The organism is Marinicella sediminis, from assembly GCF_002000055.1.
GTDB lineage: Bacteria > Pseudomonadota > Gammaproteobacteria > Xanthomonadales > Marinicellaceae > Marinicella > Marinicella sediminis.
This window is the reverse complement of sequence record NZ_MVBD01000006.1, coordinates 1-115,343: the sequence shown is the minus strand read 5'-3', so window position 1 is coordinate 115,343 and position 115,343 is coordinate 1. Positions and strand designations below refer to the sequence as shown.

Genomic DNA, 115,343 nt, shown 5'->3' with positions numbered 1-115,343 from the left:
TCAGCGTGAAACGACCTTTTGAACAAAGTGCCTGCCATGGGGCTGGCATCAGCGACTTCGACCAGGTCTATACGAATATCTTCGGAGTTGGTAAACATGGATTGTGTTAGAAAAAAGTTAAAAAACAGGTTGAGGTATTATGCCTTTTTCAGTATATAATGAAAAGCACAAGGACGGTTGTGACTTGCATTCGCAGGGTGAGAAAATAAAAAAGAGGAGACCCGCAGTTTTTTGTTTGTCACAGCCCATGACATTGAGCTTCGAGTGATTGAAGCGATCGTCATCATAATTATAATAAAAAAGCATGGTGCGCCTTGGTTTCACAAGGCTGCATTCCCTCATGACAATCAGGTCAGATTCTAAAAGAGGGTGGAGTTACAGAAATCAGAGAGTTAAAAAGCGTTAGGGGAGGAATTTCTGTAACTCCAAAGCTTGCCACATTTTACGTCTTTGTCAGATGAATCAATGTGTGATGCAATAACTATACTACTAAGTCTTACGTACGTCAATTACTAAATAAATAATCTTCAGTGCGTATTGATATATTAACCAGGCCAGACAGGGTAAGAATGTGCCATAAGTCCCTTTGTAAGCCGGGTATTCATATGAACAGACCTCTGGTTAACGAAATCCTTACAAAAAAAGTCAACAGGCCGCTCAGTCGTTGTATTGGATGCAGACATTTTTGGCTTCGGTAAAAAACCGCATGGCCTCCAATCCGCCTTCCCGACCAGAGCCTGAAGCTTTCATTCCTCCAAACGGAGTTCGTAAATCCCGCAGCAACCAACAATTGATCCACACAATACCGGTGTTGATTTGCTGAGCGAGGCGGTGACAGCGGTTGATGTCACGACTCCACAGACTGCAGGCCAGTCCATAGTCGGAATCATTGGCCATCAGCAAGGCTTCATCATCGTTGTCAAAGGCCTGAACTGTACATACCGGCCCAAATATTTCCTCCTGGTTGGTACGGCATTGGTTACTCAGTCCGGCGATGATGGTGGGAGCCACGAAATAGCCATCGGCACAACGACCTTCCAGTCTGATTTGTTTTCCACCGGTCAACACGGTTCCGCCTTCCTGCCTGGCCAGATCGATGTAACCCAGCACTTTTCTCATGTGGTCTTCTGAGACCAGAGCGCCAAATTGAGTTTGTGGGTCCAGTGGATCGCCGATTTTCAGTTGTTTGACCTGTTCGGTCAGGGCGTCTACAAAACGGTCGTAGATTGAACGTTCAATGTATATGCGTGATCCACACAGGCAAATTTGCCCCTGGTTGGCAAAAGCAGACCTGGCCACTTGTTCTACTGTACGGTCAAAGTCACAGTCGGCAAACACCAGTGTTGGATTTTTGCCGCCCAGTTCAAGAGACAGTTTTTTGTGCTGATGGGCCGTGGCTTGTTTGATCAGGGTGCCGGTGGCTGAGCCGCCGGTGAAACTGATCGCCTTGATGGCAGGGTGAGTGGTCAGGGGACCGCCGATGGCCGGCCCGGACCCATGTAAGATGTTCAGTACCCCCGCTGGCAAGCCAGCTTCGATACACAACCTGGAAAATAACCAGGCAGTCATGGGGGTGATTTCTGAAGGTTTTGCGATTACGGTGTTACCCATGGCCAGTGCCGGGGCTATTTTCCAAGTGAACAGGTACAACGGCAGGTTCCAGGGAGAAATACAAGCCACCACGCCCAACGGGTCACGTAAGGTGAAGTTGATGGCACGGTTTTCCATACCATGTGATTCACTGCTGAATTGGGTCAGGCCCTGGGCAAAAAATCGGATGTTGGCGGCTGCTCGGTAAATATCCACATTTCGTGCCAGGGTGACCGGCTTGCCGTTGTCTCTGGCTTCGGCCTCTGCTAACTGGTCATGGTTGGCTTCAATTAAATCGGCCAGGCGGATCAGGCACTGGCTTTTGTGTTCACCAGGCATTTGGGCCCAGCCAGGAAAAGCCGCCTGAGCAGCGTCTATGGCTGTTTGTAAGTCAGCTGCTCCTGATTCAGGGGTGCGGGCATAGACCTGTCCGGTGGCAGGCTCATAAGTATCCAGGTACTCACCATCTGCCGGTGGGAGCAATTCACCATTGATGTAATTGTGTATGACAATCAGAGACATGCTGTGCGGCCGCCATCAACCGGTATGTTGGTGCCATTTACATATGCTGCAGCTGGTGATGCCAGAAAACCGACCACATTGGCAAATTCTTCAGGCGTTCCAAAGCGGCGCATGGGTATGATTGATTTCTCATGCTCAATGACTGCCTCTACAGGAGTCCCGGTTTTTTTCGCCTTGTTGTCAAAAATCGTTGATAAGCGATTGGTTTCTGTGGCACCAGGCAATACATTGTTGACCGTGATGTTGTATTGTCCCAGCTCATTGGCCAGTGTTTTGGCCCAACTGGCGACCGCACCACGAATGGTATTGGAAACGCCCAGATTGGGTAATGGTTGTTTGACTGACGTTGAGATGACATTGATGATGCGCCCGTAAGCGGCCCGTTGCATCGCCGGAATCACAGCCTGAGCCAGAACCTGGTTGCAGATCAGGTGTTGATTGAAAGCAGCCTGAAAGCCTTCCGGTTCAGCGTCTTTGGCCAGCCCCGGCGGCGGTCCGCCGGTGTTGTTCACCAGGATGTTGACTTCAGGGTATATTTTGAGGTGTTGTTCAACTGCTGATTTCAGCCCATCAGGTGCGGAAAAATCAGCCACAATGACCCGATGATTTTGCGCCGCCTGCACAGACAGGGTAGCAACCAATTCATTGAGTTTTGCCGCATTGCGGGCAAGCAGCACCACCTCGGCGCCTTGTTCTGCCAATTGTCTGGCAATCGCCAGACCCATACCCTGGGTTGATCCACAGACCCAGGCAGTTTTACCGGTGAGATCCAGTTGCATTAGTTTGCCTCCTTGATGGCTTTGATTAATAATTGCCGGGCCAGAACTGCTTCTTCATGGGTGGGAAACTTAAACTTCAAAAGATCACCAACCAGGCGGACATTGAACTGTTTGCCTTCTTCGTGATCGGCGGTGAAAACGGCGCTGACAAAAACCACTTTATCAAGTACCAGAGTGTAGCCTTTTAAATCATATATTTTCATGCAGTTTAATGACCCGGAAAGAGTGATTATCTTACAGGTAATAAGGGTCATCAGTCACCTGCAGTCAGTAAATCAGACAAAAAAAACGCCAGGTCGGGCCTGGCGTAAATCATTTAGAGAGACATGAAATGTAGGTTTAAGACTGGGTGGCTTCTCCGTTGGCTTTCTCTTTGTCATCGTCATAATCCCATGACTTAAAGGGAAACGGTTTTTGTTCTGTCTGAAAGGCCACATAGTGAATGATGTCGGACAAATAGCTGCCCAACTCACCATTGAAGGCTTTGAGGTTTTTGTTGAGGTTGCCGGTGATCAGCAGGAAGCCAAATTGCACCAGTACGACCACACAAAATACCCACAATGAAACCCAGCCGATCAAAGCAAAAAGAATGGTGACCAAAATTCTGGTCAGCACATCATTGGTGATCCTGGAGGATTTCTCTTTGTTCTGGGTTGTTTGTTCGCCGGTGGTGTTTTCTTCAACTTCACCTGCTATGACCGGATCTTTGTTGTCTTGTTCTGACATGGTTAGTTTCCTCAGTGATTTCGCTTATTAATTACTATAAACAAGACCAGCGAAAATCAACAGTGCCAGAGGTAACGGCGCGGTCAGCTCAGCGGGCTTGTTTCTTCAAACTGGCCAACATTGAGCCGCTGACTATAAAGGCCATGCCAATGTAGCCCAACCAATGAATGTTTTCACTGCTGAGTAAATGAGGGAACAACCAGGCAAACAGGTTGATGAACAGCAGGGTGGTGACTGGTGTCAGTGCCAGAACCATACCAACCCGTGATGCATTCCAATGATTCATGGCTTCGGCGAAAGCCCCGTAAGCCACCACGGTGTTGATGCAGGCATAGGCGATGGCAACCCATTGAGTAGAACTGATGGCCTCATGTTGACCAAAATCAGCAAAAAACAACAAACTCAGTGATGCAAAACAATATATGAACAACAGAATCGCCTGAGATGACAGCACCGTGGCCAGCTTTTTCTGGATCAGGGCATAAATGGCCCAGGTCAGGGCTGCAGTGAACATGACCCAGATGCCCAGGGTGTAATCACTGGCGATGATTTGTTGAATCTGGTCACGAAAGAACAGCCCCAGGCCAATGATGATTGAAATCACCCCCAATTGCTGTTGCCGGGTGAACGTCTCTTTGAAGAGCACAACACCTCCCAGGGTCATCAGCAAGGGAGCGAGCTGGATGAAAACCTGCGCATTGGCCGGAGAGGTCAGTTCCAGGCCAATCAGATAGAACACATAGTTGCCGATCAGCATGAGAGCTGCCAGGGAGAGCCATAGCCATTGCTGTAAGGTCAGGTTCTGATACGCCCTCAATTTGTCCCTGGTATACAGAATCAGTAAGGTAACCAAAGCAGCGACCAGAAAACGAAACCAGGTCAGGGTCATGGCATCAGTGGCCTGAAGGCCGATTTTCAATGAAATCGGTAAAGTGCTCCAGAACAACACTGTGATCAGTGACAGTATCAGGCCTTTTTTCCAGTTTTCATGGGTCATATTCGTATACCTGCATTGCAATGGGTTTCAAAAGGCGTATTAGACTTGATTTTCTGTTGGGTTGAAATGCTTGTGTGAGAAAATTTTATTATATACACAGGCCCATGCTGCGCAGCCCGGATTGATTCAGCTTTTATTCAGTGATCGGGCTGTAGTATAGTGATTCAGTGAATCAAAGCCCAATATCATGAAAAAACTGTTGCCATTTATCACCCTGTTCCTCACTTCGTGTGCGGTCCATCAACACCGCTATGATGCCGAACAGGACGTTTATTACCAAAGCGATTATTATGCCTATGATGGTTACGATCCATACTATGGATACGGGTCAGCAGAATACAGTTCAGCTGGTGATGGGGTGTATTACAGTAATTACAATTATTACCCCGACCGCTGGGGGGTGACATACAGCAATGTTTATTACAGCCCTTACAGGTATCCGAGGGTTGGGTTTTATTACTCATCCGGAGGTCACTGCGGACATTCATACTGGGACAATTGGTGTGGCTACAGTTACCGGCCTTCTGCTTACTATGCGACCTCCTGGTGGCCGTCATGGGGTTTTGGCCTGAGTTATTACAGTTACTATGATAACTACTGGTGGTACAACCACTGGAGAAACCGTAACTACGTGCATTACCGTGCTGACAGGCATGGCTATAACAATGCCCGAAATGAGGTTTTGCGGTTACAGCGAAACAACCGATATGACCGCTACAACAAGCGATCCCAGAGTGAGGGCAGTTATCGCAGAAATAACAACCGGGGTATGGTTGACCGCAGCAGAAACTCAGGTAACCGGGGTGTACAAAGAAGCCGGTCAGTCAACCGGGGGGTGCAAAGCAGCCGCTCGGCTAACCGTGATCGTTCGACCAACAACAGACAACGCCAACAGGAGGCTTCACTCCGGCAAGGGGAACGCAGTCTGCGATACCAACGTGAACCAACTGTGGTCAGACGACCCAATGCGACCCGCTCAACGGCACAAAATCAAATCATGCAGCGCCAATCTACCCAGCGTCAAAACAGTGTACAGCAATCGGTCAGAAATCAGTACAATCAGACAGCCCGGAATAACCGCACTCAGACCAGTTCAAACCGCAGTTCAGACCGGCCAGCCAGAGCAGCCGTTCGGGGTCAGGCCCGGGTTAAGCCGATGGCCAGCCAATCACCGGTATACCAACCCAATACCCGTGCCCGTTCATCACAGAACCAGTTGCAAAACAGCAGACAAACTTCGCCCTCGGTGCAACGCAGTCCCACGGTTCAACGCAGTCAGGCCCGGCCAAATCGGTCAGCAACGGCCAGAACCCAGCCCGCCCGCTCTGTCAGCACGGTTAAGACTGTCAAACCGGCGAAATCTCGTTCCAGTAAACCAGCCGTGAACAATGACCGTAATGAACGAACATCAAGACCGGCGAACAGAACAGTCAAACAGGGTAAAAGAGAACGCCAAAGATAGCTTTAACGAGTTGGCTGTACCGCAAAATGCCCGGCCAGTCCGGGCATTTTGAGTGGTGAGGCCGACAAAAAGACCCCTTTGATGTAGAATGTCAGCGTTTTTAACAACCGGGACACCATCAAATCATGAAAAACATACTCACTTTTTGTGGCTTATTCATGTTGACTGCTTGTCAGCAAAATACCACCAAACCCACTTCGCAAGGACCCACTGCGGCTGATGCCAAAGCCTTTCTGGATAAAGTTGAACAGACTTACCTCAAAGAAGGTGAATATGCGGCGCGGATTGCCTGGGTGCAGGCTAACTTCATCACCGACGACACCGTCTGGCTTGGAGCCAAGAGCATTGAAAAAATGGGCGCCTTATCAGTTAAGTTTGCCAACGAAGCCAAACAGTTTGATCAGTTGTCATTGTCAGATGACATGCGCCGTCGGCTTAACATCATCAAAGGTGGCCTGACTCTGGCGGCACCTGATGATGTTGAAAAAAATGCTGAGCTGGCTCAAATCCAGGCCAAACTGGAAGCCATGTATGGAGCCGGAAAATATTGTGTGGATGGTGCCTGTCAGTCTCTGGGGCAACTGTCCAGAACCATTGCTGAATCACGTGATCATGAACAATTGCTGGAAGCCTGGCAGGGCTGGCGAACCGTTTCGCCACAAATGAGGGATCAGTATCAACGCATGGTTGAATTGGCCAACGAAGGCGCCCGTGAACTGGGTTTTGCCGATACCGGTGCCATGTGGCGTGCTGGCTATGACATGCCAGCCAGTGAATTTCCTGTAGAGTTGGATCGTTTGTGGACGCAAGTCAAACCACTGTATGATTCTTTACAATGTCATGTCAGAACCAAACTCTCAGAGCATTATGGTGAAGAAATCATGGGTGATGATGGCATGATCCCAGCGCATCTGTTGGGCAACATGTGGGCTCAGGACTGGACAGCGGTCTATGACCTGGTCAAACCTGAAAGTGCCGGTTCCACCATTGATGTGACAGCCCTGTTGGCAAAACACGATTACGATGCACAAAAGATGGTCAAAACCGCAGAAGGTTTTTTCACCTCATTGGGTCTGGATCCATTGCCGGAGACTTTTTGGCAGCGTTCTTTGTTTACCAAGCCAGAAGACCGTGATGTCGTCTGTCACGCCAGTGCATGGAACATTGACAATGAAGAAGACATCCGCATCAAGATGTGTATCAAGGAAGATTATGAAGATTTTGTTACCATCCATCATGAACTGGGGCATAACTTTTATCAACGGGCTTACAAAGACAAAAGTATCCTTTATCGCAATGGTGCCAATGATGGTTTCCATGAGGCCATAGGTGACACGGTGGCCTTGTCAATCACCCCGAAGTACCTGAAGGACATTGGTTTGATTGATGCCATTCCTGCATCATCAAACGATTTGGGCATGCTGATGCAAAAAGCCCTGGAAAAAATCGCATTTGTGCCCTTTGGTCTGATGATTGACCAATGGCGTTGGAAAGTCTTTAATGGTGAGATTTCACCGGCTGAATACAATGCTGGCTGGTGGCAGTTACGCAATCAGTACCAGGGTGTGAAAGCACCGGTTGAACGGACCGAAGCGGATTTTGATCCAGGTGCCAAATACCACATTCCGGGTAACACACCTTACACCCGGTATTTCCTGGCTCACATCCTGCAGTTTCAGTTTCACCGTGAATTGTGTGAGGCCGCTGGCTTTGAAGGTGACCTGCACCGGTGTTCCATTTACAACAATCAGGCAGCCGGTGAAAAGCTGATCAAAGTACTGGAAATGGGCGCCGAAAAACCCTGGCAGGATGCCATGGAAGTGATCGCCAATTCTCGTGATATGGATGCCACTGCAGTACTGGATTACTTTGCTCCACTGAAGACCTGGTTGGATGAGCAAAACCAGGGACGGGCGTGTGGCTGGTAATCGAGCTGCAATGACGTTTATGAAAAGCCGGTTCTGAGAACTGGCTTTTTTTATGGGGAAATATTCAACAATTGTGAAATCACCGGCCGTTTGCTGGTGCTTTACTCTGGTGCTTGGTATGCTCAGGAGTTCTTTAACAACACAGGAGTACATCATGAGTGTAGCCAAAGTCACAGAAATCATTGCAGGATCCAAAAAGAGTTTTGAAAAAGCCATTGAAAACGGTGTCAGCCGGGCGTCGAAAACCCTGAACAACGTCACTGGTGCCTGGGTGGAAAGCCAGAAAGTAGTGGTTGAAAATGGTGAAATCACCGAATATCGAGTGGTGATGAAAGTCACATTTGTACTCGAAGGCTGAGTCAATCAGGCCTGACAAGAAGTTGGTTTTTGCAGACTTAATGCCGAACAGCCGGCATAGACTGCACAACGAGCCTTGTTTCATGTCAGGCTGTTTTATCCAGCGGGAATTGAATTTTTCTGCTGCTCACATGTCTCATTCAACATGCGTTATTTGATGTTATGGGTCATTTCAGTTTGTGGGGTATCACCGGTTTACAGTCAATCTTTGGTATCAGCTGCCAAAGAACGGTTGAATCATGTGGTCATTTATGATGGTTCTTACCAGCAACTTGACTATCCGATGGGAGATGTGGCTGACAGCAGGGGGGTATGTACTGATGTCATCATCAGGGCCTACCGACAGCTGGGCATAGACCTGCAACAGCGGGTTCATGAGGACATGCAGCAACATTTCTCCAGTTACCCGGATCATTGGGGTTTGAGTCAGCCAGACAGCAACATTGATCACCGCCGGGTACCCAATTTGGAAGTGTTTTTTGCCCGGTTTGGTCAGACACTACCGGTCACCCAGTCTGCCGGTGATTATCAGCCTGGCGATCTGGTGACCTGGCGACTCAGTGGCTCGGGAAGGCCGCATATTGGAGTGGTCAGTGATCTGATTTCAACATCTGGTAATCCGCTGATTATCCACAACATTGGCTGGGGGCCACAACAGAATGACATGTTGTTTGATCACCCCATCAGCGGCCATTACCGTTATCATCAGGCCATTCAGCATTAAACCTGAGGTCAACCTTCATTTTTTAGGGGTCTTTGTTTTTCTCTGAACATCCTTCACAGTGCCATCATATTTCTGCTTAATTAAGTTGAATACTGCGGTCGGCGTTATTTATAATCAAACGGTGTGTTAACATAAATTTAATATTGCAATAGTCTACTAACTGTGGTGTACTAAATATGGCGTAGATTGTTAAAGCCATCTACTTTATGCATATACACTTTAAAAATTATAATCAAAAGAGGTGTTAGTTTGAAAAACGACAATGAAAAAAACTGGAAACCAAATCCGCTGAGTAAGGCGGTTGCGTTGGCACTGGCGGTGACTTCCGTTAATGTACAGGCGCAGGAAGGTTCCGACGATGATGAAGATGTGGTGGACAGCGGCAAAATCGTTGTGACCGGCACCCGGATTCGGCGGGATGAAATGAACGACACGGTGCCACTTGAAGTGATCGTTGCTGATGATGCCATCGATCGGGGTCTGACCACGGTCGGACAACTGCTTCAGGAAAGCACCCTGGCATCGGGATCAGCTCAAATCAACTCGGCCATTTCCACGGCTTTTGTGACCAATGGTGGTCAGGGTGCAGAAACGCTGTCTTTGCGTGGCCTGGGTGCCAACAGAACCCTGGTGCTGCTCAATGGCAGACGGGCCGGCCCGGCCGGTACCCGTGGTGGCGTATCTTCTTTTGACTTCAATACCATTCCGCTGTCTGGTGTCGAACGGGTTGAAATCCTCAAAGACGGTGCGTCGTCTTTATACGGTTCTGACGCGGTCGCCGGGGTGGTTAATATCATCACCAAAGAAGGTGATGGCGGAACCATTGAAGGGTTTACTTCACAACCTGCTGATTCAGGAGGCGAGCGTTCAAGAATCAGTGCCACCTGGGGAAAAACTTATTCCAAAGGCAGTGTGCGAATCACCGCCGATTACGACAAGCAATCTGAATTGGCACGGGGTGACCGGGATTTCTATGCCTGTGGTGAGCGATATTACTTTGAGGCTGACTCTAATAACCGCAACACTTTGATTGATCCAAGAACGGGTCAACCGCATTGTAATGATCTTCCCTGGGGCCATGTCTGGCTGTATGATTATGGCGGCGGGAACTTCACTGGCAACCTGGCACAGTTTGACTACGACAATGATCTTGGTCAGTACATTGACCCGATTGGCCCGGCGGTGGATCCGGCAGACATCTCCGCACCACCTGGCTGGTTCCTGGTTAATGGGGGTTCACCGGTTTTGAATGCTGATCATCCATTCGAAGATTTGCAAAGTTTTGTACCGGAATCCAGTCGAGCCACCATTCTGGCCACTGGTAACTATGAATTCAGCGACCGCGTTGAAGGCTATGCTGAAGTACTGGTTAACCGACGCAAAACCACCACCAATGGCTACCGTCAATTCTGGACCTATATTTACAACGAAAATTTCAATTTTGTCGACGGTGTCACCCCTGGTGGCGGCAGTTCGTTATCCGCTGGCTGGACCGGTGCACAGTGGTTGAGCCCAACGGCCATCACTGATCACAACGGCAGTCAGATAGATGTGGATTACACCCGGTTTGTGGCTGGTTTAAAAGGCACCTTTGGTGAAGCAGATCGTTGGTATTGGGATGTGTCGTTACAACATTCTGAAAGTGATGGTGACTATGCGGTTGACATCATTTATAACGACGCGATTCAGGACCAGTGGTTTGCCTATGGTTCCTGTGCAGGTCAGACCACATCGGTAAACGGTGTTCCGTGTCAGGATGTTCCCTGGCTGGATCCGCAATTCCTGGCGGGTAACATTTCACAGGCTGACAGGGAATACCTGTTTGGTGTGGATGTGGGTAACACCCAGTTTGAACAAACCACCATAGAAGGTGTGATTACCGGTGATTTGTTTGAAGTTCCCGGTGGTTGGTCAGCCGGTGCATTTGGCTTCCAGTATCAGAAAGATTCGATTTTGGATACCCCGGGTCCTCAAACCTTGGCTGCCAACAGTTGGGGCTTGTCATCCGCAGGTATCACCAAAGGTGCAATCGAGTCCTATGCTGTGTTTGGTGAGATTGATATGCCACTGTTGGCAGACCTGCCAGCAGTTGAAGAGTTGAACCTGACTTTATCAGCTCGCTATACTGATGTACCTGATGCGGGCTCAGACACCACTTACAAAGCTGGATTGGCTTGGAAAATTGGTGGTGGCTTTACCGTTCGGGGTTCGTTCGGTACTTCATTCAGAGCTCCTGCTTTGTTTGAACTGTTTTTGGCAGATCAGACCGCATTTCCCGGACAACGTGCGGTTGATCCATGTATCCGCATTGAAGACAACCTTGAAGATGGAAACATCAGTCAGCTCCAGTATGACAACTGTATTGCAGATGGCTTTGCCACTGACTACGCGGGTGGGGCGATTTCAGCCACATCAATCACTGGTGGTGGATTTGGTATTCTCGAGTCGGAAACCTCAGAGTCCAATGTCTGGGGTGTTGTATGGCGTCCGGAAAACATTGATTTGAGTATTTCGTTCGATTATTTTGATTACAAGATCGAAGATGAGGTCACTCAGCTGGGAGCGGCAACCATTGTTCGTGGGTGTTATAACTCCACCGCTTTCCCAGTTGATCCATTGTGTGCACAGTTTGACCGTGATCCACTTGACGGTCGGATCACAAACATTCGCGACAGTTTCATCAACATCGCCACTCAGGACAATTCAGGTTATGACTTAAGGATTGATTATTCGAGAGAAGTCCCTTGGGGAACCTTGAATATTTCGACTGAACACACCTATCAGAAAGAATCATCACGGGTGTTGCTTGAAGGATCACCTGCGGTTGATTTTAATGGTACGGTAGGTGAGCCTAAACACACCGGTAATTTGCTGGTTAAATTTGATCGCAATGATTGGTATGTGTCGTGGTTTACCCGGTTCGTAGGTCGTGGAGACAACAGCACGTTAGCCGGCGTTTCTGAAGAGCTGACTTTCAACGGTATTCCAAGTCGACGAATTGTTCGGGCTCCAGGGATTGCTTATCACACCCTTTCCTATGGTTATAGACATGCGGAAAGTGGTTGGTCTGGTGTCATTGGTGTCAGAAACCTGACCGACAAAGAGCCACCGAGACTCTCCAGAGGTGGTGGAACCCGGGCGGGTAATTCAGCGTTCTACAGTCAATATGACTCATATGGCAGAACTTATTTCGTAAACCTGAAATACGACTTTTGATCAGTTTCAGAATGGTGAAAAAAAGCCGGCGAAAGCCGGCTTTTTTATTTCCACAGCATCGAACAAGTTAGGTACAATCAGAATAACCCGTAAAACAAGACACCATGCCCAGAATCATCGCCAAAGCCGATAACCTCAATGAAATCAATCAACAATTCACACAACAACCGCTGAAGCAGCCGGTTTTTCTCAACTCGGTCCCCAAATGTGGGACCCACTTGATTCGTAACATCTTCCGCATGTTTGTTCCTGTACAGCAACAGTATCATGAGATGTTTATTCAGATACCGGTGTTGCATCAACACCTCAGGGCATTCGACAAAAAGCAGCCCAAGCTCAGTTGGGGCCACCTGTTGTTTTCAGATGAATCAGCATATGCCATGCATCAGGTAAAACAAATCGTCGTGGTTCGTGATCCCTACGATTGGGTGTTGGCACGGGCACGGTTTTTTCTTTCCGATTCATTTGAAGGTGACCTGGGTCATTTAAAAGGGCCGGAGTTCAGCGTTGAGCAAATCCTCAACATGATGATTTTTGGCATCTACCAGAAAGCCCCGACCATGGCAGAAATTTTCACCCACAACGCCGTGGCCTGGTTGGGTACCGGAGCACGATTGGTAAAATTTGAAGACCTGGTTCATCACGTCAAAAACCTGGATCAACCAGCTGCAAAAAGGTTCTTTTCTGAGATACTGACAGATGCGGGCATTGCTGAATTACCGGATGATTGGCAACAGCGAATTGCGGCTGGTGCTGACCGCAAACAAAGTGGCACAGCCAGAGAAAACCTGTATGGTAAACCCGTCGAGTTGCCCAAAGAATTGCCGGACGTCCAAAAGCAATTGGTGGATTATGCCGTACCTGGACTGCGTAAATTGCTGGGATATGTTTGAATCATGGAACAAGCAGTGAGAACAATATTGATTGTTGGTGGCGGTTCAGCCGGTTGGATGGCTGCTGCTTATCTTCATCAGGCATTGAATGTTCCAGGATTACCACCGAGGGCAGCTATCACCGTGGTTGAATCTCCGGATATCCCGCGCATCTCTGTGGGTGAGGCGACCATCCCTTCAATGCGCCATTTGCTGTCAGTAATTGGTGTTGATGAACTGGATTTTATGCGGGCCACCGATGCCACTTTCAAACAATCGATTAAATATGTGAACTGGGAGCACCTGGATAACAGTTATTATCACCATCCCTTTGGACGAACACGACGTCAGCCGTTGGATTTTGCCGGCGTGCAGTGGCTGTCCAGTGACCGCAAAATTCCATTCATGGAAACGTGTTCAGAACAACCAGTGATTTGTGAAATGGGGAAAGCGCCATTGATGATGGGGCCCTGGGACATGGGCGCGCCTTTGACATACGCCTATCACATGAATGCTCAGAAATTTGCCGATTACCTGCGGGATTTCATCGTCCCCAAAGGGGTCAGGCACATCTATGCCAATGTCACAGACATCAGCCAACGAGACAATGGTTGGATAGCAGCAGTAAACACCGATCAACAACAGCAGCTGACGGCTGATTTATACATCGATTGCACTGGTTTTCGGGCCAAGTTGATTGAGCAGACCATGGGTGTGGGTTTTGAAGACTGTTCTCAGTGGTTATTGTGTGACCGCGCGGTGGCCATGCATGCCCCCTATAAGCATCACTACCCCGGGATGGTCAGGCCATATACCACCGCAACGGCCCTTTCCAATGGCTGGGTATGGGACATTCCCATGCAATCACAGCGTTCCATGGGCTATGTGCATTCAAGTGACTTCATCAGTGAAGCGGATGCCATCAAAGAATTACAGGCTTATCAGGGCCCAGGCTGCGAAGAGCTTCCGGTGCGGACCGTGCATTTTAAAGTGGGTCGACGGCAGGCCAACTGGCAAGGTAACTGTGTGGCCATTGGCTTGTCAGGTGGTTTCATCGAACCACTGGAATCGACCGGACTTTACCTCAGCGACTTGGGTGCGGTGATGCTGGCCGAATACTTCCCCAACCACGATGACCACATGGAAGCCATGGCATTCAGATACAACCGCATTTTGAGCAACCGTTTCTATGAGGTGCTGGATTTCATCAACATGCACTATTGTCTGAGCAAACGCACCGACACGGCCTTCTGGCGGGAAGTACAGAAGCCTGAGCGAATCAATGACCGCTTACAGGCAAAGTTGGCCTATTGGGCCAAAAAGCCACCGAGCATGTCTGATTTTGAAGATCAATTGCTGCCCGGACAGGCGCTGCAATCCATGGCTGATAACCCCTTTATGCAAGACCAGAGGGTACCGGTGGATACCGCAGCTTTGTGGAATCATGAAAGTTATGAATGCATCTTGTATGGCATGCATTTTGACAGTGAAGGGTATCGCCAAAGATTCGGTCAGAATCGTCCACCCTTACAGGTACACCCCTACATCCTCCAGCGCCTGCAACAGGCCCATGGCAAATTACCATTACATCACCAATGGCTACAACATCATGTGGGTATGGGACAGTACACAACGGCGGCACAACCCAAAGGGTGGTTGGCGTGAAACGGTTGGTGATAGTTGGTGGAGGATCTTCTGGCTGGACTGCCGCGGCCTACCTCAATGGCGCCCTGAACGACAAAGGCAACAACCCCAGGGTAGAGATATCCCTGATTGAATCGCCAGACATCCCTCGCATTTCGGTGGGTGAGGCTACGGTGCTGTCCATCCGCCATACCCTGGCGGTGATCGGCATTGATGAAATGGAATTGTTAAAAGCCACTGATGGGTCATTTAAACAAGCGATTAAGTACGCCAATTGGGTGAAAAATGACAACTCCCACTACTACCACCCGTTCAATCGCCTCGCACCCAAACCAATGGATCACCTGGCCCAGCAATGGCTGGCCAGTGACCGCAGTATTTCTTTTGTTGACAGCTGTTCTGCACAGGCGAAAATTTGCGAATTGGGCCTGGCTCCCAAATCGCTGGATGGTGGCCTCACCCCAGGAGGTCAGTTCAGCGCAGCTTTTCACATGAATGCGCAAAAATTCGCCGACTACCTGCGTGACTTTTCTGTGGCCCGTGGCGTTCAACACATTCAGGCCAATGTGGAAGGTGTCATCATGCAGGACAATGGCCACATCAATGCCGTTCAAACAGATCGTGCCGGCGATAGAGAAGCAGACCTGTTCATTGATTGTACCGGCTTCAGAGCCATGCTGATTGAACAGCAAATGGGCGTGGGCTGGGAAGATTTTTCTCAGTACCTGTTGTGCAACCGGGCGATCGCCATGCATGTGCCCTATGATCGGTTTTATCCAGGTATGGTTCGGCCTTATACCACCGCCACCGCCTTGTCCAACGGCTGGGTGTGGGACATCCCAATGTTGCATCAGCGGTCCATTGGTTATGTGCATGCCAGTGATTACATTACTGAAGAACAGGCAGAGCAGGAATTGCGCGCTTATCAGGGGCCAGGCACAGATGATTTGCCAGCCAGAACCATTCATTTCAAAGTCGGTCGCCGCCACCAGCACTGGAAAGGCAACTGCATTGCCTTGGGTCTGGCTGGTGGTTTTATTGAACCGCTTGAATCCACTGGTCTGTACCTCAGCGATTTGGGTGCAGTGATGCTGGCAGAGCATTTTCCTTGGCATGAGGACCACATGGCAGACATGGCTTTTCGTTACAACCGGATCTTATCCAACCGGTACTATGAGGTGTTGGATTTTATCAATATGCACTATTGCCTGACTCAGCGCAATGACACCGCTTTTTGGAGGGAGGTGCAAAAAGACCAACGGATCAATCCCAGATTGAAAGCCAAGCTGGATTTCTGGACCATGAAACCACCCAGCGCCTCAGACTTTGAAGATCAGTTGATGCCGGGCTTCTCACAGGCTCATTTTCCAGCCGGTAAAACCGGCGGAGACACCCGGCCAGCGGTGGATGATGCCGGTATCTGGAATCATCATAATTACATGTTTGTGATGTATTCTATGGGTTTTGAAAACAGATCAAAGGTGTTTCGTTATAACAACCCGACAGCAGCTACTTTGCATCCGGTGGTCCGGCAACGCCTGCAGATGGCGCAAAACCGTTTTCCAAGTCATGCAGATTGGCTGAAAGCCAAGTTGGACATGCCTGATTATCCGCCTGCTCAACCGCCTGCTGGTTGGACCTGATCATCGGTCAGCTAATTTTTCAATGCCTTTGAGGTAAGATTTGACTGCATTGATGTTGGTGGTGTTCTGGTATTTACTGATCAATGACTGCAGGAGCTTTTTAGATTGCTCCTGACGCTTGTTCTGGTAATAAATTTTGGCCACCAGAAAAAAATGATCCACGATGGCCTGATGTTCCATCGGATACCTGTGATCAAAACCCCGGCATAATTTCAGGGTTTCATTGAATCGGTTATTTTCAAAAGCAAAGCGAATCAGTGCATTGATTGGCTCGGGATCAAGGGGTTTGATGTGGTGCCCGTCATCTATGTATGACAATGCCAACTCCAGTGCCGCCTTCATTTGACGGTTGTCAACCATCTGACTGAGCCGTTCTTCCGGCCGCAGACGTTGTTGTTTGGTCAACGCCTGCTGAGCCTGTGCCAGGTAATTGTGCAGGTCTTTGCGCGATCCTTCGGTTTCCAGTTCTTCAACGATGGCGATTACTTCTGGGTATTTTTTATGTTTCAACAGCTCTTTGATGCGATCCTTGATGGGATCGATGTGGCCGCTGGTATCAGGTTTAACATGGATGGTGTCAATGGTCTCCTGACCCAACTCATCGGCATGCCGGTACATCACATAGCCGATGACCAAAAATGAAAAAATAAGTAAAAAGTACAGCAGCCAGGCCAGTAACACATCTCCCACCAGGCCTGGTAAGGCACCTCCCAGATAGTAGCGAATCAACAAATTGAGAGCAGAACAACCCACAAAAAATAGCAACAACGCGACATATTCTGCACCAATGCGAGTCATGACTAAAAACAGGTTAGCCGGATTGAATGATGCCAAGACACTTTGGGTTTGACTGAGGACCATTAAATAGGCCGGGGTGACCAGCACCGAACAGATCAACAGTGACAAACCAATGGGTGGATCATAACGATACACGAACAGATAGATTAAAATCTGTAACACGCCCATGGCAACGGCCTTGAAACCAATTTTATCGTCGATGTCGAAGGTTTGTTTGTCCTGATAACTCAGGTGGCCGGAGGCCACCGTATGTAACACTTCGAAGGCCAGTTTGTATGATGTCAGAAACAACAAGGCACTGATGATCAGGTTGATGATTAAGGAGGGTATGATCAATAAAATGTTGGCCAGCGCCAGCAAAGTGATTTGAAAATACAGCTGGTCTTTCTGCATGTAGCGAAAGAAATAACCCATGTTTTTCCAAAAAGGAGGCAACTCGTCGCTCATCAGCAATCCTTGAGTAAAACACCGATTCTACCCGATCTAACAATTCGTTTCAAAAACCCTGATGGACAATAAAAGGCCGCATAAAAGGGAATGATCTTGGGACTTCATTCACTTTTGTTCCTGACAAAAGTGAATGCCGACTCTACGGATGGAGGAGTTAGGGTCTCGTCTGGAACAGAGACCGGGGCCTCGGTGATCATGTGGTGTGATCAAGCGCCCGACGCTCTAATTCGCGATCGCTCACGGCTTATCGATCATTCCATTATGGCTTCTTGACTTCGTCAAACCGCCATATCTGTATGATCTGCCTAACCGATTCGGCGGGTCGAGCTGGTCATCAGCTCTCCGCGGCCTGCTGATTGGATTTAAATCAAGGATGATCATTCAGGCTGCCGGTGTTTAAGGTTTGCAGTTAGCACAAGCCGTTTTTCTTGAAATGACATGCCTCATTCAACAGCACAATACCGCTTATTGATTGGTTGGTATGTGGTTATTCTGCTGAGCTTGGTCCAGTTCGAGGCGGATTTTTTGTTGTTGCTCCAGCAAGCGAAGGCGTTCAGAATTGAGCTGTTTTTGTTGCGTACGAATGGCCTGTTCTCTGGCTTTAAGGCGGGCTTCAGTTGCCCTGATTCGGTGTCTTTCGTTGATCAGTTGTCGTTCTTCTGCTGTCACCAGGGGTTGCGCATGAGTTTGGATGGCCTGTCGCTGTTCAATGACCTGGCGCAGTTGGGACTGTTCCAGGGTGCGCAGAGCCTTGCGCTGTTGTGTCAGTTGCAGACGCTGTTCATGTCTTGCCTGGTCGGTCCGTCGCTGTTCTGCCCGTACACGGTGTTGAGCTTCACGTCGTTGTTGTTCATGCCGCTGAACTCTGTTGCCGATCTGAGGCGCTCGTGGGGTAGCGGGATGGTTGCCCTCAACCGGAGGTTTTGGCTGAATCCGGATCGCATCCGGTGCGTGGATCCTTGCCGGAGCAACAGGCATGTCGGGATGGATGACAGGTGGTGCACCGGGTGCCGGTGCGGCCTGCGGTTCAGCAATGGCTACTGGTGGATTTGGGTATTTAGCAGCCTCGTCAGGCGAATGGGCCTGGGTGAGTTGGGTGAAGCCGGTCAGGGCCATCAGGGTGGCCACCGTGGCGGTGATCATCAATTGTTTGTTGTGGTTCATGAGAAAACTCCTGGTTGGTGGATTGAGGATGGATTGCAGCCGGTGATACATGGCGCTGTGTTCTGCCATCATCACTGCGTTGAGTATTTGCTGCTGTGAGGCCTGATGAAAGTGTAATAAGGTTTCGGCATAGGCACTGGGTTTGATGGATTGTTGAAGCACCAGCTCATCGCAAGCCGTTTCAAAACCATTGATCAATTGACGTTTGACCCACCACAAGAAGGGGTTAAACCAACAGATCATCGTGGTCAGTTCAGCCAGGGTCATCCACAGCCAGTCACCGCGCTTGATGTGGGCCATTTCATGCAGCAAAACCATGCGGCGGGTTGCCGGGTTGCTGATGTTGTCAGGCAGCAGAATGACTGGCCTGATGAAACCCCAGGTACAAGGCGATGGCAGATGCCTGGTGGTTCTGAGCACCGGGCTTTGTCGCAGGTTGAGCTGCTGGCGGCATGCAACAACCAATTCAGACCAGCCCGGATCGGTTATTTTTGTGGCCTGGTTGGTGATGATCCATAAATGAAAAAACCTTTTCAGCCACACAATGACCAGGACCACAGCAACCAATAACCACAATGTCATCAGCCAGTTCCCGTAAAAGCCATTGTGGCTGTCCGAAAATGGCGTTGATGTAAATAACTCGGCGGTTTGTTCCGTCACAGGCACCCATTGTGAGGGTGCTTGCTCTGATGGCAGCCAGGGTAATTGGATCATGGCCATTTGAGGGCTCAGGAAGGGTATCATGGTCATAGAGATCAGCCCAGTTCGCCAAATCATCAATCGATGCCTTGCGCTCAGAGGTTGTTGACTGGCCCAGCGCATCAATCCGGCAATCACCAGCATTTGTAACAGCAACCAACTCATGGAAAGTATAAACTGACTCATCATGCTCCCCGATTTTTGGCGGCTTCAATTTGTTGCATGATGTCATCCAGTTCCTGTGTCGTGAGCCCCTCTTTTTCCAGGCCTAATAAAGCCGTGACCGCTGCTGCCGGAGAGTCATTAAAAAAAGTTCGGGTGAGGTTCTTTAAGGCACTTTGCTGCGCCTGGTTGGGGTCCATCACGGCCTGATAGACATATTTGGCACCAGCCTGGTGGTGACTCAGGATGTTTTTTTTGACCAGTCGGCTGAGCATGGCCCGCACGGCTGAATAGCTGGGAGGGTCAGGTAGCTGGTCCAGCACTTGTTGAGCGGACACCTGCTGTTCAGCGAAAACAATGTCCATGATTTGTCGTTCACGGCGGCTCAGTTGTTGATAGGGTTCTGTATAATTCATGGTGCTCATTTTGTAGCAGTGTGCTAATAATGTAGCACCATGGAAAGAAAAGGCAAGCTTTTTTTAAGATATTTTAACCATTCAATGCATCGGTCCAGTCAGCAATGAGGTCATCAATGTGTTCAATACCCACTGAAATCCGCAGCAGGTTATCCGGGGTTAAACTGGCATCGCCTTCGACTGATTTCCGGTGTTCTATAAGGCTTTCCACACCACCCAGCGAAGTCGCCGCAGTGAACAGTTTCAGTCGTCCGGTCAGCGCCATCGAAGAGGCTTTGTCAGCATACTGTACGGACATCATGGCACCAAAACCATGTGTCATTTGTGCCGCCGCAATGGCATGCTGAGGGTGACTGGTTAAACCAGGATAGTGCACCGCATCAATGGCCGGATGCTGATCCAGAAAACCAGCCAGTTGACTGGCATTTGTGGTTTGTTGCATCAGCCTCAGTTTGAGGGTTTTGATGCCTCGGGTAATCAGCCAACAATCAAAGGGTGATGGTACTGCACCACTGAGTTTTTGAATGTGCTTGAGTCGGGTGGTCAGTTCTTCAGGTGCCTTTGGATTCAGTACCAGTGCGCCACTGAGGCAATCCGAATGACCACCAAAATACTTGGTTGTCGAGTACATCACGGCGTCGGCACCCAATGCCAATGGTTGTTGTAACACCGGCGTGCACCAGGTGTTGTCAACCACACACAGGGCATTGTGTTGGTGAGCCAATTGGGTGACGGTTCGGATGTCTGAGACTTTGAGCAGGGGGTTGGATGGGGATTCGAGCCAGATTAACCGGGTCTGTTCATTGATGGCAGACCGGACCGCATTGAGATCGGTCATGTCAACCAGGCTGTGGGTCAGTCCCCACCGTTCAAACACCTCCTTTGCCGCAGCGTGGACAGAATAATAGGCATCGTCAGGCAGGATTACATGATCGCCACATTGCAGGGTTTGCAGCATGGCGCTGATGGCAGCCATTCCAGAGGCAAAAGCAAAAGCCCGTGATCCACCTTCCAGCTCGGCGAGGGCCTGTTCAAGCAATTGACGGTTGGGGTTGTCATCGCGGGTGTAAATAAAACCACTTTGATAACTGCCGTCGGTCTCCCGTTTAAAAGTGGTGGAAGGGTAAATGGCATTGGCCACCGAACCGGTCTGGTCCTCATGGGGTTCGGTGGCTTGAATGGCCCGTGTTTCAAAGTGTGTTTTTGTGGTCATGTTGATGATCTGAGGTGCATTGCTGCAATATTGTAGATGACCCTGCTGAATAAGGGAATGACACTGGCCGGCAAACTTTACCAGTCACAGCTCCTGGTTATACAATGAAGCTTGAGCGCTATGAGATCTGGTCATGAACCTTGATAAACTGAAACAAGCCGAAGCACAATTCTTACAACTGTATCCGCAAGGATTTGCTGATCCTGGATTGCTGGCGATTGGAAAAAAGCACCGCATGCCACAAATGATAGAGCAGTGTCAGGCTTTGTTTGACAAACAGGCGTTTAATAAACCACACAGTATTGTGGAAGAGATGATCAGGATGGTCAGCCGGTCATCGATGGTTTCTATGTTTGAAAAGCCTAAATTCAAGGATTTTGTCAAGTCCTTGCCGGGTACTGATGTGGACCGTCTGAGTGAGGCTTTTTATGAACAGTTGTATGGTGACCAGCACCGTGGATTCGAGGATCTGTTGAACCTGTTGATGACACAAAAGCTGGCCAAGTGGTCATTGATGACGATATTACCCAATTACGTATGGCCTCATCGTGAAGTGTTTGTTAAACCCACCACAGCCAAAGGAGTGATTCATTGGTTTGAGCTGCAAGACTTGGTGTACAAGCCACGGCCCAGCTGGGATTTTTATCAACGTTACAGAGCAAATATCATGGACATGAAGCAGCAGGTGGTACCTTCTCTGGCTGGAAGCAATGCGGCTTTTTCTGGTTTTTTAATGATGAGCTTACCTGCAAATTAGGGGGCCATCTCTGCCACCAGACCACAAGACCAACACAAGGCAAATTGACCCTCATTGGTTTCACCACAGCCTGGGCATCGCCAGTCCTCAGCAACGGCTAATTGTTTTTCATCGGCTTTGCGGCTGGCACGCAGTGGTTTGAGTAAGTCCATGGCCCGGTTCACATCACTGTCACGATGGACCCATAGTTCCGGCCAGGTTTCCAGGAAGGGAACTTCGCCGGCGACGTTGCCGGAAAATTCGTTTTTAATGAAACAAGGGATGTCTGCATCTTCCAGTAGATTCCTGGCTTGCATCACCCAAGAGAACATTTCGTCGACAAATACTTTTTGCATATTTTCAGTTTACCACCAGACCCGTCTGAGGTTGGTCAATGATGGCCATTAATTCAGCCCGGTATGTTCTGGAAACGGGCACTTTTTTTCCGTTGACCAATACCAGCGTACAGGGATCTTTAGATAAGTCGGTGAGCTTTTCTATGCACAGGGTGTTGATGATGTATGAGCGGTGAACCCGGATGAATTGCTGAGGGTTCAATTCGTCCATGATGGTTTTCATGGTGCCGCGCATAGGCAGCACCTCATCACGGGTATGCAGGTAAATGTAGTTGCCGCCTGATTCGATGCTGATGATTTCAGCCAGGGCCACCCAGCGGGTGCCCTTTTTATGGGTGACCTTCAGTCGCACCGGTGGATCAGATGACTGTTGTGTCTGGATCCGAATCCAGTATTTCCAGCCAGTGTAAATCAATACAAAAGTGAAATAGGTCAATACATCTTTGCGGTATTCATAAACCAGTTCTGTGGCCCAGTCACCAAAATCATAAGTGCCATCGGTTAATTGATAAATCGCTTTTCGGATGAGAACCATCAGCACCACGTGAGATACGGAAAACACCACACTGGCGGTCGCATGTATGAGCAGGTGCCGGGGCCAACGCTGGTGGAAAAACAAGGGCCAACGGACAGTGACCTGTATGACCAAAGCGTACAAGGCAAAGATCACCACAAAACTGCTGTATTCCCAGACGTAGGGCTCCCAGGCTTTGTAGGTAATTTGATTGCGTGATAAATCAGCGGTGGTGGTCAGGCTGTTGTTCAGCGCCAACAAGGCGCCAAGCACAAACAACACAACCCATAAAGACCACGGGGAACGGGAAAACCGGTTCACCAAAACAAACCTCTTTGGCGTTCGTCCCGGAATTCATGGGATTGATCCCAGAGCCCTTTGTTTCGGGGTTTGCTCAACATATCATTGATGATTTGAGGATGATTCATGGCAGACGATTTGACAGTGACAGAGCGCAGGTACGACCTGGATTGGTTGCGAATTCTGGTATTTGGGTTGTTGATTTTCTATCATGCAGGCATGCTATATGTGGCGGACTGGGGCTTTCATTATAAATCAGAACACCGGTCAGAATGGCTGCAAAACCTGATGATCCTGGTCAATCAATGGCGCCTGCCACTGTTGTTTCTGATTTCCGGTATTGCCATGCGTATTTTGGTCAGCAAAGTCAGTCTCGGACGCTTTGTCGCACTGCGTACGGTGCGACTGTGGGTGCCATTGTTATTTGGTATCTGGGTGGTGGTGCCGCCACAGCTTTATGTAGAGATGCTGTCAAAGGGTGATTTGCCCTCAATCTCTTACCATCAGTTTTATCAGGCCTTTTTCGATTTGTCACACCCTTACTTTACCGAATACCAATCGGGTATCTTCCCACATGTGGATGTTAATCACCTGTGGTACATCCGAGAACTGTGGTATTTTTCCATGTATTTACTCGGTGGTTACCTGGTTTTGCGTTGGTTGAAACTGTGGCCATGGATGGAACGGCCGTTTGCCACCTGGGGATTGTGGCCGTTGACTTTGGGGCTGGTGGCAGGCATGAGTGTGTTACACCTGGGCTTGTTTCCGGATGATGGAGAAGGGATCAGAAAAGCCCGGGGTTTTGCTTTTTTGTGTTGTGGCTTTCTGATTGGCTGGCACCGACAGTTCTGGCAACAGGTGGCGGCAAACCGGAGCCGCCTGCTGATTCTGGCTGTGGTCAGTTATGCGGTACTGATCGGCTATTATCATAGGTATTTTCAGGGCCGCACCGAATCACCAGGGCAACTGATGGAGGTGTTGGAGACAGGTTTGGTCTACCTGAACCGCTGGTTGTGGCTGCTGGTCATTCTGGGCTATGCCCGGGCTTGTTTGAATCACAATCACCGCTGGTTGCCTTACCTGAACGAAGCGGTATATCCCTGGTACATTTTGCACCAAACATTGATCATTGTGCTGGCCTGGTGGTTGGCACCCCAACAGTGGGGCCCGGTGTTGGAGCCCATTTGGGTCATTGTGCTGACGTTTGCCGGGTGTTTCGCTGGTTATGAAATCATTCGTCGCTTTGCGGTGCTGCGACTGTTGTTTGGTCTGAAAATTGAACGCGCGCCGGTAAAAATCAAAGACCGTTAAGGGCCAGGATTCCGGTTTTGAGTTTTTGATAGTCATGACCAAACAATCGCTGAAAAGGAATACGGGTGACCCATTGCAGTCGTTGACTGGCAATTCTCAACGTTTCAATCACCTGGGGGTCATGATCGCTGAGAAAACCCTGAATGCAGCGATGTAAAAAAGCCTGGTCATTGATGAAAAAGCGAGCGGTGGAATTGATCAGCAGCAACAGATCGCGGGCCTGGGCATCAGCCAGACTCATGACAGCCAGTGGGTCATCTTCAAAGTCAATAAAGACAATGCGGTCCTGCTGTTGATCCAGCAGGATGTTTCTGATGAATGCCTGGCTCAGGTATTGCTGGTTGTGATGAATTCTGCGCAAGGCCACCAGGATTCGTTTGAAGAGGTATTGGCGCTGACATTGAATGGTGTCGGCAGATTTTAAGATGTTCACAATGGAGTCTCCGGCATGACGAATCAACAACCAGTCATCACTGCTGGAGATCACTTCGGGAACCAGTGCACCAGACTGTGTAAGCTGTTCGATGCGGTTGATCTCCATGGCAATGGCGGCTTTCCCACCTGGCTGAGGGACGGCTTTCAATAAAGACAGGCGCATGATCCAGCTGAAAAAATTCAAGGCATGGTAACGGAACTCGCCTCGCGGTGGCGCTGATTTTTTTAACCAGAATGTACCTTGTGGGGTATCAAGTTGTGCAATCCTTGTGTTTGAGTTCATCGCTTGTTGCCATTGTTCCCGGGCAATTCCGGTGGAAGCGAATAAGTCATTCAATGTTTGTGATTCCATGTCCATATTTTAACTTGATCTCTGATCAATCAGCAAATCAAGGTCCAGATGCCTTTTGAGAGATCCCCCGCCCGTGTGCTTCAGTTTGGTATTGAATCAGCTATAATAACCTGACAGTAACCCGTCATGGCGTGACGCTGTCGTGTTCAGGCCACTTCTGGCTGGTGATAATGGCTGCACTTGATAAACAACGGAGACCGATGATTTTACGCAAACTCAGATTACAAAAAGGTTGGTCACAGGAACAACTGGCAGAAATTTCAGGGCTGAGTGTACGCACCATACAACGCATTGAGCGAGGTGCACAGCCCAGCCTTGATTCTGCCAACGCCCTGGCCGCTGTATTTCAGGTGGAAGTAAATACTTTTATTACCACAACCGGAGAAACACAAATGACATCCACTGAAAGTGACAAACCAGTCAAAGACTCAACGCCCAACCAGCCAACAGTCTCAAAAGCAGAAAAAGAAGCCATTAATTACGTCAAAGGCATCAAAGAATTCTACGGGCATCTTTTTATGTTCGTGGTTTTCATGGTGGCCTTCCTGGTCACCGGAAAGTTCGCACATCCACAGCTGGGTTGGCTTATTTTGGGCTGGGTGGCCGGCCTGATCATTCATGGCCTGGTGGCTTTTGAGGTCTTTGGCTCATTTGGTACCCAATGGGAAAAGAAACAAATCGAAAAAAAGCTCGGCCGTAAACTATAATAATACTTCACAACAGCCAGGTCAGGTTGACCTGGCTGGGTAGCGCTGATGATCAGCCCGACCCGCCGACTTGGCTGGAGAGCGCAAGCGAATCAGAGAGTCGAGCGCTTGAAACCCAACATGATTGCCGGGGCCACATTCACTTTTGTCAGGAATAACAGTGAATGAAGTCCCAAGATCATTGCTTCATGACCATGAGGACCCGACAGTGACTGCAGACACAATCGCAACAATACAAACTTTTCTGGGCTGGAATCTGGTGATTCATTTCGGCCTGCTACTGATCACCCTGGCCTTTCTGACCCTGGGCAGGCACTGGGTGGTGAGGTTACATCAACAGTTCTTTGCTTTGTCAAAAGACCAGTTGCTCAGAACTTATTTTAATTTCATTGCCGCCTACAAAATCCTGATTTTGATTTTTGTTGCGGTGCCTTACCTGGTGATCCGTTTTCTGCTGTGAGCCAGGCCGATCAGCCATTTGGCCATTTTCAACCACAGCCACACATCCAGCGTAAAGTTGACTGGTGTCAGCGCATGCCCAACAACTGGTTGGGTAAGCAGCTGGCCCAATGGTTAAGAAAACAGGTCATCAATGGCAGTGAACTGCCCCTGGATCTGGCCATTGGTGAGGTGCGCATGCGCTGTCACCTGACCGACAATGTCTCAGAGCGGGGGTTTGTGTTTATGCCCTGGCGCTGGGATGCCATTGAGCGACAGGTGATGACGGAGGCCCTGCCGGCTGAAGGCGTGTTTGTTGACATCGGGGCCAATGTGGGTATTTATTCTGCCCAGGCCATCACTGGTCTGAACCGTCTGGGCACGGTGCTGGCAATTGAGGCCAACCCCCGGTTAACCAACCGCCTGAATTTCAACTTGCAGGCCACCCGCGATCATCGCAAAGAAAAACCCCGTATCGAAGTCATCAACACCGGCATCAGCGATGTGTCTGGTGAATTCACCTTGTATTTGGATGATGACAACCTCGGTGCCAGTTCATTGTTGGAAAAAGAGTCAGGTTCATCACAGATCCAGGTACCATGTCAGCCCTTGCTGGAGGTCATTGACCAACAGAAATTGTCGCGCATCGATGTCATTAAATGCGACATTGAAGGGGCCGAGGACCGCGCCCTGATTCCTTTTTTGATGGATGCCCCTCACCACTTGCTGCCACATTGTTTCATTTTTGAAAACAACCAACAGTTGTGGGAAGGTGAGTTGCTGGAAGTGCTCAAGCAACGCAGTTACCTGGAAACCCATCGTACCCGGATGAACTTCATCTACCAACTGCGCCAGCCGATTCATTTCAATGCCAGGGAAAAGCATGTCAAACGAGGGGTTCCGGTGATTTCTTGATGAACGTTTTCAGCGCAATTCATTTGAACAATCGGGATACATCTACAGCGGTTTATTGTGACAGCTGGCATTCAACACCACGATCACTGATGGTTCTGTGCGTTTGATATGAACTTAATAACCAGGCTCATCAATACAGTTTTTAAAAGTAACCCTTCATATTCCTCTTACCTGGCGGCCAGATATTGCAGACAGTCCAGGAAATTTCACGACAAGTCTCATGATGAACTCAGTGATCAGCTTGAAGAATTGAATAATTGTCTTGGACAATTGGAAAATCAGGCCAGTCTTCTGGTTGAATCCGCTACCAAGTCACAATTGAGAAATCTTTGGATGGACGGCCAGGCGATGGCTTTGGCTTGTCAGGCCCTTTATGAGAATCTGAAGGAAAAAAACCTGCCGGATCAGACGTTACGGGCAGCCAGGCTTTGGGCCAAAACCAGTGGTTGTTTTAACGGGCATTATCTTCACCTCAGTGGCACGGCATTGATGGCTTTTGCACTGAGCAGTGAACACAGCAGCCGAAACCAGGCAGAAAAAATCTATGAACACTTAATTACAGCGACAGAAAAAGTATTCAAACACATTCAAAGACAGGCGTTCCGACCAATTGAGGAAGACCTGATCATCACTGAGAATTGTCAAAAGGCACTCAAAGGGTTGCAAAGATTATCGCCAGAAAAATTTGTGAAATACGCTGAACTGAACGAGAAAGTCATCGTGGTTATGTCTAAAGAAAAAGACCCGGGCTGGATTGAAGGGCCTGCAAATGTCTCAGTTCAGCGCAATGGAAGAGTCAGGTGCCCCCGTTGTCAATTTAATTTTATTCATCGGTCAGTTAACCAACCATGTCCATCTTGTGGTTTACAAGTGATTGCCGATAAATAAGCTCAATGAAGTTAACATGCATTGAAACATTAAACTTCAATAGACTGTAGTGGGTCAGGGGATCTTCACTCAGGACTTGATTTTCAATGGCAGGCCTTTATCATCAGCGGGTTTTCTGGCCCTGAGGTAGACCAATTCATAAGTGGCGGGAAACAAACCGTCTTCGCTGCGGAATTCGGCATAGTTCTGGGTCAGTTGCTTGATCACTTTGGCTGACATCAGGCCTTTGTGGCGGTTGTGATCTACATTGTGTGCGCCGATGTTTTTCAGGTCGCGCATCACATCAACCACATTGGCATAGGTCATGGTGATGAATTCTGAGTCGGCGATCACGTCCTCAAAACCCAGGCGCATTGCCAGATCAGCGATCTGAGCAGCTGGCACGAATTGATTGACGTGGGGTTTGTCATCGATGCCGGCCCAGGCGTGTTTCAGTTCATGCAGGGTGTGTTCACCCATGGTGGTCAGGTGCACAATACCGCCGGGCTTCAGCGCTCGTTTGATTTCCTGCAGTACAGTTGATTCGTCACACCATTGCATCATCAGGTTAGAAAACACCAGATCGCAGCTTTGCGCGTGTACGTCGATCGCGTGGGCATCGGTGACCCGCGTGGTGACTTGCGGATGCTCGGGGACTTTGGCAACCATGGAAGGGGCAAAATCAGCAGCGATGAGTTGGCTTTCAGGGTACATGCGAAGCAATTCAGGCACCGCCCACCCGGTACCGCAACCCAGATCAAGGATCTGTCCCGGAGCGGTTTTCAGATCATCGCCCAGGCGTTCAAGCAAACGCAGCAATGATTCTTTTTGCAACACCGCATGTTGTTCGTACTGATCGGCGGCCTGGTCAAATGAAGCCTGAATCAAATGATGTTCTAAACTCATGAATAATCCTGTCGGTTGGTTTGTTGACCGGGATTGATAAACGCCAGTATCAGCTCGGTCAGTTCGTTGGCCTGGCGGATGAACGGGGCGTGTCCGGAGCCGCGTAACAGTTGGTACTGGCCGCCACACAATTGGGCAGCCTGCTCCATGGCCTGAGGCAATACCAAGCGGTCACGCCGTCCGCTGATCCATAATGAGGGTGTTTGCAGGTTTTTCAATTGCCCCGACAGATCAACCTGTTCCAGCAACTGTAACCCTGCGGACAAGGCCTGTGGGTTGGGCAGTGGTCGTTCAAAGACTTTTTGTTTCAGTGTACGCAATTGTCCCCGTTCATCATCCACACCCATGACTTCCAGTGCCAGGAAGGTTTGTATGGTTTGTTTGACATCTTGTTGTAGATTGTTGGCAAACTGTTGCAAAACCTTGACAGCCGTTCCATGGGGCCAGTGATCACGGGCCACGAAGCAGGGTGTGGCACACAACATGATCAGTGACTGCACCTGCGTGGGTTGTTTTAATGCCAGGTTCAAAGCCAGCATGCCACCCATGGACCAACCCAGCCAGATGCCGGAAGGAATTTCACTGGCCTCTTCAGCCAGTGCATCAAGGTCCAGATTCAACGGCTCCTCATGATTCAGCCCATGACCAGGCAGGTCGATCAGGTTAACCTGAAAATGATTGGCCAGTTGAACTGACCAGTCATCAAACAGATGGGCATTCATGCCCCAGCCATGGAGCACATTCAGCACTGGTCCCTGGCCTCTGGTCGCAGCAATTTTCATCCGACAATTTCATCAACAAAATAAACAAGGGCTGTATTATACAAAAGCCGATGGGTTATCATGGCTGTAACTCAAGAAAATTATATCGCCACTGATTAACCAGAGCCTCATTGGTGGAAAGCAAGGAAAACCCACTTATGTGTGTTTTCTCCGGTTGCTTTTGAGGTTTATGGCATCAGTTATTCTCAACCCACTGAAAAAAGCAACACACCATGAATAAATCCCTCACACCATGGCTGCTGATCATTCTGGCGCTGATGAGTGGTTGTGCCGATGAAGAATTGTCCGGCCAGGCATACATGAACACCCATACCCATATGCTGAAGCTCTTTTGTGAGCAGCGCTCAGCCTGCCTTGACCGTCTGGAGCAACAAGCCGTTGAGTGCCGGCATCTGCTGGATGGGTTTGATTCACCGCAGATGACTGACCAGGAAATTGTGGTTTCCGGGGGTCAGTACATGATGTGCATCATGGAAAAAATGGATGCCCCGTTCATGGCTCGCTTCAATCAGGCGTTTCCCGTGCAGCAGAGGGAAGTCAAAATCACCAGACCTGGCCGGGACATGAACCAACCAGGGGTGCTGTATGTGGTGGAGAAACAGGGGCAGATATATATCCAGGATCAAATTGTGGCTGAAAAAGACATCCGGCAATACATCTTCGATCATCAACTGACAGTGCGTTATGAAAAGGTGGCATTGGTATTCACCGGCGAGCCGGATGCGGGTCTGATGATCGGTGTGGGTGATCAACTAAAAAAAGCGGGTTTCAGTCAGGTTTCTTTGGTGGTTCAGTAAAGCAACTCACATCCATGGCCTGAGTCAGGCTTTGATTGATTCATTGCATGTGTCTGATCAGAAAGGCCCTGGCCTGTGTCCAAAGCCGGTTGATGGTTCGGGGCGAAGTGTCCAGTGCCATGGCCACCTGATCAATGGTCAGACCTGAAAAGTAGCGTAATTTGACCACATCCGACATCAGCGTATCCTGTTGTTCCAGTGTGGTGAGGGCCCGGTCAAGGGCCAGAATGTCCTCATCCTGCCCTGGATTGGGTGTCAATTCGATGAGGTGACTGTGGGGGGCATTGGCGCCGCGTTTCAAGCTGGCTTTGCTGCGGGCAGATTCTATCAGAATGCGGCGCATGGACTCGGCCACCGCAGCAAAAAAATGTCGCCTGGATTGCCAGCTGAGGTCAGGTTGGTTGACCAGTCTGAGGTAAGCTTCATGAACCAATGCGGTTGGGGTCAGGGTGTGATCGGGTCGTTCCTGGCTCATTTTGTGTTGTGCCATGCGTCGCAACTCCACATAAATCAGGCTGAGCAGCTGATCGTGTTTGTCTTTGTCATTGAGGTCATTGCGGGTCAACAGCGCTGTGACCTGTGAGCGGGTTTCTTCCAGGGCATCCATAATATGTATTGTACCGCAGCCAGATTAAAAATCTGTGCGATAATCGATATCAATGAAAGACAACACAGGTTCAAAAGATCAGCAAAACAGTCAATGGCAACTGTTGTGGTCACTGTTTGACCAGGCCATATCCGGTTCTGCAGAACAACAAATCAGCCTCCTGGCTCAAGTGCGGGTGCAGCACCCGGATTGTTACCAGGAATTGTCTGCCATGCTGACTGCCCACAACAGCGATCATCCCTTGCTGGACGAACCTGACCAACTGACCAACTGGCACCAAGATTTGACAATTCCGGACCACATTGGTGGTTATGAAATCATCGGTCCTTTGGGCAGCGGTGGTGCTGGTGATGTGTTCAAAGCCCGTCAGAACAATGACGGCTTTGAACACACGGTGGCCATCAAACTGGCTCCAGTCGGACGTTATTCCAGCTGGGTACTGGACAGTTTCAATAATGAACTGAACATGTTGCTCAGCCTCAACCACCCCAACATCGAACGGCTCTATGAAGGTGGTGTTTCAGCTGACAACATTCCTTACCTGGTGGTGGAATACATCGATGGGGAACACCTGAATGTGCATTGTGATCAGCATCAGCTCAAACTCAGAGCGCGCATCAGTTTGTTTATACAAGTTTGTGATGCGGTGGCCACGTTACACCAGTCATTGATCATTCACCGTGACATCAAAATGTCCAACATCATGGTTGATCAACAAGGTACGGCCAAATTGCTGGATTTTGGCTTGGCTAAATTCACTGACATCGGTGGCCGGGACGAGTCGGCGGAGATGACCCTTTCGGGTTGGATGATGACCTTGGCTTATGCCAGTCCTGAGCAAGTCAAAGGAGAACTCATCACCACGGCCAGTGATGTGTATGCGCTTGGGGTTGTGTTGCATGCATTGTTGTGCGGGCAGTTACCCCACCAGATCAAAGCTCATGACCTGGCTGATGCCGCCAAACAAATCACCGAAGTCATTCCTCCTCCGCCAAGTGAACACATCACCGATGCATCATCAGTGAGTCAAGTTGAACCCAATCTGCGGGGTAAACTGAAAGGAGAGCTGGATGCCATCGTCAGTAAAGCGTTGCAAAAGGATCCGCTCAGGCGGTATTCATCGGCACAACAACTGGCTGAAGATCTGCAGCGGTATTTACACCATCAACCGGTCCTTGCCAGTCCTGATTCGGTTTGGTACCGGATGAAAAAATTTACTCAGCGGCATGCCATCGGGGTGGCTTCAACCAGCTTGTTTGTGATGGCATTGGTGTTGTTATCGGTGTTGTTGTTTAACCGCTCGGTGGAGTTGGAACAGTCGCTGCTGGCCACTCAACAGGAAAAACAGCGGGTCAGACAAGTCACAGATTTTCTGATTGATGTGTTCAAAACATCTGACCCATTGCTCTCCCAAACAGAAGTGGTTGATGTCAAAACCCTGCTGGATCATGCCAGTGAACAATTGGCCAGCCAGTTTACTGACCAACCGGCCACCAGAGCCAAGTTGTACGAGACCCTGGGTTCGGTGTATTTGAACATGAGTGATGTACAGCAGGCTGAGTTGTTGTTGCAGGAAGCAAACAGAATCAATACCGAACGATCGCCACAGGACCGGCTGGAGGCTTTGCTGATTGAGGCTCAGTTGTTACAGAGCAAAGGTGACATCAAACCGGCACTCGCATTGTTGGATCTTTTTAACCAACAGCAAGGAACGCTGAACCTGCCCATTGCGTTGGTCATGAAAATGGCTTTGCTTCAGGGTCAGTTATTGTCGCAAATTGGTGATCCAACAGCAGCGATCCAGGTCATCAATGAGGCCAAGGCACGTCTTGCAAGTGCTGAACCAATGGCTGATGAATACAGAATCAGGCAATTGGAAGCCGACATGAACCACTTGTTGGGCAGTGTGTATTGGAAATTGGGTGATTGGCCACAGGTAAAAAAACACTATCAGGCCAGTTACCAGAGTCATGTGCAACGCCTGGGGAATGCCCATCACCTGACCCTCAGAAGTTTGTCAGCCCTTGGCGTGCTGGATTATGCCCGTGGCCGGTTCAGCGAAGCCCTGGATAAATTGAATGAAGTACTCAAACAAAGACAACAGCAATTGGGTGACAACCATTACCTGACGGCTGAAGCCCATAACCGTGTAGGGGCCGCTTTTTATGAATTGGGACAACTGGCTGATGCCGAAGCCCATTATCAGGCAGCTGTGCAGGGTTTGCAGGACAGCGGGCTTGGTCAATCGATCAAGTTAACCCGGGTGTTGAATAACCTGGGATTGATTAAGCGCCAGCAAAAACAATATCAGGCGGCTGCAGCATTGTTTTCCCGGGCCCTGGTCATTCAGACTGAATTGTTGGGCGAAACCCACCCTGATCTGGCTGCCATGGTCAATAATCTGGGGTTAACAGCCTATGATCAGAACCTGTTGCCAGAAGCACTCGAGTGGTTTCAAAAATCATATGATCTGCAATTTCAGGCCAATGGTCATCAGCACGTCAACATTGCTTTTTCGATGACCAACATTGCACGGATGTATGTGATGATGGGACAAGCTGATCAGGTCGACAACTGGTTGGATGATGCATTGGCTTTGCGGGCAGAAAAACTGGGTACCGATAACCTGATGTACGCCGCCACCTTGATGGCCAAAGCTGAGTGGGCCTGGGCCATTAAAGATTGGGCCTTGGCCAGCCAGCTGGCTGATCAGGCGTTGACAATCAGGTCAGCACAACTGGCTGATGATGATTGGCGTATGGCAGTTGTCAGGCATTTACGAAACAGCCTGGCTGCCCGGCAGGGTGATGCTCAATATGATCGGTTGCTGGCATGTGATTTACAACTGATTCAACAACAATTTGGTGTCACACATCCGATGGTACGTTCTGCCCGGGAACGCTCACCAGGGGTCGGTGTTGAGCTTTGCGCAAAGGACTAAAAGCGCAATGACAGACAGCTGAGTCCGCCATCTAGTTTGCGAAATTCTGAAACATCAACCGACAATACCTGATAGCCCGCAGATTCAATCATTGCCTGAGTTCGTGGATAGCCTGCCGGCATGATAACCCGGTCATTGACCCAGATACAGTTGGCGGCATAAGCTTCTTCTTCTGCCACTGCCAGTCGATGAAAGGATTGAAAAGCGGGTTCATTTAAAAATTCGCCACAGACCAGCACAGTGTTGTTTTCCAGGTAGCTGACGCCGGTTTTCAGGTGCAGCATGTCTTTCATTTGAATGGTTGATCCACTCAGGCCCCAGGACTCAAGAATTTGGATCAGCTGATTTGCACCAGCCGGATTGGTCCGCTCAGACAGGCCGATGTAATAATGAGAGTCTACCATCATCACATCACCACCATCCAGGGTGCCAGGAGCATGAATGTCAGTGGTCTGCAGTGGCACTTCCTTCAGTGCCTGAGAAATGGCCTCGCACTCACCTGTTCGGCTGGCTGCGCCCGGTCGTGTGATGATCGCGCCAGCCGGGGTAATGATGGCCGGATCTTCAACAAAGCACCCGTCAGGATATGTCTCATCAGCAGACAGCACGGTGACCGAAAGTCCGCATAGCTCAAGTGCTTTGATGTATTGCTTGTGTTGTTCTCTGGCCAGCTGAATATCGGGCAAGCCCAGATTGGCTTCGGTGATACCGTTGATCAGGGATTCACTGGGTTGTTTGACGATGGCCTGGCTGAACATTTGCGTTTGATTGAATGAAAGCGGACATTGTTGTCTGTCTGGCTTTCAATTACAATCACAGAGTAGCCAAAAGGGGTTCTGATGACCCGGGAACAGACATGTCAAATCACCTGAAAATTAACTACCTGGAAATTCCTGCACATGACCTGGAAGCGGTTAAAAGCTTTTTCACCCAAGTGTTTGACTGGCAGTTTACTGATTACGGTCCTGATTATTGTGCCTTTGCAGACTCAGCTGGAATCGATGGTGGTTTTTACCGCAGCAGTCAAACCAGCACGGTTGATCAAGGCAGTGTGTTGATTGTGTTCTACAGTGAAGACCTGTCCGCAACACAGGATTTGATCGTGTCGGCCGGTGGGAAGATCCATCAGCAGATGTTCAGTTTCCCCGGAGGACAGCGGTTCCATTTTCTGGATCCCTGTGGGAATGAATTCGCCGTGTGGTCTGAATGAATGCTTTTATCAATCAGGCCCTGAAAGGTCAGCATGTGAGGCTGGAACCATTGCAGGAAAGCCATTTGCCTGGTTTGAAAATGGCCGTTGAAGACGGTCAGTTGTGGCAATTGATGGTCACCAGTGTTCCACATCCTGATCAACTCAGTGGGTTTTTCCAACAAGCCGGTAAAGAACAACAGGCAGGTGTCAGCAGGGTGTATTCAACGATTGAACAGGCCACTGGTCAGGTGATCGGTTCAACCCGGTTTTTAAACACCAACTGGTCCCATGGACGCACTGAAATTGGCTTTACATTTATTGCTCAAAGCCACCAACGCACAGCGATCAATACCGAGGCCAAATACCTGATGCTGGGTCACGCATTTGAAGACCTGGGTTTCAAGCGGGTGGCGTTTCGCACCGATCACCTGAACCAACGCTCAAGAAGAGCCATTGAACGCCTGGGGGCCAAGTACGAGGGTTTGTTGCGCAATCACATGGTGATGGCCGATGGGCGTGTGCGGGATACCGTGGTTTACAGCATCATTGCCCATGAATGGCCGGGCATCAAAAGTTTCCTCGAAGAGCGGCTGCGGTGATGAAATTCAGACAGGCCAGGAAACAAGATTTGCCGGTGTTGATCAATATGCTGGCTGATGACCCTTTGGGGGCACAAAGGGAAGATTCCACTTTGCCACTCAGTCAGGATTACTTCACTGCCTTTGCCCACATTGAGCAGGACCCTAACAATGAGTTGGTGGTGGTTGAGCAAGCTGGTGAACTGATTGGCATGCTGCAACTCACTTTTATTCCTTACCTGACCTACCGAGGATCATGGCGATGTTTGATAGAAGGCGTGCGGGTTAAGCGTGATCACCGTGGCCAGGGTGTCGGACAACAATTGTTTCGGTGGGCCATTGAACGGGCGCGGGCGCGGGGTTGTCAATTGGTTCAGCTGACCTCTGACAAACAGCGCCCCGAGGCCATCCGGTTTTATGAAAACCTGGGGTTCATTGCCAGCCATGAAGGCTTTAAACTGAAGTTTTAACCTGGCTCATAGCACCTGTTTCATGGCTGTCAATAGATCGGCCTGATGGCTTGGATCCAGGTGATTGATCACCCCTTGTCGATCTGCTACCGAACGGTTTTGGTTTAATTTGAATTGGCCTTCAATTGAGCTGACTTTGATGCGAATGCCCACAATACCATGCAGCATGCGTTCATCGTAAGAGGCTGTCCATGGTGTCGCCTGAGATTGTTCAAATTGAACGGTGAGTTGGTCAACCAACTGTTTCAGCGAATCACAGTCATGAAATACTTCACCCTGACCGTACAGGTGGACTGCCTGGTAGTTCCAGGTGGGCACACCTTCACTGACATACCAACTGGGAGAAATGTATCCGTGGGCACCCTGCAGTGTCACCAGTAATTCCTGACCTTCCAGGTCCTGATGTTGTGGATTGCGCTTACCCAAATGGCCGGTCAACAGTCCTTTGCCGGGGTCATATAAAAACGGCATGTGGCTGCAACACAGGCGGCCCTGATGAATTGAAGTCAGCTGGCCAAAAGCATGGGTTTTGATGAACCGGTCGATAACGCTTGAGTCTTTAATGGCAAAATGAGGTGGCACATGCATGGCTGATCCTGATATTGAATGGTCCAGATATTGTATGCAAATGTCAAATACCTGAAAACCCCCGTGGCAGATGTGGTATTTTAATTCAGAGCGCAATTCAATCTGAGTTGGGTCAACAAATAAAAAGAGGAGAGGTATTGTGAATTTAGAAGCATTGTTAATTACACTGATTGTGGGTGCCATTGCCGGCTGGTTGGCAGGACTGATCATGAAAGGTTCTGGCTATGGTCTGGTGGCCAACATTGTGATCGGCATCGTTGGGGCCTTTGTGGGCAGCTATGTGCTGGGCTTACTGGGTGTTTCAATAGGCAGTGGTCTGATTGGTTCCATCATCATGGCAACCATTGGCGCTGTGGTGTTGCTGTTGGTGATCGGGGTAATCCGCAAAGCCACCAAGTAGTCAGGTGGATCCTAAGAAAAAACCGGCTTCAGGCCGGTTTTTTTTGCAATGCTTAACTCAGTTTAGGCAGTTTCTGTTTCACCAGCCGCTCGGCCCGCTCAAAATTGACCTCACTGGCTGATTCAATGCCTTCGGCCAGGGTGTCGAGGATTTTGTATTGAATCTTGCCCCTTGCAAAGGCCTGGGCATAAGGGATCAAATGGAACATGACCATTGAATAGCGTGGAATGAAGTAATCCGGCAGGCGGTTTTCCAGTTCAAAAGCGATGGCTTTTTTCAGGTGGAATTTGGGGTCATTCACTGTTGAGCGCATTTCCACATAGTTTTCCAAAGCCATGTCTGCGATGGCATTGCTGTTGTCCATGCGGCTGCTCACAAAGGCTGGCATGGCCTGATCCCAGTCATCATTGAAGGCATCCAGGGCTTGTTCCATGGCCACGCAATCCTCAAAACCAGCGTTCATACCCTGCCCGTGAAACGGCACGATGGCATGGGCCGCATCGCCAGTCAGAACGGCTTTTTGATATTGCCAGTCTGCACAGCGAATGGTGCCTAAATATCCGGTAGGGTTGTTGAAGTAATCAGCCTCCAGATCAGGTATCAGGGGTTTGGCATCGGCAAAATAGGTGTCAAACAAGTCATGCAGCGAGGGCAAATCATTGACCGCTGCAAAACTGACAGGTCCCTCGTTGGGCATGAACAATGTCAGGGTAAAGGTGGCGTCCGGATTAGGCAGGCCAATCATCATGTAATCGCCACGAGGCCAAATGTGCAAGGCTTCTTTTTCCAGCTGAAAATCACCAGTCGGACCAGCAGGAATGGTCAGTTCTTTGTAGGAATGATCCAGAATATCAGCGGTGAATTCCGTTTCATTCAGGGCTTTCATAGAGGCCCTTACCTGACTGCCGCCACCATCGGCGCCGATCAGGTAATCGTATCCAATGGTATGGGTTTGGTTATTGATTTTGTCATGCACCTGACATTCATTGAGTTTGAAATCAATGTCCAGACATTCGTGCTTGAAGTAAAAAGTCACCTGCCCGGTGGCCTCGGCAGCATCCCTCAGCAAGCTCACCAGCCCAGCCCGGGACACTGAATAAATGACTTCTTCGGGTTTTTGTCCGTAGCTTTGAAATTTCAATTCGCCCTGCTCATTGTGCAGCATGCGGCCCTGCATGGGGATCAACAGTTTGTTGACTTCATCCATCAGACCCAGTTTGTCCAGGGCATCAATGCCGCGGTTGGCCAGTGCCAGGTTGATCGATCGCCCTGCAGAAATCGCTTCTTTGCGGATGTCCGGTAATTGTTCATACACCGAAACACGGTATCCGCGGCGGGCCAGGAAGATGGCATGCATGGAACCCACCAGGCCGGCGCCCATGATGACGATGTGTTGTGTGTTGTTGTTCATAAGGCAGCCTCCAGTATATCAACAAACCGAAGACAGTCGGTGAAGCTGTTGTACAGGGGCACTGGGGCCACCCGGATGACATTGGGTTCTCGCCAGTCACAAGTCACACCAGCAGCTTCAATGGCTTCAAATACCTGTTGGCCGGATTTGTCATCCGATCGCACACAGATGGAGAGTTGGCAGCCACTGAGTGATTCATCCGGGGTGATGATGTCGATGTGCTTACCGAGTCGATTGTTCAGCAAAAATCGCAAATATGCAGTTAATTGCTTTGATTTGTTGCGAAGTGGGCCAATTCCGCCAGCCAGTTTAAAGGTGTCCAAAGAAGCCCTGATGGCTGCCAGAGACAGGATGGGTGGATTGGACAATTGCCAGCCTTCGGCAGATTGAATGGGAATGAAGTGATTTTCCATCTTAAAGCGGGTGGCTTTGTCATGGCCCCACCAGCCGGCAAAACGCGGCAGGTCCGGATCGTCGTGGTGTTTTTCATGAACAAAACAACCCGCCACCGATCCTGGCCCGGAATTGAGGTATTTGTACGTACACCATGCGGCGAAATCCACGCCCCATTCATGCAGCTGCATTTCGATGTTACCGGTGGCATGAGCCAGATCAAAGCCAACAGTGATGTCATGATGCTGCGCAGCGTCACAGATGGCCTGCATATCAAACACCTGTCCGGTGTAATATTGCACTCCTGGCAACATGATCAGGGCGAGCTCATCAGCGTGATCATCGATGGTCGCCAGGATGTCCTCCAGGCGCAGGCATTCCTCACCTGCCCTCGGTTTGAGCAAGACCATGGCTTCATTCGGATCATGGCCATGAAAGCGAACCTGAGACTCCACCGCATAATGGTCAGATGGAAAGGCATGATCTTCGATCAGCACCTTAAAGCGCTTTGCAGTGGGCCGGTAAAAGCTGACCATCAAAAAATGCAGGTTGGCAGTCAGTGAGTTCATGCATACCACTTCAGTCGGTTTGGCACCAACCAGTCTGGCGGATTCTTCGGTCAGAAATTCGTGATATGGCATCCAGGGAAATTCGCAGTCAAAATGACCTTTCACACCCAGGGTTTGCCACTTGTGCAGTTCATCATTCAGGTACTGACTGGTCAGTTTAGGCTGCAGGCCCAATGAGTTTCCGCACAGATAAATCTCAGGCTCTCCGCTGCCTTTAATGGTCGGTATATGAAAGGCATCACGCAGGTGCGCCAGCGGATCCTGTTGGTCCAGATTCCTGGCAAAAGCCGGGCTGTCTTCAAAGTTCATGAGTTCATGGAGGCGACAAAAAACAAGATTATAAAGCAAGCCATCGAAAAATGCCGTCAGGCTAAGACTTAAAATGGCAAACATTCGCTGCTCACAAAGTGAATTCGGTTTAATTGGTGAGTGAGACCTGAGTTCAACTGCTGGTTGAGCAGGGCGGCCCGGTCTTCCGTGTCTGTTCCAGAAAAAAGCAGCAGACAAGGCACTGTGATGCCGAGCGAGTGGAACGAGTCGAGGGATCTCCCGTAGTTTTGGAGACGGCTCCACCCTCTGACGTTCGGTCGGAATGGCACACTGATTTCTTGAAGGTCATCCGAAGTTTTAGGCAGGTTTATTCCTTCGACAACCACCTGTCTATCACTGTCCTTACCAGCGATGGCATTCATCAGCGTTCCCCTGGGCAACAGCCTCAGGCAAAGATCAACCGGTTGTTCCAGAAAGCAACAGCCCTGGCCCATCCGTTGGTTGAACGACCCTGTGGTTGGCTATTCTTCTTTGGCGGCTTTGGCTTTGTTCTTGCGTTTGAATTTCGGCCACCAGTGATCAGCTTGAAATCCTTGAAACAGGGTTTTGATCCAACTAAGCAGCGCAAAACTGACCCAGATTGACCACAACAGAATCAACAGTTTATACCACCACAGATGCAGACTGAATACCCCGATGTCCGGTATCAGTTGTTGACCCTGATCCAGGTACCAGTGCAATTGATAGGCCGATGAGCGGGCTCCGGCCACGCCCATGTCAGGATAGGACAGCAGTCCATAGGCCACCACGCCAATCAAAACCCCCAAAGCCAGCACAGAGAACAGCAGGGCGAACCATTGCAGGAGGATGTTTTTACCCCGGGTGGTAAAACCGGCAAATTGCTGCTTCCAGCCAATGAAGTACAACCATCCGGCGACCAGCACAAAAGCCGGCCAGGAAAAAGTGCCGAAAGCACAACCCAGCACCAGCCACTGCCAGGTTTTCAGTGGCGAATACTTCATGCGGCTGAAAAACACCGCCAGGATGATAAACACCAGTAGTTCGCCCCAATACAAGAAGGCCGGACCAACGCCCTCTGAACGGCCAAACAGCACCCAGCGGTCGCGCGGGATCTTGATGGTCTGGTTGAGGTTACTGTAGGCATCGGCCAATCTGATCTCAGGGGTCTGATACATCATAGACAGTGACTGATTGACATGCCATTCAATGTTGACGGAGTGTGCGCCGGGTAAATAGCTCACGGTGACCACTCCATTTTCGTTGGCCAGATTGGATTCCACGCCATCAAAAGTCACCGACTTAACCATGGCTTGTGGATCGAGGTTGACCGCAAATTGCCCACCCTGCGTGGCCCGGTAAGTGATCTTGGTGGTGGCTTTGGTGGTTCTTTTGCCCACGGTATAAGTGGTGTCTACCGCATCGACTGACAACACCGCCCCGGCCACGGCAGCTGGTCTGCTGACACTCACATTCAACTGTTCACCCGGCCTGGGCAGGTAGATATGAACAAAATAATCATCGGTGTCCTGCAGCACCGATTCTTCGGCCACCAGGGGTATGCCAGATAATTCAATGTGCCATTGCGGTGAGGCCATCAGCCGCCACTCTTCCAGATAGTGTTCGTTGTTTGCAGCGGTCAGTGTCAGTTCACTGACTCGTTCAAGGCGTGAAGACCACAGCAGGCTGTTGTCATCTGGAGTCAGGTTGACCAACACCTCACCAACATCATTGATGTTCAGTTTTTCTATCGGAAACTCATGTTCCATCAAGGGCACACGCAAACTTAACACCCCGTCTTCAGGAGCCACCCGTTCTACGTCGTTATGAACAGACCATTGGTCATCAAACCAGATACTGCGGGTGAGTTTGACAAAAGGCTTGATGTCGGTGGCCTGAGCGGCGCCTTCATCATGGTTTTCAGATTGATTGGTGGCCAGCAGTTGCAGTGTATCACTGCTCATCTGTAAGCCATCCATGCCGGCAAACTGCCAGTCATCCGATCGGGTGGTCAAAACCCCGGGTTTCATTGGGAATGTCAATTCAATGGTGTTTCGGTTGGCCAGCCGGCCGCTCAGGCTGACTTGATGGATGCCTTTTTTCAGGGCGATCCATTGGTTGCCTTTGTGCTGAATCCGGCCGCGGATCAGCTGGTCATCAATCGCCACCACTGTCAATTGCCAGTCTTTGGATTGTGGAATGGGTACTGCCACATCGGCCAGTGCATGCCAGGTCAGCACCAGTTCCAATTGCTGGCCGGAGGCATTGACCTCTGCGTGTTCAATCATGGCACATTCACCCTGACACTCAGGGGGGTCAAACAACCGGTCCTGCAACTGTTTGAGCAGTTCGTCAGGAGGAAAGGTGTTGGCCTGAGCAAGTGGTGCCAGACCGAGCACCAGCAACCAGACCAGACCCGCAGTCAGGGCACGGTTTTTTCCGGCAAACAAATGCTTCATGTGGCTGGCGATGCTCCACAACCACCAGATGCTGGCGAAGATCAGTGACAACCGCCAGATGACCCGCATCCAGGGTGACAACACCACCAGCTGATAACTCTGGTCGGCGGTGATGGGTCCATCCCAGTTCAGTTCCACGGCATTGTGCTGCCATTGTGGGGTACCTTTACCAGCCTGAATCAAGGCATCGGTCTGATAGCGGTTCAAAATGTCAGCACGTTTGATCCGCGAACCGGTCACGGTGATTTTACCCTGCTCCATGACATCTTCATCCTGCATCACATTCTGTACGTTATAGGTTTGCGAATATACTTTGTTGAGACTGGGGGCTCTGGTTTTGGATTGAGGGGCAAAGCCACTGACAGAATAACGGTCCTGCTCCAATTGTGGATGCATGGACAACCTGGCCTGCTGGATCAGTTGGGGAATCAGCCAGAGTACCAGGGTGGCCAGACTGACCACTGCATAAGTCTGAAACAGACGCAGCCAACGACCTTTGGGAATCCAGGCCACCAGTGCCAGCGCCAGGATCAGGTTTCCCCAGGCGTACACCGGCATATTGAACTCATGGTAACCTAACAGCAGGGTGAGCAAAGCCATCAATGCTGACTTCAGGCCAATGATTTTAAAACTCAGCACCGTCAATAGCATGATGATGAAAATGTCCCACAGTTGCCACTGATCCAGCCAGACGTTGCGGCTTTTGTCGACATTCCACGCCGCCAGCGCCAGGTGACCATGGGGCAGATACAAGCGGGTGGATACTGACTCAAAGCTGATGTCCCAGCCGTTGATCTGATTAAGTATTTGCTCACCGGTTTCACCATCGATGACCAAACCAACGGCGGGTTTACGCAATTCAACCCCTTGCTGACCACTCTCTGAGCGGGTGATCAGCAGGCTCTCATCATCGCTTTTGGCGCTCAACAACTGTAAGCCCTCCTGTGCATTGAGGCGCCAGCTGCCAAATTTTTCTCCAGTGATCTGGTCTTTGGTCCGGTAGCTCCCACCATTGAACGATAACCAGGCTTCGCGGCTCAGATGGAGTTGTTCATTTTGGTTGAGGGTGCCTCTTTTTTGCTCGCTGATGTGCATCACATCACCTTGGTTCAGCAGGTAATTCGGCACCTCTTCCCAGCGGGAAAAGGTTTGTTCGGGGTTTACTGGAGCCACCCCTTCAATCTGGGTCAAGCGGATGTTTTTGTTGTCCTGATAAGCCCAGATTTCCTGTTTTGGCCAGGCATCACCAGTGGCCACAAAGCTCAACTGATCTGGCCAGCCCAGGATGTTCATGCCAACCAGGATTTCACCGTAACCGGGTTTAAGTTGAGCCCACAAATCACCATTGGGGTCCACCCAGGCGTTGTAATCACCGCCCACCCGGGTGATTTGATAAGCATCGGTCAGAATGCGGCCCAGGTTTTCATCCCGGGCAACCCCGGAAACCTGCAGGTCGATGGCCACAAACACGGTCATCGGATGACCGTCAATGATCAGCCGGTTGACCTCTATGTCCAGGCTGTTGGCTTCCACCTGTTGTTCATCAATGGTTTCCCCCAGCCACAAAGCCTGGCCTTCCAGTACCGGAAAGCGCACCGGCTGATCATCCAGGGTGAGTTGTATATCAGCCACCGCTGCAGGGATGGTGATTGATTCAGGTCTGGATTGCCAGCGAAAGACCCCGTTGAGTTGATGGCGACCTGCCTGCAGGTACACCCGGGGTAAACTGTGGTGCTGTTGTACCACCGCTGGTTGTTGATTGATGGTCACTTCCTGAGGCCAGGAACCGGGGTTACCCGGCAGGGAGACCCAACCGGGTTGCATGACTTCCCAGGTGATGGCAAAGCTGGCGCTGGATTGCTGCACCTCGAGTGCCAGTTGATGGGGCCAGGCACACAGGTGGTTAGCCGGGTTCCCGGCAGATGTGGAGGCATAGAACGGACATTCCCTGAATTGTTGATTGTGACTGACCCATTCCTGCCATTCTGCCAGGGCTTCCGGAATTTCTCTGGCCATCAATTGACCTGAGAAAGCCAAGTATAAAAACATCATCCACCAGTTTCGCATCATCCACCTGTCTTATTGTTGTTATCCCAACAACCATCATCCTCTGAGCTCCAGACAAAGTCAAATCCTCCAGGCTGCTTATGTGATGGATACCTGAGCGAGCAGTCAAATTCCACTTAATCACCCAACAGGCCCATGGCAGACATTCAGATATCTACAATGAGACTTGTGTTCCTGCCATAAGAAGTTAAAATACACCCTACGCGCCCATAGCTCAGCTGGATAGAGTAACTGGCTTCGAACCAGTTGGTCGGGAGTTCGAATCTCTCTGGGCGCGCCAAACAATAAAAAACCACCACTCGCGGTGGTTTTTTTCGTTTCTCATGTCATGAGCATGATCACTCCCTCGGCCCGGCTGTAATGTCAGCAGCATTTATGGATGCGGCGTAATGATAAAACTGCAGTTTTTATTTATAGGTAAATAGAGTAAAAGACGCCAATAGTTGAAACATTTCTTATTTGACAATGTAATTATATTTATATACTATATAGATAGTACGATGTTGTTAGTTTTAATTGAATAGGAATGTATAATGAATAAATTAAAATCTTTGTTTTCGTGTTTTTGTCTTCTTATGGTCACCAGTTCGGCTTTTGCCAATCCTACTTATACAGTATATTGTAATTACTCAGATGGAACATCATGGCATGGAAGCTCCAACAACCTTGGAACCGCTATGGGAATGGTTCATCATTGCAAAACTTCTGGCGGTACATTTACATCATTTATAACGCCTATTCATTGATTAGGTGGTTCACTTAAAAATATATTCTTGAAAACCAGTAACTAATCAAAGTTATTCATTAAGAACTGTTAGAACGGAGCGAATAGGAATGACCTTGGGACTTCATTCACTTTTGTTCTTGACAAAAGTGAATGCCGACTCTACGGATGGAGGAGTTAGGGTCTCGTCTGGAACAGAGACCGAGGCCTCGGCGATCATGTCGTGTGATCAAGCGTTCGACGCTCTGATTCGCTATCGCTCACGGCTTATCGATCATTCCATTATGGCTTCTTGACTTCGTCAAACCGCCATATATGCATGATCTGCCTAACCAAGTCGGCGGGTCGAGCTGATCATCAGCTCTCCAATGGCCAGACCTGATAGCACAATTAAATCCCATCAACTTCTACATTGACATTTACTGAATAAGCCCATTGTTTATTGGACCCAGAAAGCTCTTTCGTGTGACGATCCATGATGCCCTCAATTTAGCCCCAAGGTATTCTGGTAACTTGTTAGATTAGTTGTTTGAAAGAAAATTGCACAGAAGTTATTTCCTGGTTATTGGCACCCTCGGCATTAATAGGAAATAAACCGTGTACTACCAAGAAATCAAGCAAAAAGACGTCAATCTATAATTTATAGATATATGATGCATATATATCAATTACATAATCACATTTGATTGTCGCCCTCTGAGCGCGCCAAACAATAAAAAACCACCACTCGCGGTGGTTTTTTTGTTTCTGCACAGATCGCAGTGCCACACAGTTTTGTCAGGTATTTCATCCGTTCAATTCCCCATTGAAATTCCGGTGGATGAATAAATGACCCAAGATCTTTTGTCTTCAATGTATTTGATGCTGATTGATTCCTAACCGGTAGGAAAATATAGACATTGATTTCAGATTAGTTCTATTTCACTGACACTGTGATAAGAAGATAATGGGCCCCATGTCGCTGACTTAACACGGAAGTACCGATGAAAGACCCTTAGGAACGAGGTTCGATCGGTGGCCAACTAAACAATGAGAAATCAAATGATGACTGAACATAAACAAGTGAAAGCACTCATCCAGACTGCCCATTACCTGCAAAGACCGGACGTTGAAATATTAGACAAGATCCAGCAAATCAAAGATGAGATTGTGAAAATTTCACACCAGGCAGAACCGGATTTAAAACTGCACCGATTCCTGATGAACCAGCTTAACCGGGTACAGAAAGAGCTTTCTGAGTTCAGGAAGTCCAATGGATTTGGGCGTGGTGGGTTTGAAGGAAAAATACAGTAGTTTCTGGCATCAAAAAAGAATGTCCTGGGTTGAAGAAAACCAACGGAGACTGGTTTTTTAAACTTGTCCTGAATCAATAACTGAACAGGTTAATTTCTATGCAGACCAGTGCCCCAATTGCCGGATTCCTGTGAGACTCACTTGAATGGCACTGAATACGTTGAAATGCAGTCATGATAAGGATCCTGCTGGCATCAGCAAATGAACAACATGATTGAGTAATAATGACTGACACCTCTCAATGACGCCCTTTGGGTGTACCAAACAACGAAAACCACCCTGGCGGTGGTTTTTTTGTTGCCGCGCAGAACAGTCAGTTCATCACTGCTTCTGAATAAAAGAAGGCGCAGCTTTGAGCGCCGTTGGCACAATTGGGCGCCTGGTTGTAAGGATCCGGGGTGGTGATGTAGTTGATGTAATATGACTGTGTCGGATCGAGGATGCAGAAGTTAAAAGGAGAGCCTGCATCGCTTGGGCGGGTTGAAAAGAACAAGGTACTGTTGTTGGTGACATTGAACACGCATTCAGCGGTTTGACTGAAGTCTCCCGGGCACGTACTGACCGAAATCGTGCCAGCTTCAATGGGATCATAGTTGGTGGGTGCGGTCACCAGGGTGATGCGGCGACGGGTATCAGGCTGATCAAAGCTGAATTCGCTCAAGGTCAGGAATGTGCTGATGGCAATGTTGGCCTCAAAGGTGACATTGGTTGAATTGCCGAACTCAACCCCATCATTGTAATTTGCATATACCCCGTCAACCCTGGCCAGTCCGGGCGGGTAGACTTCGGTGGTACAAAATCCAGGTGCCGTTACTGTGATGTCGACCTGATGCAGATCAAATTGTCCTGAGGAATCGATACACATGAGGGTAAATGTGGTATTGCTTTCAATGGCGGCCAAATTGACTTGATGTTGTCCGTCTGTGGCGGTTAACGGGCCTTGCCATTCCTGATTGCCATCCAGGGCATCACAGGTGCTGGCGCCACTGACTTGATAAGTCAGGGTCAGGGGACTGTCAGAGGCCACTTCACATGAATCGGTGCCACAGGGACCGCGAAAAAAACCGATCAATTCCGGGTGCTCAAATTCCAGAGATGCTTCGCTGCTGAACATTTGGACCCTGATTTGGTTTTGATCATTCATTTCATAGTTCAGGGTGCCAGCTTGGGCGGCGGTGAAGAAGAGGCTGATGATGAGGCTGATTGTTTTCATTCGAATGCCGTCCTGAATATCAAATCATCCGGGTGGATAAAAGGGGTTCCTGAGGCACAAAAGATGTCATCATCCAGGGTGTCTATCTGAAAGTAAGTGATGCCTCCACGGGTGTAAAATAACTGATTGCTGCCTGATCCCAATTTAAATGATTCTGCGTTGACCAGCAGGGCGGGTAATCCTGTGGTGATGGGCAACAGTGACAATCGTTCACATGCACCGAGGTTGACCAGTCCGTCCACTTCATGGCTGTCTGCATCAACTGTCAAGGTGAAATCGTCAGGAAGGGGGTAGACAAAGTCATCAATCACCAACAGATGAGGCTGGCCGCATCCCAGGGGGTTGCTGATCACCACATTTTCCAGGTTACCATCCTTGAAAGCGGTGAAGGTCAATTCGCAATCTGCTTCACTGTATACCATGGGCAGGTTCAATTGCAGGGTATCGGTGGTTTGTCCGTTGTCTTTGAGGTCGAAGTCCCATTGGGCCTGTGCATGACCATAAAGGCAAAACAGCAGAAGGCAGGCAATGTGTCTGAAGGTGAACATGAATGTTTAGCAGTCTCTGAATAGTCAGAAATACTGTACCTGTAAGCGGGTTAAATCGTTGTTAAAGTGACAGGATATTACATTCAGCACAGGCATTTTGTGACCCGTTTCACTGTGTTCACACCCTCAAATACTCAGGAATTCTGAATGCCTGTGATGGCGTATGTTGGACACAACAGAAGGGTCAATGATGGGTATATTGATCATCTGATTGCAACAAGCGAGGCAAGGGCATGTTTCACCTTTTTCATGTTGAATTCAGATAAATATCAGGAAATTTTCAGGTTTTTAATGATCCTGCTCAGTATGATGGGCATACACATATATGCACATATTTATTATGCGCACGCAACAAAAAGGGAGAAGGACATGCATTACAAAATACAGGACTGTTTAATCAACACCCACAACCGTACATTGAACAAAAACGGGAACATCATCCCGCTGACGCCGAAATTATTCAGGCTGTTGATGTTGTTCATTGAATCAGGTGATCAGTTGGTCAGTAAAAGCAGCATCAGGAAACACGTCTGGCAGGGACAACTGGTTTGTGAAACCACCTTGTATAAAACCGTGCAGCGACTGAGGGTTTTGTTGGGGGATGATGGTGAGGGGCAAACGGTGATCCGTACCATTCATGGAGAAGGGTACATGATGTTAACCAGATACCGCAAAGCCGGGTGGTGGTTTCAATTGTATCAAAAGTGGCTGACCAGACAAGCAAGTTCAGCCCCGATCTGAGAGAAGGAGGCTGAGCTTGTGTTGCGGTTAAACCCTGTTTTCAGGGAAATTCAGGCATGCGGCCATCACCGCCACCAAGTCGGAAAGCGCCGTTGTTCAGGTGAGCGCTGACGGCACCTACTGACATCTCAACCATGACTCCGTCGAGCATCACCATGATGCGATCCCAGGGGTTGTGGTTGCGATTAAGTTCTTCAAGGAACCACCACAATTCGAAGTCGTGTTCATCGTCATCGCAATTGCCCCAGTCCCTACAGTCATCCACTGGATCATCCGGATTTTCCGATCCATCGCTGACCAGCTCGGTGGAGCTTTGAGCAGGGTCATAATCTCTCCAGGTCATGGTTACTGCAGTGTCACTGATGACATGAAAGCTTTTCAACGAGGCAAACCCACGGAAATAGAGAAAACCATTGGAAATGTTTTGGTCTGTCCACACGCCCACGCCATAGCGGTTTTTTAATTGCAGGAATCCATTGGATATGCCCATCAGGTCTTTGAAGGGTTTGAAGCCATTTGAGATCGCCAGTTGGGCTTTGGGAAACACCACCAGTTGACCATCAATGGCTGCCAGCAGGTTGTTCGGATCATACACGTCCAGTCCGGCATTTAAGTTTATTTTCGGTTTTCCAGCCAATTTGAGCGATGACTTGAAAATCGGGATTTTTCCCGATTGGTGATGTTCCATACCTGATTTAAGTTCACCCAGGTCTACCAGTTGTAGTTGTGCATGCAACTGGCAACTGATGGCCAGTAGCAGGATGATGATGGTTTTTTGAATGTTCATGTCTTTACTCCTTAATAATGAATGTTATTGACCCTGCTCTGTGGCAGGTCGCATTCAATGTATGAAGACATGGGAGTTGGTTGCCAGCGACAAATGGTGACATGTGCTGACAAGGCCTGAACACAGTCTGACATTGTTCAGACTGTGTTTAATTTTCAGAAAACGAAGGTTAATGCCAGGCTTTTATTTTTTCTTTTTGGGCATGTACAGATCGGTGATGGTGCCTTCGAAGGCCTCGGCACTCATGGCCACCGATTCAGCCAGTGTAGGATGCGGGTGGATGGTCAGGCCGATGTCAGCGGCTTCGCAGCCCATTTCAATGGCCAGACACAATTCACTGATCAGTTCGCCGGCGTTGGTGCCGACGATGCCGGCTCCCAGCAAGCGATCAGTTTCCGGATCAAACAACAGCTTGGTGAACCCTTCGGTGCGGTCATTGCCGATTGCCCGGCCACTGGCGGCCCAGGGGAATTTACCCACTTCATAAGCGATGCCTTTTTCTTTGGCTTCCAGTTCAGTCAGGCCAACCCAGGCCACTTCGGGATCGGTATATGCCACAGATGGAATCACCAGGGCATCGAAAAAGACTTTCATACCATGAGCGACTTCGGCGGCGACTTTGGCTTCATGGGTGGCTTTGTGGGCCAGCATGGGTTGTCCAACAATGTCTCCAATGGCGAAGATGTGCGGCACATTGGTGCGCATCTGTTTATCGACGGGAATGAAACCCCGGTCGGTCACTTCCACGCCGGCTTGATCAGCGTCAATTAACTTGCCATTGGGAACCCTGCCAACAGCCACCAGTACACGATCATAAATGACCTTTTCTTGTCCATCGAATTCTACTTCAAGGCCATCGGTACCTGCCACACAGGCGGTTACTTTGGATTTGAGCTTGATCTCTTTGTATTGTTTTTTGATGTGTTGCATCAATGGTCTGACCAGGTCTTTGTCAGCACCCGGAATGATTTGATCCATCATTTCCACAATGGTGATTTCAGTGCCCAGTGCCGAATAAACGGCCGCCATTTCCAGGCCAATGATGCCGCCACCAATGATCAGCATCGAAGCTGGAATTTCCTTCATTTCCAGGGCATCGGTCGAATCCATCAACCGGTCATCATCCCAGGGCATGCCTGGTAGTTTAAAGACCTGAGAACCTGCAGCGATGATGCACTGTTTGAAAGTAAGTTCTTCACCATTGATCGATACACTGTGCGGACCAGTGAATCGGGCTTCTCCGGTTTTGCGGCTGACTTTGCGTTGTTTGGCCATTTGTCCAAGGCCACCGGTGAGTTTTTGGACCACGGAATTTTTAAAACCCAACAGTTTTTCCCGGTCAATCTCAGGTTTCCCAAAGGTCACCCCATGACTGGCCATTTGTTCGGTTTCCCGGATAATGGCAGCGGTGTGCAGCAAGGCTTTGGAGGGAATACAACCCACATTCAGGCACACCCCGCCCAAGGATTCATAGCGCTCGACCAGGGTCACATCCATACCCAGATCTGCGGCTCTGAATGCCGCGGTGTAGCCGCCTGGACCCGCGCCGAGAACCAACAGCTCAGTGTCATAATCAGTGGCTTTGTCGGCAGTTTGTGCCGGTTTTTCAGCCGCTGTTGGCTGGGTTTTGGCGGGTTCTTTTTTGGCAGGTTCCTCTTTGGCTGGAGCTTCAGCTTGTTCCTCGGCTTCCATGGTACCGATGACTTGCCCAATGGATACATTGTCGCCTTCTTTGACAGACAGTGATTTGATCACTCCAGCGTACGGGCTGGGTATTTCCATGGTGGCTTTGTCACTTTCCAGGGTGATCAGTGATTGGTCTTTGTCGACCTGATCGCCTACGGCAATCAATACTTCAATCACCGGTACGTTGTCAAAGTCGCCAATGTCCGGAATTTTAATCTCTGTGATTTCGCTCATGTTATTCTCTGGGTTGTTGCGTCCCACACGGGGACGTTGATTAATTTTGCAATGCGTGAGGCCTGTTCCGTGATGGTGTTGATTGAACTGTGACTCAGTACTTGTCTTCGACCGGTATTTTTCAGGACCCAATTCAGTTCGTGGGCCGTGTAACGATTGTGGTTCACATTCAATAATTGTATGGCTTGTACTTCAGCAAAAATGACTGATTGGTCATGATCCGTCTGACCAGCCTGATTCTCTGGATTGAAATGCATGACCTTGCCGATGCGTTTGTAAACCAGCATGGCAGAAGTTAAAAAAAGAAAGCCAGATAAACTGGCAACCGCCAGCAAATAAGCACCCCACCCAGTTTGTAACCAGGTAATCACTGGGAAAGCCAAGCCGATTAGCATCAGAAACATCGCTAAGGTGTTTACTTGTTTTGAAGGCCTGTATATCAATGAACCGTTGGGTTGATTGTACAGTTGGTGAGTGATCAACCTTCCATTGCCTTGGCTTGATAAAGGGTGCCAGTCTGTTTCTGATGCAATTGGGTGTTCTAAGCGCGCAGACTGAACCTCGTCAATCAGGTGTTCACGCTGCACATCTGTCATTTTCCCGATGTGTTTTCTCAGCTGCCTGATCATCAGGAGGCATCCCACAGGGGCAGGCCCAGTTGGGTGGCCAGTATTTCGGCATCGGTGATCACCGCAGCGGGTTTGCCGTGATCCACCACATTGATGCGGCTGCCATCTTGTTTCACCAGGTTGATTTCATAGCTGCGGTAAGAGCCATTCTTGCTGCTGATCCGTTCACTGATCACTTGTATCGCCACCACTTCATTGAGGTGGGTGATGGCGTGTGGTTCATCACGGCTCATGCCCAGGGTGTGTTCGGGTTTTTTCCGGCCTTTGTAGTAACAGCCATAAAAAGTGTCAAACACCCGTGGCGTGGCCATGAAGTAATACATCAGCAATCCGGCTGTCAGAAAAATGCCACCGAACAAGAAAGCAAACAGCAACAGACCCCAATCAGTGCCACCCTGATGCATAAAGATCAACAAAGGGATGGCAATGCCCAGGACGCCGACACCGGCAAAAATGCCGCAGAACACCTTGGTGAAGGTGGTGGCCCTGAACACCAGTAAGTCCGGATTACTGTCGTCCAGCCTGTGGGTCTGGAAATTGGCCCCGCCCGGTTTCAACGGGTGCCATTCGGTTTGTGCGGCCACCGGATGACTGAATTGACTGGCATCAACCGCGCGTACCCCGCGCTTTTGGGCTTCCTCCACCAGTTGCTTCAGTTTATCCAGCATGCCCATGGGGTGTCACTTACAGTAGCATCTTCTTCATGTCAGACAAAATGCTCGACAGGTAAACGATGAAGCGTGCCGCATCGGCACCATCGATCACCCTGTGGTCATAACTCAGTGACAAAGGCAGCATCAGTCGGGGTTCAAAAGCATCGCCATTCCAAACAGGTTTGATGCTGGATCTGGAAACGCCGAGTATGGCCACTTCAGGGGCGTTGATGATTGGGGTGAATGCCGTACCACCGATGCCACCGAGTGAAGAAATCGAAATACAACCACCTTGCATGTCAGATGGGGCCAGTTTGCCTTCACGGGCTTTGATCGACACATCGCGCATTTCTTTGGCGATTTCAAAGACTTCTTTTTTGTCACAATCACGGATCACCGGTACCACCAAGCCATTGGGGGTATCGACTGCAATGCCCACATGGAAGTACTTTTTATAGATCAGATTTTCCCCATCGACATCCAGCGAGGTGTTGAATTTGGGAAATTTCTTCAGCGCCTTGGCCATCGCTTTGACCATGAAGGCCAGCGGCGTGAGGTTAAAGCCCTGCTCTTTGGCTTCGGCTTTGTTGGCGTTGCGGAACGCTTCCAGTTCAGTGATGTCTGCTTCGTCGTATTGGGTAACATGGGGGATGCGAACCCAGTTGCGGTGCAGGTATTTACCGGAGATTTTCTGGATGCGGCTCAAGGGTTCTGTACTCACTTCGCCAAATTCAGTGAAGTCCACGGCCGGGAATGGTGGCACATCAAAGCCAGAGGTAACCACTGTTTTACCGCCACTTTGCATCGCGGTTTTGACGTGGTTTTTGACATCGTCCCTGGTGATGCGTCCTTTGCGGCCAGTGCCGGTTACCATGGCAATATTGACCCCCAGTTCGCGGGCAAATTTTCTCACAGCCGGTGAGGCATGGGCTACTTTCCCTTTGGGTTGTTGCGGGATTTCCTCGGGGACAGGTGGAGTCTTGGGCGCTGCTTCCTTGGGCATCTCCTGCTGCTCAACAGCAGGTTTGGGCGGTTTGTCTTCTTCAGTGGGTGATGGCTCAGCCGAAGTTTCATTGGCTTGTTCACTTGCCGGTGCTTCGCTTCCAGCCGATGTTGCTGCTTTGATTTCGATCATCGGCGTACCCTCGGAGACCAGGTCTCCTTCTTTCACCAGGATGTTGATGATTTCACCAGCTTCAGGGGTGGGTACTTCGATGGTGGCTTTTTCAGATTCCAGCGAAATGATGGCATCTTCGGCGTCAACCGTGTCACCGGTTTGCACCAGCACTTCGATGACTTCAACGTTTTCAAAATCGCCAATGTCGGGTATGTTGATGGTTTTGGTATCGCTCACAGTGAACTCCTCATCGGGTGCGCGGATCAGCTGCCGCGTCGTCTATGTTGTAGGCTTTTTTGGCTTTGCCGATCGCAGTTTTGGGTAAATCCCCGGCCCGCACCAGTTCAACCACAGTGGTATAAGCAATGTGGTAACGGTCCACTTCAAAGAAACTTCGCAATTGTTCTCTGGTGTCGCTGCGACCAAAGCCATCGGTTCCCAGCGTGGTGTAGCTACCTGGCACCCAGGGACGGATTTGTTCGGCAAAATCATGGGTGTAATCAGTGGCTGCAATCACCGGACCTGCTGCTTTGGCCAAACATTGTTCGACGTAACTGATTTGGGGTTTTTTATCGGCATTCAGTCGGTTGTGGCGGTCTGTGCTCTGTCCCTCACGTTTCAGTTCGGTCAGTGATGTGGCACTCCAGATGTCACATTTGACTTTGAAATCATCCGCCAGCATATCGGCAGCGGCCTCGATTTCCCGCAAAATGGTTCCTGATCCAATCAGTTGCGCTTTGAGTTTGCCTTTGCCGCCGTCTTTGAGCCGGTACATGCCTTTGATGATGCCTGCTTCCTGACCTTCTGTCATTGCCGGGTGCGGGTAGTTTTCGTTCATCAGTGTCAGGTAGAAATACACATCTTCATTGTCTGCATACATCCGTTTGAGCCCATGCTGAATGATGACCGCCACTTCATGGGCATAAGTCGGATCATAGGACACACAATTGGGCACAGTGCTGGCAATCAGGTGCGAATGGCCGTCCTGGTGCTGCAAGCCTTCGCCGTTCAATGTGGTGCGTCCTGCGGTGCCGCCCAACAGGAAGCCCTTGGCCCGCATGTCCCCGGCGGCCCAACATAAATCACCGATGCGTTGATGGCCAAACATCGAATAATAAATGTAGAACGGAATCATGGGAACGTTGTAGTTGGCATAGGATGTGGCGGCAGCAATCCATGAGGACATGGCGCCGGCTTCGGTGATGCCTTCCTGTAAAATCTGGCCATCGGCAGATTCCTTGTAAAACATCAGTTGGTCAGAATCTTCAGGTTCGTAAACCTGTCCCTGATGGGAATAAATACCTAATTGGCGGAACATGCCTTCCATGCCGAACGTACGGCCTTCATCACAGAGGATGGGCACAATGCGCTTTTTGATGTTTTTATCACGCAACAACAACGACAGGGTCCGCACAAATGCCATGGTGGTGGAAATTTCCCGGTCTCCGGTGCCCTTGGTGATGCTTTCAAAAGCCCCCAGTTCAGGAATTTCCATGGTGTTGTTGTTGACCACGCGGCGTGGCAGGTAGCCACCCAGTTCCTCGCGGCGTTGTTGCAGGTATTTCATTTCCTCTGAATCATCAGCGGGCTTGTAATATGGTACTTCTTCCAGTTGTTCATCTTTGATGGGTACGCGAAATTTGTCGCGGAAATGACGGATGGCGTCGGTGTCCATCTTTTTTTGCTGATGGGTGGTGTTGGCTGCTTGGCCAGCATGCCCCATACCATAACCTTTAACGGTCTTCGCCAGGATAACAGTTGGCAATCCGTCAGATTTATTGGCCGCGGCATATGCAGCAAACATTTTGTGTGGATCGTGGCCTCCCCGGTTCAGGCGCCAGATGTCATCATCGGTCATGTTGGAAACCATTTCTTTCAATTCAGGGTATTTCCCGAAAAAGTGTTCCCTTACATACGCGCCGTCTTTTGATTTGTAATTCTGGTAATCACCATCGACCGCCTCTTCCATGCGTTTGTGCAGTAAACCGTCTTTGTCTTTGGCCAGTAGCTTGTCCCAGTAAGAGCCCCAGATCACCTTGATCACATTCCAGCCGGCACCACGGAACACGCCTTCCAGTTCCTGAATGATCTTGCCATTGCCACGCACCGGACCATCCAGGCGCTGCAGGTTACAGTTGATGACGAACACCAGGTTGTCGAGTTTCTCCCGGCCGGCCAGGGAAATGGCGCCCAGGGATTCCGGCTCATCGGTTTCACCGTCACCGAGGAAACAGTACACTTTTTTGTCGGTTTTTTCGATCAGGCCGCGGTTTTGCAGGTATTTCATGAAACGTGCCTGATAAATCGCCTGAATCGGACCGAGACCCATGGACACTGTGGCAAACTGCCAGAAATCCGGCATCAGCCAGGGGTGTGGGTATGAAGACAATCCTTCGCCATCCACTTCACGGCGGAAGTTATCCAGTTGTTCTTCGTTGATGCGACCTTCCAGAAAAGCCCGGGCATAAAAACCAGGAGCACTGTGGCCCTGTACATACATCAGGTCTCCGCCACTGGGATGATCAGCACCCCGGAAAAAATGGTTGAAGCCCACATCATAAATGGTTGCAGCTGAGGCAAATGAGGCAATGTGACCACCCAACGCGCCGGGTCTGCGGTTGGCCCGCACCACCATGGCCATGGCGTTCCAGCGAATGATCGCCCGGATGCGCCATTCAAGGTCATTGTTGCCTGGCGATTTTTTCTCTTCGCCAACCGGAATGGTATTCAGGTAAGCGGTGGTCGCCTGGTAAGGCAAATGACCACCGGACCGGCGGTTGAGATCAATCAGTTGCTCAATCAGAAAATGAGCGCGCTCGGGGCCTTCTTCATTGATCACGGCGGTCAGGGCGTCCAACCATTCCTGAGTTTCTACCGGATCCATATCCGGGAAAGTTTTGATGTTTGTCATAACGTAGTCCAGTCTTCAGGCTGATGTTTTCAACCGGTTATTGTTGTGCTTGTTGCATTTGGGCGTCCACCGCAGCGATGGCCACCATGTTGATGATTCTTCTGACCGATGAGGATGGATTGAGCACATGGGCGGGCAGCTGGGTGCCCATCAACATGGGACCCACCGTCACACCCTGGGAAAAATATCTTATCATGTTTAGTGCCATGGTGGCGGCATCCAGGTTCGGCATAATCAGTAAATTCGCCGGTTCGGTGTAGTTGGCATTGGGAAATACGTGTGCCCGGATATTCGGCATCAAGGCGTACTCGGCATCCATCTCACCTTCCACTGCCAGGTCGGGAGCCAGTTTGCGGATCAGTTTCAGGGCCTTGCGCATTTTTTCCGGACTGTTGCCATCCCGGGTGCCAAAATTAGAATATGACATCAGCGCCAGTCTGGGGGTTTTGCCAAAAGCCCGGACTTTTTCAGCCGCACTGATGGCCATGTTGGCAATTTCCTCGGCTGAGGGATTGGAATTGACATTGGTGTCAGTGATGAAGTAGCTGCCCATGTCGGTGGCCACCGCACTCAGGCCGGAAGGGGTCTGGTCTTTCAGGCCAATGACATCAATGATGTGCTGCAACACTTTGTGGTAACGACCGGTCAGGCCTGCCAGCATGGCATCGGCTTCTCCCCGTTTAACCATCAGGGCGGCTATCACCGTGGTCCGGGTACGGACGATGGCTTTGGCAATCTCCGGGCTGACACCATGTCGCTCCATGATGCCGTGGTACAGCATCCAGTAATCTTTAAAGCGGGGATCTTCCTGGGGATTGACCAATTCGAAATCACGGCCAATTTGCAGATTGAGACCAATGCGTTTGATGCGGGTGGTGACCACATCAGGACGGCCGATGAGGATGGGTTTGGCCAATTGATCATTGTTGATCACCTGAACTGCTCGCAACACCCGTTCATCTTCGCCTTCAGCCAGCACCACTCGTTTGAGGTCTTTGCGGGCAGCATCAAAAACCGGACGCATCAGCAATCCACTTTGGTATACGAATTCATTCAATTGGTGTTCGTATTCGGCCATGTCATCGATGGTGCGGGTCGCCACACCACTGTCCATGGCCGCCTGAGCAACGGCGGGAGCCACATGAATCAGAATCCTTGGATCAAACGGTTGTGGAATCAGGTATTCGCGACCAAATTTCAGTTCTTTGCCGCCGTAGGCTTTACTGCTGACTTCGCTGACCTCCATGCGAGCCAGTTGAGCCAGGGCATGCACGCAAGCGGTCTTCATGGCCTCGTTGATGCCGGTGGCGCCAACATCCAGCGCGCCGCGGAAAATGTATGGGAAACACAGGACGTTATTCACCTGGTTGGGGAAGTCTGAACGGCCAGTGGCAATGATGGCGTCCGGTCGAACCTCCAGAGCCAGGTCTGGCATGATTTCTGGAACCGGATTGGCCAGGGCCATGATCAATGGGTCCTTGGCCATGTTTTTGATCATTTCAGGTTTCAGTACACCGGCAACCGACACACCGAGGAAAATATCAGCGCCGTCAAGGGCTTCGGTCAAAGTTTGCTGCTTAACCCCTTTGGCATATTCACGTTTGCGCTCTGACTCCAGGTCCTCACGGCCTTCGTACAGCACGCCGGCGGAATCAGAAACGATGATGTTGTCCATGTTCATGCCCAGCGCGACCAGCAAGTCCAGACAAGCCATACCGGCGGCACCGGCACCAGAGGTCACCAGTTTCACCTCACTGATGTCTTTGCCAACCACATGCAGGGCATTGATCACAGCGGCTCCACAGATGATCGCTGTGCCGTGCTGATCATCATGAAAAACCGGTACCTTCATGCGTTTTTTGAGTTTTTCCTCAATGTAAAAGCATTCAGGTGATTTGATGTCTTCCAGGTTGATACCACCAAAAGTGGGTTCCAGAGCGGCAATGATGTCGATCAGTTTGTCGGGGTCTTTTTCATCAATTTCGATGTCAAATACATCAATCCCGGCAAATTTTTTGAACAGCACACCTTTGCCCTCCATTACCGGTTTGGAGGCCAGCGGGCCAATGTCGCCCAGGCCCAGCACCGCGGTGCCATTGGTGACCACCGCCACCATATTGGCTCGCGAGGTGTAGTCTGCGGCACAGGCTGGATCTTCAGCGATCGCCATCGATGGTGCGGCCACGCCCGGTGAATACGCCAGCGCAAGGTCCTGCTGTGTGGTCAACGCCTTGGTGGCGGTGATTTTAATTTTGCCAGGACGTGGATTCTTGTGATAATCCAACGCAGCCTGTTTGATGTCTTCTCTTAGACTCATGATGTTGCCCCCAACATTGTCATTGAGACAACAACGCTCATGACTGAAATCAGTGATGAGCGTTGTTGTGTTTTTGTCATTACCGCAATCCCGCGGGAACGACTTTTATCTACTTATTCCTGCTCGAGTTTGGACTCGTATTGACCCATGGTTGCCAAGCCATTCATACGGGCTCTGTGCAACAATTCTGCCTGAGCTGCTTTGACGTTATCCTGAGGATTTGCACCCCAAACTTTCAATGCCGAAGCCTGCAGTGCACGGCCGTAAGAAAAACTCAGCGGCCAGGGTAAATCACCCACCCGGTTCATGGCATCGAGGTGTTCAGTGGCTTCTATCTCAGATTGTCCGCCAGAAAGGAATACGATGCCGGCCAGTGAAGCAGGCACGGTGTTAAAGAAACAATCCAGGGTGGCTTCTGCCACCTCATCAACATCAGCCTGTTCAGCACAATCGGCACCAGGTACCACCATGCTGGACTTCAGAATACAGGCTTCCAGAACCACATTTTGCTCAAATAACTGGTCGAACAGGGTTTTTAAAGTCAACAATGTGACTTCATAAGCGGTTTGAATATCGTGATCGCCTTCCATCAACACTTCGGGCTCGACCATGGGAACCAGGCCGGCTTCCTGGCACAGCGCCGCATAGCGCGCCAATGCATGGCAGTTGGCATCAATACAAGCCTGTGATGGATTGTCTTCATTGATGGTGATCACCGCACGCCATTTGGCAAAACGGGCACCAAGTTCATAGTATTCCTGTAAACGGTCACGCAGACCATCCAGCCCTTCGGTGATTTTTTCACCTTCAAAGCCTGCCATTGGGTGTGCGCCCTTGTCGACTTTGATGCCTGGAATCACACCATTGTCCTGCATGATTTTGGTCAACGGTACACCGTCGGCAGATGATTGGCGCAGGGTTTCATCAAACAAAATAGCGCCTGAAATGTGTTCGCCCAAATCTGGTGCACTGAGCAACATGTGACGGTAGTCGCGGCGGTTGTTTTCGGTGCAATCTACACCAATGCTGTCAAATCGCTTTTTACAGGTTCCGGTACTTTCGTCAATGGCCAGCACGCCACGTCCGGCAGCCACCATGGCTGCTGCTGTTTCAATCATTTCGTCTAATTTATCTGTCATCTTCAATTCCTAATGGTGTGTGTCCGGTTGTGAAACCGGGGTGATTATTCAGGTGTTTTTGTTGGCCATTTCTTCGAGTACAGCCACAGCAGGTAATTGTTTGCCCTCCAGAAACTCCAGAAAAGCCCCGCCACCTGTTGAAATGTACGATAGTTTATCTTTTATTTGATATTTATCAACCGCAGCAAGCGTATCTCCGCCTCCAGCCATGGAAAAACCTTCGCCATCGGCAATTCCAAGGGCCAAAGTGCGGGTGCCTTCACCAAATTGATCAAATTCGAACACCCCAACCGGTCCATTCCAGATCACGGTGCCGGCCTGTTTGGCCATTTCAGCATATCGTGCAGCTGTTTTTGGGCCGATGTCGAGAATCATTTCAAACGGGCCAACGTCTTCGACGTCTTTGATGATGGCCTGGGCATCTTCACTGAAGCTGGTGGCGACCACCACATCGGTGGGAATGGGAATCTCACTGCCAGCAGTTTTGGCTTGTTCGATCAGTTTACGGGCCTCATCCAGCAAATCTGCTTCAAAGAGCGACTTTCCAACCTGATGACCTGCCGCAGCTATGAAGGTGTTGGCGATGCCGCCACCGACAATCAATTGATCGACCTGGCTGGATAAGCTCTCCAACACGGTCAGTTTGGTAGAAACTTTAGAACCACCGACAATGGCCAACATCGGCCTGGCCGGGTTGTGTAACCCTTTGGCCAGTGATTCCAGTTCGTGAGCCAGTAAGGGGCCGGCACAGGCCACCGGCGCAAACCGGGCCACACCGTGGGTAGATGCGTGGGCACGGTGAGCGGTGCCAAAGGCATCCATGACAAACACATCACACAATTGTGCCAGGCGCCTGGCCAGTCCATCATCATTGGCTTTCTCACCGACATTGAAGCGGATGTTTTCCAGTAACACCACTTCACCCGGTTCTGTGGCAACGCCCTCATCCCAGTCGCGGATCAGGTGAACCTGTTGATTCAGTGCCAGGCTGAGGTATTCAGCCACCGGCTGCAAAGAAAGTGCTGTTTCAGGACGACCCTCTGTCGGTCTGCCCAGGTGGGACATGATGATCACTGAAGCGCCTTTTTCCAGTGCCATTCTGATGGTTGGCAGTGAGGCCAGGATGCGCTGGTCACTGGTGATGGCGCCATTCTTCAGTGGAACATTCAAGTCCTGTCTGATCAATACTTTCTTGTGGTTCAGATCCAAATCTGCCATTAATTTCACATTCATTGTCTAACACCCATAATGCTAATCATTCATCGCCGTTCAACCGGCCTTCATCAATGCCTCCGACACATCCAGCATGCGGTTGGCAAATCCCCATTCGTTGTCATACCAGGCGAGCACTTTGACCAGCGTTCCCTGATTGACTTTGGTCATGGAAGCATCGAACACCGAGGACGCCGGATGGTGGTTGAAATCCACCGACACCAGAGGTTGATCGTTGTATGCCAGGACCTGAGATTGTTCAGCCGCTGATTTTACCACTTCATTGACTTCAGCGACCGAAGTTTCTCGGCTGGCAATGAAAGTCAGGTCAACGGCTGAGACATTGAGTGTTGGTACCCGCATCGCATAGCCATCAAGCTTGCCATCCAGTTCAGGTAGCACCAGGCCAACGGCCACTGCGGCACCTGTTTTGGTGGGGATTTGATTGTACGCGCCTGCCCGTGCCCGGCGCAGGTCCTTGTGATAAGTGTCTGCGAGCACCTGATCGTTGGTGTAAGCATGAATGGTGGTCATCAGGCCCGACTCAACACCAATTTCCTGATGCAGGACCTGAGTCAGCGGAGCCAGGCAGTTGGTGGTGCACGAGGCATTGGAAATCACCTGATCTGTTGCAGTGAGTACATCATCATTGACCCCATAGACCACGGTGGCATCTATCTCACCATTGGCCGGTGCAGAAATGATGACTTTTTTGGCACCTGCTTTGAGGTGTCCGGCGGCCAGTTCCCGAGTACGGAATTTGCCGGTACATTCCATCACCACATCGACCCCCAGTTCATCCCAGGGCAGTTTTTCAGGGTGGGTTTCGGCCAGCAACCGGATGCGGTCACCATTGACCACCAGGTGGTCACCATCCAGTGATACGTCGGCGTTGAAGCGACCGTGTGTGGTGTCATGTTGGGTGAGGTGACACATGGCATCGTGGGCGCCAAGATCATTGATGGCCACGATGCGGATGTTGGGGTGGTTCTGGTATTCATACAAAGCGCGCAGGATACAACGACCGACCCGGCCGTAGCCATTGATGGCAATTTTAATGTTCATAGGTAACTCCATTATTATTATTGTTATGAGGGATTTCACCTCTGATGTTGTGGTTCAGTCCATGGACTGGCAAGCAGCTTACAGTTTAAAACCACAAAAGCTTATCTAATGATTTTCGGTCATTTTTCAAGCAGACTCAAGTAATCAGCCAGTTATTTAAAGCACAAAAAAAGCCTGGGCAAACCCAGGCTTTGTCATCTGTTTGACATGCCGGCTGATTAAGTCTTGAACACCACCTTCCCTGTTTTGATGTCATCCATAAAGGTTTGTAACTCATGTTTGACCACCGGAGCCAGAAAGTATAATCCGATGATGTTGGGGAAAGCCATGGCCAGGGTCATTGAGAATGAAAAGCCGATCACAGCACCAAGGTCAAGACTGGAACCAATCACCACAAACACCAAAAAAATGACCTTAAAGACGTTTTCCTGGGTTTTGTTTTCACCAAACAGAAATGTCCAGGCCCGGACGCCATAATAAGACCAGGAAATCATGGTCGAAAAGGCGAACAAAATGGCGGCCACCGTCAACACATACGGAAACCAACTCACGGCGCTGGCAAAGGCATTGGATGTCAGCGGAATCCCTTGCAGGCCCGATGTGCTGTCCAGCGAACCGGTGATCACGATCACCAAAGCGGTTACGGTACATACCAACACCGTGTCTATGAACGGCTCATACAGTGCCACCAGGCCTTCAGTCACCGGGCGATCGGTTTTCACCGCAGAGTGGGCAATGGCCGCCGAACCAATGCCTGCTTCATTGGAAAAGGCAGCCCGTTGAAAGCCCACCACCATCACACCAATCACACCACCCAAAGCAGCTGATGGGTTGAAAGCGCCCTGAATGATCTGACCAACTGCAGCAGGAAGCTGTCCGATATTCATGGCAATGACCACCAAGCCAGTGATCAAATACACCAGGCCCATGATGGGCACCAGTTTTGAAGTCACGCGGGCAATGCTTTTGATACCGCCTAATATGGTGATGCCAGTGATGATGGCCAAGACCAGGCCAAACAGCCAGCCTTTGCCTGCCATGATGCCTTCGCTACCACCGGTGATGTTTTGTAATTGTGCAAACGATTGGTTGGCCTGGAACATATTGCCGCCACCCAAAGCAGCACCCACACATAAAATCGCAAACATCACAGCCAAAGTTTTGCCCAATCCGGCGAAACCTTTCTCGGCAAAGCCTTTGGACAAATAGCGCATGGGTCCACCTGCCACCGTGCCATCAGGATGCACGTCGCGGTATTTCACACCCAATGTGCATTCAACAAATTTTGATGACATGCCTAAAAAGCCAGCCAGAATCATCCAGAAGGTGGCCCCAGGTCCACCGATGCTGATGGCCGTGGCCACACCAGCAATGTTGCCCAGGCCCACGGTGCCTGAAACCGCTGTGGACAATGCCTGGAAATGTGACACCTCACCAACCGCACCTGAGGTGTCGTATTTACCACGGATCAGTTTCATGCCGATGCCAAAAGATCGCAGGTTAATGAATTTAAAATACAAGGTGAAAAAGGTGGCCGCCACCACCAGCCAAATCACAATAAACGGCGCACTCCCCAAAAAAGGGATGGGTACCTGGGTCATGAAAAAGGCATCAATGGCATTGGCCACTGGGGTTAAAAATTGATTAATGGACTGATCAATACCGGCAGCCAAGCCAGCTTCGCTACAGAGCAGTAACAGCAGGAAAGTGAGGACTTTGTTTTTCATACTTTAACAGTGGGTTGAGTTATGTTTCGGTGTTTCAGTAACACAAAAGCCCAACCTGAGATTGGGCTTTTGTGATCAATGGTTGATCATGGCTGATTAAGATGCAGGTTTGATTTCACCTGATTTGATTTTCGCCATGTAGTTGGTCAGTTCACGTTTGACCACCGGTGCCAGGAAGTACAGGCCGATCAGGTTAGGGATCGACATGGCAAAGATCATGGCGTCTGAAAAACCAATCACAGCCGTCAGGCTCATCGATGAACCCAGCACAATGAAGGCCAGGAACATGACATTGTAGGTCATATCGACACCTTTACCGTGGCCAAACAGGAAATTGAAAGCCCGCAGGCCATAGTAAGACCAGGCCAGCATGGTGGAAAAAGCAAACAGCACAGCGGCCAGGGTCAGCACATACGGAAACCATGAGATGGCGGAACCAAAAGCCGCAGAGGTCAGGGCAATACCCTGTCCGCTGACCGGGGCTTCAGGTATGAAGCCGGCAATACCAATGACCAGTGCGGTGATGGTACAAACAACCACGGTGTCGATGAATGGTTCATACAAAGCCACCAGGCCTTCGGTGACCGGATGATCGGTTTTCACCGCCGAGTGAGCAATGGAGGCTGAACCGATACCGGCTTCATTAGAGAACGCGGCCCGTTGGAAGCCAACGATCAGCACACCCACCAAACCACCAAAGGCCGATTGGGTGGAGAACGCACCATCGATGATGGCCCCAATGGCTGCAGGAACATGGCTCACATTCATCAGGATGACAACCAGACCAGTGATGACATACAGAACGCCCATGAAAGGCACCAGTCGGGAGGTTACTTTGCCGATGCTTTTGATGCCGCCGATCACGGTGATACCGACCAGGGCAGCCACCACCACACCAAACACCCAGCCATTTTGGGCGAGGAAGGATTCTTCGCCGCCGGTGACGCTGACCACTTGTTCCAGTGCCTGATTGACCTGGAACATGTTGCCGCCACCGAAGGAGCCACCAATGCAGCAGATGGCGAAAATCACCGCCAGCACTTTACCAAAGCCGGCCATGCCTTTCTCGGCAAAACCCTTGGTCAGGTAGCGCATTGGTCCGCCGTGAACGTGGCCGTTGGGCAGCACATCACGGTATTTTACGCCCAGGGTACATTCCACAAACTTGGTTGACATGCCGAGTAAACCACAGACAATCATCCAGAAGGTGGCTCCGGCACCACCGATGCCGACGGCCGCCGCCACGCCGGCAATGTTACCCAGACCCACAGTTCCTGACAGGGCCGTTGATAAGGCCTGAAAGTGGGTGACTTCACCCGGGGCGTTGGAGTAATCATATTTGCCGCGCATCAGGGCAAAGCCGTGGCGGAAAGAACGCAGGTTGATGAACTTGAAATAGATGGTAAAGAATGAGGCGGCCACCACCAACCAGATCACCACCCAGGGAACTGAGCTACCAAAAAACGGGATGGTGGCAAATATTTTATTGGTGAATTCGTTCAGATAAGGAGCGACCGCATTGTTGATGCGTTCATCCAGCGTTTCAGCCCAAGCCTGGCTGGTCAGCACCAATAGCATGGCAGAAAAAGTCAGTTTTATTTTCATGTTGTTCCCTAGTAATGATTATGGTTATGAGTTTTCGACCGCTCCTCTGTTTGCTCCCGAACAGGCCGATTCCGGCAAATATCTTAACTGGTTTTACTCATCAGCGGTAGGGGCTGGTGGTTATTTCAGCTCCATCAGCAATTCATCGCCTGGCTCAAATCCATACTGTTCACTCAGTCCGGCATTGATTTCCAGCACATACTTGGCTGGTTTTTTACTGGGGTAACTGGGACAACGGCTGGTGGTGTTTTTGCACGGCGGGGTATTGGCGCTGATGCTGACCAGTTTGCGGTGTTGGTCAAAGTAAAGAATGTCCAGTGGAATCAGGGTGTTTTTCATCCAGAAAGACCGGGGTTCGGCGTCTGGAAATAAGAACAACATACCCACGTCATCATCCATTGACCGGCGGTACATCAACCCCATGGCCCGGGATTGATCGTCATCAACCACCTCAACATTGAACTGGGTGCCCTTAATGGTCACTGTGCTGTTGATTCTGGGACAACCTGCCAACAGCAAAATCAATGGCAGCAAACAGGTGAATCTTTTCGTCATCGGACATCAACTTTTTTAAGAGGTAGACTGGAATTTATCACTTAACACAGCTAAACTCAATAGCAGTTAATTGATAGGGTTTTCAAGTGGATATAGCTGAATTATTAGCCTTTACCGTAAAAAATAAGGCGTCCGATTTGCATTTGTCGGCTGGGTTGCCACCCATGATCAGGGTGGACGGGGATGTCAGAAGAATCAATCTACCCCCATTGGAACACAAAGAATTGCATGACATGATCTATGACATCATGAATGATTATCAAAGGAAAGAATACGAAGAAACCTTTGAGATCGACTTTTCATTTGAGATTCCAGGATTGGCCCGTTTCAGGGTAAATGCTTTTAATCAGAACCGCGGTTGTGGTGGCGTATTCAGAACCATTCCAACTGAAATTCTGACTTTTGAAGACCTCAATTGTCCGGCTATATTCAAAGAACTCATTGACGTACCCAGAGGACTCATCCTGGTAACGGGGCCCACCGGCTCGGGTAAATCAACCACCCTGGCCGCGATGATTGATTACCTGAATAAGAAGGAACATGGTCATATCCTGACCATTGAGGATCCGATCGAATTTGTGCACACCAGTAATAAATGTCTGATTAACCAGCGTGAGGTGCACCGGGATACCAAGAGTTTTGAAAACGCGCTGCGTTCGGCACTTCGTGAAGACCCCGACATCATTCTGGTGGGTGAGCTGCGTGACCTGGAGACCATTCGCCTGGCATTGACAGCGGCTGAAACCGGTCACTTGGTGTTCGGTACTTTGCACACCACCTCAGCGGCGAAAACCATTGACCGGATCATTGACGTGTTCCCGGCCGGTGAGAAACCCATGGTGCGTTCTATGTTGTCTGAGTCATTACGGGCTGTTGTGGCCCAAACCCTGATCAAACGGGTTGGCGGAGGCCGGGTGGCAGCACACGAAATCATGGTAGGCATACCGGCGATCAGAAACCTGATCCGTGAAGACAAAGTGGCGCAAATGTACTCTTCCATCCAAACCGGACAGTCAGTGGGTATGCAGACTTTGGATCAGTGTTTGATCGAATTGGTCAGCAAAGGCCTGATATCCAAAGCCCAGGCCAGATCACGGGCGGTGAAGAAAGCCGATTTTGATTAATTGCCTGTTTCGTGTACACCCGTCGGTGAATGCGCTAAGATGATTATCAGTAGTCCACCTGTCGACCATTGATTCTGGGTGGCTTGAAAAAAAGACAAACTCCAGCGGTTGACCGGATATCCGGTCGCCGCAATAAACCAATACAGAGGAATAACCATGGACTTTAATTCATACCTGAAATTAATGGTGCATAAGAAAGCGTCTGACTTGTTTATCACCGCCAATTTGCCACCGAGCATTAAAATTCATGGGCGGGTGATTCCCATCACACAACAACCGCTGACCAAAGCCCAGGCCAGAGACATGGTCACAGGCATCATGTCGCCTTACCAGAAAGAAGAGTTTGAGCGAACACACGAATGTAACTTTGCCATCGGGGTATCCTCGGTGGGTCGTTTCAGGGTCAGTGCATTTTATCAACGGAATGCCGTTGGTATGGTGATTCGTCGGGTAGAAACCAAAATCCCGACCTTTGAATCATTGAAGTTACCCGAGGTATTGAAAGAACTGTCGCTGACCAAGCGGGGGATCATCATTTTTGTGGGTGGTACCGGTACCGGTAAATCGACCTCGCTGGCAGCCATGGTTGGCTACCGCAATGTCAACACCACAGGCCACATCATTACCATTGAAGACCCGATTGAGTATGTACATGAGCATCAGGGTTGTGTGATCACCCAGCGTGAAGTTGGTCTGGATACCGAGTCATTTGAAGTGGCATTGAAAAACACCCTGCGTCAAGCACCCGATGTGATCATGATCGGTGAGATCAGAACTTCCGAAACCATGCAACAAGCGGTGACCTTCGCCGAGACCGGACATTTGTGTCTGGCCACTTTACACGCCAATAACGCCAACCAGGCACTGGACCGGGTGTTACACTTTTTCCCCAAAGACGCCCGTGAACAATTGTTGATGGATTTGTCATTAAACCTCAGGGCGATGGTCGCTCAGCAATTGATTCCCACCCCCGATGGTAATGGCCGCAGGGCTGCGGTTGAAATTCTGATCAACTCACCATTGGCGCAGGAATACATCCGCAAAGGCAAGATCGAGAAACTCAAAGACCTGATGAAAAAATCCACCAATATGGGAATGCAAACCTTTGATCAGGCCATGTTCGATTTGTACCAGGCCGGTGAAATCACCTATGAAGATGCCCTCAGGCATGCCGATTCAGCCAATGAAGTACGTCTGGCCATTAAATTGGCTCAAGGTGGTGATGCCGATTCACTGTCGATGGGTATGGATGGCATTGGCCTTGAAGAAGATAAACCGATGTAAAAAAGACCGGCCCCGCCGGTTAGCCCAACGGGGTCAGTTTCATTTTTTTAGAATTCGGCATTGAATCCGGCAGCGATGCTGGCACCAGGCCGGGCATACCCCAGCACTTCCTCATACCGCTCATCGAACACATTCTGTGCCTTGATATAACCACGCCAGGTGGCATTGAAATCCCAGTTTAAGGTCAGGTCAACGGTGGTATAAGCATCCAGTTTCAGGTTGCTTGATACAAAAGTGGCCGGATCAAAAAACACATCCAGCTGATCACCCACATGATTGACTTGAGTTCCCAGCATGCCGCGATTCCCGGCAAAGCGATAGAACACACTGGCTGAGGCCTGATGTTCGGGTCGTCTGACTTCTTCAAGTGTTGAGCCATTGGCATCGGTTTCACTGGCATCGGTGTAGGTGTAATTGAATGTGTATTGCCAGTGATCCTGCCATTGTCCAGACCAGATCAGTTCCAGACCTTCCCGCTGACTGTCATTGGCCCGATTGGCAGCAGTGAACAGCCCGGAGGCCGGATCAAACACAAAACCATCAATTTCATCTTCCAGATCCTGATTGAAATAAACCACTTCCAGACTTGATCCGGTGAATGACCTGATGAAGCCCAGTTCATAAGCGGTGGATTGTTCTGGTTGCAAATCCGGATTGCCGATGAAATTGGCCGGGAAAAACCCAAAACGTTCAATGAATGACGGGGCTTTGGAACCGGTGGCAATGGCAGCCCTGACACGCCAGTCCGGGCTGATCAGGTAGGAGCCCGCCAGTTGGGCATTGCTGACATCGTCAAAGCGATTGAAGTCGTCCTGGCGTGCTGACAGTTGCCAACTGAATTGATCATTAAACTGGTGCCTGAATTCGGCGCCCAGTCCGGTGACATGGTATTGTTGATCCTGATTAGGGTCTCCAAATGGTGAGGCCTGTCCACGCTGAGTGAAATCAATTTCACGGTGATCCAAGACCACCGCCAGTGAATACTGGTTTTGTTGGCCAAAGGTTCCCTGGGTACTGACTTTGAATTCATCGGTGGTGGATGCGGTGGCGCTGGTGACGCCTGTGCCATGGGTGAAATTGTCGGCATCAATGTCATTGCGATGCCAGGCCAGTTCACCAGTCCAGTCGTGAAACAAAGTAAAGCCCAATTGAAAACGCAGCGTATCCTGTGTTCGTTCAGTCCACAAATCGGCATCGGTTGGTAATCCGGTCACCACAAAATCTGTGCCGTCAAACTCATTGGTGGCGTCGCTGTGGTGCCATGACAGGGCCAAATCAATGGCGCTGTTCCAGGACCTGCTTAATGAGGCATGGCCAGTGAGGTTTTCAAATCCATCAGCTTCAGGACCGGTTCTGGAAACGTTGGTGCCGGCCGAATCAAGCGCATTGATACCGGCACTGAATTGCCAGTCCTGCTGATTGATGTCACCAGACAGGGCCAGGCGCTTGCTGTTGAACGAACCCAGTTCAACATCCAATCCCAGATTCGTTGACTCGGCTTCGCGGGTAATGATGTTGATCACCGCGCTCATGGCATCGGTGCCCCAAATGGCGCTTTGTGGACCACGGATGATTTCGATGCGCTCCACATGATCCAGCAGCGCGTAGTTGAACAGAAACTCATCACCGGCTGTGGGGTCGTTAACCCGTACACCATTGAGCAGAACCAGTACATGGTTGGCTTCTGATCCACGCACCCTGAGTTGCGTTTGTGTGCCTGGGCCGCCGGATTGATTAATGGCAAAACCAGGTGCCTGACGGAGTAAATCACTGAGGTAGGTCACTTGCATGGCGTCGATGTCTTCACGGGTGAATACCGTTGCAGAACCGCCATATTGGTTGGTTTCGATGGGGGTGATGCCAGCTGAAACGATGAGTTTAGGTAATCGTTGTGCTGATGAATCTGACTGTTGAGCCAGGGTGGTAAAACTGGCTGCCTGAATCACAATGGCAGCGACAATGGTAAGGCTTTTCATGGTGTCTCCTGTTCCGCCCGAACATGGTTGATTGATAAAACCAGTCAATGAACACAAGTTCAATAACCGGTGGATATTCAAACCGGCCGGTCTCCGGACTCTGACAGCAGGATGTTCATCCTCTTCCGAAAGCCTTCCCATGAATCAAATCACAGTGGCATGTTTTTCGGAACTGGCTGGCATTACCGTTGCGGGGGCAGTGTTGGGATAGATCGATCAGGATCGCACCAACTTCCCGTTTAACCTGAGAATCAGGCACCTGTTTGAGGAAGTGGATGCTAACCGGCACAATCCATGATGTCAACCATGGATTGTGCTTATAAAGGATTGATATGGACTTACAGGGCGTCCTGGTCGGTTTCGCCGGTGCGGATGCGGATCACTTGTTCCAGGTCATAAATAAAGATTTTTCCATCCCCGACTTTGTTGTTGCTGGCGGTTTCCACCAAAGTCTCAACGATGGTTTCGACCTGATCTGAGGGAGCAGCGATCTCCAGTTTCAGCTTGGGCAGGAAGTCGACCACATATTCGGCGCCGCGATACAATTCGGTGTGGCCCTTTTGTCGGCCAAAACCTTTGACTTCCGTCACGGTGATGCCACGCACGCCAACTGCCTCAAGGGCATCGCGTACGTCGTCCAGTTTAAATGGTTTAATGATGGCACTGATCATTTTCATGGTTGTTTTCCTACCAGGGTAATTGTTCACCTTCAGCATGCCAGAACTGACCGGAATTATCCATACGTAATTGTGCGATTCTCTCCAGCAGGCCTTGGGCAGATTGTGTGGTGTCAACAAAGCCCTGACCTCCGGTCATGTCGGTTTTCACATAACCTGGGTGTAACAGTCCCACAGCGATGCCTTTGGGTTTCAGATCCGTGGCCAGGCTGGCGCCGGCCATGTTGGCAGCGGCTTTACTCATCCGATAACCATAGTGTCCTCCGGAGTCATTGTCAGCCACTGAACCCATGCGACTGGTGACGATCAGCACTTTGGCCCCTTTGGCTAAATGTGGCAGCAGGGTTTCAGTCACCCTCAGCGGGGCAATGGCGTTGACTTCATATTGTTGTCTGACTGTTTGATAATCAATGTCACCGAGGACATTCCTGGCCAACACGCCGGCATTGTTGATCAACACATCCAGCTGTCGGTCTTCGAGTTGTTCATGCAACCGGTTCAGGTCTTCTGCGCTGGTGACATCAACCTGGTCAATGACTTCTACTCCCAATTGCATCAGTTCATCACTGGGCTGGCGGCACACCGCGATGACGTGATGACCTTGGGCTTTCAGTTGGCGGCACAATTCCAGGCCAATTCCCCGGTTGGCTCCGGTTATCAAATGGTTTTTCATTGGTTGCTCCTGTGTTGCAGAATTAAGTGTAGTTGGATAACATGGGAACGAATCTTAAAATATCAACGAATCATGCTGGAAATGAAATCCAAATGTGAACGCTGTGACAAGAAGTTACAGGCTGAGCAATCTGATGCCTGTATTTGTAGTTACGAATGCACTTTTTGTACGGCATGTGCCACCGGTGCCTTGCAGGGCGTGTGTCCCAACTGTCAGGGTAAGTTGGTGGAAAGACCCAGCCGGGTTCAGGCCGGCTGAGTCTCAGTGATCATTGTTCCAGCAGAGAATTTTTGACTTCTTCGATGTCGGTGTGCCGCACATCTTTGCCAATCACCAGATAAATGATGTATTCACAGATGTTCTTGGCGTGATCGCCGATCCGTTCCAGAGACTGGGCACATTGACTGAGACCCAGATACGGTTTGACTTTATTGGGATCTTTGACCATTTTCTTGATCAGCTGGCCATTGAGTTCATCAAAGTGGGCATCAATAACCTGATCACGTTGTGCCAGTTTGATTGCTTCTTCGGCATCCAGTCGTGCCAGGGCGTTCAGTGAACCTGATAAGTTGGTCAGTACTTCCTGGCCAAGGTGATCAATTTCTTTGAAGTATTTGGAATGAAAGTCCCGGGCAAACAGTTTTTTCAGCAAGCGGGCCATTTTCTCAGTCTCATCACCAATTCGTTCAATGTCAGTGATGCTTTTCATCACCGCAACAATTAATCTGAGATCGCTGGCAGCCGGTTGACGGCGGGCAATGATGCGGGTGCACTCCTGGTCCAAATCAACTTCCATCTGATCAATGTCATCGCCCTGAGACAGCAACTCGGTGGCCAGCTCATCTGACTCCTCGCTGATGGCTTTGAGCACAGTGCGCAACTGATTTTCAGCCTGGCCGCCCATCTGTAACAGGTGGTTTCTGATGTCTTCCAGTTCGGTGTTGTATTCGCTGGAAGTGTGTTTTTCAAATTCAAAATGTTCCATGGTAAGGGTCCTTTATCCGAATCTACCGGTGATGTATTTTTCAGTCAGTTCATGTGACGGGTTGGTGAAAATCTGGTCCGTCTCGCCCACTTCGATCAGTCTGCCCATGTGGAAATAAGCGGTGCGTTGTGACACCCGGGCAGCTTGTTGCATGGAATGGGTTACGATGACAATGGTGAAGTTTTCTTTCAGCTCATTGATCAGTTCTTCGATTTTGGCTGTGGCAATCGGATCCAGCGCTGAAGCTGGCTCATCCATCAGGATGACCTCCGGTTGAACCGCAATGGTGCGGGCGATACAAAGGCGTTGTTGCTGACCACCGGACAGCCCGGTACCTGGTGCATGTAAGCGATCTTTGACTTCCTGAAATAAACCGGCTTTGATCAACGAGTCTTCGACCAGGTCATCCAGTTCAGCCTTATTGCGGGTCAGGCCGTGAATGCGTGGGCCGTAAGCCACATTGTCATAAATTGATTTAGGAAATGGGTTGGGTTTTTGGAACACCATGCCCACCCGAGCGCGCAACAACACCGGGTCTTGCTTTTTTTGATAGATATCGTGGCCATCAAGCAGAATCTGGCCTTTGACGCGACAAATATCAATGGTGTCATTCATGCGGTTCAGGGTCCGCAGATAAGTCGATTTACCACAGCCAGATGGGCCAATCAGGGCGATCACTTGATGAGCGCCAATATCCAGAGAAACATCATGAATGGCCTGGTTATCAGCATAAAACACATCGACATTCCGGGTGCTTATTTTGGGGTCGTCACACAACGGCTGACCGACCGTGTCGGTGTACTCGATGTTCAGGGAGTCTTCGGTTTCCCGGTTTGACTGGACTTTCATGGTTGGTTCATTCAATCCGTTTAATACAGCTTCATTCATAATATATTACCACTTTTTCTCAAACTTTTTACGCAGATAAATGGCAATGGCATTCATAGCGATCAAAAAGAACAGCAACACCATAATGGCGGCTGAGGTTTTCTCCAGGAACCCACGTTCAGGTGAGTCGGCCCATAAAAACACCTGGATGGGCAGGACAGTCGATGGGTCGGTGACCGATTGTGGAATGTCCACAATAAAGGCAACCATTCCAATCATCAATAAAGGGGCAGTCTCGCCCAGAGCCTGGGCCATGCCAATGATGGTTCCAGTGAGGATGCCCGGTAAGGCGGCTGGCAAGACATGGTGAAACACCGATTGCATTTTCGATGCCCCCAGACCCAGGGCTGCCTCACGCAGTGAAGGTGGAACGGCCTTGATGGCGGAACGTGACGCAATGATGATGGTCGGTAATGTCATCAATGACAACACGATACCACCGACGATGGGCGCAGATCTTGGCATACTGAAGAAATTGATGAACACCGCCAGACCCAACAAACCAAACACGATGGAAGGCACCGCTGCCAGGTTGTTGATGTTGATTTCAATGAAATCAATGAAGCGGTTCTTTGGCGCGAATTCTTCCAGATAAATGGCCGCTGCCACAGCCACTGGAAAGGACAGTGCCAAGGTTACCAGAAGGGTATATAAAGAACCGAGTATGGCTCCCTTGATTCCGGCCATTTCCGGCTCCCTTGAATCTCCGGCGGCAAAGAAGTGCCAGTTGAATCCTGTGGTGATCTGGCCACTGGCTTCCAGGGTTTCAATCCACCCCAGTTTGTCATTTTTAACCCGTCGGTCAGATTCCGGCAGAAGGCGGTCAATGGTGCCTTTGATCACCGCATCCACATCATCATCAGCCATGAATTGAATGGTCTGTTGAGTGCCGATCAACTGAGGATTCTCAATGACCATGTCACGTAACTGAAATTCAGCACCCATACTGGTCAGGCTGTACAGTTCACGTTTTTGTTTGCGTTTGGTTACTTCTGGAAACGTGTTCAGCAAAGCGGCCCTGATGGGTTTACGAAAATCGGCACTCATGATGGCTTGTTCATCACTTTGGGCATCAATGCCCAAATCCGCCTCATTCAGGTCCACAGTCAACTCAACCCGGGTCTGAATAAAAGCCGGCCAGGCTTTGGTGAAGATGTCGGTCAGTAGCAGCAGTAAGAACAAAATGGCGGTTACGATGGACAACATGCCCATGGTCTTGAAAAGCCGTTCTTTGAAATAACGCTTTTTCAGGCTTTGTTTAACGATATCGGTGTTATTCATATTGTTCTCGGTATTTTCTGACCACATGCAAGGCAATGACATTCAGTATCAAGGTGGTGATAAACAACATCAGACCCAGGGCAAAAGCCGCCAGGGTTTTGGCGCTGTCAAATTCCTGGTCTCCGGTGAGCAGTGTGACAATCTGTACGGTAACGGTGGTTACCGCATCCAGTGGGTTGACCGTAAGGTTAGCAGCCAGTCCGGCGGCCATGACCACAATCATGGTTTCACCGATGGCCCTGGAGGCCGCCAGCAATACACCGCCGACAATCCCCGGAAGGGCCGCTGGGATCAGTACTTTGATGATGGTTTCAGAGCGGGTGGCTCCCAGGCCCAGAGATCCTTCGCGCAGGCTTTGCGGAACGGCTGAAAGCACATCATCTGATAAAGATGACACAAAAGGAATGATCATGATACCCATGACCAATCCGGCAGCCAAAGCACTTTCTGAGGCCACTGATAACCCCATGGATTGACCCAGGTCACGAATGAAAGGAGCCACGGTCAGTGCAGCAAAAAAGCCATAAACCACGGTGGGGATGCCGGCCAGAATCTCCAATACGGGTTTGGTCAGGCTGCGAACCCGCTGACTGGCATATTCAGACAAATAAATGGCCGACATCAGGCCCAGCGGTACCGAAACCAGCAGGGCAATAAAAGAAATCAACATGGTTCCCACAAATAAAGGCACGGCACCAAATGCCGCGGATGAGCCAACCTGATCGGCGCGAATGGCGGTTTGCGGAGACCATTCGGTGCCAAACATAAAGCTGAGAATCGGCACCTCACCAAAGAACCGGGTTGACTCAAACAACACCGAAAACACGATGCCTACGGTGGTCATGATGGCAATCGAGGCGGCCAATAACAAGATGCCTTCAACGATGCGTTCAAACACCCGTCTGGCCGGGGTGTCGGTATTGATTTTTTTGAATGCCCATACGGCCAGTAAAATAGCCAATGACAACACGATCACTGCCTGGGTGCGATCAGTGGTGGTTTGGATTTCCATGTAACGTTGATGAACCTGCTGTTTTTCAGCACTCAGAGCCGCCACTTTTTCTGGTGTATCGGCGCTGATGATCTCATTCATATACAGGTTCAGGTCCTGATTGTCATCAAATTGTGATGAGCTGATGAATGAAGAAATTTCATGGTTGATGTAAGGTTCTTCGACCATTTGCAAGAAGAACATCATCAGCAAAGCCGGAATCAATGAACTCAGAGCCGCCACATAACCAAAATATTTTGGCAGGGTGAGTATTTTGTGTTTCGACTTGTGTTGCCGGTAGGCCGTGGTGATCTTTTGCCGGGCCATGAAATAGCTGAAGGCAGCAAAGATCAGCAACAAAAAGATCATCAGACTGATTTTCATTGATTTCTCATCGGTTTACATTACAAATAAAAAAATCGCCAGTTGGCGAAAGGCATGATAAAAATACCGCAACCGGGTTGCCCCGGCCACGGTTAATGATTATTGAAACGTAATCAGTTTTTTACAACGCCAGGTTGTTCAGTTCAAGGGTGTCGGTTTTGACTTTCATGTACTTGTCTTCATCCAAAGGGATCAGACCTTTGTCTGTCAGGTAACCTTCTTCACCCATGGCTTTTTCACTGGTGAACTCAGCCAGGAATTCCTGCATACCCGGGATTTCAGACACGTGGGCTTTTTTCACATAGAAAAACAACGGTCTGGAAACCGGGTATTCACCCGAGGCAATGGTTTCGAATTCGGGAGCTGCGCCATCAACCATGGAACCTTTGACCAGATCAGCATTTTGATCCAGGAAAGAGAATCCAAAGATGCCCAGTGCATCCGGGTTTTTCTGCAGTTTCTGAATGATCAGATTGTCATTTTCGCCGGCTTCAACATAAGCGCCATCTTCGCGGATGGTGTGACAAATGGTTTTGTATTTGCTTTTGTCTTCGGCTTTGGTGGCTTTGATCCATGGGAATGCTTTACAGCCTCCTTCCATGGCCAACTCAACAAAGGCGTCACGGGTACCTGAAGTGGGAGGTGGGCCCAATACTTCAATTTTGACCGCGGGTAAATCGGTATTGACTTCGTTCCAGGTGGTATATGGGTTGGCTACCAGTTCACCTTCTTTTCCGGTTGGGACCTCTTTGGCCAGCGCCAGGAACAGGTCTTTGCGACTCAGGTTGAAATCATGCGAATTGATGTCATTGGCTACCACAATACCGTCATAACCGATCAGTACTTCAACCACCCCATCAACGCCATTTTCGTGACACATGGTCAACTCAGATTCTTTGATGCGACGTGACGCATTGGTGATGTCTGGCGTGTCTACGCCAGTGCCTTTACAGAACAACTTCATGCCACCGCCGGTACCGGTTGATTCGATTTTAGGGGTTTTGAATGAAGTGGACTTGCCGAACCGTTCAGCCACAACGGTACTGAACGGATACACTGTTGAAGAACCAACCACACTGATGTAGTCACGGCCATCAGCCTGTACCTGAGAGGCGGCAATCATGCCGGCCAATAATGACAAAGTCTTTAATTTTTGCATGTTATATCACGTTAATGTTTCGAATGGTTGGCATTCTAATCAGCCTTTGTGACAGTTATATGACATTTCTGTCACAAATGTGATTTGACCGTCACACAAGCGTCACAAGAGCGAATCACACCTTCTGCTATAAACATCATAAGTGGCCTGCGTAACAACTTCCTGACAACAGGGCAGAAAACTGGTGTTTAACTGGATGTTGAACCTGAGGAGAAGGGGACTGGGCGTTTCGAAACCGAGTGAGCTTTTGTGTTCAGTTCTTTAGCTGGCTTCGGTATGCCGGGAAAGTGACTTCGAAGGTGGTGCCGGAACCCTGTTCGCTGGTGATTTCAAAGCGTGCATTGTGCTTCAGGCAAATGTGTTTGACGATGGCCAGTCCCAGGCCCGTGCTGTGTTGGTTACGGGCTTTGGAATTATCCACCCGGTAGAAACGTTCGGTGAGGTGGGGGATGTGTTTGGGGTCAATGCCCGGGCCATCATCCCGAACCTCAAATATGGCTTCTTCATTTTTCAGGTACCAGCGAATACTGATGTGGGTTCCGGGAGGGGTGTGAATGATGCCGTTATGCATCAGGTTCAGGCATATACTGGTGATTTCAGACTCATCACCGGAAATCCATAAATCAGAGTTGATTTCAGCCTGCAGGTGATGTTGCTGGGCCTGGGGGTTGTTCTTCAGGTCATTGAACAAACCGTTGAGTAATTCGGGCATGGCGATTTCCCGGTCATCTGATTCAATCACCCTGTCGTGTTCAATTCTAGACAGTTTCAACATGTCGTCGATGATTTTAGACATCCGGCTGGCCTGGTCTTTGGCCTGATCAATGGCCATTGACCATTCATCGGTCATGTGTTCTGAGGCTTGGAGCATTTCAAGGTAACCGGCAATCACCGTCAGCGGAGTGCGCAATTCATGGGAGGCATTGGCGACGAATGCTTTTCTGGATTTTTGCAGGGCTTCCTGCGCGCTGATGTCCCTGGCGACCATCAAATACCGGTCTTTGCTGATCCTGATCAGACGGATATGAATACTTTTGTCGAGATTGGAGCTGTGAGCCAGTTTGATTTCCTGGTCTTTTTTGTCGTTTTTTAGCAGGTTGACAAAAGCCGGCTCGCGGATGATGTTGTCAATTTTGGTGTTGATGTCAGAAACATTGATATTCAGGATTTCCTGAGCGATTTGATTCACCCACTGAATTTCAAAACGGCTGTTCAACAACAAAGTGGCAAAAGGTAAGGCCTGTGCTGTGGTGACAAATTGCCTGATCAGGTGTTTATTGCGTTTTTGAGTTTCTTTGGTTTGGTTCTTATTGCCAATGACCTGGCAGGTGATGGCCTCAAATACCCCGTGATTGGCAGGCACATACTGGTTGGATGCACCATGCATGTACCAATCATAGAATGTTTTGAATTCAATGATTTTCCAGCTGATGTAAATCAGCAGCCAGGCCAACAACGACCAGGCCCAGAAACCGGTGATGATCCCTGAGATGACCGCCAGCAGGATAAACAGACCGATGGCTATTTTTTCTTGTTTCCAGCCGGAAATTTGCATGAAATGATTGCTTCAACGCCCTGACACTCAAGTGACGCCATGATAGCGTAATGTGTCACCTGAGGTGAAATAAAATTAATTATTTCACCGCCCTTGTCACACAACCGAGATCAAATTGAAACAAATGTCATCAATTTGTCACATTTGTCATCTAACATTCACATTTTTTTATAATCATTAGTGGATACTGTCATGAAAAAGAAAGTTCTGGTAACTTCCATGTTACTGTCTTTGGGCTCTGCGGCCTGGGCTGACTCAACACAGGACGAAATCGCCCTGTTGAAAGAACAGCTGAAGATGCTTACTCAAAAAATTGAAAAACTGGAAGCCAAATCCAATGCAACTGAGGTTGAAGTTCAAAAAGTCGCTGAAACCAAAACTGAAAAAAGTGACAATTGGGCCGACCGCATCACTTTTTCAGGTGATTTCAGATACCGTGAAGAGTACATCGACCAGCGCGGAAAAGAAACCCGTAACCGTCACCGTGCCCGTTTGAGACTTGCTGCCAAAGCACAGGTCAATGACCGCCTGGATGTGAATTTCCGCCTGGCCACTGGTGTTGACAATCCGGCTTCCGCCAACCAAACCCTGGATGGTTCCTTCACCACCAAAGATTTTGGTCTGGACCGAGCTTATTTTAACTACAAGTTGACCGACAGCCTGACCCTGATCGGCGGTAAAATGGCTAATCCTGCCTACAAGGCCGGGAAGAACCAGATGCTGTGGGATAATGATGTGAATCCGGAAGGACTGGCTTTACAACTCGATGCCAATGGTTGGAAAGGTAATCTGGTGGGCTACGCAGTGGAAGAATTCAGTGGTGATGATGACATCCTGTTGTTTGGTGGTCAGTTGAACAAGACCATGGAATTGGGCAGCGGCGACCTGATCGCCGGTGTCAGCTACTATGATTATCAGAATCTGCAGGGCGCTTTGCCTCTGTATGATGGTAATCCACGTAAAAGTTCAGTGGATGCCAGTGGCCGCCTGATTAACGACTACAACATCTTCGAAGGTTCACTGGAATACAAAACCAAAGTGGCCAATCAACCCTTTTCGGTGTTTGGTAGTTATGTAGAAAATACCGAAGCAGATGACCTGGAAAGTGGTTATGCATTTGGAGCCAGCATTGGTAAAGTGAGTAAGCCCGGTTCCTGGAGCTTCAGCTACACTTACATGGACATTGATGCCGATGCCGTGATTGGTATTTTCAACGACTCAAACTTCGGTGCCGGTGCGCCAGATTCCAAAGGTCACCTGCTTCGGGGCGGCTATGGATTGTACAAAAACACCTCACTGGCCATGGCTTACTTCAGCAACGAGCTGAACAAAGAAGCTGACACGCCGGTTGATTATGACCGTCTGCAATTGGATTTCATCCTGAAATTTAAATAAGTCCAACGGTCAACGAATGAAAAAACCCCGGCTGGTCCGGGGTTTTTTTGTGTCCGGGTGTAACCAATTGGATTCTGGTGCGTTCACAATAAATAGAACAATCATAAAATTACGGGAGCCCGGGATCACTCATGCTGTTTAACACCCCCATTTTCTTTGTCTTTTTGGTGGTCTTTCTGCTGTTCTATGGTTTTGTCTTTTTGCGCCATACACCGCGGATTTACTTTATTCTGGTCTCGTCTCTGGTGTTTTATGGCACCTGGAACTATCGCTTCATCCCCTTGTTGGTTGGCTCCGCGGTCATAGACTATTTCCTTGCTCAGGCCATTGGCAATACCAGTGATCAAAAGCGCAAGAAACTGTACCTGAGCCTGTCTGTGTTAATGAACCTGGGCATACTGGCGTTGTTCAAATACGCAGATTTTGCCATTCAGTCGGTCGCAGACCTGTTGGCCACTTTGGGATATCAGGCTGACCTGGGTTCGCTGTCCTGGGTACTCCCGGTGGGCATTTCATTCTATACATTTCAGTCACTGAGTTACACCATCGATGTGTACCGGGGAGACATGAAACCGAGAAAGGGCCTGGCTGAATTCACCACCGCCCTGGCGTTTTTCCCTCAACTGGTGGCCGGCCCGATCCTCAGGGCCCGACACATCCTGCCGCAATTTCACAAGTTACCCGTACCCACTTGGGACATGGTGCGCAATGGATTTTTACTGATCACCATTGGTCTGTTCAAAAAAACCATTGCTGACTTGCTGGCAGCACCTGCGGCCATGGCATTTGATGGTGGTGCTGTGAGTTTGCTGGAAACCTGGACCGGGGTGCTGGCCTTTGCCGGCCAGATCTATGGTGATTTTTCAGGATACAGTGACATGGCCATTGGGATAGCCATGCTCATTGGCTTTAAGATTCCGCTGAATTTCCGCTTGCCGTATTTTGCTTTGTCACCCGTGCAGTTCTGGCAGCGCTGGCACATCTCGCTGTCGACCTGGTTGCGCGACTATCTGTATATTTCCCTCGGTGGTAAATTCAACCGCATCCGTAATGTCATGATCACCATGCTTTTGGGTGGCTTGTGGCATGGTGCGGCCTGGACCTTTGTGGCCTGGGGCGCTTTCCATGGCCTGATCATCATCGCCACCCACCAGTTGGGTAACAGCGCGGTATTTGCTGGTTTTGCGCAAAGCCAACAGTTTTTCAACCGCCTGGTGAAATGGGTGATGACTTTTTATTTGGTGCTGATTGGTTGGGTGCTGTTCCGGGCCACTGGTCTGGATAATGCATGGGACATCATCAGTCAGATGCATGGGCTGGCAGGTACTTTGCCGGATGCCAGTTCCAAAGCCCTGCTTATTTTTGCCCTCACGGCAGTGGCTTTGTTGTTCATGCACTTGATTGACTACGTGGTGCTGAACAAAACCCAGCAATGGATGGCCAGATGGTGGCTGTTCTGGCCCTTGTTGATCCTCATACAAGCCTTTTGTTTATTGATTGGAGAACCCAGCAATGCCTTCATCTACTTCCAATTCTGACCCTGACAACAAGCATCCCATTTATCCAGTGGCTGCACAACAGGCCCTGGAATCTACAGCAGATGGTGCTTTGCCTGATGGAGTGAGACAGCCAATTTATGGCAAAACCCTGTTGGTATTGTTGTTGGGTATGGCCCTTGCCCTGGGATTGGTGCGGGCATTTGCCCTGGCCAATGACGCTTCCAGTGAGTCCATCCTGGGTCGGGTGATACAGGCCCAAAAGGCATTGCCACAAATTGTTGCTGAATCGCAGGATCTGGTCATGGTGTTTGGTTCTTCAATGGTTGGCGCGGGATTCTCACCCCGTGAATTTGACCAGTGGCTGAGCGATGAGGGTGTGAACAACATCAAGTCATTTAATTTTGGCTTTGGTGGGCTCAATCCGTTTTTTCAGGATTATCTGGCCAGGCGAATCAGGGATGTTTTTGTACAGCATGACCGGCGCTTAAAGCTGGCAGTGATCGAATTCAATCCTTTTCAAACCACCATCACCCGGCACGAAGGTGCCAGGGCGCTGGAAGACTCTTTCCTCACCATGTTGGCTTCCAATGCAGAGTTGGTTGATGTCTTATTGGACGATCCTACCCGCGGTGTCCGTTTATTCAATATCAAGTACCTGCGTGACAGCATATCTGCAGAGATGGCCACTTTTTATTTTGGCGGGGCGTTCCGGGAACCACGCAGTCGCACCAGTTTGGAGCGTGACCAGAAGCGGCAGGACAGGCTGCAGGAGTTGGGCCCGTTGCTGAATGAAGCGTTTGAGAAAGAGTATCCTGATTATGACGGCAGTGATTGGTATTATCCGTGGCAGGGCGGCGGGACCATTGCGGCTGAACGGGCCCCTGATACCCTGGCATTGTTTGACGAATACTATGAATTGATTATGGACCCGGCCAGGCTCGATGATGATCGGTTAAACCGCATTCACTCTGCAGACATCATTGACATGCATTTCAGTGAAGAGTTGGTAGCGGCTTTTATCCGCATCGTACAGGAGTTTCAGGCGTTTTCCGAACATGTTGAAGTGGTGATGTTGCCACGCAACACCGACTGGATCAAGTATTCTGCTGAAGGCAGGGCCCGGCTGGAGGAAACCATCAGTCGCATAGAGCAAGCCACCGGTGTCACCATTCAGGATCACCAGGACTTGCCAGTGATTCAATCCTCTATGTTCAGTGACACCACTCACCTGAACCGATATCAGGGCGCTGCCAATTACACGCGATTTCTGGTTGGCGAAGTGCTCAACTGGATGCAGGGAAAATGGTAAACTTACCTGAGGTCAAACAGGCATGATGAATGAATCGCAGACAGTTACTGAAAAGAACAGTGTTGATTGGTGGTGTTGCTGCCACAGTAACAGGTGGTTGGTGGTTTACCCAGGGGGGTGATCCAGACCGACTGACAATCGAAGATGCCCGGCTGAGCTTGGATGAACTGATGGCCAGTGGCAGACAGCCGAACGGGCAATGGAACCTTTCTCAGGTACTCAATCACCTGGCACAAAGCATCGAATTTTCCATGAGTGGTTATCCACAACATCAGTCAGCATGGTTTAAAAACACCGTTGGTCAGTTGGCATTCAGGGTGTTTTCCATTCGTGCCAGTATGTCCCATAACCTGACAGAAGCCATTCCAGGTGCACCGGCACTGGCCACAGGCGATGTCGTTTCGGCCCATCAGCGATTGGATGCAGCATTGCAGCAGTTTGCGGTTTTTGAGGGCGTTCTGCAGCCACATTTTGCCTACGGTCATTTGAGTCACGATGATTACCTGAAAGCGCATGTGATGCACATTTACAACCACCTGGAAGCGATGCAGCCGGTGGGCTGATCACTACAACAGGTAAAGGATGCTGTGCCTGATGCGGCGCGATAAGATGGTTTTGGCCCCCATATACATGGGTTCTAAGTTGTCTGAGAGGATGATCTTTCCGGCCAGATCGGTTTTGATGATCTGCTCTTCTTTCAGTACACTGATGAATTGTCTGAACAGGTTTTTATCAAAAAAGTCAGGTGAATTGAATTCATACAACAATGACAGCTGGCTGGCCACCTGATGACACAGCGATTCCAATTCATTGCTGGTGAGGCTGCCGGATCCGCGGCTTTTCAACAGAGCGATGACTATGAAAAAGCGCTCATAGGTTTGCATCAGTGCATTGGCCAATACCCTGAGTTTTGCAGCTTGTAATGACCCCCCTTTGTGCCGCTCCAGATTGCGTCCGGCGGAGACCAGCAAATCCAGTTCCTTGAGTAATTTCAATGTTTGACGACCATAGTCAACAAATTCTTCGCGGCTCCATTTGAGGAACAGTTCATTTTTAATGAATGGATAAATGATGGCCATCATGCGCAACACCTCCCGGCGTGGGTGTTTGAGGTTGTTAACGAAAAACATGGCAATGAAGGAACTGGCAGCAAACAGATGCAATACGTTGTTACGGTAATAAGTCATCAGCACGCCCATTTCTTCCCTGACCTGAATGACATCACCCAGGGAATGTTCTACGCGTTGGATGAAGCCCAGAAAAATACCCTTCTCAATGATTTCTTCAACCGACAGGCTGGTCACAGTGGTGCGTTCGGAATATGGCAGTTTCAACAGGATCAGGCGGTACAGCTCCAGTTGTTCTTTGAGGTTTTCTTCGGTGGCCGAACGGTTGGGTGTGGCCAGCAACGTCACTGCCAGCAAATTGATGGGATTGACGTGCGAGGCTTCATTGATGTGGGTCAGGATGCGGGTACCGGCATCTGAAACCACATTTTTAAACCATTGGGGTTTTTCTTTGACGTCCAGTTTCAGGTCACGCCAATCAGGTTTGTGCTGATCGAGGATGGCGTCGAGTTCAATCGGCTCAGAAAAATTCACAGTCAGGCGACCATAATCTTCTTTGAGGAGCTTCAGGGTTTTGAACAGGCCTCCAATGGACTCTTTTTTCTTGCCTTTTCCGCCCAGTTCGTTTTTGTATGATGCACCTTCCATCAGTTTTTCATAGTTCAATGAAGAAGGGACAAAAACCAATGGTTTGCTGCGTTCATTGAGGTATGAGCGCACCGTCATGGCCAGCATACCGGCTTTGGGGTGCAGCAGGCGTCCGGTTCGGGAGCGGGTGCCTTCAATGAAGTATTCGATCGATACACCGTGGGCAATCAGCGAGCTGAGGTATTCAGAAAAGATGGTGGAATACAACACCGAATTGAATGACCGGCGGAGAAAGAATGCTCCGGAGCCACGGAGGATACGGCCAACGATGGGCAGATTCAGGTTGATCCCGGCTGCAATGTGTGGCGGCACAATACCCCTTTCATACAGTGAGTATGACAGGATCAGGTAATCAATGTGGCTGCGGTGGCAGGGGGTGTAAATGATTTCTTTTTCGGTGGTCAGGTGTCTCAGCTGATCAAAGTGATTGAGTTTCACCCCGTCATAAACCTTGGTCCAGAACCAGCGGAAAATACCACTCATGAATTTGATCGCAGAATAAGAGTAGTCAGCAGCGATTTCACGGATGATTTTCTGCGCTTCTTTTTGGGCTTTTTCAACAGGTATTTTACGGCGTTCAGCGTAGTTGTTGATTTCCTGTTGCACGATGGGTCGCTTAATGATGTTCTTGGCGATGGTTCTGCGATGAGACAAGTCACGGCCTACCACCGATGTTTTTACCCGGTTGTTGTGTAACCTGATGACCCTGGCCAGTTTATGGGCCAGTCGGTCAGGGGTGTCGTTGTTATCAAGTGATTGGTTTACCAGGATGGGCTGACTCAGCCGGGCCAGGGTGTGTTTACCATGGACCAGAATGGATATGAATTTTCGGAAGCGTCCGGTGATGCCCCATTTTTCTGAAAAAATGACTTTGAGTATACCATGATCACGATCCGGAGCCCGGCCAAGGAACACAGAAATGGGGATCAGTTGAACCTGTTTTTGACCATCTTCCCTGACCTGAGAAATGATCTGTTCCAGTTGTTGGTCAAAATCTTTGTAGTCCTTTTTGCGGTTCCAGAAACCCACGGCCTGTTCTGCTGCCAGGATGCTTTTGCTGAGGTTAAATTCGGCGTCCAGCCGGAATGGTTTGGGCAGGTTGCCGCGATTGATCTCTTCCCAAAGGATGCTGCGTGAAACTGTTGATTCACTGGACAAAACATAGATGAAAGGGATGTCCGGATCAATACCCAGCGATTTGATTTTGGTGGGGCTGTATTCTACTTTGACCCGAAGATAAAGTAATTTGCTCAGTATAGACATCAGACCCCCAGTTGAAAAAGGGCCGCTTGACGACCCTTTCTGTTCTTCAAAAAATGGTTTGGATTACTGGTCACCAACCCAAACACCATCTTTTTTAACCATGTTCATGGGTTGTGTGACGGTTTCACCAAACAACTCAAACGAAACATTCATGTTGGCCTGGTCACCATTGACTTCCAGATCGCTGATTTCAACCGAACTGAGCATGTCATCCATGGAGATACCGTAAGCACCGAGGATGCTTTTCACGCCGCCAAAGGCGATGGAACCTTTTTCCAGGGCCTGATCAAAACTCATGTTTTGCACGTCATCCAGAGAATTCATGTCCAGCTCTTTAGCGGTGTTGACCAGGGCCGCAATGGCGGCTTTGGTTTTGTCTTCGCTGAGGATGTCATTTTCACCGGCCCAATCCATGGCTGCGCCAACCACTGCCACGGCAGAATCACGTTGTGATTCGGGCAGCATTGGGTTGGTTTTCAATCCTTGCAGTACCTGGTCTTTACCCATCATCAACATCATGGGCAACATGGCTCGTGCCTGCTCCAGTTGTGGTTCAACCATTTGATACAGGTTTTCTTCTGCGCCATCAGAGGTCAGCATGGAAATCGCTGAGGCAAACTGGGCTTTGTCAGCCTCAGAAAAATTACCGGTTTTGTTGTTTTCAAACTCCGTCACCAGCTCATTGTATTGTTCATCACTCAGTGAGTTTTTGATCAAAGATTTCAAGTCATTGGACTTCATGGCAGCGATGGAGGCCATGAATGCGCCATCAGGGGTGTCGGTATCCATTTGCGCAATTTCACCTGCTGCTGAATTGTCGTCGCCTCCGCAACCACTCAGGCCAATCACAGCAACCAGCATAATCCATAATACGTGTATACGTGTCTTCATTGTTTTCCTCTTCTAAATTAATGGTAATGAGTCGCGTATTATCACTTGATTGGATGGATTTAACAAGAAAACACTACAGAATGTAACGACTCAAATCTTCGTCTTCAGACAGTTCGCCGACTGATTGATTAACGTGTTCTGCATCAATGATGTATTCATGCCCCGATTTATCAGCAGCCTCGAAGGCCACCTCATCAAGGATTTTCTCCAGCACCGTATGCAACCTCCTGGCACCGATGTTTTCGGTTTTTTCATTGACTGACCAGGAAATCTCAGCAATTCGCTTGATGCCATCCGGGGTAAATGTCAAGGTCACGTTCTCGGTACCAATCAATGCCTTGTATTGTTCTGTCAGGGCGTGTTCCGGTTCGGTGAGAATGCGCTCAAAATCATCACTGGTCAGCGCCCGTAATTCAACGCGGATGGGCAAACGACCTTGCAGCTCAGGAATCAGATCTGATGGTTTGCTCAGATGGAAAGCACCAGAGGCAATGAACAGGATGTGATCGGTTTTGATCGGTCCGTACTTGGTGTTGACCACAGAGCCTTCGATCATGGGCAGTAAATCACGCTGGACTCCCTCACGAGACACCTGGCCTGAACCGCCACCCATGCCGCCACTGATGGCCACTTTATCGATTTCGTCGATGAAGACGATGCCATTTTGTTCTGCCTGGCTCAATGCCTGCTGTCGAATTTCATCGTCATTGATCAGTTTCTGAGCCTCTTGCTCTGTGAGGATCGGCCGGGCCTGCTTAATGGTCAGTTTCTTGGTTTGTTGTTTCTTTTTACCCAGGTTTTCAAACATGCTTTGCAGCTGATCGGTCATTTCTTCCATTCCTGGAGGGCCCATGATGTCAACGCCCATGTTGAGGTTGACCTGGATTTCAATTTCTTTGTCATCCAGCTTGCCTTCACGCAAACGGGTCAGGAATTTAGCCCGGGTGGTACTGTCCGAGTCATCCACGGTTTCATTGGGTATGGGAGACTGGCGCTTGGGAATCAAGTGATCCAGGATGCGTTGTTCAGCGGCATCTTCGGCCTTTTTATTGACCTGCAACATGGCGGCTTCACGGGTCCGCTTCATGGATGATTCAACCAGGTCACGGATGATCGATTCAACGTCTTTACCAACGTAGCCCACTTCAGTGAATTTGGTGGCTTCTACTTTGATGAATGGTGCATCGGCAAGGATCGCCAGGCGCCTGGCAATTTCGGTTTTACCCACACCTGTGGGGCCAATCATCAGGATGTTTTTCGGTGTGATTTCCTTGGCCATTGCGTCATCCAGTTGCATGCGTCGCCAGCGGTTACGCAGCGCGATGGCTACGGATCGCTTGGCATTGTGTTGGCCAATGATGTGTTTATCCAGTTCTTCAACAATTTCTCTGGGTGTCATGTTTGACATAAGTGTTCCTTATAAATCGAGGGTTTCAATGGTGTGATTTTTGTTGGTGTAAATACAAATATCAGCAGCAATGGTCAGCGCTTCTTTGACCAGCTTTTCAGCGGGCATCTTGGTGTTTTTGATCATCGCCAGGGCAGCAGCCTGGGCAAATGGCCCACCGGAACCTATGGCGATCAGTCCATGTTCCGGTTCGATCACGTCGCCATTACCGGAGATGATCAGCGATGTTTCCTTGTCAGCCACAGCCAGCAAGGCTTCAAGCCGGCCCAGTCGTCGGTCGGTGCGCCATTCTTTGGCCATTTCCACTGCTGAGCGGACCAGGTGGCCGGAGTGTTTTTCCAGTTTGGCTTCAAACACTTCAAACAAGGTAAAAGCATCGGCGGTGGCGCCGGCAAATCCAGCCAGCACTTCATTGCGGTATAAGCGACGGACTTTGCGGGCGTTTGATTTCATGACAGTGTTGCCCAGGGTAACCTGACCATCACCACCAATCACCACCTGCTTTTTATCGCGGTAACTGACAATGGTGGTACCTCTGTAATTATGCATGGAGTCTTTCATGAGTGTTTGCTGTTAATGATAAGTTCTGTATGTGGGTTTGAACTGAAAAAATTCAATTGGTGGGGCAGATTTCTTTGCCGGATACAAAAACACCCCTGACTGAGCAGGGGTGTTGATTGGCGGCCTGGGCCGTGATTCGTGCAGTTGGTATTTACCAGCGACGTGATCTTTTGGCTTTTTTGAAGCGACGGTTGCGCGCCCGGCTGACGGCTTCCTGATCTTTGATGTCTTCCCACTCTTCCAGGCTGAAAGGACCGTTCTTGGCATACACCAGTCTGGCCCGACAGAAATCTTTGAATTCCATCATTTCTTCTTCTACATCATCCATGGTGCCATCAATGACGATACAGTCATCCACATAACCAATACCCGGTATGTGATCAGGGATCACGTCGTTGTCATCAATAAAATATTTGATGGTGGCGTTGATTTTTTCTTTGTTTCCATCAGTGATGACCCAGGTTGGATCTTCCACCATACTGAGCATCATTTGCAGACAACCCACCTGATCGACCACATAACCATCGGTACAATTGGCGCGGACTTCAGCGACTTTTTCCAACGCCTCCTTCACATCAGCCGAATCGATGTTGGTGCCATGTTCCTCAATGAACTTATTGAAATGTGCTTTGACCTGATCATCAATATCAATTGAAACGGTTGCCATAGTTTTCCTCTGTCAGAAAGTTAATAGTAAAGTATTATAAACAGCCTGCATGATAAATCAAATGGCTGTATGGGGCCATTTATATTATCATTGCTGTGGTTATATGCGGACAAATATTATCAGAAAAATTCACCCATCATACCGGTTAAACGTTTGGTTGTTGATTTTGTTACTTGGCAACCTGGTGAATGCAGCAGCTACCGATCAGGTCTTGCTCAATGCAGCCAGGCAACAACAGGATCAGCTGGTTGAACAGTTTGGACTGGCTGATGTGCCTTTTTGGCAGCAATCCTGTGATCAACAAATTGCGGCACTGCATCTCAGTGCTTTTGAATCATGCCAGATCATCAATGCCGGTTTTGCCAATGCCTATTCCCTGGCTCATGGGGTGGTGATCCTCACCAGTGGATTAATGCGACAAATCAACAACGATGATCAGCTGGCTCATGTGCTGGCCCATGAACATGCCCACCTGATCATGAATCACCACCAACAAGCCCAGGCCCTGGTCAATGATCCTCCGATGTTATTCACCAAATCGAGGATTAAAAAATTCTATCGGAAGATTGAACAGCAAGCTGATGAGGCGGCCACTGAATGGTTGAAACAGCAACACAGAGATGCGCTGCAGATCCATCATTACTTGCGGCGAGTGGAACTGTCCACAACGGAACAGTCAGCAGATCATGAGCAACTGCAGAACCGCATTCAACGCACCAATTTGCCAGAGGAAAACATTGATCCGCGGTGGCAACAGGCCGCCAGACTGTCGCAGTGATTATCAGGGTGACTTTTCACCCGAGCCATACCGGTTTATCTGGCCTATAATAAAACCATGAAATTTGACAGCAAATCTTTGTTACTGATTGTGCTCACTGTGCTGGGTTTGTTTGCCTTGGTATTGGTGCTGGTTCTGGCTGAAAAATTACTCACCATCTGGCAGCACCTGCAACAGGCACCGGCTTGGCTGACTGTGCTCTATGGTATGGTGATAGTTGCGGTGGCGTTGTTACCGGTGTGGTTATTCCTGCGCCTGACCCGGCCAAAAACCAAAGTAAAAGAACAGGTTAAAGTGATCGATGAAGGCAGTTTGCAACAGGCCATTGATCAGCAACAACAGCGCGGGGTAGATACCCGCCAGGCCCATGCTGAAATGCAGGAGTTGCATCAGCGCCGCGCCAGCGGCCGTTTTCACATCAGTTTGTTTGGCAGCGCATCAACCGGCAAATCCAGTCTGATTCAAGCCCTGATGCCGAAGGCTGAGGTAGCCACAGATGTGGTCAAGGGAACCACCATTGACGCCCACCATCACAGTTATGGACAGTTGGTGATCACAGATCTGCCAGGCTTTGATGCGGTTGATCAACAACAGCTGGAGCAGTTGGCACTGGAGGAATCTCAGCGAGCCCATGTGGTGGTGTTTTTGCTCAACACCGATATTTCACGCAGTGAAATGACCTTGTTTAATCAATTGAATGGTTGGCACAAACCGATGGTGGTGGCATTGAATAAGGTGGATGTTTATTCATCAGCCCAGGTTGCAGCCATTGAACAGGCAATCAACGACAAGATCAACCGCCAGTACCCAGTGGTACTGATCAATACGGGCGGGGTCAAAGAAGTCATTGTGGAGCAAGCAGACGGAACCCGGCAACGCGAGTTACGTCCTGAACCGGTTAACATCAAACCACTGTTGACTGCCATTGAAAAAGTGGTGGCCAGTCATCCTGAGGCGCTGCACCGGTTCCGGGATGCGGGGATACTGATGTTGGCCGAACAAAAACTGAACCAGGCCAGTGAGACACATAACCTCAGTCTGGCCACAGACACCATTGAACGCCACACCAAACGCGCCATCGTTGGCGCCCTGGCCTCTGTGGCTCCGGGTTCTGACCTGGTCATTCAGGGCACCATCGGTACCCAATTGGTTCGCGAATTGTGTCAGTTGTATGATGTTCCGGTAAATCAGTTGCAGGTTGATGAGGTATTGAAATCAGCTGGCGGAAAATTGCGCACTTCGACGTCGTTGGTGTTGGCTGTTTCCGGAAATGCGCTGAAGGCATTTCCGGGCATTGGTACCGCGGCCGGGGGCATCATGCATGCTGTGGCCTATGGTCTGATTTTTAATTCACTGGGCAAAGCGGTACTGACCAGTGTCAGCACACAGGGCAAACTGGACACCCGGCAAACCCAATTAACCTTCGAGGAGAATTTACTTGGCTCATCCAAAGAACTGGCTAAAGAGTTGGCGAAAATGGCGCTCAAAGTCAGCCGCCAGAAAAAAGCCTGAGATCAAAAACCACACTGCCCAGGTCGCAACTCAGGATGATGCCGCAGCTGGTCTGAATGAACAGGCGTTGTCCTCTTTGCGTCAATTGTTACATGATCCGAAAATTCCATCACAAGTCAGGGCTCAGCTGAAAACGGAATACCAAAACATTGAACGCCTGATTGATAAACTGGAGAACGAACAAGTCCACATCGTTGCTTTTGGAAAGGTGAGCACCGGTAAATCATCCCTGCTGAATGCCATCAGTGGCCAGCCGCATTTCACCGTCAGCCCGCTGCATGGTGAAACCAAACACACCGACTACCTCGATTGGCCCAGCTATCGGCAACAGTCGGTGGTGTTGATAGACACCCCGGGTACCGATGAGTTTGCGGGTGAAGAACGTGAACAAATGGCTCAACAGGCGGCCAGCCAGGCCGATGTGATTCTGTTTGTGCTGGATGGTGATTTGAGTGAATCACAAAAAGCCCAGTTGGACATCATCGCCCAGCCTAACAAACCAATCATAGTGGTGTTGAACAAGGCTGATCTGTACACCCATGATGAAATCGAACGGATCAAGGCATCCATCAAAGCCAAGACCAGTCACATCAGTACCCGCATCGTTGCAGTCTCTGCAGATCCACGTGCTCGTACCGTTATCGTCAGATTGCCCGATGGCAGCGAACAGCAGAAAACCGAACACCCACCTGCCCACATCGAAGAACTCAAAGAACTGATTTGGGAAATGCTGTCACAGGACGGTAAAACCATCACGGCCTTGAATGCCAGCCTGTTTGCCGGTCAGGTTTCAGATGACATCGCCCGGAAAGTCATCGAAGTACGTCATTCTGCCGGACAAAAAATCATCCGCACTTATTGTATGGCCAAAGGCATCGGCGTTGCCTTTAATCCAATACCGGTGGCTGATTTGTTGTTTGCTGCCGGCCTGGATGTGGCGATGATCCGTCAGTTATCGAAATTGTATGGTTTGTCACTGGGCAAAGTGGAGGCGACCAAGCTGACCACCACCATCATGGCTCAGCTGGCTGTGCTGATGGGGGCAGTCTGGGGCGTCAACCTGTTGTCTTCGGCGATGAAAACTGTCAGCGCAGGATTATCAACCACCCTGACAGCAACGGCTCAGGGTTCACTGGCTTACTACGCCACCTACCTGGTCGGCCAAATTGCTGAGCACTATTTTGTTCAGGGTAATTCCTGGGGTAAAGAAGGCCCAAAAACCGTGGCCAAACGGATCGTCAATAGCCTCGACCGCAACTCCATTCTGTTGGAAGCCCGTGAACAGATCCTCAAATCCCTCAATCGCAAGTCTGGTTAATCAACGACAGCTCCCCCAGTTGGTTCAACCTGAAATGATCCAGATCATTGGCCAGGAACAGTTGGCCTGAATAGGCCTCGCGGGCTTCGTTTTCGATGGCTGAAATGTTGGGCTGTGATGCCTGACTGTATGCATAACGGGCACTGAAATGGGTCAATATCAAGTGTCGTAAACCACTTTGCTCGGCCATTTCGGCAACCTGCTTGGCACAACTGTGCTGTGGTCCTGAACCAACCCGGTCAGCAACATCCATGGTGTATGTCGCTTCATGGATCAATACATCAGCCTGGCTGGCTTTCTGGCTCAACAATTGTGGTGAGTCATTGTCTCCACCGACGATGATGTATCGTGGTTTGCGTGGTGGCAGTAAATAATCAGTGGCCAGCAGTCGACGGCCATCTTCAAGCATCACATCCTGACCATTTTGAAGTTGTCCCCAATGGGCACCGGCTGGGATCTGTTCAGCTTTGAGTTTATCCACATCCAGGGCCCGGTCTTTGACCACCTCGGCGAACCCATAGGCAAAACTGGGCACCCGGTGGGATAAAGCAGTGGTGCTGATTTCAAAGGCATCAATCATAACCGGAGAATTGAGTTGGCTCACATCAATGAAATTCAATGCAAAGGGCAGATGAGTTTCTGCCATCTGTTGGCTGTGTTCCAGCCAGCCTTTGATGGCAGCCGGCGCAACCACGGTGATCGGCTGGGTTCGACCAGCCATGGCTGCACTGGCCAGCAGCCCAGGTAAGCCGAAACAATGGTCACCATGGACGTGGGTGATCATGATCGCTGATAAGCGGGACAGCGCGAGTGGCGTATGCAAAAGCTGATGCTGAGTGCCTTCGCCACAATCGACCAGACACCAAGACTTACGCCGACTGGATTTGAGTGCCAGGCCGGACACATTACGTTGTTTGGTGGGGCTGCCTGATGAAGTGCCTAAAAAAATGAATTCCATGTGATGAGTCCCGGTCTGCCTTAGGCAACAACATCCCTGTTGCTGCCGGTTTGTAGTGGTTATTTAATGGGTTGGTAGATGTGGGTTTCAATGTCACTTTCGGACACTGTGGTGGGGTCATTGGCGTACACATCCCAGGAATTACCGTTGGTTTCCAGTTCATGCTCTGCCAGGTATGCATCCAGCAAAGCATAGGAAACTTCGGTTTGATCATACGGTCCTTTCTGGATGTATTTGACCACTTTTCCGGCATACGTTTGCCCCAGCTGTATGTCTCCGGTTTCACCTTCAAGGATTTCGATGTCGACCGGTATGGCCGCATCAAATACCCACAGGTCACCTTCCAGGCTGCGGGTGATGGCCAGTGGCATGCCGGCAAATTCAATGTTGTTGGCCATCATGAAAGCGGTGATTTGTCCATAAGCAGCAGCCAAAGCGGCGCTCGCCTCTTCGTTGCTGGTCGCTGAAGTGGCCACATACAATACGTTTTGTGAACTGACCTGTTCAACGCTGAAACCGGAGAAGTCATACACCGGCTTGGCTTCGACCAGGTTTTTCAGATTGGTCAGTCCCATTTCGTATTGCGGTCCGAGCATGCGTTCCATCATGATGCCAAAATAACGACCCAGTACGTTACCATTGAAGTCCACATCAAAGGTCCAGGAAACCTCACTGGTTTCACCCAAGTCTTTGATGGCAATGGTGGCCCAGGACGGGTCGTCACCCTGACCATCAAAATACAATTCAGTTTTGATTTTTTCATGGGCCACAGATTCTATGATGGTCTGGTTGCCACTGCCCACTTCTTCGTTGCCAGACCAGGCCATTTTTGATCCAACCCCATGGGTCGGGCCGGTAAACTGATAATTGGCATTGGGGTCGAGTTTGGCCCACGGTGACCATTCATTGAAGGTGTGCATGGAGTTGGCGGATTTGAACACCATCTTGGCAGGCCGGTCAATGGTGATGCTGCGGGTCACCTGTACTTTATCTTCCAGAAAAAAGAAGCCATAGGCAAAGAACAGAATGATCAGAAACAGCAAGGCAAAAAACAAATACTTAAAAACTCTCATGGTGTTGACCCTATGTTTTAACTGGCATAAATGATAGCATACTCATCATGAAAAACCTTTTGAGTTATGCAGAAAATTACCTGCTGGAAAGCCTGTTGATCAGTGTTTTGCTGGGGGTGTTGCTGACCTCCTTTCTGGCTTGGTTGTGGTGGCGCAAAAGCCACGCTGCATGGCAACAAAACCTGGCCGATAAGCTCACTGCTCAGCAACAACTCATGGCACAGGAAACCCAACACCTGGAAGCAGAACTCAATAAGCTGGAGCTTGACAATGAACGCCAGGAACGTGAGTTGTTGCACCTGAACAAGCTCACGGTCAAGCTCTCAGAGCAGCATAAATACGCCCAGGAAAAAGCCAGTAACGCTGAACAATTGCAACAGACCCTGGCACACACCGAAAAACAACTGACTCAGCTGAAAACAGAACTGGACAACAAACAGCAGCGGTTTGCCGAACAGGCCGAATTCATCAAAAATTCCCAGGCCACCCTGTCTGATCATTTCAACACCCTGGGGCAAAAAATCCTCGAAGAAAAAACCGCCCGCTTCACCGATCGCAACAAAGAACAAATGAATCAGGTGGTTACCCCGTTGCAAAAGCAACTGCAGGAATTTCAGACCCTGATTCAGCACAATGCCACCCAGGGACTGGCTCAGCAAAAATCAATGAAGATGGAAATCGAGCGGATATACCAGCTCAATCAGGAGCTCAGCAGAAAAGCCGAAAACCTGACCAAAGCACTGACCTCAGAGAGTAAAACACAGGGTAATTGGGGTGAATTGATTTTGCACCGCCTGCTGGAAGTGGCCGGCCTGGAAAAAGGCCGGGAATACGAAGCCGAAATTTCTTACACCAATGAGGATGGTAAACGCTACCGACCGGATGTGTTGATTCATTTGCCGCAGCAAAAATCGTTGATCGTGGATGCCAAAGTCTCTCTGAAGGCTTTTGAACGTTATGTTAATGCTGAACAGGACAACGAACGACAGCAACAACTCAAAGCCCATGTGCAATCCATGCAAAACCACATCAGGGGGTTGTCAGAAAAGGCTTATCAAAACATAGAGCAGCTTGATTGTTTGGATTTCGTGCTGATGTTTGTGCCGGTGGAATCAGCTTTTCTCGAGGCGGTTAATGCCCAGCCCAATTTGCTGGAAGAAGCCTATAAGAAGAATGTGCTGGTGGTCTCAGCCAGCAACATGCTGGCCACATTGAGGACCGTGATGGTGTTGTGGCAAAACGAAAATCAGAACAAAAACGCTCAGCTGATCGCTGATCGTGCCGGTAAGATGTACGACAAACTGGTTGGCTTTGTGAGTGATCTGACCGACATCAAAAAACGCCTGGATCAGGCAGACAGTGCTTGGTATGCGGCGGAAAACAAGCTCAAAACCGGCAGGGGCAATCTGATCACCCAGGCAGATACCCTCAAGCAACTCGGTGCCCGTAACAGCAAGCAATTGCCTTCAGACTGACATCCAAAGCCAATCATTTAACACATCAATTGTACCTTCAAATGGCATGGAGCCCTGCGGCTCCCAGTGGCTGAATTCAGACCGCTTGATGGCCGGTGATGGCCACCACTCAAAAGGTATCAAGGGCGGAAAAACAGTGTGACAAACAAAATGTCCTCAAAGTGACAAACCGTGTCCGCCTGTATAAACAATTCATCTGTCGCCTGTGAGCAAATAGAAGCGCTGCCGATAAGCAGTAAAAACTTTCAATTTACTTACAGGAGATTATTATGAAAAAAGTATTGTTATCATTGATTCTGGCATTGGCCACCACCTTCACCATGGCCGCCAGTGAAGTTCAGGATGTTTCGGTTGACACCGTAACAGCGGCCGAGAAAGCCCTGGTTGCAGAGCCGGTGGTGAACGTGGCTCAACTGTTGGGTATCTCAGAAAACACCCTGAGTGATGACCTGAAAAACATCATGGCATGGCAAGGTATCCCCAACCGCCCCCATTTCATTTTTCCAAACCTGCAGCAATGTCAGGCCATCCCAGAGTGTGTGTGTGAACCATACAATGGTCAATGGGGTTGTTTCATCAGGTAAGAACCTGACAGCCGGATACCAAAGGCACCACTTTCTGGTGGTGCTTTTGGTGTTTGCTGAGGTGAACAGAGCCACAGATGGGCAGCCTGATGGCTGCTTTGTTATTGGCTTTGCTGAAATTTTTTCGGTGACATGCCAAACTGGGCTTTGAAGCATTGTGAAAAATATGACAGGGAGTTAAACCCACATTCATCAGCCACCAGACTGACCTGGTAACCATCCCTGAGTAAGGCTTTGGCCTGATTCAGCCTGAACTCACGAAGCATGTCCATGGGGTTCTGATCAATCAAGGCTTTGATCTTGCGTTGTAGCTGCCGGTCTGAAACCGCCATGAGCCCTGCCAGTTTTACCCTCGACAACATTGGATCTGCAAAATGTGTTGCTATCAGACTTCTCAGGCGATCGACAAATTCCTGATCTTTTTTGGGCAATGAAGAAGACTTGGCCTGACCAGCAAAGAGGTCCTGGCCGGCTTTCTTTTTCAGGATGTCACGGATGGTGAGCATGTTGTCCAGTTGGATCAGCAATTCATCGCGGTCGAATGGTTTGGTCATGTAAGCATCGACATTTTCACGCCAGCCTTTGATGCGGCTGGTTTTGTCATTCAATGCAGTGAGTAACATCAATGGAATGTGTGAGGTGCGTTCATCGGCACGGATGATGCGAGCCACCTTGAAACCATCCATTTCAGGCATCATCACATCGGAAATGATGACGTCAGGTACCTGTTCAATGGCTGCGGCCACCCCTTTGACACCATTTTCTGCAGTCAGACAATTATAGTGAGGGCTGATGATGTCGGCGATGTGCTGGCGCATGTCATGGTTGTCTTCAATCACCAGCACGGTGTTCAGGGTGACGTCTTCGGTCTGTGTGTCACTGGTGCCATTGGCTGCTGTTACCTGTTCCACTTCACCAGATTCCTTTTGCAGCTGTTGTACCAGTGTACTGATGTGGGTTTGTTCCTGTGACTCCACCGCCTCAGCCAAAGGCACCTGGACAACAAACTCACTGCCCACCCCCAATTCGCTGTCCACTGTGATCTGACCGTTGTTGACCATAACCACTTCTTCTACCACTGATAAACCAATGCCAATGCCTTCAATGGCCTGATGTGAGTCCAGCCGGCGGAATCGTTTAAAAATGTCTTGCTGCTGTTTTGCAGTCAGGCCCGCGCCGGTGTCTTTGACACAGATGATCAACGAGTCCTTACTGGTGGAGGCAGAAACCCACACTGAACCACCTGACGGGGTGTATTTGATGGCATTGGACAGCAGGTTGCCCAGCACCGCATCAATGTACTGATCGGTGACATCAATGGTGGCAGGTTCATTCACTGACAGTTGCAGGTTGATGTGCTTGCTGCTTGCCATGTGTTGAAATGACTCGACCAGGGCGGCCACCTGTTGGTGGGTGGTTTGGGCGTGGGTTTTGACTTGATCCAGGTCACTGACTCTGGCGATTTGCAGCAACTGCTCAACCAATGACAGCAAGCGATTGGCACTGCGGTTGATCATGGACAGGCTTTTTACATCTGCTTGATCGGTTTGTTTAGTCAGCAGTTCTTTGATTGGTCCAAGGATCAGCGTCAGCGGTGTGCGGAATTCATGTGACACATTGGAAAATAATTCATTCTTCTTCACCAGCAGGGATTCAACCGTTTGTTTCTGAATGCTCAGTTCTTTGGTTTTCTCAACCACTTCAATGCGCAACATCGCCGCGATGCGTTGATTGGTCTTGATCTTACGTTGGACATACCAATACATGAGACCCAGTGCCGTGAGTACATAACTGGTCAGTGCCCACCAGGTCAGCCAGGGTGGTGGCAAGACAGTGATGTTCAGTATTCGTGGTTCATCTGACCATATTCCTTCATTGTTGCTGGCCCGAATTTGCAATTCATATTGGCCACTGGGTAGATTGGTGTAGGTGGCCATTCTTTGATTGGCTTGGGTCAGATTCCATTTGTCTTCAAAAGGGTACAGCCTGTGCTGGTATAGGTTGTCATCCGGGTCAGTGAAATCCATGGCCGCAAATTCGAAGGCCATGACATAATCCCGGTGGGTTAACTCCAGTTTTTCCGTTTGGTTGAGGTCTTGATTGAGCGCAAACTCACCTCCCTTTTCAGCCACCAGCACGGGTTCATTGAACCGTTTCAGCCGGGTGAAATTTACCAATGGTGGTGTTTGGTTAAAGGTGATTTCATTGGGATTAAAGAAATTGTAGCCTTTGACCCCACCCAAAAAAAGTTGACCTGATTGAGACAGGAAACCGGCATTTCGATTAAAGCCGTTTGATTGCAAGCCATTGTCTACAGTGAACCGTTTGATGTCAGTACCGTTCAGACGGGTTCTGATCAGTCCATCATCGGTACCGATCCACAGTGAGTCATCAAAACCAATGATTTCCAGTGAGTTTCGTTCACTGCCCAGTACAGTGTCAGACCACTTTTTGATGTGTTCAGTGTTGAGGTTGATCTGTACCAGGCCCATTCCTGCCAGGGCCACAAACAAATCATCATCGTGGGCATAAACCGCATGCACTATGGATGTACCCAATTGCTGATTGATCGATTCCAATGGCATCAGTTGGCCACCTTTGAATCTGTATAGACCCTTGTTGGAGGCAAAATACCAGGCTTCAGTGAATGAAGAGTGGGTCAGGTCATAGAACTCTGTGTTTTCAGATCCCGGAATGCGTTCAACTTGTTGGGCTTCGGTGTTGATCAGAAACAGCCCGTCAAGACCACCGGTAAACCACCGGTCCCTGGATTGGTTGATGAAATTGATCAAACGGATGTCATCATTGAATAAAACAATGTGATCGGCTTCGTTGATTTGATGGATGCCATTCGAACTGCCTATCAGAACACCGGTTTCGGGGCTATGAGCAATGGTGGTAGGTACATTGCTGGCAAATACCGGCAGACCGGAATCATCACGATTAAGGCGTTCACACTCGCCTGATTCTTTGTTTATTTTTTGGATGCCAGACTGACTGGCTATCCAGTAATGCTGATCATCTTCAGTCATGTCCAAATATGATTCACTCAGGTTGCAAATGGCACCTGCCGACAGCTGATTAAGGCCAAAAGTCTGGCGCTTCAAATCCAATGTGTCGACTGAACCATTGAAATGAAGCACCCAGACAAGACCGGAGTGGTCAATGAATAAATCAGTCACTGCGTTACTGGACAGCTGTGCAAATGATTCGGCTGTTGCACTGAACCGAATGACGGAATTGAGTGCTGCATCATAAAGTTTGATGCCATCGAAAATGGTGATCACCCAGATCTGATCATCAATCCTGTGGGTGGAGCGGATCATGGTGTCGGCCAGGTCCTTTATCATGCTTTCCCAGGCCAACAGGTCTGTACTATGAAACACCCCTTGATCAGAGGCCAGGATAAAGCCCTCGTCCACCCGCAAACTGCGGTACAAACCAACGGTGGGCGTGTGGTGAGTGATAAACAGTTGTTGTTTGGTGTCAAACTCAATCAACTGATTGGTTTTGAGGATATATATACTGTCTCCGCTGGCATCAATGTCCATGATGTAACCATCTGATTTGATCAGAGGGTTGTTGCTGAAATCGAAGAACTGCCATTCAGACTCATTGAATTTAAGCAGCCCTTCATTGGTTACTGACCACATCCAACTGTTACTTTGGGTGATTTTGTTGTGCACCTGAACAGCGAAGTCATCGCGGTGAATGGCCTGAACAGTACTGCCTGTGATTTTAAATACACCGTTGTTTTGAGTGCCCACCCACAATTGCCCCTGATCATCTTTGATCAGGGTTTTGATTTCATTGATTTGAGTTGTGATGTCGCTGCCATGCAGATCCGCCAGTGACAACAGTTCATGACCATCCCAGCGAAATACAGCGGTCGAGGTGGCCAGCCAAATGAAGCCATCGTCGGTTTGCAGCGCCGCTTTGATGATGGTGTTGAGGGCTAAAACCTGGTTGTTTGGTTGAGCAATCACAGGGCATGCCACCAGTGCAAACATCAAGGCGTTGAACAATCGTTTCAAATGATTTCACCCGTCAAACAAAGACTGGATTATAACAATTTACTGGTTGATGCCAAGTTAAGAAGACCTCTGCGCTTTTGTATCGGAGCGGGGTTGAGTCAGTGAAAGGAGGCAGATAAAAGGTCCAGTTCGATATATGAAACAAAGGACCTTTTGTACAATTGGATTCAGTCAGTCGTATCAATCAGTTGGCAGCAAAATTTCTTCATTCCAGCAAGTTGGGTTGGATTGATCTTGCTTGGGTGGAGAAGACCAGCTGCCGTCCATGGTTGTTGTAATGGTGTATATTTGCCCATTGATTGAGACTTGCTCTACATATGGCGGGCAGGATTGAGTTGCCTGAACAACGGCAAATTGTTCGATTTGACCATCTTCGTGCACGTGACGGCATACGATGACATCACCCAAGCCTGGATCGGCGGGGAACGCTTGTACGTCATTGGCAATTACCAATATCAACATAACAGTTAAAGATAAAGTGTATTTCATTTTGGACTCCTTTGTGTCATTGCTCACCGAACAACCAATCCAGGTTTTCAATGCAGCGGTTGCAGTTTTTTTACATTCTGAAACTGGATCAATCACCGGGTAACAATACATATGTGTTGTAACAGGTGGGACTGGAAGGGTCACTCATTTTGGGGATGACTTCAGTGACAGTTTCCGTGTGGATAAACAGCCTGTTCACGCCATCAACAAATTTATAATGGGAAAAAGCAGGACAAGACTGAGGGGCCTGAACGGTTGCGTATTGACTTTCAATTGTGCCATTCACATGCACATGTTGGCATACCTTAACGTCACCCAGACCGGGGTCTGCTCCAAAAGCCGAAGTTTGCTGGCTAACAACGAGCATCATCACCGAACTGAATAAGGTCGAATTAAAAAGGGTTTTCATCTATCAGTCTCCATCAAAAAACTAAACCTCAAATACCCGCAGTTCCAACAGGTATGGTCGCGGGTCATGGGAGTGCATATTAGATAATTAATACCTGCCGATCAAGTCCAAGTGACCTGATGGCCTCATTTGGTCCTGATATTATAAAAACCTGTCCTTATTCATACAATTCAGAATCGAGCCGTTCATTTGGCCGCCGCTGGTGAAGCTGTGGAAATCTGGCGTTGACGGGGTTTCAAGCTGAAACGTTGTTTAAAACGTTCCAGGATGGCATACAATGATGGAATCAGAATCAACGTGATCACCGTGGCGAACAGGATGCCGAAGGCCAGCGACACCGCCATGGGGATAATCACCTTGGCCTGCAAAGACTGTTCAAACATGATAGGCAACAGGCCAAAGAAGGTGGTCAGCGAAGTCAACAGGATGGCGCGAAAGCGCTTAGAACCGGCATGCTTGACCGCGGTGATGATGTCGACACCTTCGCTGCGTTCCTTGTTGATGTAATCAACCATCACCAGTGAGTCATTGACCACCACCCCGGTCAGGGCGATCACCCCGAAAATTGACATCATACTGAAGGTCATGCCCAGCAACAGGTGGCCGACGATGGCCCCGGTGATGCCAAATGGGATCACCAGCATGATGATCAGGGGTTGGGCGTAAGATTTCAGAGGAATGGCCAGCAGCACATAGATTAACAACACAGCGGCCAGCATACCAATGCCCAGGTTATTTTGTAAATTGGTCATTTCTTTTGTATTGCCATCAAGGTCATAATCGACTCCTGGATATTCCGGAACGATTGGATTGTCAGGTTCAGGCATCAATTGACCAACAATGGTTTGCGGGTCAGCGATGGCTTTGTCAACCATAGCGGAGATGCGGGCGGCGCGTTTGCGGTTGACCCGTTCTATGGCATTGGCGGCTTTGCCCAGTTTGACCTCGGCCACTGTACTCAGGGGCACTTCATCGCCCTGTGCGGTGCGGATGCGCAATTCATCCAGTGAGCGCAATGACTCACGGGTGTTGCGGTCATATCGCAGCATCACTTTGACTTCATCATTGCCGCGTTGCAGGCGCTGAACTTCTTCGCCATAGTAGGCCTGTCTGATCTGTCGGCCGAGGTCGCTTTGCGTGAGTCCCAGGGTTTCACCCAGGGGCTTGATGGAGAACTCTATTTCGTCTTTACCCATCTCCATGGAATTCCTGACATCTGAGACGCCATCAAATTCACGCAGTTTGTCGGCAATGACTTCAGCAGCCAGGCGCAGTTCCTCGGTGTCACTGCCCACCAGTTTCAGGCTCACATCAGGACCCTGACCAGGACCGGATAATGACAGGGTTCCAATTTGTCTGGCACCGGGAATTTCTCCGATGTATTCGGTCCAGCGGCGCAGCATTTCCTTGCCGTCGATCACCGCGTTTTCATCTTTGACCAATTCCACAACCACCCGACCGGAAACTTGAGAGTCAAGTACTGAAAACCTGTGTGTATAGACGGCGCCTTGCTCTTTACCTACAGACTGACTGACGTCGCGATCCAGTCTTACCAGGGCCTGTTCTATGTGGTGCAGTACTTCCGTGCTGCGGTCTTTGGGCGTACCCTGGGCCATGGCGAAATCGGCCTGGACAAAATCTGAGACAAAATCCGGCATCATCACAAAGCGCACCAGCCCATTCACCATTAAGCCAATGGCCAATACGAAGATGCCGACAAACACCGTGAGGGTCAACCCCGGCCGGCGTATGGCCTTGCCAATGGTTGGCCGGTACTGGTGTTTGATCACCCATTCCAGACCGTGGTTGACCTGGCGTTGCAGCCTCAGCAGTGGTCCCGGGTTGTCGGTGCCGATGTCGGCTGATTTCATGTGAGCCAGATGCGCCGGCAGGATCAGCTTGGATTCCACCAGCGAGAATATCAGGCACAGAATGACCACCCAGCCGATGGCTTCAAAAAAGGAGCCAAACAGGGTGCCGACAAACAACATGGGGACAAAGGCGGCGATGGTGGTCAGCACCCCAAATGTCGCCGGGGTGGCGACTTTTTGAGCGCCCACCACCACGTTTTTCAGGGAATGACCTTTGTGCTGGATTTCCGCATAAGCGCTTTCGCCAATGACAATGGCATCATCGACCACAATACCCAGTACGACAATGAATCCGAACATACTGAGCATGTTGATGGTGACGTCAGCAACCGGTAAAAACAGAAATGCACCCAAAAATGCCACAGGTAGGCCAACCATCACCCAAAAGGCCACTTTTAAACGCAGAAACAAAGTCAAGATGAGTAACACCAGTACAGCACCCTGCATAATATTCCTTTCCATCATGTCCAGCCTTCCCCGCACGTAGTGTGAGGTGTCAGACCAGGTACTTAAAGACATGTTATCCGGCATGGTGTTTTGCTTGGCTGAAACATACTTCAGGACCTGATTTGAAATTTCAATGATGGATTCACTTTCCACTGAATTGACTGTGATATTGATGGCTGACTTGCCATCAAACTGTCCTGGCTCTGTGTCTTCAACAAATGCATCTTTGATGATGGCAATGTCTTCCAGCAACAAGCGGGATCCATCGGGGTTGGTGCGGATGACAGTTTTGGCAAAATCAGTACCGGTGTAGGACTGACCGACTGCACGTAACAACACATCACCCCGATCGGTTTTAATCGAACCCCCAGGCAGGTCCAGTGAAGCACTGCGCAGGGCATGGGCGATTTCATCAAAGGTCAGCTGATACTGGCGCAGTGTGTTTTCTCTGATCTCAATGGCGATTTCATACTCACGGTTTCCGGAAAGAGAGGCCATGGAAACGCCAGGTAAGTCAATGATGTCATCGCGGATGTCCTGAGCAGCCAGCAACAACTCTTTTTCGGGTACTGGTCCATAAACGGAAACCCTGATCACGGGTTGTTGAATGATGATTTCATTGATGATGGGTTTTTCCGCCTGTTCAGGGAAGGAATTGATGCCATCGACCCGGTTCTTGATCTCTGCCATGACGTTTTTCACATCATAATCGCTGCCGATTTCGATGTTGGCCCGGGCAAAGCCTTCGTTGGCCACACAGGTGGTTTTGTCAATGCCTTCCAGGCCGGTGACGGCGTCTTCTATTTTGGTACAAATGCCTTTTTCCACCTCATCCGGTGCCGCTCCCGGATAGGCCATGGTGACCTGCACCTGGTTGATTGAAGTGGTCGGAAACATTTCTTTTTTCAGGGTATAGGCAGTGTACAAACCTCCGATGAGCAAACACACCATCAACAGGTTGGCCGCCACCGGATTGCTGGCAAACCAGTAAATGATGCCACTGTCCCAGGACTTTTTCATGAGGCTGCCTGTTCGTTCATGGCCGGTGTTTCAGCCGCTTGATCTGCCCGTCTGAGCAGCATGCCTTCGGTCGGTGCCTGAATTGGCGTGGTGATGATCAGGTCGGTCTGGTCAATGCCCTGATCGACATAAAAATAATCATCGGTTTTATAGGCCACCCGGACCTGTTTGATGGCCAGCTTGCCCCCTGGTGTATAAACGGCCAGTTGATCATTGGGCATCATCCAGGCGCTGGGAATGGCAAACACATTTTGGTGGGTGTGGCCGGTGATGCGGGCCTGTAAAAAGCCATTGATGCGCAGACCCAGGACAAAAGGATCCTGAATTTCTGCCACCGCATAATTCATCAGGGTGCGACTGTCTTTGGTCGCTTCCATGCGTCTGATCTGACCGCTGGCCACGGTTTCATTGTGGTCATTCAGGAAGCTCACTGCCAATGGCTCATCTTCCAGTGAGCGCTGCATGAGATGCAGTTTGCTTACTTCGTCATTACTCAGGGGTAGCCGGACTTCTGCCACTTCGGTGCCGGCGATCACCCCCAACAAGCCTGCCATCCCCACATACTGGCCCAGGTCCACAGACTTACTGATCACGGTGCCAGTAAAGGGGGCTTTGATGGCTGTTTTTTGTAAATCCCTGCGGGCCTTTTGCAGGTCAGCCTGGGCAGCTTTAAGGCCTGCTTTGGCGCCATCCAGCTGGGGAATGTTCAGCAACAGATCACTGGGTTGACCGGTTTTGCCGAATGACTGCCAGTCTTTTTTGGCCTGATCAGATTTGGCTTGTTCCAGATCCAGGCTGGCCTGAGCACTGGCCAGGCTGGCTTCGGCCCGGGCCACGGCCACCTGGTAATCAGCTGGATCCAGTTGTACCAGTACATCACCTTTGGTAAACATGCCACCAGCGATGAATGCAGGGCTCATGTTCAGTACCCGTCCAGTGATTTCACTGGTCAGGTTGATTTGCCGCTTGGCCTGTAAGGTACCCTGGGAGGCCACAAAAACGGTTACATCAGTGGGTTTAAGTTGGGCGGTTTCTACCAGAAAGCCGACAGGTTTATCGGGTATTCTGACTGGCTCGGTTTTCATGGATTTCATGACATTGAGCAGAACAAACACCACCACCAGGATGATGACGATGGGCAGCAGCCTTTTGAGGAAGCCTGGTTGTTTGGTTTGATGACTGGTTTTTTCCATGGTTTGATCCAATTGTTTGCTGCTATTAAAAACCAACAGTCCCCTAACTGCTGTACCGGTTTTGCGGTTTATACTGACCTATTTTAATTGATTTTATGATCAGCTGATACGGCCATCTGTCATGAAAAATGCTTATGGTTTTAAGCCGGCCACCAGTCCATGCATTGTCCCGGTATCAGCGCTGTCGATGTGGCTGAACACCTCGGCAGATATTTGGTTCAGGGTGTTGCTGGCCTGTTGATAAGTTTGCTCGCCGGTGGCAGTGAGCTTGACCAGGCTGACCCGGGCATCTCTGGGGTTGATGTCTTTGGCCACCAGACCAATTTTTTCCATCGGATTGAGCATCTTGGTTACTCCTGAGGCTGAACGACACAACTCATGAGCCAGGTCAATCCGGCGCATCGTGTGTTGAGCAGCCAGATGCAAGCGATGCATCAGCATATATTCAGCAAAGCCAATGCCATGTACCGCACCTAAACTGGCATCCAATTTCCGGGTGATGGCAGTGGTTTGGGCCCACAACTTTATCAGGGTATCGCTCTGTTGGTTCGGTTTCATTGTGTCTCACATATGTTTTACTGGTGCAGTATATGTAAAATAAACCAATTGTCAATCATTGATCTATCTGAAAGCGGTCATTAAGCAGACGTCAATCAGTGATGAACGGTTGAGGCTTTGTTAAAAAAACAGCTTTTTTGAAGCATCAGTGATGTGACCGGAGCCTGAATGGGGTAATGGAATGAGCCTTAATCCCGGTATTGATTGATGGTGTTTTTCAGTTCAACACAGGCCTGCCGGGCTTTTTCGGCACAGTTTTCAGCACTGTCACCAGCATAGATGATGCCGCGGGAAGAGGATATGATCAGGCCTTTGCCATCGGCTCTGAGACCGGCTTTGAGGGTTTTTTCCACATCCCCACCCTGCGCGCCGATGCCAGGAATCAACAGTGGCATGTCACCAACGATTTGCCGGATGTCAGCCAATTCAACCGGGTAAGTCGCACCCACCACCAACAGCAGGTTGCGGTTGTCATTCCAGTCGTTGGCGGCCTTGCCGGCCACTTTTTGAAACAGGGTCTGACCATCGGCCAGGGTCAAATTTTGCAACTCGCCTGAACCTGCGTTGGAGGTTTTGCACAACACCACCACGCCTTTCCCGGCATGACTAGAATAAGGTTTCAGGGTATCTCCTCCCATGTAGGGATTCACTGTCACGGCATCTGCCTGATAGCGTTCAAAGGCTTCCCGGGCATATTGTTCAGCGGTGCTCCCAATGTCCCCGCGTTTGGCATCCAGGATGACTGGCACATCCGGGTGTTTTTCATGGATGTAAGCGATGATGGCGGTCAGTTCAGCTTCGGCTTTGAGCGCTGCAAAATAGGCTATTTGTGGCTTAAAGGCACAGACATGCTGAGCCGTGGCATCGACGATTTGTTTCAGCCAGTCAAGTAAACCAAGCCCAAGGGCATCGATTTTCGCTTGATTGGGATCCAGACCCACACAAACCAGAGACTGGTGTTTTTCCTGGGCGCGTTCTAACTGTTGAATGAACATGGGCTTGAAAATCTGAAGAGAGCGACTATTTTATGAGAACCCGTTGTCAATGGGAACTTTAATTTGTTGAATGAATCTGTACAGCTTATGAAACACATTATTCTGATGGTTATGATCTGGCTGGCCTCAGCTGCCACTGCCACCTTACCGGCCGCGGTCAACGGCCAACCGGTGCCTTCACTGGCACCCATCCTTGAACAGGTTACCCCAGCGGTGGTTAACATCAACACCAAATCAGTGCAGTACGTGCGCTCCAGGAACAGCGAATTTTACAGTTGGTTTTATGGTTTGCCGAACACCCCCCGTGAACGGGTCACCCAATCCCTGGGGTCCGGGGTCATCGTTGATGCCGTACAAGGCTACATCCTCACCAATCACCATGTGGTTGGAGATGCCGATGACATTTCGGTGGTGTTGCACGATGGCCGTACCTACAGCGCCCGACTGATCGGTTCTGATGAAGGCACCGATGTGGCGGTGATTCAAATTGAAGCAGACAACCTCACCGCACTGCCATTGGCCGATTCGAAACAGCTCCGGGTGGGCGATTTTGTGGTCGCCGTGGGTAACCCATTCGGTCTGGGTCAGACCGTGACTTCGGGTATCGTCAGTGCGCTGGGCCGCACCAGCCTGAGCGGCCTTGGGTATCAGAATTTCATCCAGACCGATGCCTCCATCAATCCGGGCAACTCCGGTGGTGCGCTGATTGATCTGAATGGGTCTTTGGTGGGCATTAACACCGCCATTTTTTCGCCATCAGGTGGCAATGTCGGCATTGGTTTTGCCATCCCCTCCTCACTGGCCGAACGCATGATGCGTCAATTGGTTGAGTTTGGTACGGTGCGTCGAGGGTCGTTGGGCATGGGCGTGCAGGACATCACCGAACGACTGGCCAGGGCTTTTGATGTGGGTCAGCGCCAGGGCGTTTTGGTGACTTCTGTTGACCCTGATTCGCCCGCTGACCGCGCTGGCTTACAGGCTGGTGATATCATCACCCGATTGAATGGTGACCGCATCACCAACCGCAAACAGTTTCAGAATTACGAAGGCCTGATCGAACTGGACAGCCGGGTCAGCATCGACTACTTGCGCGATGATGAAGCCACCCAGGTCATCACCCTGATCACCGAAGCAGACCGCAATGAAATTCAGGGCAAAGAATTACACCGATTGCTTGAAGGCACGCTGCTGATGAACCTGCCACTACAGTTTAAAGATCGCTTCCAGGGGGTACTGATTGAAGAAATCGGGCGTGGCTCTGTGGCTTGGGATCTGGGCCTGCGGGCTGGTGATCTGATCACCGCAATCAACAAAGCCGAAATCAACAGCCTGAAGCAGCTGACCCAGGGGTTTGAGCGATCGCGCAAAGCCCCGATGTTGCACATTTACCGCAATGGCAGAACCTACCTGTTACCATTGGAGGACTGACAGAGGAATGAACCATGAATGAACAAGAAACCGCAGCCGGTTTACCCCAGACGCCAGGTTATCAATACGCCAGACAGGTCGGTCAGCAGCTGTTTGTCAGTGGCCAGGTACCCAACGATGGCGATGGAACCATCGTTGGTGTGGGCGATCCTGCTGTGCAGGCAGAACAGTGTCTGCTCAACCTGCAAAAATTGTTGTCGATACATGACTTCACGACAAAACACATTCAGCAATTGGTCATTCATGTGGTCGGTGAACGATCAAACCTGACCCGCGCCTGGGAAGTTGTGGAAGCGTATTTCTCCGGCCAGGTGCCACCAGCCACCTTGCTGGGTGTACCGGTGCTCGGTTATGCCGATCAGCTGGTGGAAATCGATGCCACCATCATCAAGCCCTGAAACCAAGCGATGAAGTTCTGATTATCAGTTCAACCCACCGACTTGTTTTGTAGCACAGGCAATGAAAGGCATGCGGTTTTATCAATGATAAAGAAGCGTGCCTTGAAAGCCGTTGTGCGTACAGGCAATGAAAGGCATGCGGTTTTATCAATGATAAAGAAGCGTGCCTTGAAAGCCGTTGTGCGTACAGGCAATGAAAGGCATGCGGTTTTATCAATGATAAAGAAGCTGTTGTGCCTACGTTCAATGAATGCTTGCTGGTTTTCGTACCATGGCTTCTTAAAAAAAACGTTGTCATTCCGACCAAACGTAAGTGAGTGGAGGGATCTCCAAAGGCCTGGGAGATCCCTCGACTCGTTTCACTTGCTCGAGATAACAGCTCTCTTTTGTCCGGAACAGATATGCAGTGCGAAGCACCTGCTGAGTTAATAGCCTTGAATAATAGTTATGTTCTCTTCTGTCAGAGGTGTGAATTTATATATTCAAGTTAGCTTTTAGACTTTCTGTTGTTCCTATTCTCATTGCTTTACTTGTAACACCTGTGCGCTTTTTTCTTGAATTGGCCGGTATACCTGATGTGTACGTCTTTTTAATAGGTTTATTTTGGCTGACTCTGGTATGTTCAATCTATTGGGCTAATAAATGAGTAAACAAAACATCTCCTCATCGAATTCTTTTGTGTTGCCTTGAGATATTTTCACCTATATCGAGAATTCCCTATTCATATTATGGTGGATGACTAAAAAGTGGGAGTTAGGCACTCATTACGATATATTTAATAACTGGAGTCAAGCCTTGATCGGGCAGCTTTTATATGTCTCTGATATTCAAATAGTTCCAGGTTTTATCGTTGAATCTGTCGCCTTGTTTTTTCTGCGATCAAGGGCTAAATCAAAAGGTGTAGTGAAAACTTAACAAGTGGTTAAAGAAGGTTTTGTAATGGACTTGCAGGACGGGCTAAGTCCATCGTAAAACTGCATATTCTGCACTTAAAGCCGGTAATAGACATAAATTAACGCATTCATGCACATCTATCCGCCCATTTCTTGATAATAACGCAGTCAATAATTTACTTCAAAGAGAGAAATCAATGACTTACAATGAATCCACAGAAAAAGATGTGCACGAATATACGCCAATATCTTGATAGATGGCACAGATGCACAATTAATAAATTGTTATGTGTCCAAGAAATCAGGAATGATGAGTGAATAAAGAATTAATAAAAAAATGGGCTTGCTTACTAAGTAAAAAGCTTGGAAGAAGTGAAGCGGAAATAGAAAAACGAGGTTTGTCAGCGTATGATTTTTCACCATCGACAAGCGTTGAGATATATTACTCAGAAAGTTCTATCATAAAATTCGATTCTGCTTTCTTAGTAATAGACGAAGAGAGTCGTATGGCTGCGGTATTTTCTGAACATTACGGTTACCACGAGTTTTCTATTTATGGCGCAGTAGCAAAAGAAATTTCAGTAAGTTACTACGTGGACGAAGACTATGAGGGCGTCGTCACATAACAAGTTGCTGCACGCTGACACATACTGCTACGCTCGTTTTTGTGTGTCGCTGCGCTCCAGAATACACAAAAACGCTCTCCACAGTATGTGCAGGTGAGCAATGCGTTAGAGGGTAGTAATAAGGAAATATGGATTACGAGAATCACATCAAAGAGTTTTCTTCTCTAGCAAAAGAGTATTGCGAGTGGGTGGAAAATAAAAAAGATAAAGAGAGTGATGTTTATTATCTTCAAGTTCTCTTATCTAAGCTGTACTGTTGGGGGATTCAATTACCTGGCTGTGAGCCAAGTGATCTTTTATATTCAGATGACATGCCATCACATGATTACAATGAAATCACAAAATACTTTAATGACTTCCCATATCAATATTATTCAACGGTCTTTAATGCCGAAATTGTGCCAAGTGAAGAGCCCGTAGTAGGTGATATTATTGATGATCTGTCTGATATATATAAAGATCTCAAAGATGGGTTATGGTATCTCGATCAGGGCAGTGAAATAGATGCAGTATTTCATTGGCGCACTTCTTTGGGCAGCCATTGGGCTCGTCATATTTTGGGGGCAATGCATGCACTATATTGTCATGAATAAAACCTCTAACAAGCGCAAGCACAATCGCCAGCAAGCTGGCTGGACTCGTCGCTTCGCTCCTCGCCTGTGTTGCGGGCGTTAAGTGTTAAAAGTGTTGGTGTAATCAAAGAACTAGCGTAATGGAATCGAAAAAAGAGATTATCAAGGCAAACACCATCAATTACCGCAAGGGCTTCATTGAAGTAACCCCAGCTATACATGATGGCTGCATTAACATTGAGGCTTGGAATATTCATCCGGACAAAGACATAAAAAACATTTCAATTGGGATGGATCAGCTTGCTGATGACGATGTCGTTGGTAATGTCGAAATTGAACTAAATGAAGATGAAGTCCGCGCTTTGATCGCAATGCTGGAAAAATCTATGGATAGGGTAAAATAAACAAAAAGTATGGCTCGTTAGGTGGGGCTACACTTAACAAATTAATCAAATGGACGCCTGGCGGCGCCATTCGTTAAGGCGTTAGTTTCCAAAATGTAGGTTCGAGAAATGTTTGGGATTTTTAAGAAAAAGGAATTGGATTGGCCTTTTGATCAACCAAAAAACTGTGCCGTATTTACAATAAGGCAGGTACTAGATGGTGAGCACCCTATTCAGGTTATTTACCACGACCTAGAAGATGATGGCTGGCAATTCGTAAGCAATATTGAATATACAACGGATGACGCTCAATTGGTTGGCTTAGAAGAAATTACTAAAATCGACCCAACTGTCTTTGAAGTTGCAAAGATGGAGCCAGGCTACCACGCGTGGCGAAATAGCGTTGGCGAAAAATGGAATATAGTAAAAACTCCAGATGAATCAGAAGAGTAAACTAACAAGTAAAGCCAGCATCGCCCCTGCGGGGCTGGACCTTCGTTCCGGCGCTTCGCGCCTACACTGCGGCCGCTGCTTTAGGCGTTAAATGTCACGAGAAAGTTATGCTAGATACTGAGAGAGTGAGATCAAGAGAAATAACTGACGCTCATAGTGGAATTGTATATTGGAAGCCAGTAAAGTCACTTTGGTTTCTCTCTCACTTAGCCGCGGCTATTTTCATAGCGCCCTTCGTTGTTTCAGCTTCATCTTTGGCCGTGTTCTTGGTTCTTACTGGTATCACTCTTTGCTTTGGCCATTCGCTTGGTATGCATCGTCTATTGATTCATCGTTCCTACGAATGCCCAAAATGGATGGAGTACCTGTTTGTTTGGTTGGGTGTGCTTGTTGGAATGGCTGGTCCCATTGGCATGATGCTTCAACATGACCTCAGAGATTGGGCGCAGCGCCAGTCAAAATGTCATGACTACCTGCTTCATGGTTCGGGAATCATTAAAGACGGATGGTGGCAATTGAATTGTGATCTCACTTTGAAGCATCCACCCGAATTTACTATCGAAAGTGAAGTTGCATCGGATAAGTTCTATCAATTTATAGAGAAAACGTGGATGTGGCAGCAGCTTGTAGTCGCCGTTCCGCTGTATTGGCTTGGTGGTTTGAGTTGGTTGGTTTGGGGTGTGTCCGTTCGCATCGTAATTTCTGTAGGCGGTCATTGGTTAATCGGCTATTTTGCCCATAACAAAGGTGAACGCACATGGAAAGTAGAGGGTGCGGCTGTTCAAGGCCATAACATACGTATAGCAGGTTTTCTATCCATGGGTGAGGCGTGGCACAATAATCACCACGCCTATCCTGGTTCGGCTATGCTCGGTTTATACAAAGACGAGCCTGATCCGGGTTGGTGGGTATTGAACGCATTGCGCAACCTCGGCGTTGTCAAGAATATAAGGCTACCGAAGCAATTACCGGTACGTTCGGAGCTTGTAGCCGAGGCTGGTAATCTAGACCATAGAGTGGAGAGGGTGCCAGAAGATTGTGAGATCGCAAAGTTCATCATGCGTGACAATTAACAAGGCAATGAAGTGCGCTTCACCCTCCGGGTTCCGCCGGACATTTTACTAATTACAAGGACAGGCATTAGCTAAAGGAGCCAGCTTGATTGATCAAGGAGGTTTTTTAAGGAACAGTACTCATTTGACAGCGTAGAGGGGCGTTGATAAGTCCGGAAATTTGGTATGTGGTGAATTAGGCTGAAATGGCCTGTTTTAAAATGAGTTTGATGGTTGCAGAC

100 protein-coding genes, 1 tRNA gene and 1 riboswitch (1 of these 102 running past the window's edge) are annotated in these 115,343 nt (G+C 49.5%); of the genes, 42 read left to right on the top strand and 59 right to left on the bottom strand.

Features of this window, described 5'->3' with window-relative positions:
* The 6 genes from B0475_RS09875 to B0475_RS09850 all read right to left on the bottom strand — a co-directional run.
* Positions 1-98, bottom strand: partial view of a hypothetical protein gene (locus B0475_RS09875; protein ID WP_077411656.1) — the 5' end (the start) only. It extends 403 nt beyond the left edge of the window; the window shows 98 of its 501 coding nt (coding positions 1-98); its start codon is at positions 96-98; the stop codon falls past the left edge of the window.
* A gap of 559 nt (positions 99-657) precedes the next feature.
* Entirely contained in the window at positions 658-2,112 is a 1,455-nt protein-coding gene (locus B0475_RS09870; RefSeq protein ID WP_077411655.1) for an aldehyde dehydrogenase, read from the bottom strand.
* Entirely contained in the window at positions 2,103-2,891 is a 789-nt protein-coding gene (locus B0475_RS09865) for an SDR family oxidoreductase (RefSeq protein ID WP_077411654.1), read from the bottom strand. Before B0475_RS09865 ends, B0475_RS09870 begins: the two co-directional genes overlap by 10 nt.
* A complete protein-coding gene (locus B0475_RS09860; protein ID WP_077411653.1) occupies positions 2,891-3,094 on the bottom strand; it encodes a hypothetical protein in 204 nt (67 codons plus the stop codon). Before B0475_RS09860 ends, B0475_RS09865 begins: the two co-directional genes overlap by 1 nt.
* Before the next feature lie 136 nt (positions 3,095-3,230).
* Positions 3,231-3,617, bottom strand: coding sequence for a DUF4389 domain-containing protein (locus tag B0475_RS09855; RefSeq protein ID WP_077411652.1), 387 nt, complete (start codon positions 3,615-3,617; stop codon positions 3,231-3,233).
* An 88-nt stretch (positions 3,618-3,705) separates the two neighbouring features.
* A complete protein-coding gene (locus B0475_RS09850) occupies positions 3,706-4,614 on the bottom strand; it encodes a DMT family transporter (protein WP_077411651.1) in 909 nt (302 codons plus the stop codon).
* Positions 4,615-4,801: 187 nt separating this feature from the next.
* Between B0475_RS09850 and B0475_RS09845 the strand changes: the two genes are divergently transcribed.
* The 8 genes from B0475_RS09845 to B0475_RS09810 all read left to right on the top strand — a co-directional run bounded on the left by B0475_RS09845 (position 4,802) and on the right by B0475_RS09810 (position 16,460).
* A complete protein-coding gene (locus B0475_RS09845) occupies positions 4,802-6,076 on the top strand; it encodes a hypothetical protein (RefSeq protein WP_077411650.1) in 1,275 nt (424 codons plus the stop codon).
* Between the two features lie 125 nt (positions 6,077-6,201).
* Entirely contained in the window at positions 6,202-8,004 is a 1,803-nt protein-coding gene (locus B0475_RS09840; protein ID WP_077411649.1) for a M2 family metallopeptidase, read from the top strand.
* Between the two features lie 154 nt (positions 8,005-8,158).
* Positions 8,159-8,362, top strand: a complete 204-nt coding sequence (locus tag B0475_RS09835; RefSeq protein WP_077411648.1) for a dodecin family protein — start codon at positions 8,159-8,161, stop codon at positions 8,360-8,362.
* 144 nt (positions 8,363-8,506) lie between these two features.
* A complete protein-coding gene (locus tag B0475_RS09830; protein WP_077411647.1) occupies positions 8,507-9,085 on the top strand; it encodes a DUF1287 domain-containing protein in 579 nt (192 codons plus the stop codon).
* Positions 9,086-9,334: 249 nt separating this feature from the next.
* Positions 9,335-12,301, top strand: a complete 2,967-nt coding sequence (locus B0475_RS09825) for a TonB-dependent receptor plug domain-containing protein (RefSeq protein ID WP_077411646.1) — start codon at positions 9,335-9,337, stop codon at positions 12,299-12,301.
* A gap of 104 nt (positions 12,302-12,405) precedes the next feature.
* Positions 12,406-13,194 carry a hypothetical protein gene (locus tag B0475_RS09820; protein WP_077411645.1) on the top strand — a complete coding sequence of 263 codons (789 nt, stop codon included), beginning with the start codon at positions 12,406-12,408 and terminating at the stop codon, positions 13,192-13,194.
* Positions 13,195-13,209: 15 nt separating this feature from the next.
* Positions 13,210-14,838 carry a tryptophan halogenase family protein gene (locus B0475_RS09815; protein ID WP_232781868.1) on the top strand — a complete coding sequence of 543 codons (1,629 nt, stop codon included), beginning with the start codon at positions 13,210-13,212 and terminating at the stop codon, positions 14,836-14,838.
* Positions 14,835-16,460 (top strand): tryptophan halogenase family protein, encoded by a 1,626-nt coding sequence (locus tag B0475_RS09810; RefSeq protein WP_232781867.1) that lies wholly within the window; start codon positions 14,835-14,837, stop codon positions 16,458-16,460. Before B0475_RS09815 ends, B0475_RS09810 begins: the two co-directional genes overlap by 4 nt.
* On the opposite strand, the gene B0475_RS09805 is transcribed toward B0475_RS09810, so the two are convergent.
* From B0475_RS09805 to B0475_RS09790, 4 genes are all read right to left on the bottom strand, one after another.
* Positions 16,461-17,705 carry a hypothetical protein gene (locus tag B0475_RS09805; protein ID WP_077411642.1) on the bottom strand — a complete coding sequence of 415 codons (1,245 nt, stop codon included), beginning with the start codon at positions 17,703-17,705 and terminating at the stop codon, positions 16,461-16,463.
* A gap of 468 nt (positions 17,706-18,173) precedes the next feature.
* On the bottom strand, positions 18,174-19,760 hold the full coding sequence (locus B0475_RS09800; protein ID WP_077411641.1) for a M56 family metallopeptidase: 1,587 nt from the start codon (positions 19,758-19,760) through the stop codon (positions 18,174-18,176).
* Positions 19,757-20,149, bottom strand: a complete 393-nt coding sequence (locus B0475_RS09795; protein WP_198538196.1) for a BlaI/MecI/CopY family transcriptional regulator — start codon at positions 20,147-20,149, stop codon at positions 19,757-19,759. The genes B0475_RS09800 and B0475_RS09795 overlap by 4 nt, the downstream gene beginning before the upstream one ends.
* 73 nt (positions 20,150-20,222) lie before the next feature.
* A complete protein-coding gene (locus B0475_RS09790) occupies positions 20,223-21,362 on the bottom strand; it encodes a trans-sulfuration enzyme family protein (protein ID WP_077411639.1) in 1,140 nt (379 codons plus the stop codon).
* Between the two features lie 133 nt (positions 21,363-21,495).
* On the opposite strand from B0475_RS09790, the gene B0475_RS09785 reads away from it, so the two are divergent.
* Positions 21,496-22,119: a hypothetical protein gene (locus B0475_RS09785; protein ID WP_077411638.1), complete on the top strand. Its 624-nt coding sequence runs from the start codon at positions 21,496-21,498 to the stop codon at positions 22,117-22,119.
* Here B0475_RS09785 and B0475_RS09780 read toward each other — a convergent pair.
* Positions 22,116-22,454, bottom strand: a complete 339-nt coding sequence (locus B0475_RS09780; protein WP_077411637.1) for a putative signal transducing protein — start codon at positions 22,452-22,454, stop codon at positions 22,116-22,118. The genes B0475_RS09785 and B0475_RS09780 overlap by 4 nt on opposite strands.
* Before the next feature lie 4 nt (positions 22,455-22,458).
* Positions 22,459-23,289: a LytR/AlgR family response regulator transcription factor gene (locus tag B0475_RS09775; RefSeq protein ID WP_077411636.1), complete on the bottom strand. Its 831-nt coding sequence runs from the start codon at positions 23,287-23,289 to the stop codon at positions 22,459-22,461.
* 105 nt (positions 23,290-23,394) lie between these two features.
* Between B0475_RS09775 and B0475_RS09770 the strand changes: the two genes are divergently transcribed.
* Positions 23,395-24,579, top strand: coding sequence for an acyltransferase family protein (locus B0475_RS09770; RefSeq protein WP_077411635.1), 1,185 nt, complete (start codon positions 23,395-23,397; stop codon positions 24,577-24,579).
* On the opposite strand, the gene B0475_RS09765 is transcribed toward B0475_RS09770, so the two are convergent.
* The gene (locus B0475_RS09765) at positions 24,566-25,366 is read right to left on the bottom strand and encodes a BUD32 family EKC/KEOPS complex subunit (protein WP_157892843.1); all 801 of its coding nucleotides are present in this window, start codon (positions 25,364-25,366) and stop codon (positions 24,566-24,568) included. The genes B0475_RS09770 and B0475_RS09765 overlap by 14 nt on opposite strands.
* A gap of 200 nt (positions 25,367-25,566) precedes the next feature.
* Here B0475_RS09765 and B0475_RS09760 point away from each other — a divergent pair, with 200 nt between their 5' ends.
* The 4 genes from B0475_RS09760 (at position 25,567) to B0475_RS09745 (ending at position 28,314) form a co-directional block, all read left to right on the top strand.
* Positions 25,567-26,073 (top strand): helix-turn-helix domain-containing protein, encoded by a 507-nt coding sequence (locus B0475_RS09760; protein ID WP_077411633.1) that lies wholly within the window; start codon positions 25,567-25,569, stop codon positions 26,071-26,073.
* A gap of 208 nt (positions 26,074-26,281) precedes the next feature.
* The gene (locus tag B0475_RS09755; RefSeq protein WP_157892842.1) at positions 26,282-26,533 is read left to right on the top strand and encodes a DUF6868 family protein; all 252 of its coding nucleotides are present in this window, start codon (positions 26,282-26,284) and stop codon (positions 26,531-26,533) included.
* 74 nt (positions 26,534-26,607) lie between these two features.
* The gene (locus B0475_RS09750) at positions 26,608-27,426 is read left to right on the top strand and encodes an FkbM family methyltransferase (protein WP_157892841.1); all 819 of its coding nucleotides are present in this window, start codon (positions 26,608-26,610) and stop codon (positions 27,424-27,426) included.
* 108 nt (positions 27,427-27,534) lie between these two features.
* The gene (locus B0475_RS09745) at positions 27,535-28,314 is read left to right on the top strand and encodes a hypothetical protein (protein WP_077411630.1); all 780 of its coding nucleotides are present in this window, start codon (positions 27,535-27,537) and stop codon (positions 28,312-28,314) included.
* 69 nt (positions 28,315-28,383) lie between these two features.
* On the opposite strand, the gene bioC is transcribed toward B0475_RS09745, so the two are convergent.
* Positions 28,384-29,199 (bottom strand): malonyl-ACP O-methyltransferase BioC, encoded by an 816-nt coding sequence (bioC, locus tag B0475_RS09740; protein ID WP_077411629.1) that lies wholly within the window; start codon positions 29,197-29,199, stop codon positions 28,384-28,386.
* Positions 29,196-29,981: a pimeloyl-ACP methyl ester esterase BioH gene (gene bioH, locus B0475_RS09735; RefSeq protein ID WP_077411628.1), complete on the bottom strand. Its 786-nt coding sequence runs from the start codon at positions 29,979-29,981 to the stop codon at positions 29,196-29,198. The genes bioC and bioH overlap by 4 nt, the downstream gene beginning before the upstream one ends.
* Positions 29,982-30,193: 212 nt before the next feature.
* Between bioH and B0475_RS09730 the strand changes: the two genes are divergently transcribed.
* A complete protein-coding gene (locus B0475_RS09730) occupies positions 30,194-30,778 on the top strand; it encodes an ExbD/TolR family protein (RefSeq protein ID WP_077411627.1) in 585 nt (194 codons plus the stop codon).
* Positions 30,779-30,818: 40 nt separating this feature from the next.
* Here B0475_RS09730 and B0475_RS09725 read toward each other — a convergent pair whose 3' ends face one another.
* Entirely contained in the window at positions 30,819-31,385 is a 567-nt protein-coding gene (locus tag B0475_RS09725) for an ECF-type sigma factor (protein WP_077411626.1), read from the bottom strand.
* Between the two features lie 52 nt (positions 31,386-31,437).
* On the opposite strand from B0475_RS09725, the gene B0475_RS09720 reads away from it, so the two are divergent.
* Complete coding sequence (locus tag B0475_RS09720) at positions 31,438-34,326, top strand: serine/threonine-protein kinase (protein ID WP_077411625.1); 2,889 nt, start codon at positions 31,438-31,440, stop codon at positions 34,324-34,326.
* Here B0475_RS09720 and B0475_RS09715 read toward each other — a convergent pair.
* Positions 34,323-35,084 carry a dimethylarginine dimethylaminohydrolase family protein gene (locus B0475_RS09715; protein WP_077411624.1) on the bottom strand — a complete coding sequence of 254 codons (762 nt, stop codon included), beginning with the start codon at positions 35,082-35,084 and terminating at the stop codon, positions 34,323-34,325. The genes B0475_RS09720 and B0475_RS09715 overlap by 4 nt on opposite strands.
* 98 nt (positions 35,085-35,182) lie before the next feature.
* On the opposite strand from B0475_RS09715, the gene B0475_RS09710 reads away from it, so the two are divergent.
* Genes B0475_RS09710 through B0475_RS09700 form a run of 3 tightly spaced genes read left to right on the top strand, consistent with a single transcriptional unit; the run spans position 35,183 to position 36,566 of the window.
* Positions 35,183-35,536, top strand: coding sequence for a VOC family protein (locus tag B0475_RS09710; protein WP_077411819.1), 354 nt, complete (start codon positions 35,183-35,185; stop codon positions 35,534-35,536).
* Complete coding sequence (locus B0475_RS09705) at positions 35,533-36,117, top strand: GNAT family N-acetyltransferase (RefSeq protein WP_077411623.1); 585 nt, start codon at positions 35,533-35,535, stop codon at positions 36,115-36,117. The genes B0475_RS09710 and B0475_RS09705 overlap by 4 nt, the downstream gene beginning before the upstream one ends.
* On the top strand, positions 36,117-36,566 hold the full coding sequence (locus tag B0475_RS09700) for a GNAT family N-acetyltransferase (protein WP_077411622.1): 450 nt from the start codon (positions 36,117-36,119) through the stop codon (positions 36,564-36,566). Before B0475_RS09705 ends, B0475_RS09700 begins: the two co-directional genes overlap by 1 nt.
* Before the next feature lie 6 nt (positions 36,567-36,572).
* On the opposite strand, the gene B0475_RS09695 is transcribed toward B0475_RS09700, so the two are convergent.
* Positions 36,573-37,154: an FMN-binding negative transcriptional regulator gene (locus B0475_RS09695; protein ID WP_077411818.1), complete on the bottom strand. Its 582-nt coding sequence runs from the start codon at positions 37,152-37,154 to the stop codon at positions 36,573-36,575.
* A gap of 139 nt (positions 37,155-37,293) precedes the next feature.
* On the opposite strand from B0475_RS09695, the gene B0475_RS09690 reads away from it, so the two are divergent.
* The gene (locus B0475_RS09690) at positions 37,294-37,554 is read left to right on the top strand and encodes a GlsB/YeaQ/YmgE family stress response membrane protein (protein WP_077411621.1); all 261 of its coding nucleotides are present in this window, start codon (positions 37,294-37,296) and stop codon (positions 37,552-37,554) included.
* A 52-nt stretch (positions 37,555-37,606) separates the two neighbouring features.
* On the opposite strand, the gene B0475_RS09685 is transcribed toward B0475_RS09690, so the two are convergent.
* The 3 genes from B0475_RS09685 to B0475_RS09670 all read right to left on the bottom strand — a co-directional run bounded on the left by B0475_RS09685 (position 37,607) and on the right by B0475_RS09670 (position 44,726).
* A complete protein-coding gene (locus B0475_RS09685) occupies positions 37,607-38,965 on the bottom strand; it encodes an FAD-dependent oxidoreductase (protein WP_077411620.1) in 1,359 nt (452 codons plus the stop codon).
* On the bottom strand, positions 38,962-40,236 hold the full coding sequence (gene kynU, locus B0475_RS09680) for a kynureninase (protein WP_077411619.1): 1,275 nt from the start codon (positions 40,234-40,236) through the stop codon (positions 38,962-38,964). Before kynU ends, B0475_RS09685 begins: the two co-directional genes overlap by 4 nt.
* Positions 40,237-40,718: 482 nt before the next feature.
* A complete protein-coding gene (locus B0475_RS09670) occupies positions 40,719-44,726 on the bottom strand; it encodes a hypothetical protein (protein ID WP_157892840.1) in 4,008 nt (1,335 codons plus the stop codon).
* A 218-nt stretch (positions 44,727-44,944) separates the two neighbouring features.
* Here B0475_RS09670 and B0475_RS09665 point away from each other — a divergent pair.
* A tRNA-Arg gene (locus B0475_RS09665) sits at positions 44,945-45,021 on the top strand.
* Positions 45,022-46,506: 1,485 nt separating this feature from the next.
* Positions 46,507-46,758 (top strand): hypothetical protein, encoded by a 252-nt coding sequence (locus B0475_RS09660; protein ID WP_157892839.1) that lies wholly within the window; start codon positions 46,507-46,509, stop codon positions 46,756-46,758.
* 313 nt (positions 46,759-47,071) lie between these two features.
* Here B0475_RS09660 and B0475_RS09655 read toward each other — a convergent pair whose 3' ends face one another.
* Together B0475_RS09655 and B0475_RS09650 are read right to left on the bottom strand one after the other, a co-directional pair.
* Positions 47,072-47,971, bottom strand: a complete 900-nt coding sequence (locus tag B0475_RS09655; RefSeq protein WP_077411615.1) for a hypothetical protein — start codon at positions 47,969-47,971, stop codon at positions 47,072-47,074.
* Positions 47,968-48,519, bottom strand: a complete 552-nt coding sequence (locus B0475_RS09650; protein ID WP_077411614.1) for a hypothetical protein — start codon at positions 48,517-48,519, stop codon at positions 47,968-47,970. Before B0475_RS09650 ends, B0475_RS09655 begins: the two co-directional genes overlap by 4 nt.
* A gap of 369 nt (positions 48,520-48,888) precedes the next feature.
* On the opposite strand from B0475_RS09650, the gene B0475_RS17650 reads away from it, so the two are divergent.
* Positions 48,889-49,260 carry a winged helix-turn-helix domain-containing protein gene (locus B0475_RS17650; protein ID WP_157892838.1) on the top strand — a complete coding sequence of 124 codons (372 nt, stop codon included), beginning with the start codon at positions 48,889-48,891 and terminating at the stop codon, positions 49,258-49,260.
* A 40-nt stretch (positions 49,261-49,300) separates the two neighbouring features.
* Here B0475_RS17650 and B0475_RS09640 read toward each other — a convergent pair whose 3' ends face one another.
* From B0475_RS09640 to B0475_RS09580, 13 genes are all read right to left on the bottom strand, one after another.
* Positions 49,301-50,047 carry a hypothetical protein gene (locus B0475_RS09640; protein WP_077411612.1) on the bottom strand — a complete coding sequence of 249 codons (747 nt, stop codon included), beginning with the start codon at positions 50,045-50,047 and terminating at the stop codon, positions 49,301-49,303.
* Between the two features lie 183 nt (positions 50,048-50,230).
* Positions 50,231-51,967 carry a dihydrolipoyl dehydrogenase gene (lpdA, locus tag B0475_RS09635; RefSeq protein ID WP_077411817.1) on the bottom strand — a complete coding sequence of 579 codons (1,737 nt, stop codon included), beginning with the start codon at positions 51,965-51,967 and terminating at the stop codon, positions 50,231-50,233.
* Positions 51,964-52,596 (bottom strand): hypothetical protein, encoded by a 633-nt coding sequence (locus B0475_RS17795; protein WP_077411611.1) that lies wholly within the window; start codon positions 52,594-52,596, stop codon positions 51,964-51,966. The genes lpdA and B0475_RS17795 overlap by 4 nt, the downstream gene beginning before the upstream one ends.
* Positions 52,596-53,270 (bottom strand): hypothetical protein, encoded by a 675-nt coding sequence (locus tag B0475_RS09625; protein WP_077411610.1) that lies wholly within the window; start codon positions 53,268-53,270, stop codon positions 52,596-52,598. The genes B0475_RS17795 and B0475_RS09625 overlap by 1 nt, the downstream gene beginning before the upstream one ends.
* 10 nt (positions 53,271-53,280) lie before the next feature.
* Positions 53,281-54,603, bottom strand: coding sequence for a dihydrolipoyllysine-residue acetyltransferase (gene aceF / locus B0475_RS09620; RefSeq protein WP_198538195.1), 1,323 nt, complete (start codon positions 54,601-54,603; stop codon positions 53,281-53,283).
* A gap of 10 nt (positions 54,604-54,613) precedes the next feature.
* On the bottom strand, positions 54,614-57,277 hold the full coding sequence (aceE, locus tag B0475_RS09615; RefSeq protein ID WP_077411608.1) for a pyruvate dehydrogenase (acetyl-transferring), homodimeric type: 2,664 nt from the start codon (positions 57,275-57,277) through the stop codon (positions 54,614-54,616).
* Positions 57,278-57,314: 37 nt separating this feature from the next.
* Positions 57,315-59,594, bottom strand: a complete 2,280-nt coding sequence (locus tag B0475_RS18005; RefSeq protein WP_077411607.1) for an NADP-dependent malic enzyme — start codon at positions 59,592-59,594, stop codon at positions 57,315-57,317.
* Positions 59,595-59,707: 113 nt separating this feature from the next.
* On the bottom strand, positions 59,708-60,733 hold the full coding sequence (locus B0475_RS09605) for a class I fructose-bisphosphate aldolase (RefSeq protein WP_077411606.1): 1,026 nt from the start codon (positions 60,731-60,733) through the stop codon (positions 59,708-59,710).
* 48 nt (positions 60,734-60,781) lie between these two features.
* Entirely contained in the window at positions 60,782-61,966 is a 1,185-nt protein-coding gene (locus tag B0475_RS09600; protein ID WP_077411605.1) for a phosphoglycerate kinase, read from the bottom strand.
* 36 nt (positions 61,967-62,002) lie between these two features.
* Positions 62,003-63,010, bottom strand: a complete 1,008-nt coding sequence (gene gap, locus B0475_RS09595; protein ID WP_077411604.1) for a type I glyceraldehyde-3-phosphate dehydrogenase — start codon at positions 63,008-63,010, stop codon at positions 62,003-62,005.
* Positions 63,011-63,228: 218 nt separating this feature from the next.
* Complete coding sequence (locus tag B0475_RS09590; protein ID WP_077411603.1) at positions 63,229-64,737, bottom strand: alanine/glycine:cation symporter family protein; 1,509 nt, start codon at positions 64,735-64,737, stop codon at positions 63,229-63,231.
* A 96-nt stretch (positions 64,738-64,833) separates the two neighbouring features.
* Positions 64,834-66,342, bottom strand: a complete 1,509-nt coding sequence (locus B0475_RS09585) for an alanine/glycine:cation symporter family protein (protein WP_077411602.1) — start codon at positions 66,340-66,342, stop codon at positions 64,834-64,836.
* Positions 66,343-66,462: 120 nt separating this feature from the next.
* The gene (locus tag B0475_RS09580; RefSeq protein WP_077411601.1) at positions 66,463-66,897 is read right to left on the bottom strand and encodes a DUF192 domain-containing protein; all 435 of its coding nucleotides are present in this window, start codon (positions 66,895-66,897) and stop codon (positions 66,463-66,465) included.
* Positions 66,898-66,983: 86 nt separating this feature from the next.
* On the opposite strand from B0475_RS09580, the gene B0475_RS09575 reads away from it, so the two are divergent.
* A complete protein-coding gene (locus B0475_RS09575; RefSeq protein WP_077411600.1) occupies positions 66,984-68,021 on the top strand; it encodes a type IV pilus twitching motility protein PilT in 1,038 nt (345 codons plus the stop codon).
* A 156-nt stretch (positions 68,022-68,177) separates the two neighbouring features.
* Positions 68,178-69,305 carry a PilT/PilU family type 4a pilus ATPase gene (locus B0475_RS09570; protein WP_077411816.1) on the top strand — a complete coding sequence of 376 codons (1,128 nt, stop codon included), beginning with the start codon at positions 68,178-68,180 and terminating at the stop codon, positions 69,303-69,305.
* A gap of 47 nt (positions 69,306-69,352) precedes the next feature.
* On the opposite strand, the gene B0475_RS09565 is transcribed toward B0475_RS09570, so the two are convergent.
* From B0475_RS09565 to B0475_RS09555, 3 genes are all read right to left on the bottom strand, one after another.
* Complete coding sequence (locus B0475_RS09565; RefSeq protein ID WP_157892836.1) at positions 69,353-71,281, bottom strand: TonB-dependent receptor plug domain-containing protein; 1,929 nt, start codon at positions 71,279-71,281, stop codon at positions 69,353-69,355.
* A gap of 67 nt (positions 71,282-71,348) precedes the next feature.
* Positions 71,349-71,559: riboswitch (cobalamin riboswitch) on the bottom strand.
* A 60-nt stretch (positions 71,560-71,619) separates the two neighbouring features.
* A complete protein-coding gene (locus B0475_RS09560; RefSeq protein WP_077411599.1) occupies positions 71,620-71,958 on the bottom strand; it encodes a P-II family nitrogen regulator in 339 nt (112 codons plus the stop codon).
* A 10-nt stretch (positions 71,959-71,968) separates the two neighbouring features.
* Positions 71,969-72,631, bottom strand: a complete 663-nt coding sequence (locus tag B0475_RS09555; protein WP_077411598.1) for an SDR family oxidoreductase — start codon at positions 72,629-72,631, stop codon at positions 71,969-71,971.
* A gap of 81 nt (positions 72,632-72,712) precedes the next feature.
* Between B0475_RS09555 and B0475_RS09550 the strand changes: the two genes are divergently transcribed.
* Positions 72,713-72,889, top strand: a complete 177-nt coding sequence (locus B0475_RS09550) for a DUF1272 domain-containing protein (protein WP_232781866.1) — start codon at positions 72,713-72,715, stop codon at positions 72,887-72,889.
* A gap of 10 nt (positions 72,890-72,899) precedes the next feature.
* On the opposite strand, the gene phoU is transcribed toward B0475_RS09550, so the two are convergent.
* From phoU to phoR, 6 genes are all read right to left on the bottom strand, one after another.
* Positions 72,900-73,616, bottom strand: coding sequence for a phosphate signaling complex protein PhoU (phoU, locus tag B0475_RS09545; RefSeq protein WP_077411596.1), 717 nt, complete (start codon positions 73,614-73,616; stop codon positions 72,900-72,902).
* A 12-nt stretch (positions 73,617-73,628) separates the two neighbouring features.
* Positions 73,629-74,465: a phosphate ABC transporter ATP-binding protein PstB gene (gene pstB, locus B0475_RS09540; RefSeq protein WP_077411814.1), complete on the bottom strand. Its 837-nt coding sequence runs from the start codon at positions 74,463-74,465 to the stop codon at positions 73,629-73,631.
* A 45-nt stretch (positions 74,466-74,510) separates the two neighbouring features.
* Positions 74,511-75,785: a phosphate ABC transporter permease PstA gene (gene pstA / locus B0475_RS09535; protein ID WP_077411813.1), complete on the bottom strand. Its 1,275-nt coding sequence runs from the start codon at positions 75,783-75,785 to the stop codon at positions 74,511-74,513.
* Positions 75,778-77,160 carry a phosphate ABC transporter permease subunit PstC gene (pstC, locus tag B0475_RS09530; protein ID WP_077411595.1) on the bottom strand — a complete coding sequence of 461 codons (1,383 nt, stop codon included), beginning with the start codon at positions 77,158-77,160 and terminating at the stop codon, positions 75,778-75,780. Before pstC ends, pstA begins: the two co-directional genes overlap by 8 nt.
* Positions 77,161-77,281: 121 nt before the next feature.
* Positions 77,282-78,319 carry a PstS family phosphate ABC transporter substrate-binding protein gene (locus B0475_RS09525; protein ID WP_077411594.1) on the bottom strand — a complete coding sequence of 346 codons (1,038 nt, stop codon included), beginning with the start codon at positions 78,317-78,319 and terminating at the stop codon, positions 77,282-77,284.
* A gap of 253 nt (positions 78,320-78,572) precedes the next feature.
* Positions 78,573-79,874 carry a phosphate regulon sensor histidine kinase PhoR gene (gene phoR, locus B0475_RS09520; protein ID WP_077411593.1) on the bottom strand — a complete coding sequence of 434 codons (1,302 nt, stop codon included), beginning with the start codon at positions 79,872-79,874 and terminating at the stop codon, positions 78,573-78,575.
* Between the two features lie 192 nt (positions 79,875-80,066).
* Between phoR and B0475_RS09515 the strand changes: the two genes are divergently transcribed.
* The 4 genes from B0475_RS09515 (at position 80,067) to B0475_RS09500 (ending at position 84,640) form a co-directional block, all read left to right on the top strand.
* Positions 80,067-81,269 carry a putative porin gene (locus tag B0475_RS09515; protein ID WP_077411592.1) on the top strand — a complete coding sequence of 401 codons (1,203 nt, stop codon included), beginning with the start codon at positions 80,067-80,069 and terminating at the stop codon, positions 81,267-81,269.
* Positions 81,270-81,400: 131 nt separating this feature from the next.
* The gene (locus tag B0475_RS09510; RefSeq protein WP_077411591.1) at positions 81,401-82,807 is read left to right on the top strand and encodes an MBOAT family O-acyltransferase; all 1,407 of its coding nucleotides are present in this window, start codon (positions 81,401-81,403) and stop codon (positions 82,805-82,807) included.
* Positions 82,782-84,077: a hypothetical protein gene (locus B0475_RS09505; protein ID WP_077411590.1), complete on the top strand. Its 1,296-nt coding sequence runs from the start codon at positions 82,782-82,784 to the stop codon at positions 84,075-84,077. Before B0475_RS09510 ends, B0475_RS09505 begins: the two co-directional genes overlap by 26 nt.
* Positions 84,078-84,106: 29 nt before the next feature.
* Positions 84,107-84,640: a DUF1569 domain-containing protein gene (locus B0475_RS09500; RefSeq protein WP_077411589.1), complete on the top strand. Its 534-nt coding sequence runs from the start codon at positions 84,107-84,109 to the stop codon at positions 84,638-84,640.
* Positions 84,641-84,643: 3 nt separating this feature from the next.
* Here the strand turns inward: B0475_RS09500 and plsB are convergent, their stop codons facing one another.
* The 5 genes from plsB to B0475_RS09475 all read right to left on the bottom strand — a co-directional run bounded on the left by plsB (position 84,644) and on the right by B0475_RS09475 (position 90,582).
* On the bottom strand, positions 84,644-87,055 hold the full coding sequence (gene plsB, locus B0475_RS09495) for a glycerol-3-phosphate 1-O-acyltransferase PlsB (protein ID WP_077411588.1): 2,412 nt from the start codon (positions 87,053-87,055) through the stop codon (positions 84,644-84,646).
* A gap of 63 nt (positions 87,056-87,118) precedes the next feature.
* The gene (locus B0475_RS09490) at positions 87,119-87,946 is read right to left on the bottom strand and encodes a hypothetical protein (RefSeq protein WP_157892835.1); all 828 of its coding nucleotides are present in this window, start codon (positions 87,944-87,946) and stop codon (positions 87,119-87,121) included.
* A 73-nt stretch (positions 87,947-88,019) separates the two neighbouring features.
* A complete protein-coding gene (gene hslU / locus B0475_RS09485) occupies positions 88,020-89,354 on the bottom strand; it encodes an ATP-dependent protease ATPase subunit HslU (protein ID WP_077411586.1) in 1,335 nt (444 codons plus the stop codon).
* 9 nt (positions 89,355-89,363) lie between these two features.
* The gene (gene hslV, locus B0475_RS09480; protein WP_449288550.1) at positions 89,364-89,915 is read right to left on the bottom strand and encodes an ATP-dependent protease subunit HslV; all 552 of its coding nucleotides are present in this window, start codon (positions 89,913-89,915) and stop codon (positions 89,364-89,366) included.
* A gap of 151 nt (positions 89,916-90,066) precedes the next feature.
* Complete coding sequence (locus tag B0475_RS09475; RefSeq protein ID WP_077411585.1) at positions 90,067-90,582, bottom strand: YkvA family protein; 516 nt, start codon at positions 90,580-90,582, stop codon at positions 90,067-90,069.
* Between the two features lie 103 nt (positions 90,583-90,685).
* On the opposite strand from B0475_RS09475, the gene B0475_RS09470 reads away from it, so the two are divergent.
* From B0475_RS09470 to B0475_RS09460, 3 genes are read left to right on the top strand one after another with little or no spacing between them, the layout of a single operon-like run.
* On the top strand, positions 90,686-91,360 hold the full coding sequence (locus tag B0475_RS09470; protein WP_157892834.1) for a M48 family metalloprotease: 675 nt from the start codon (positions 90,686-90,688) through the stop codon (positions 91,358-91,360).
* A 57-nt stretch (positions 91,361-91,417) separates the two neighbouring features.
* On the top strand, positions 91,418-92,872 hold the full coding sequence (locus B0475_RS09465; RefSeq protein ID WP_077411583.1) for a GTPase domain-containing protein: 1,455 nt from the start codon (positions 91,418-91,420) through the stop codon (positions 92,870-92,872).
* Entirely contained in the window at positions 92,799-94,190 is a 1,392-nt protein-coding gene (locus tag B0475_RS09460; RefSeq protein WP_077411582.1) for a DUF697 domain-containing protein, read from the top strand. Before B0475_RS09465 ends, B0475_RS09460 begins: the two co-directional genes overlap by 74 nt.
* Here B0475_RS09460 and B0475_RS09455 read toward each other — a convergent pair.
* Entirely contained in the window at positions 94,171-95,148 is a 978-nt protein-coding gene (locus B0475_RS09455; RefSeq protein WP_077411581.1) for an MBL fold metallo-hydrolase, read from the bottom strand. The two genes, B0475_RS09460 and B0475_RS09455, sit on opposite strands and share 20 nt — an antisense overlap.
* Before the next feature lie 59 nt (positions 95,149-95,207).
* Positions 95,208-96,221 carry an SRPBCC family protein gene (locus B0475_RS09450; RefSeq protein ID WP_077411580.1) on the bottom strand — a complete coding sequence of 338 codons (1,014 nt, stop codon included), beginning with the start codon at positions 96,219-96,221 and terminating at the stop codon, positions 95,208-95,210.
* Between the two features lie 47 nt (positions 96,222-96,268).
* Here B0475_RS09450 and rmuC point away from each other — a divergent pair, with 47 nt between their 5' ends.
* Positions 96,269-97,696: a DNA recombination protein RmuC gene (gene rmuC, locus B0475_RS09445; protein WP_077411579.1), complete on the top strand. Its 1,428-nt coding sequence runs from the start codon at positions 96,269-96,271 to the stop codon at positions 97,694-97,696.
* A gap of 269 nt (positions 97,697-97,965) precedes the next feature.
* On the top strand, positions 97,966-98,280 hold the full coding sequence (locus B0475_RS09440) for a hypothetical protein (RefSeq protein WP_077411578.1): 315 nt from the start codon (positions 97,966-97,968) through the stop codon (positions 98,278-98,280).
* Between the two features lie 101 nt (positions 98,281-98,381).
* Here the strand turns inward: B0475_RS09440 and B0475_RS09435 are convergent, their stop codons facing one another.
* The 7 genes from B0475_RS09435 to pyrF form a co-directional block, all read right to left on the bottom strand.
* Positions 98,382-102,314, bottom strand: a complete 3,933-nt coding sequence (locus B0475_RS09435) for a hybrid sensor histidine kinase/response regulator transcription factor (RefSeq protein WP_157892833.1) — start codon at positions 102,312-102,314, stop codon at positions 98,382-98,384.
* Positions 102,315-102,494: 180 nt separating this feature from the next.
* Positions 102,495-102,803, bottom strand: a complete 309-nt coding sequence (locus B0475_RS09430) for a hypothetical protein (protein WP_157892832.1) — start codon at positions 102,801-102,803, stop codon at positions 102,495-102,497.
* Positions 102,804-102,891: 88 nt separating this feature from the next.
* Positions 102,892-103,212, bottom strand: a complete 321-nt coding sequence (locus B0475_RS09425) for a hypothetical protein (RefSeq protein WP_077411575.1) — start codon at positions 103,210-103,212, stop codon at positions 102,892-102,894.
* 185 nt (positions 103,213-103,397) lie between these two features.
* Entirely contained in the window at positions 103,398-106,550 is a 3,153-nt protein-coding gene (locus B0475_RS09420; RefSeq protein ID WP_077411574.1) for an efflux RND transporter permease subunit, read from the bottom strand.
* Positions 106,547-107,743, bottom strand: a complete 1,197-nt coding sequence (locus B0475_RS09415; RefSeq protein WP_077411573.1) for an efflux RND transporter periplasmic adaptor subunit — start codon at positions 107,741-107,743, stop codon at positions 106,547-106,549. Before B0475_RS09415 ends, B0475_RS09420 begins: the two co-directional genes overlap by 4 nt.
* Positions 107,744-107,875: 132 nt before the next feature.
* Complete coding sequence (locus B0475_RS09410) at positions 107,876-108,301, bottom strand: MarR family winged helix-turn-helix transcriptional regulator (RefSeq protein WP_077411572.1); 426 nt, start codon at positions 108,299-108,301, stop codon at positions 107,876-107,878.
* 188 nt (positions 108,302-108,489) lie between these two features.
* Positions 108,490-109,296: an orotidine-5'-phosphate decarboxylase gene (gene pyrF, locus B0475_RS09405; RefSeq protein ID WP_077411571.1), complete on the bottom strand. Its 807-nt coding sequence runs from the start codon at positions 109,294-109,296 to the stop codon at positions 108,490-108,492.
* Positions 109,297-109,383: 87 nt separating this feature from the next.
* Between pyrF and B0475_RS09400 the strand changes: the two genes are divergently transcribed.
* The 7 genes from B0475_RS09400 (at position 109,384) to B0475_RS09360 (ending at position 115,122) form a co-directional block, all read left to right on the top strand.
* A complete protein-coding gene (locus tag B0475_RS09400; protein WP_077411570.1) occupies positions 109,384-110,724 on the top strand; it encodes a Do family serine endopeptidase in 1,341 nt (446 codons plus the stop codon).
* Between the two features lie 14 nt (positions 110,725-110,738).
* Complete coding sequence (locus B0475_RS09395; protein WP_077411569.1) at positions 110,739-111,122, top strand: RidA family protein; 384 nt, start codon at positions 110,739-110,741, stop codon at positions 111,120-111,122.
* 1,207 nt (positions 111,123-112,329) lie between these two features.
* A complete protein-coding gene (locus B0475_RS09380; protein ID WP_077411566.1) occupies positions 112,330-112,641 on the top strand; it encodes a hypothetical protein in 312 nt (103 codons plus the stop codon).
* A 128-nt stretch (positions 112,642-112,769) separates the two neighbouring features.
* Positions 112,770-113,234, top strand: a complete 465-nt coding sequence (locus B0475_RS09375; protein WP_077411565.1) for a DUF5063 domain-containing protein — start codon at positions 112,770-112,772, stop codon at positions 113,232-113,234.
* 119 nt (positions 113,235-113,353) lie between these two features.
* Positions 113,354-113,617 carry a hypothetical protein gene (locus tag B0475_RS09370; protein WP_077411564.1) on the top strand — a complete coding sequence of 88 codons (264 nt, stop codon included), beginning with the start codon at positions 113,354-113,356 and terminating at the stop codon, positions 113,615-113,617.
* 108 nt (positions 113,618-113,725) lie between these two features.
* A complete protein-coding gene (locus tag B0475_RS09365) occupies positions 113,726-114,049 on the top strand; it encodes a hypothetical protein (protein ID WP_077411563.1) in 324 nt (107 codons plus the stop codon).
* A 125-nt stretch (positions 114,050-114,174) separates the two neighbouring features.
* Positions 114,175-115,122 (top strand): acyl-CoA desaturase, encoded by a 948-nt coding sequence (locus B0475_RS09360; RefSeq protein ID WP_198538193.1) that lies wholly within the window; start codon positions 114,175-114,177, stop codon positions 115,120-115,122.
* Positions 115,123-115,343 lie beyond the last annotated feature (221 nt).

Excerpts from the sequence above, each read along its gene's own strand:
- B0475_RS09870 (WP_077411655.1), bottom strand. The coding sequence starts at position 2,112 with ATGTCTCTGATTGTCATACACAATTACATCAATGGTGAATTGCTCCCA.
- B0475_RS09865 (WP_077411654.1), bottom strand. The coding sequence starts at position 2,891 with ATGCAACTGGATCTCACCGGTAAAACTGCCTGGGTCTGTGGATCAACC.
- B0475_RS09860 (WP_077411653.1), bottom strand. The coding sequence starts at position 3,094 with ATGAAAATATATGATTTAAAAGGCTACACTCTGGTACTTGATAAAGTG.
- B0475_RS09855 (WP_077411652.1), bottom strand. The coding sequence starts at position 3,617 with ATGTCAGAACAAGACAACAAAGATCCGGTCATAGCAGGTGAAGTTGAA.
- B0475_RS09850 (WP_077411651.1), bottom strand. The coding sequence starts at position 4,614 with ATGACCCATGAAAACTGGAAAAAAGGCCTGATACTGTCACTGATCACA.
- B0475_RS09845 (WP_077411650.1), top strand. The coding sequence starts at position 4,802 with ATGAAAAAACTGTTGCCATTTATCACCCTGTTCCTCACTTCGTGTGCG.
- B0475_RS09840 (WP_077411649.1), top strand. The coding sequence starts at position 6,202 with ATGAAAAACATACTCACTTTTTGTGGCTTATTCATGTTGACTGCTTGT.
- B0475_RS09835 (WP_077411648.1), top strand. The coding sequence starts at position 8,159 with ATGAGTGTAGCCAAAGTCACAGAAATCATTGCAGGATCCAAAAAGAGT.
- B0475_RS09830 (WP_077411647.1), top strand. The coding sequence starts at position 8,507 with ATGCGTTATTTGATGTTATGGGTCATTTCAGTTTGTGGGGTATCACCG.
- B0475_RS09820 (WP_077411645.1), top strand. The coding sequence starts at position 12,406 with ATGCCCAGAATCATCGCCAAAGCCGATAACCTCAATGAAATCAATCAA.
- B0475_RS09805 (WP_077411642.1), bottom strand. The coding sequence starts at position 17,705 with ATGAGCGACGAGTTGCCTCCTTTTTGGAAAAACATGGGTTATTTCTTT.
- B0475_RS09800 (WP_077411641.1), bottom strand. The coding sequence starts at position 19,760 with ATGATGAGTCAGTTTATACTTTCCATGAGTTGGTTGCTGTTACAAATG.
- B0475_RS09795 (WP_198538196.1), bottom strand. The coding sequence starts at position 20,149 with ATGAATTATACAGAACCCTATCAACAACTGAGCCGCCGTGAACGACAA.
- B0475_RS09790 (WP_077411639.1), bottom strand. The coding sequence starts at position 21,362 with ATGACCACAAAAACACACTTTGAAACACGGGCCATTCAAGCCACCGAA.
- B0475_RS09785 (WP_077411638.1), top strand. The coding sequence starts at position 21,496 with ATGAACCTTGATAAACTGAAACAAGCCGAAGCACAATTCTTACAACTG.
- B0475_RS09780 (WP_077411637.1), bottom strand. The coding sequence starts at position 22,454 with ATGCAAAAAGTATTTGTCGACGAAATGTTCTCTTGGGTGATGCAAGCC.
- B0475_RS09770 (WP_077411635.1), top strand. The coding sequence starts at position 23,395 with ATGGCAGACGATTTGACAGTGACAGAGCGCAGGTACGACCTGGATTGG.
- B0475_RS09765 (WP_157892843.1), bottom strand. The coding sequence starts at position 25,366 with ATGGAATCACAAACATTGAATGACTTATTCGCTTCCACCGGAATTGCC.
- B0475_RS09760 (WP_077411633.1), top strand. The coding sequence starts at position 25,567 with ATGATTTTACGCAAACTCAGATTACAAAAAGGTTGGTCACAGGAACAA.
- B0475_RS09750 (WP_157892841.1), top strand. The coding sequence starts at position 26,608 with ATGCCCAACAACTGGTTGGGTAAGCAGCTGGCCCAATGGTTAAGAAAA.
- B0475_RS09745 (WP_077411630.1), top strand. The coding sequence starts at position 27,535 with ATGAACTTAATAACCAGGCTCATCAATACAGTTTTTAAAAGTAACCCT.
- bioC (WP_077411629.1), bottom strand. The coding sequence starts at position 29,199 with ATGAGTTTAGAACATCATTTGATTCAGGCTTCATTTGACCAGGCCGCC.
- bioH (WP_077411628.1), bottom strand. The coding sequence starts at position 29,981 with ATGAAAATTGCTGCGACCAGAGGCCAGGGACCAGTGCTGAATGTGCTC.
- B0475_RS09730 (WP_077411627.1), top strand. The coding sequence starts at position 30,194 with ATGAATAAATCCCTCACACCATGGCTGCTGATCATTCTGGCGCTGATG.
- B0475_RS09725 (WP_077411626.1), bottom strand. The coding sequence starts at position 31,385 with ATGGATGCCCTGGAAGAAACCCGCTCACAGGTCACAGCGCTGTTGACC.
- B0475_RS09720 (WP_077411625.1), top strand. The coding sequence starts at position 31,438 with ATGAAAGACAACACAGGTTCAAAAGATCAGCAAAACAGTCAATGGCAA.
- B0475_RS09715 (WP_077411624.1), bottom strand. The coding sequence starts at position 35,084 with ATGTTCAGCCAGGCCATCGTCAAACAACCCAGTGAATCCCTGATCAAC.
- B0475_RS09710 (WP_077411819.1), top strand. The coding sequence starts at position 35,183 with ATGTCAAATCACCTGAAAATTAACTACCTGGAAATTCCTGCACATGAC.
- B0475_RS09705 (WP_077411623.1), top strand. The coding sequence starts at position 35,533 with ATGAATGCTTTTATCAATCAGGCCCTGAAAGGTCAGCATGTGAGGCTG.
- B0475_RS09700 (WP_077411622.1), top strand. The coding sequence starts at position 36,117 with ATGAAATTCAGACAGGCCAGGAAACAAGATTTGCCGGTGTTGATCAAT.
- B0475_RS09695 (WP_077411818.1), bottom strand. The coding sequence starts at position 37,154 with ATGCATGTGCCACCTCATTTTGCCATTAAAGACTCAAGCGTTATCGAC.
- B0475_RS09685 (WP_077411620.1), bottom strand. The coding sequence starts at position 38,965 with ATGAACAACAACACACAACACATCGTCATCATGGGCGCCGGCCTGGTG.
- kynU (WP_077411619.1), bottom strand. The coding sequence starts at position 40,236 with ATGAACTTTGAAGACAGCCCGGCTTTTGCCAGGAATCTGGACCAACAG.
- B0475_RS09670 (WP_157892840.1), bottom strand. The coding sequence starts at position 44,726 with ATGATGTTTTTATACTTGGCTTTCTCAGGTCAATTGATGGCCAGAGAA.
- B0475_RS09660 (WP_157892839.1), top strand. The coding sequence starts at position 46,507 with ATGATGACTGAACATAAACAAGTGAAAGCACTCATCCAGACTGCCCAT.
- B0475_RS09655 (WP_077411615.1), bottom strand. The coding sequence starts at position 47,971 with ATGAAAACAATCAGCCTCATCATCAGCCTCTTCTTCACCGCCGCCCAA.
- B0475_RS09650 (WP_077411614.1), bottom strand. The coding sequence starts at position 48,519 with ATGTTCACCTTCAGACACATTGCCTGCCTTCTGCTGTTTTGCCTTTAT.
- B0475_RS17650 (WP_157892838.1), top strand. The coding sequence starts at position 48,889 with ATGCATTACAAAATACAGGACTGTTTAATCAACACCCACAACCGTACA.
- B0475_RS09640 (WP_077411612.1), bottom strand. The coding sequence starts at position 50,047 with ATGAACATTCAAAAAACCATCATCATCCTGCTACTGGCCATCAGTTGC.
- lpdA (WP_077411817.1), bottom strand. The coding sequence starts at position 51,967 with ATGAGCGAAATCACAGAGATTAAAATTCCGGACATTGGCGACTTTGAC.
- B0475_RS17795 (WP_077411611.1), bottom strand. The coding sequence starts at position 52,596 with ATGATCAGGCAGCTGAGAAAACACATCGGGAAAATGACAGATGTGCAG.
- B0475_RS09625 (WP_077411610.1), bottom strand. The coding sequence starts at position 53,270 with ATGGGCATGCTGGATAAACTGAAGCAACTGGTGGAGGAAGCCCAAAAG.
- aceE (WP_077411608.1), bottom strand. The coding sequence starts at position 57,277 with ATGACAAACATCAAAACTTTCCCGGATATGGATCCGGTAGAAACTCAG.
- B0475_RS18005 (WP_077411607.1), bottom strand. The coding sequence starts at position 59,594 with ATGAGTCTAAGAGAAGACATCAAACAGGCTGCGTTGGATTATCACAAG.
- B0475_RS09605 (WP_077411606.1), bottom strand. The coding sequence starts at position 60,733 with ATGACAGATAAATTAGACGAAATGATTGAAACAGCAGCAGCCATGGTG.
- B0475_RS09600 (WP_077411605.1), bottom strand. The coding sequence starts at position 61,966 with ATGAATGTGAAATTAATGGCAGATTTGGATCTGAACCACAAGAAAGTA.
- gap (WP_077411604.1), bottom strand. The coding sequence starts at position 63,010 with ATGAACATTAAAATTGCCATCAATGGCTACGGCCGGGTCGGTCGTTGT.
- B0475_RS09590 (WP_077411603.1), bottom strand. The coding sequence starts at position 64,737 with ATGAAAAACAAAGTCCTCACTTTCCTGCTGTTACTGCTCTGTAGCGAA.
- B0475_RS09585 (WP_077411602.1), bottom strand. The coding sequence starts at position 66,342 with ATGAAAATAAAACTGACTTTTTCTGCCATGCTATTGGTGCTGACCAGC.
- B0475_RS09580 (WP_077411601.1), bottom strand. The coding sequence starts at position 66,897 with ATGACGAAAAGATTCACCTGTTTGCTGCCATTGATTTTGCTGTTGGCA.
- B0475_RS09570 (WP_077411816.1), top strand. The coding sequence starts at position 68,178 with ATGGACTTTAATTCATACCTGAAATTAATGGTGCATAAGAAAGCGTCT.
- B0475_RS09565 (WP_157892836.1), bottom strand. The coding sequence starts at position 71,281 with ATGAAAAGCCTTACCATTGTCGCTGCCATTGTGATTCAGGCAGCCAGT.
- B0475_RS09560 (WP_077411599.1), bottom strand. The coding sequence starts at position 71,958 with ATGAAAATGATCAGTGCCATCATTAAACCATTTAAACTGGACGACGTA.
- B0475_RS09555 (WP_077411598.1), bottom strand. The coding sequence starts at position 72,631 with ATGAAAAACCATTTGATAACCGGAGCCAACCGGGGAATTGGCCTGGAA.
- B0475_RS09550 (WP_232781866.1), top strand. The coding sequence starts at position 72,713 with ATGAAATCCAAATGTGAACGCTGTGACAAGAAGTTACAGGCTGAGCAA.
- phoU (WP_077411596.1), bottom strand. The coding sequence starts at position 73,616 with ATGGAACATTTTGAATTTGAAAAACACACTTCCAGCGAATACAACACC.
- pstB (WP_077411814.1), bottom strand. The coding sequence starts at position 74,465 with ATGAAAGTCCAGTCAAACCGGGAAACCGAAGACTCCCTGAACATCGAG.
- pstA (WP_077411813.1), bottom strand. The coding sequence starts at position 75,785 with ATGAATAACACCGATATCGTTAAACAAAGCCTGAAAAAGCGTTATTTC.
- pstC (WP_077411595.1), bottom strand. The coding sequence starts at position 77,160 with ATGAAAATCAGTCTGATGATCTTTTTGTTGCTGATCTTTGCTGCCTTC.
- B0475_RS09525 (WP_077411594.1), bottom strand. The coding sequence starts at position 78,319 with ATGCAAAAATTAAAGACTTTGTCATTATTGGCCGGCATGATTGCCGCC.
- phoR (WP_077411593.1), bottom strand. The coding sequence starts at position 79,874 with ATGCAAATTTCCGGCTGGAAACAAGAAAAAATAGCCATCGGTCTGTTT.
- B0475_RS09515 (WP_077411592.1), top strand. The coding sequence starts at position 80,067 with ATGAAAAAGAAAGTTCTGGTAACTTCCATGTTACTGTCTTTGGGCTCT.
- B0475_RS09510 (WP_077411591.1), top strand. The coding sequence starts at position 81,401 with ATGCTGTTTAACACCCCCATTTTCTTTGTCTTTTTGGTGGTCTTTCTG.
- B0475_RS09505 (WP_077411590.1), top strand. The coding sequence starts at position 82,782 with ATGCCTTCATCTACTTCCAATTCTGACCCTGACAACAAGCATCCCATT.
- B0475_RS09500 (WP_077411589.1), top strand. The coding sequence starts at position 84,107 with ATGAATCGCAGACAGTTACTGAAAAGAACAGTGTTGATTGGTGGTGTT.
- plsB (WP_077411588.1), bottom strand. The coding sequence starts at position 87,055 with ATGTCTATACTGAGCAAATTACTTTATCTTCGGGTCAAAGTAGAATAC.
- B0475_RS09490 (WP_157892835.1), bottom strand. The coding sequence starts at position 87,946 with ATGAAGACACGTATACACGTATTATGGATTATGCTGGTTGCTGTGATT.
- hslU (WP_077411586.1), bottom strand. The coding sequence starts at position 89,354 with ATGTCAAACATGACACCCAGAGAAATTGTTGAAGAACTGGATAAACAC.
- hslV (WP_449288550.1), bottom strand. The coding sequence starts at position 89,915 with ATGAAAGACTCCATGCATAATTACAGAGGTACCACCATTGTCAGTTAC.
- B0475_RS09475 (WP_077411585.1), bottom strand. The coding sequence starts at position 90,582 with ATGGCAACCGTTTCAATTGATATTGATGATCAGGTCAAAGCACATTTC.
- B0475_RS09470 (WP_157892834.1), top strand. The coding sequence starts at position 90,686 with ATGCGGACAAATATTATCAGAAAAATTCACCCATCATACCGGTTAAAC.
- B0475_RS09465 (WP_077411583.1), top strand. The coding sequence starts at position 91,418 with ATGAAATTTGACAGCAAATCTTTGTTACTGATTGTGCTCACTGTGCTG.
- B0475_RS09455 (WP_077411581.1), bottom strand. The coding sequence starts at position 95,148 with ATGGAATTCATTTTTTTAGGCACTTCATCAGGCAGCCCCACCAAACAA.
- B0475_RS09450 (WP_077411580.1), bottom strand. The coding sequence starts at position 96,221 with ATGAGAGTTTTTAAGTATTTGTTTTTTGCCTTGCTGTTTCTGATCATT.
- rmuC (WP_077411579.1), top strand. The coding sequence starts at position 96,269 with ATGAAAAACCTTTTGAGTTATGCAGAAAATTACCTGCTGGAAAGCCTG.
- B0475_RS09440 (WP_077411578.1), top strand. The coding sequence starts at position 97,966 with ATGAAAAAAGTATTGTTATCATTGATTCTGGCATTGGCCACCACCTTC.
- B0475_RS09430 (WP_157892832.1), bottom strand. The coding sequence starts at position 102,803 with ATGAAATACACTTTATCTTTAACTGTTATGTTGATATTGGTAATTGCC.
- B0475_RS09425 (WP_077411575.1), bottom strand. The coding sequence starts at position 103,212 with ATGAAAACCCTTTTTAATTCGACCTTATTCAGTTCGGTGATGATGCTC.
- B0475_RS09420 (WP_077411574.1), bottom strand. The coding sequence starts at position 106,550 with ATGAAAAAGTCCTGGGACAGTGGCATCATTTACTGGTTTGCCAGCAAT.
- B0475_RS09415 (WP_077411573.1), bottom strand. The coding sequence starts at position 107,743 with ATGGAAAAAACCAGTCATCAAACCAAACAACCAGGCTTCCTCAAAAGG.
- B0475_RS09410 (WP_077411572.1), bottom strand. The coding sequence starts at position 108,301 with ATGAAACCGAACCAACAGAGCGATACCCTGATAAAGTTGTGGGCCCAA.
- pyrF (WP_077411571.1), bottom strand. The coding sequence starts at position 109,296 with ATGTTCATTCAACAGTTAGAACGCGCCCAGGAAAAACACCAGTCTCTG.
- B0475_RS09400 (WP_077411570.1), top strand. The coding sequence starts at position 109,384 with ATGAAACACATTATTCTGATGGTTATGATCTGGCTGGCCTCAGCTGCC.
- B0475_RS09395 (WP_077411569.1), top strand. The coding sequence starts at position 110,739 with ATGAATGAACAAGAAACCGCAGCCGGTTTACCCCAGACGCCAGGTTAT.
- B0475_RS09375 (WP_077411565.1), top strand. The coding sequence starts at position 112,770 with ATGGATTACGAGAATCACATCAAAGAGTTTTCTTCTCTAGCAAAAGAG.
- B0475_RS09370 (WP_077411564.1), top strand. The coding sequence starts at position 113,354 with ATGGAATCGAAAAAAGAGATTATCAAGGCAAACACCATCAATTACCGC.
- B0475_RS09365 (WP_077411563.1), top strand. The coding sequence starts at position 113,726 with ATGTTTGGGATTTTTAAGAAAAAGGAATTGGATTGGCCTTTTGATCAA.